Here is a 115,343-nt window from a genome sequence, read left to right as displayed (position 1 = left end):
AGGCCCCGGCGCCCAGCGCCAGCAGCGCGCCGGTGAGGTCCACCTGCGCCACGTCCTGCCCCAACGGCAGGAGATACCACAGCCCGAGAACCGCCAGAACCACCCATACGAAGTCGAGCGGACGCCGCGAGCCGAACAGGGCAACCGCCAGCGGGCCGGTAAACTCGAGAGCCACCGCAATGCCCAGCGGTATGCGCTGAATCGATAGATAAAACAGATAGTTCATCGCCCCCAGCGCGAGGCCGTAAAAGAGCAGCGGCAGGCGCTGTTCGGGGGCGAAGCGCAGCCGCCAGGGCTTGAAAACGACCACCAGTATCAGGGTGCCCAGCGCCAGGCGCAGGGCGGTTACGCCGGGCGCGCCGACCAGCGGGAAGAGTGATTTCGCCAGCGATGCGCCGCTCTGGATAGAGATCATGGCGATTAAAATAACAGCCGTCGGCAACCACGCCGGAACCTTACGGGACGAGCCGGGCATCCTTTCTCCTGTCAAAATTTGTCAAAAGCGGTAAAGGTTCCAGTGTAAATGAATTAGCCAACGGCGGTTGAGCTATTGTTGAAGAAATCCCCGCAGAGGCGAGTATAATAGGGGGAGAGACGCTGAAATACTCTGCTGTCGATTAGGAATTATCTGGATGCTTGTTCGGCAGTCTGCGTTCATAAATATGATTGTATCCGCTAAAAACGGTTGTTTTCCAGTTTGTTATAGTTTTGTAGAAACTTTTGGTTACATGAAAAGGTATGTTAGACACTGTAAAGTGAAAAGAGTTTCCTGAAAGTTTTTGATATATTTAAGACTTAGGACTTATTAGAAACACATTTGAGGTGGTTATGAATAAAATTGCACGTTTTTCAGCACTAGCTGTTGTACTGGCTGCATCTGTAGGTACCGCGTTCGCTGCAACTTCTACCGTTACCGGCGGTTACGCGCAGAGCGACATGCAGGGCGAAGCGAATAAAGCAGGCGGTTTCAACCTGAAGTACCGTTACGAGCAAGACAATAGCCCGCTGGGTGTTATCGGTTCCTTCACCTACACTGAAAAAGATCGCACCGAATCTGGCGTATACGAAAAAGGCCAGTACTACGGCATCACCGCGGGCCCGGCTTACCGTCTTAACGACTGGGCAAGCGTCTACGGCGTAGTGGGCGTTGGCTACGGTAAATTCCAGGACAACAGCTACCCGAACAAATCTGACATGAGTGACTACGGTTTCTCCTACGGCGCCGGTCTGCAGTTCAACCCGATTGAAAACGTTGCGCTGGACTTCTCCTACGAGCAGTCTCGCATTCGTAACGTTGACGTTGGTACCTGGATCGCGGGCGTTGGTTACCGCTTCTAATCACTTCGGTGATATAAAAAATCCGCCTCACAGGGGCGGATTTTTTTTGCCTGTCATTCGGCGTAACCTCTCTCCATCAGCGATCCCGACGGCGAATGAGGCGGCCTACTGGGTGGTGAACAGGTCGCTGCCCAGATGGTTATAGTCCACTTTCTGCAGCTGGAAGTTGGTGATGAAAACCGGCCCGGCCTTTTGCTCAGAGATAAAGCGATAGCGCGGCTTTATCTCCTCTGCATCGATCCCGGTCCATTGTGAGAAGAAGCTGAGGAAATCGTTGGCCGAGCGGCGCGCCTTGATGACCTTGTGCGCTTTATCATCGCTGGACAGCACCATAAACGGTACCTGGAAGTTTTGCTGGAACTTATCGTCGTGCGCCAGGTACTGCACCTCTTTTCCGCGCTCCTTGAAGGCGAGGCCGTGATCGGAGAAATAGGTCATCGAGAAGCTGTCGCCGGAGTTCTGCAGCTGGCTATAGAGTTTGCTCAGCAGCGTATCGGTTTGCGTGATGCTGTAGAGGTAGCAGGAGGTCTCTTTTGATTGCACAAAGACGGTATATTTTCCTTTGGTGCGGTCACAGGCCTGCGGGTGCGAGCCCATCAGGTGCAGAACGATCAGCTGCGGCTGAGTGCGCTGGGTCGACAGGACCTGCTCGGTTAGCTTCAGCAGCTGCTCATCCTGGGTGTTTTTATTGGCCTCAAAATCGCCATTTTTGAGGAACTGCACCTCGTCGGCGCGTTTGGCAATACTGGCAATCGCCGTATCGTACTCGCCGATTTGCCCCTGATTCGAGAACCACCAGGTCTGGAAGCCCGCGCGGTTGGCCAGCGTGACGAAGTTATCCTGATACTGCGGCTTGCCATCCACCACCCGGTTAAGCGTCAGGCCCAGCGACTTTTGCGTTGACCCGCTGGCCGCGATGTAGTCATTGAACAGATAGCCGTTCACCGAGCTGGCGAAAGGGGTGTTATCCCAGTGGCCGCCGAAGGCGCCGAGCGCGTCGCGCCGCGCGCTTTCGCCAATCACCACCACGTAGAGATGATATTTCGGCTTCACCGCCACAACGTGCCAGCTATCTTTCATATTCGCCAGCTGCGCCATGCGCGCTTGCTCGTCCAGCACCTCGTTATTATTCACCACCACGTCTTTGACGAAGCGCAGCGCCGGGTAGCCGGTATCAATCACCTTGAAGACGCCGCCCCACGCCAGATTCTGCACCGGCTGGAGGAAGAAAATGCCGACGCTGAACAGCAGGCCGAGGCTCTCCATTTTGCCCCAGCGCTGCCGTTCTTGCGGCCTGCGGCGCACGGCGATCGCGCCCAGCGCAAAAATAAATAGCGCCAGCAGATAGCTGTACCACGGAAAGATGGTCAAAATTTCGGTGGATTCTTCAACGTTGGTGGCGTGTAGCGCCAGCAGGGTATTGAAATTGGGCGCCCCGTAGGCCTGGCCAAACGGATAATAGAGCGCGGCAAGCAGCGAGTAGCCGCCGACCACCACCTTCTGCACGCGCGGAAAGCTGCGCCACAGCAGATGTAGCACGCATGTAAAGGCAACGGCGTAGAGCAGGCTAAAATCGTAGCCAAGGGCCAGGTTAATCAGCAGGGACTGCAAAAAGTAGAATCCGGTCCACGGGTTCAGGACCAGCCCACGAGCGACCAGCGTTTCTTTCAGGGTGAGATTCATAGTTAACAATCAAAAAGACGCCATGTGCATCCCCTGGCATCAAGGGGTAAAACCTGCTGGACAGTGCCGGAAGAGGGTCTCTGCGAGCCGCAGTAGTGGCAGGGCTGACAAAAGATAGGGCTTGCAAATGCTAAGGTCAACTAGCCATAACGGATTGTTTTGGGAGAAAGCTTACAAAACTTGAAAAAAGTCCGGGAAAGGGAGGCAAACAGGCCAGTATGACGGGGGATTATGACCAAAAAATGACGCGGCGTACGGCAACGCCGCGTTAGTTGCCCGGTTTGTTCTGCTCTTTTTTGCCGTTGAGCAGATCGCACAGCATACCGATTAGCATTAAGCGTACTTTAAATGGGGAGTGGGTAAACACCTGTAAGCACCACTTGAGTTCGTTCATCATAACCTCCTGGTGATTTCGCCTTCGCTCCTTGAAGGATGTTTGCATTACATACAGATATAGCACAGGCTATATTTTATAGCTATGGCTAAAAAGTTAATTTTTTGTGCTACGGGCTCGATCATTTACAATGGCTCTCTTTGAGATGACGTTTGATGCGTCACACGTATTTGAGGAAGCACAATGAATCGTCGCGCAGGCAAACAAATAACAAAAAAAGTGACGCAGCTAGTGAATGTTGAAGAACACGTTGAGGGGTTTCGTCAGGTGCGTGAGGCGCACCGTCGCGAGCTGATTGACGACTACGTTGAGCTGATTTCCGATCTGATCCGCGAAGTGGGCGAAGCGCGCCAGGTCGATATGGCGGCGCGGCTGGGCGTTTCGCAGCCGACGGTCGCTAAAATGCTCAAGCGCCTGGCCAGCGTCGGACTGATCGAGCAGATCCCGTGGCGCGGCGTCTTTTTAACCCCGGAAGGCGAGAAGCTGGCGCACGAGAGCCGCGAACGTCATCAGATTGTGGAAAACTTCCTGCTGGTGATCGGCGTCAGCCCGGAGATCGCCCGGCGCGATGCCGAAGGGATGGAGCATCACGTGAGCCAGGAGACGCTGGAGGCCTTTAGCCAGTTTACGCTCAAGCACGGACAGAAGGGGGAATGAACCAGCCCTTTGTTCGGTCGCTGGCGGGCGACCGCTTCCTGCATTTACTGCTGATTATTGCCGGCGTATTAAGCTTTTTTGTGCCTTTTTCCCCCGCCAGCTGGCCTCAGGCTATCGACTGGCAGACGATTATTACCCTAAGCGGGCTGATGCTGCTGACCAAAGGGGTTGAACTGAGCGGCTATTTTGACGTGCTGGGCCGCAAAATGGCGCGGCGGTTTGTGACCGAACGGCAGCTGGCCATCTTTATGGTGCTGGCGGCGGCGCTGCTTTCCACCTTCCTGACCAACGACGTGGCGCTTTTTATCGTCGTTCCGCTCACGCTGACGTTAAAAAAATGGTGCGCCATTCCGGTTAACCGGTTGATTATTTTCGAAGCGCTGGCGGTGAACGCCGGCTCGCTGCTGACGCCGATCGGCAACCCGCAAAACATTCTGCTATGGGGGCGCTCCGGCCTCAGCTTCCCGGCGTTTATCGGCCAGATGCTGCCGCTGGCGGCGGCGATGATGATAACGCTGCTGGCGCTGTGCTGGTGCTGTTTTTCCGCCGTCCGTCTCACCTATCACAGCGGCGAGCGGGTGCCCGCCTGGCGGCCGAAGCTGGTCTGGAGCTGCCTGGTGTTTTATCTGATTTTCCTCACTGCGTTAGAGATGAAGCAGGAGCTTTGGGGCCTGGCGCTGATCGTCATCGGCTTTTTGCTGCTGGCGCGCGCGGTGATTATCAACGTCGACTGGTCCCTGCTGCTGGTCTTTATGGTGATGTTTATTGACGTGCACCTGCTGATCCAGCTGCCGGCGCTGCATCAGCTGCTGAGCGGCGTCGGCCAGCTCTCCTCCGGCGGTCTGTGGCTGACGGCGATCGGCCTGTCGCAGTTCATCAGCAACGTCCCGGCCACCATTCTGCTGCTCAACTACGTCCCCCCGTCGACGCTGCTGGCCTGGGCGGTTAACGTCGGCGGCTTCGGCCTGCTTCCCGGTTCGCTGGCCAACCTGATTGCCCTGCGCATGGCGGGGGATCGGCGCATCTGGTGGCGCTTTCATCTTTACTCCCTGCCGACGCTGCTGTGGGCGGCGCTGCTCGGCTACGCCATGCTGCACTTCGGTTTCTGATATTCAGAGGATTGGGCAAGAAACGAACAGGATCCCCCCATTCGCGCTCGCGCGGCCGGGAGTATAACTATAGCGCTGACGTTAATTATCCTGATGAGGAGAGTCCGATGCGTTATAAAAAACTCGGAAATACCGGTCTGTTTGTCTCTGAGCTGTGCCTTGGCACCATGACCTTTGGCGGCGAAGAGGGGATGTGGGGCAAAGTTGGCCGGCTGCGCCAGGCGGAAGCCGAGCAGCTGGTGGGCAGCGCGCTGGATGCCGGCATTAACTTTATCGACACCGCCAACATCTATTCGGAAGGGCGTTCGGAAGAGATAACCGGCCAGGCGCTAAAAAATCTCAAGATCCCGCGCGAAAACGTGGTGGTGGCCACCAAAGTGTTCGGTGAAACCGGCACCGCCGGCGTTAACTCGCGCGGCAGCTCCCGCTACCACATTCTCGGCAGCGTCAAAGAGAGCCTGCGACGCCTGCAGCTCGATCATATCGACCTCTATCAGCTGCACGGTTTCGATCCGGCCACGCCCGTGGAAGAGACTCTTTACGCCCTCGACACCCTGGTCCGCCAGGGACACGTCCGCTATATCGGCATATCCAACTGGGCGGCCTGGCAAATCGTCAAGGCGCTGGGGATAGCTGAGCGCCTGGGGCTGGCCCGTTTTGCCTCTTTGCAGGCTTACTACACCATCGCCGGGCGCGACCTTGAGCGCGAGCTGGTGCCGATGATGCAGAGCGAAGGGCTGGGGCTGATGGTCTGGAGCCCGCTGGCGGGCGGATTGCTGAGCGGCAAATATACCCGCGACGGCCAGGGGGAAGCGGGCAGCCGGCGGCTGGAATTTGACTTCCCGCCGGTGAATAAGGATCGCGCCTTTGATTGCGTGGACGCGATGCGCGAAGTGGCCGACGCCAGGGGCGCCACGGTCGCGCAGGTGGCGCTCGCCTGGCTGCTCCATCAGCAGGCGGTGACCAGCGTGATTATCGGCGCCAAACGTCCGGAGCAGCTGGCGGATAATATTGCCGCCACCGGGATCCAGCTTAGCGAAGAGGATCTGCGTCGGCTGGATGCGGTGAGCGCGCTGCCGCGTGAATATCCCGGCTGGATGCTCGATCGCCAGGGCGAATATCGCCGCAATCAGCTCAACGGTTAATCTTGTCACTTCCCCCACGGCGGGACGCTGTCCCGCCGCTTTCTGCTCTCTCTTTTCGAAATCGCTCACAAAAACGACACAACGCCTTTGCGTGATTTATCATTTCATTCTATATGACTAGTCATAAATTTTTAATGACTAGTCATAGTAACGGAGCGAACGATGAAAACACTGGCAAAGGATTTTTTATGGGGCAACTCGGTTTCCAGCATGCAGACGGAAGGGGCGTGGAATGAGGGCGGCAAGGGGATGTCGGTCTACGACATTCGCGAGCCCGCAGAGTTTGCCTCCGACTGGAAGGTGGCGACCGACTCCTACCATCGCTATGAGGAAGACTTTGATTTAATGCAGGATTTGGGGATGAACTGCTATCGCTTCCAGATTTCGTGGAGCCGCGTTTGCCCGACCGGCGACGGCGAGTTCAACGAAGAAGGGATCGCCTTCTACCACCGCTTTATCGACGCTCTGATTGCCCGTGGCATTGAACCGATGATTTGTCTGTACCATTTTGACATGCCGCTGGCGCTGGCGAATGAGTACAACGGCTTTATCGATCGCCGCGTGATGGAGGCGTTTGTGCGCTACGGCAGGAAAATGATCGACTGCTACGGCGACAAGGTGAAGTACTGGCTGACCTTCAATGAGCAGAATATTTTCCATATGCCGATTGCCTTCCGCATTGCGGGCTATATGCAGGGCGACGAAACGCTCCGCGAGCTGTACGCGATCCAGCATTACACCATGATGGCGCACGTCCATCTCACCGCGTACCTGCACGAAACCCAGCCCGGCAGGCTGATGGGCGGAATGCTGGCGCATCAGCTTATCTACCCGGCGACCTGCCGGCCGCGCGATATTTTCTGCGCTCAGCAGCATGATGAGTTTCTCAACCAGAACCTGCTGCGGGTCTATGCCGGCCAGGGCTACAGCCCCGAGGTCATGGCCGTGGTCGCCCGTGAAGGCTTCGGGGATATCTATCGCGCAGAGGATTTGGCCCTGATTGCGCAGAATAAAAATGACTATATGGCCTTTAGCTACTACGCCAGCCGCACGCTCAGCAGCGATCCGATCCCGGAAGGCACCGAGGTGAACTACTACATGCAGTTCGGCGATAAGGACAACCCGTACCTGAAGTCGACGGAGTGGAACTGGCAAATCGATCCGCTCGGCTTTCGTACCATCATCACCCGCTACTACAACGACTGGCGCCTGCCGGTGTTCCCGATTGAAAACGGCATCGGGGTGATTGAGTCCTGGGATGGCGAAAACATGATTGCCGACGACTATCGTATCGCCTACCACCGCGACCATATCAACGCCATGAAAGAGGCGATTTTCGAGGACGGCGCAGAGGTGATTGGCTATCTCGGCTGGGGGCTGATCGACATTCTCAGCTCGCAGGGCGATATGCGTAAACGCTACGGGGTGGTCTACGTCAACCGTGAAAACCACGATCTCAAAGACCTGAAACGGGTACCGAAGAAAAGCTATTCGTGGTTGAAACAGGTCATTCACAGCAACGGCGAGGAAATGTAAGCCGTTCGGGTCGCACCGGGTTAGTGATAAAGAGGATTCTGCAAAATGTCTGATAACACAACGTCCAGTATGCAGTCTTTGACCGATCGCTTTGTTGAGTTTTCCGCGCGTATCGCCAACCAGGTACACCTGCGTTCGCTGCGCGATGCGTTTGCCGGAGTCATGCCTATTTTCATTCTGGCAGGGCTGGCGGTGCTGGTGAATAACGTGGTGTTTCCCTGGGTACTGCAGGGCGACACGCTGGCGCACTTTAAGGTGTGGGGCGATGCGATTATCAACGGGACGTTGAATATCGCCGCGCTGCTGATCGCGCCGATGATTGCGTGGTCGCTGGCGCGTAACAAAAACTTCGCTAACCCGGTTTCGACTGTCGTTATCGCGCTTTGCAGCTTTATTATTATGATGCCGATGCAGGTGGATCTGGTTCCCGTTGGCGGGAAGGCGACGGTCAGCCTGACGTCGGTACTGACCTTCGCCAACATCGGCTCTACCGGCATTTTCGCCGGCGTGCTCATTGGCCTGGTGGCGACGGAGATCTTTATGCGCATCGCCGGAATTAAGCGCCTGACCATCAACCTTGGGGAGAACGTGCCGCCGGCGGTGGGCCAGTCGTTTTCATCGCTCATCCCGGCTATTCTTACGCTGTCGCTGTTTGCGGCGCTGGCCGCGCTGCTGAATAACCTGCTGCACACCGATCTGATCCATCTGATCACCACGCTTATCCAGCAGCCGCTGCGCCTGATTAATACCAGCCTGCCGGGGACCATTTTTATCTACAGCTTCGGCAACTTTCTGTTTACGCTGGGTATTCATCAGTCGGTCGTCAACAGCGTGGTGCTGGAGCCGTTCCTGCTGATTAATACCAACGAGAATATGCTGGCCTACGCCAGCGGCCAGCCGATTCCGCATATTATTAACAATATCTTCGTGCCGACTTTCGGCATGGTGGGCGGCACCGGCAGCACCATCTCTTTGCTGATCGCCATCTTTCTCTTCTCGCGGCAGCAGGCCTCAAAGCAGGTGGCGCGGCTGGCGATTACGCCGGGGCTGTTCAATATCAACGAACCGGTGATTTTCGGCCTGCCGATCGTTTTCAACGTGCCGCTGATGATCCCGTTCGTGCTGCTGCCCGCCATCGGCATCTTTTTCGCCTGGCTGTGCACCACGCTCGGGCTAATGTCGCGCTGCGTGGTGATGATCCCGTGGACCACGCCGCCGCTGCTCAGCGCCTGGCTGGCGACGGCGGGGGACTGGCGGGCGGTGGTGGTGCAGTTGATAATCATCATCTTTGGTGTATTCTTCTACCTGCCATTCCTCAAGATTTCTGAGAGAGTGGCGTTAAAAAACAATGGGATAAATGAATAATAAGGAAAGGCGATGGCGGCGAAGTATCTCTTGATCGCGCGGGAAATTAAAAAGCGGATTATCAGCCGGCAGTATCCCGCCAGCATGCCATTGCCCGATCAGTTTGCGCTGGCGGCGGAGTTTAGCACCAGCCGGATGACCATCCAGCAGGCGATGCGCCAGCTGATCGTTGAAGGATTGATTTATACCCGCAAGGGGCAGGGCACCTTCGTACGTAAAAACTTTCTCCAGCTTTCGCAGTGGGATCTTCCGGGAAGCGACTATTTTGGCGCTACCAAAACCTGGGCCCATCTGGGGGCGGTCAGCAGCAAGGTGGTGCGCTTCGAGCTGCGCTTTCCCAGCGAGAAGGAGCAGACTTCGCTGCTGATTAGTGCCGATGCGCCGGTTTATGACTTCGTGCGCCTGCGGCTGCTCAACGACGAGCCGATGTCGCTGGACGCCACGGTGATGCCGGTGAATCTGGTTCCCGGCCTGAATAAAAGCCACCTCGAAAGCTCCGTATTCCAGTACGTCGAAACCCTCGGGCTGAAGATTATGGGGTCGTACCGGGTGGTGCGCGCCATTAAGCCCGGCGAGCTTGAGCAGCAGCACCTGGTGTGCGAAGCTGGCGATCCGGTGCTGGAAGTTGAGCAGGTTATCTACCTGGAGGACGGTACGCCGCTGGAGTATGCCCACTGCCACTACCGCTACGATCACGGCGGCATCGTTATCGTTAACAACGGCTGACGTCAGGCGAAAAGAAAAGGGCGAGGTCTTCACCTCGCCCATTTTTGTGCATGGCGCTCAGGATCAGTTCAGACGAACCGGCATACCGGAACGGTTCTGCACCGCCTGCTCAACTACGCTCTGATCGACGTCGGACTGGCCGGTAACGGCCTGTACGGATTTGTTCAGCGTAATCGGAACGATCTCGCCGCCCTGGAACTGGGCTTCGGTGGTCGACAGCGGGTTATGGACTTCAACGTAACGGCTGCCGTCCGGCTCGCTGGTGGCTTTCACCGGCTCATCGATAAATTCGACGCGGGTGCCGACCGGCACGTTCTCAAACAGGAATTTGATATCATCGTTGCGCAGACGCACACAGCCGTGGCTGACGCGCAGGCCGATACCGAAGTTGGCGTTAGTGCCGTGGATCGCGTAGAGACGACCGATATAGAGCGCGTACAGGCCCATCGGGTTGTCAGGACCGGCCGGTACCACGGCCGGCAGCGGGTTACCGGCTGCGATGTATTCGGCGTGCATTTTCGCCGTCGGCGTCCAGGTCGGGCCGGCTTTCTTGCGCTCAACCTTGGTCACCCAGTTGATCGGCGTATCTTTGCCGAGCTGGCCGATACCAATCGGCAGCACGATCACGGTGTTGGTGCCTTTCGGGTAGTAGTAAAGACGCATTTCCGCGCTGTTGATGACGATACCTTCATGCACGGTGTCCGGCAGAATCAGCTGCTGCGGGATATTCAGCACGGTGCCGCCTTTCGGCAGATAGGTATCCACGCCGGGGTTCGCTTCCAGCATGTTGGACAGACCCATCTGATATTTGGCGGCGAAATATTCCAGCGGCTGCTTGTTGTCGTCCGGAACCGTAACAACCTGGTTCTGGCCAATCAGTCGGCTACCGTCAGTCGGCAGGGGATAGGTTACCGCGGATGCGGTATTGCAAAAGCCCACGATGGCGAAGGCTGCCGCAAGAAGTGTCGATAATTTCATATTCATCATGTCGTGTGCGATGTTAAAGCCACACAGGCCTTTGTTAGATTTTTCAGGGAGTAGATGGGAGCGCATTATATGTGCATTCCCGCCAACAGGGAAATGAGATGTGTACGAAATCACACTTTTTTGCCGGTTGTTTCAAGTGTAGTCCGCTGGCTGGCAAAATTACTCTCCCATACGGACAATCGCACGGGATGCCTGGGGCCGCCGGGGCGCGGCACGGGCGGGCCGGACGCCGTCGCCGGCGGTTAAAAGGCGCCATTCGCGGCGCCGGCGGCAAGGGAATTCACCGCAGGCCGTGAAAAGAGATAGTTTTGCTGGCATAATGTCCGATGTATCACACTTCTCATTCTCTTTTTTCAGGATAACCCCGTGCTAGTATCCAGCAACGTCACCATGCAGTTTGGCAGTAAGCCGCTGTTCGAAAACATCTCCGTCAAATTTGGCGGCGGCAACCGTTACGGCCTGATTGGCGCCAACGGTAGCGGTAAATCTACCTTTATGAAGATCCTCGGCAACGATCTGGAGCCTACGCTGGGCAACGTGTCCATCGATCCGAACGAGCGTATCGGTAAGCTGCGTCAGGATCAGTTCGCGTTCGAAGAGTTCACCGTGCTGGATACGGTCATCATGGGCCACGGCGAGCTGTGGGAAGTGAAGCAGGAGCGCGATCGCATCTATTCGCTGGCGGAAATGAGCGAAGAGGACGGCTATAAGGTGGCGGATCTGGAAGTCACCTACGGCGAGATGGACGGCTACTCCGCCGAAGCCCGCGCCGGCGAGCTGCTGCTCGGCGTCGGCATTCCGGTTGAACAGCACTATGGCCCGATGAGCGAAGTCGCTCCCGGCTGGAAGCTGCGCGTACTGTTAGCCCAGGCGCTGTTCTCTAACCCGGATATCCTGCTGCTCGATGAACCGACGAACAACCTCGACATCGATACCATTCGCTGGCTGGAGCAGACGCTCAACGAACGCGACAGCACCATGATCATCATTTCGCACGACCGTCATTTCCTCAACATGGTCTGTACCCATATGGCGGATCTCGACTACGGCGAGCTGCGCGTCTACGCCGGCAACTACGATGAATATATGACCGCGGCGACCCAGGCCCGCGAGCGTCTGCTGGCGGATAACGCCAAGAAAAAGGCGCAGATTGCCGATCTGCAGTCCTTCGTTAGCCGCTTTAGCGCCAACGCCTCTAAATCCCGCCAGGCGACCTCACGCGCGCGTCAGATCGACAAAATCAAGCTCGATGAAGTGAAGGCCTCCAGCCGCCAGAACCCGTTCATCCGCTTTGAGCAGGATAAGAAACTGTTCCGTAACGCGCTGGCCGTCGAAGAGCTGGCGAAAGGTTTTGATAACGGCCCGCTGTTTAAAAAATTCAATCTGCTGCTGGAAGTGGGCGAGAAGATTGCCATTCTGGGCGCCAACGGCGTGGGTAAAACCACCATGCTGAAAACCCTGGTTGGTGAACTGACGCCGGATAACGGTACCGTTAAATGGTCTGAGAATGCGCAGATTGGTTATTACGCGCAGGATCACGCCGAAGACTTCGATAACGATCTGAGCGTTTTCGACTGGATGAGCCAGTGGAAGCAGGAAGGCGACGATGAGCAGGTTGTGCGCAGCTTCCTCGGCCGCCTGCTGTTCAGCCAGGACGATATCAAAAAGCCGGCAAAAGTGCTGTCCGGTGGCGAGAAAGGCCGCATGCTGTTCGGCAAGCTGATGATGCAAAAACCCAATATTCTGGTGATGGACGAACCGACCAACCACCTGGATATGGAATCTATCGAATCGCTGAACATGGCGCTGGAGATGTATCAGGGCACCCTGATTTTCGTCTCCCATGACCGTGAGTTCGTCAGCTCGCTGGCCACCCGGGTGATTGAAATTACGCCGGAGCGCGTCATCGACTTTAGCGGCAATTACGAAGACTATCTGCGCAGCAGAGGCATCGACGGCTAACCGTCCCCCGCCCCGGCCTGCCGGGGAGTCAAGCTGAAGCCCCGGCCAGCCTCGCGCGACCGGGGTTTTTTATTGCCTTTAGTCCGGCAGCCACTCGCCGACGTCCTGACCGTTGACCAACAGCCGACGCTTCTCTCCGGCGGGGAGCGTTACCTTCAGCGCCTTCCACGCCGGGCGGTAGCGGCCGCGGGCGTTCACCTGCAGGCTGATGCAGCTGGCGCTGCAGGTCATTTCCCACCCCAGCCACAGCGCGTCGCCGTCGCGATAGCCCCAGCTCTCGCCGTCGTCTTCAAACAGCAGGCCGCTCGTCGAGCCTGCGCCCTTCAGCGGAAACAGCTTCAGCTCGCGGCTGGCGTCTTTTTTGGCGTCGACATGAACGATCCTCTCGCTGAGCGGCAGGCCCGCCCCGGCGCGCACCATCAGCGGCAGCTTTTCCAGCGGCGCGTCGAGCGTGACCCACTGGCCGCCGGCGAACCACTCTCCGCTGTAAAAGTCGTACCAGCCGGACTCGTTTTCCGGCAGCCATACCCGGCGTTGGCGCTGGCCGGGCTCCACGACGCTGGCGACGAGGAGATCGCGGCCGAGCAGGAAGTCGTCGCACTCCTCGAAGGTCTGCGGGTCGTGCTGGTGATCGAGGAAGGTGGGGCGCAGCATCGGCTCATCGTCGGCGTGCGCCTGCCACAGCAGGGTGTAGAGGTAGGGCAGCAGGCGGTAGCGCAGCTCAATCGCGCCGCGAATCGCCGGCAGGACCGCCGGATACATCCACGCCTCGTTGACCGTGCGATCGTCGTTCCAGGAGTGAATGGTGAAGCGCGGATGCATCACCCCGTTCTGCACCCAGCGCACGAACAGCTCGGCGTCCGGCTTATCGCCGGAGAAGCCGCCGACGTCATGACCGACGTTATAGAGGCCGGAGAGGCTCATCCCCAGCCCCATGCGGGTGTTGTAGCGCAGGGTATCCCAGCTGGTGCGGTTATCGCCGCTCCAGGTTTGCACGTAGCGCTGCATCCCGGCGCAGCCGGAGCGCGAGATCAGGTACGGGCGTTTCTCCGGGGCGAAGCGCTGCTGGGCCTCCAGCGACGCGCGCATCATCAGTAGCGGCATCACCGGACGGATATGCTTGATGGCAATTTCCCGGCCGAAGCCGTTGCAGCGCGCCTCGCCGTCCCAGACCTCAAATTCGTTATTATCGTTCCACGTTGAATCGATCCCCATCTCCAGCAGCTGAGCGGTGACGCCTTTCTGCCACCAGTCGACGGTCTGCGGATTGGTGAAGTCGAGGTGGGAGCCTTCGTCATCCCAGAAGCTGGAACGCTCCGGGGCTTCGCTTTCGGAATCCTGAATAAACAGGCCGCGTTCCGCCACCTCGCTATAGCGCGGGTGATCCTGCAGCAGGCAGGGCTTAATATTGGCCGCCAGCCTGATGCCCGCGTCGTGGAAGCGCTGGCTCATCACCTTCGGCTGCGGGACCTTGTCGTAATTCCAGTTGAAGACGTAGCGCTTACCGTTGATTGAGGTATAGCCGGAGGAGAGCTGGAACGAGTCGCACGGAATGGCGTGCTCTTCGCACAGGCGGATAAAGTTCATCAGCTGGTTTTGCGCGTCCGGCGCATCGGTGTAGTGCATCGTCGAGCCGCTGTAGCCCAGGCTCCACTTCGGCCCGAACAGCGTTTTTCCGGTCAGGCGGACGAAGGCTTTGGTGACGTCCAGCACGCGTTTGCCGGTAAACATGTAGTAATCAATATCGCCCGCCTCGGCCTGCCAGCGGCGATAGGCGGTGTGGTAGTTGTCGATTTCGTTGCCCAGATCCAGCCAGCAGCTGCTGAGGTTATCGTAGAACAGGCCGTAGCTAATATCGCTGCGCTGGGCGATGGTGAAGGGGATGTGTTTATACAGCGGGTCGGTGCTGACGGCGTTATAGCCCATCGCGTCCAGGTTGCGCATCTCGTAGCGCTTGCCGTTGCGCTGCAGGTTGCCCGCCTTCTCGCCAAGGCCGTAGAAGCGTTCATCTTTACGCCGGCTCTGGTAGTGCGCGACGCCGTCGCCGTGCGCGTTCACCAGATAGGCGCTGGTCGGGCGGTCGTTGACCAGCGGCTGCCACTCTCTGCCATCGTCGCGGTAGCTCCACTCCAGCCACAGCGGCCGGTGGACGGTGACGCGCAGCCGTGCGGTGGCGACGGTCAGGGTCTCCTGCTGCTGCTCCAGGCTCCAGGCGGGGAGGGTAAAGCCGCTGAGGTCGTCGCGGCTGCGCCCCTCCCAGGGAACATCCTGCTGGGGCGCGATGCTCCAGGTGCGGTCCAGCGCCAGCTCGCCCCTGCGCTTAAGCAGGACGCGGAACAGGTTTTCTTCCAGTACGTACAGGCACAGGGTGTGCTGCCCGTCCACCTCCAGTTCGAGGTGGTGGGCCAGCTGTTGTTGCAATTTCCAGTGTTTCAACGTTTTCATTTTTACATCCACTCTCAGGCGCGCCTGGCGCGACGTTCAGCAATAAAAGCGACGAGGAAAACCGCGCCAATCAGGTCAAAGAAGCCCATGGCGACAAATAGCGGGTTGAAGCCAATTTTGTCGGCGGTCACCCCGATTAATAAGGAGAACAGGAAGCTGGCGATCCAGGCGGCGGAGCCGCGCATGCCGTTGACGGTCGCCATCTGGCCCTTATCGAACGACTCCACCACCAGCGCGCTGAGCATGCAGGAGATAATCTGGTGGCCGAAGCCGCCGATGGAGATCAGGACGATGGTGACGTAGGGGTCGCGGGTAATGGCGACGAGGGCCAGCGAAACCATCAGGAAAGCGCCGGTCAGCGAGCTGGCGACAACCGAGTTCACCCGCGAACAGCCGAACCAGCGGGTATACAGCTTCGTCAGATAGCCGCTGACCACGCTGCCGAGATCGGCGGCGAGGAACGGCAGCCAGGCGAACATGGCAATTTGCTTGAGATCCATGCCGTGCTCTTTGGCGAGGTACAGCGGCACCCAAAAGCTCAGCACCGCCCAGGCGGGCTCCGCCATAAAGGCCGGGATCGCAATACCGTAGAAGCGCTTATTTTTCGACACGGTTTTCAGCGCGGTAAAGAACGGCAGCTTCACCGCCGGCGGCTCGTTGTCCTGACGAATGAACTCCAGCTCGGTCTTGCTCAGATTCGGATGCTTCTGCGGACTGTTGTAAAACGCCCACCACAGGATCACCCACAGCAGCGCCAGCACCCCGGTGAACATAAACGCGCCCTGCCAGCCGAAAGAGGCGTGGGCAAAATAGATGATCGGCGGCGCCAGCATCGCGCCGACGGAGAAACCGACGCCGGCCCAGCCGGCGGCTATCGGGCGCTCAGATTTGGGAAACCATTCGCCGATGGTTTTGGCGTTAGCTGGGGGGGCGGCGGCTTCTGCTCCGCCCATGAAAAAACGCAGGATCGCCAGATGCAGCCAGCTGCCGGCGCCGGCGTGGGCGATACAGGCCACGGCCCACAGGGTGGCGCAGATCATAAAGCCGAGCTTCAGGCCAATCACGTCAATCAGCCAGCCGCAGAGAGGCTGGAAGAGGGTGTAGGCCAGCTGAAAAGCGCCGACGATCCATGAGTACTGCTCGGTGGTGATGCCCAGCGTCGCCTTCAGCTCGGGGGCGATAATGCCCAGCGAGTTGCGGGTAATGTAGTTGACGGTGACGCCGAGCAGGAACAGGGTCAGCATCCACCAGCGCAGGTTTTTGACTACGCGGCGCGATTTGCTGACCGCCATATCGTTGTTGAGGCCTTGGCTCATAGAACTCTCCACAAGAATTTTGTAGGGGGAAATGACCGATGTTCAGTCCCTGAGTTGTCATACCTGTTTTATTAACGCTATGAATATTATTGTTTTATTTATTTGCCTTTCCGTATAACTAGTATGGAAGTTATCGGACCAATTCAGGTTAAGATAGAAAATGAGCGGCCAGTAGTCTTATTTATGCAAGTTTTTTCACAAGATGCGGAAAAGCTCACGACAGATGGCGAACCTGCCTTGATAAGCTGCTTTTTAGCGCTATGAAAATTCTTTCATTTGCAAGATGGAGCTGGATCACAAAATGGATAAAAAGCTGAGAATCGCCGAAATCGCGGCCGGTACGGGGATGTCGGCGAGCACCGTTTCCCGGGTGCTGGCGGGCAAAGCGAACACCAGCGAAAGGGCGCGCCAGCGGGTCCTGCAGTGCGCCCGCGAAATGGGGGTGATGGAGGGGCTCGCCGCCGGGCGTATGCTGTTGAACAGTCTGGTGGTTTTTGCCCCTCCCCGGGCGTTTGATGAGCGCTCAGATATCTATTACTACCGGGTTATTCAGAGCATTAATAATGCGCTGGCTCCGCATGAAGTTCGCCTGCGCACCTGCGCGCTGGAAGAGAACGACAGCGATGCCAACCTGTTTTTGGCGCGCATGAACGAAGCGGAAACCGAGGCGGCCATTCTGCTGGGCATTGACGATCCGCATATTCACGATCTGGCCGCCGATTTCGCCAAACCCTGCGTGCTGATCAACTGCCGGGATGAGGGCATGCGCCTGACGTCGATCGCCCCGGATCATCGGCTGATCGGCCAGTTTGCCGCGCGCTATCTCTTCGAAATGGGGCATCGGACGGTCATGAACGTGATGTGCCTGCGCCGCTACACCATGGAGCTGCGGCTGGTGGGCATTAAGGAGGCCTGGGGCGCCCGCAACCTCCGCTTCGCCGACGGGCGGGATCTGATTAGCGTGGCGAACTTCAGCGCCAGGGAGACGGAGGAGAAGGTTGGCGAGTGGCTCGATGCCCAGGCCGGGAAGCCGCTGCCGACCGCCTTTTTGGTCGGCGGAGACTATATGGCGGTGGGGACCGTGAACGCCCTGCAAAAGCGCGGCCTGCGGGTTCCTCAGGATATCTCGGTGATGAGCATCGACGGGTTTAACCTTGCCGCCATTCAGGATGTGCCGCTGACCGCCGTCCACGTCCCGCGCGACGAGCTCGGCACGGAGGCGGTGCAGCTCCTGCAGCAGCGGCTGATTCGTCCTCAGGCCCCGCGCGGCTCGCTGCTGCTAAACGGCACGCTGGCGGTGCGGGATTCGGTGCGGCGGATACGGCCCGGCAGCCGCCGCACCGCCGTTGAGCAGCAGGGGCTGTACGACGATTAAACCTCGATACCCAGCGCGCGTTTGCCGTGAACGTTGAGATCGTCGAGGGTAAAGCGCGCCAGCCAGTCGGCTTCATAGTTTTCACGCGGGAAATCGCCCGGCGACGCGCCTTTCTCCAGCGCGATTTTAACCTTGTGCGCATAGGCGAGATTCTTCTCGCACAGCGGCGCGGCGGGGATATACATCACGTTGCCCCAGCCCTGCTGGTTTTCGACCGGCGCCACCGAGTGGATCACGTCGCAGTGCCACCACACCGAATCGCCGGCGCTGATGGCCGGGATCGCGCTCAGCGCTTTGATCAGCAGCGGGTGCCATTTCTCGGAAATCGGCAGCACTTTACCCGGCGCCACGCCGCACAGCTCATCGTCGGGAACGTCGTCGAGCAGCGGACGCAGCAGAACGTAGGCCATCGCCTCCGGAATCGGCACCACGTGCAGCAGGCCCTGGTCCGGGATCATATCGGAGAGCGCCGTCCAGCCCTGGAAGGTGCGGAATACCGAGCATTTGGTGGTGTTGTCGACGGTGTACTCTTCCACCTCGGTGCGGTGCGCCGCATCCCACGGGTCGTAGGCGTCAATATTGCCGTTAAAGACGTTGGCGAACACCCGCTGATAGGCGGGCAGCAGCCAGCGCTCGAGGGCGCCGGAATCGGTGTGCGCCCCCAGCCCTTTCGAGGTGGTGCCCGGCGGGCGGCGGCGGATACGGTCAGGGTAGATAACGCTGACGTCGGGGTCGAACCACTGCTTGCCGTCGCGGCTGAAGGTCCACAGGCGGTTAAGGAACGACTGCACCGCGGCCATCTCGTCGCTCTGCCGCGCCTGCATCTGCGCCTGCGACCAGTAGATCGGGTAAATCTCCGGACGCGAGGCGTCGAGCGAGCCGAAGAAGGTGTCGCCCGGGCCTTTGTAAACGTCGTCGAAGTGGTTGAGGTCGAGGTATTCCAGCATCGAGTTATCCCACGCCAGCGCCCGCTCGCGGGAGAAGTGACCTTTGATCACCGCGCAGCCGCGGCGGCGGATGGCCTCGCGCTGGGCATCGCTCACTTTGCCCTCGGCAATATTGCTGAACGGGATAATCGGCCAGACCTCCTCTCTGCGGGCCTTGATGGCGTTAATCTCGTCCAGACGCGCGCTAATCCGCGCCGTCAGCCGATCGAACACTGCCTGCACGTCGCCAATTTGCGCGCGCAGATCCTGTTTTATTTGTCGAATCGCCGCTTTGTGGTCGGCGGGGAGCGTTTCGCTGGTATGGATAACCGTCATGATGGCCTCACTTTTCTTTCATTCGAAAGCATTAAATCTTACAAACGTTAATTTAGGTTAAATTTAAGTTAATGCAAGTTTAAAAATTGGATGAGGTGCACAAAATGGAAAAAACCGGGGCAGGAGAGGCCCCGGCGGCAGGCTATTCGTTGAAGGGGGCAGCGTGGTCCACAACGGCCTGAATCACGTTCAGCGCGCCGTGGTGGTTATTGTCATCGGTGGCAAAGCGGGAGATGGCCTTGATGTTCTCGGCGGCGTTGGCCATGGCGAAAGAGTACTTTACCAGCTTGAGCATTTCGGCGTCGTTGCCGCTGTCGCCAATCGCCACGCACTCCTGGGGCGAGATCTGCCAGCGTTTCAGCAGTCGGCTGATACCGTTGGCTTTATGCAGGCCGGGGATAATTAAATCGACAAAGCCAAAGCCGCTGGTGACCGGCTTCATGATGCCGTCCAGCGAGACGTGCAGCTTATCAACGAGCTGCGGAATATCGCTGTCCGGCAGGTTAAGCGAGAACTTAAATAGCGTGTCGTCGATATCGTGGTAACTGGCGATGCGCTGCAGGCGATGATAGTGCTTTGACATCAGCGCGACGAAGCTGTCGGGCGCGCGGTCGCTGACGTAGGCGCTTTCAAGGCCGCAGGCGACGAAGTTGAGCTGCGGGTCCTTGAGCAGCTCGCCGATCACAATCTGCGACTCATGGCGGGTCAGCTCGCCGTGAAACAGCTGCTGGCCGCGCTCGTACACCAGCGCGCCGTTCTCGGCGACGAAAGAGATCTGCTCGCGAATTTCCGGGAAAAAGGAGATCAGCTGGTAGTACTGGTTGCCGCTGGCGACAACGAATTCAATACCCTGCTGCCTGAGCTGCGCGAACTGCGCGAGAAAACGCGGGCGATCATACTGCTTGGCGTCATTGAGAAAAGTTCCGTCCATATCGGTGACGATAACTTTAACGGTCATACCTGTGCTCCTGGCTTAACTGCGACCAGTAACATTCTAATTACAATGTGACCTAAAGCACAAATTTATTTCGAATGAAAGTTTACCCGCCGGCTTTGGCGGCTTCCTGTCGTGCAAAATCCGTAAGATAAACACCCCGGCCAGGCGTGGTGCCAGCCGGGGTGCGGTGTGAAGCGGGGCGAGGCCTACAGCGTATGCTCGGTGCGGGCGATAATATCGTCCTGGGCATCCGGCGACAGGGCGGTAAAGAACGCCGAGTAGCCGGCGACGCGAACCACTAAATCGCGGTACTGGTCAGGATGCTTTTTCGCCGCCAGCAGCGTCTCGCGCGAGACGATGTTGTACTGGATATGCCAGCCTTTGTGCACTTCGAAGAAGGTGCGCAGCAGCGCCATCAGCTTCTGCTTATCGGACTCGTTCTCCAGCGTCGCGGGGTTGAGCTTCTGATTCAGCAGCACGCCGCCGAGGATCGCCCCGGTGGGCAGCTTGCCGACCGAGCTAATCACCGCCGTTGGCCCGAGGTGGTCGGTGCCGGAAGCCGGGCTCGCGCCTTCGGCCAGCGGCGAGTGGGCTTTGCGTCCGTCCGGGGTGGCCATCGTCTGGGCGCCAAACGGCACGTTGGCGGAAATCGACGAGGTCCCGGCGTAGTAGTTGCCGCCGATTGGGCCGCGGCCGTAGCGCGGGTTATGGTATTGCTTCAGCTCGTCGATGTAGGTTTGATAGGCGCGGGCCAGCAGGGTATCGACGCTGTCCTCGTCGTTGCCGTACTTCGGCGCGCCGTTAATTAAGCGCTGGCGCAGCTGCTCGTGGGTCAGCCCTGCGAAGTCCTCCGCCAGCGCCTTCGCCAGCTGCTGCTGACCGACGGCGCCCTGCTCAAAGACCAGCTTTTTCACCGCCACCAGGCTGTTGCCGAGGTTGGCGATCCCGACCTGCAGGCCGGAAACCCAGTCATACTTCGCGCCGCCCTGTTTGATGCTTTTCGCCCGCTCGATGCAGTCATCCACCAGCGCGGAGCAGAGGATATCGTGCACGTTCTCTTCCAGCATGGTATCGACGACGTACTCAATTTCTATCGACTTCCGCGTGTAGTAGCGAATCTGCCTGTCCCAGTCGGCCAGCACCTGGTCGAAGCTGCTGAAGTTGCCCTGCGACAGCGCGTGCTCCTGCGGCAGAAATACCTGGCCGCTGGTGGCGTCGCGGCCGCCTTCCAGCGCGGCCAGCATCACGCGGGCGAAGTTGATAAAGCTCATCCCGGTGCAGCGATAGCCCCATTTGCCGCCCACGGCGGTTTCGATGCAGCCAATCGCCGCGTAGTCGTAGGCGTCCTGCGGCTCAATCCCGAGTTTGATAAACTCCGGGATCACGATCTCGTCGTTATTGAACGCCGGCATGCCGAAGCCGCAGCGGATGACCTGCACGCAGGCGTCGAGGAAGTCGTTGCTCATCCCGGCGTGGTAGCGCACGCTGAGGTTCGGCTGGGTCGAGCGCAGGCGCCCGCAGGATTCGAGGATCGCGTACGAGAGCGGGTTCACCGCATCCTGCGGCTGGCCGTCGTGCAGGTTCTGGCCGCCGATGGTGACGTTCTGATACAGCGGGCTGCCCGCGGAGGCTTTGGAGTGCGAGCCGGAGCGGATCTTGTTCACCTCCAGCAGCTTCAGCCAGCAGCTGTGCAGCAGCTCAATAGCCTGCTCGCGATCCAGCGACTGCCGGAGCTCGACGTCGCGACGGTAGTACGGATACAGGTACTGGTCCATGCGGCCGAAGGAGACCGAATGGCCGTTGGATTCAATTTGCAGGATCAGCTGAATGAAGTAGCACAGCTGCAGCGCCTGCCAGAAGGTTTTCGGCGGCTGGTGGGCGACTATCTCGCAGCCTTCGGCGATGGTCAGCAGCTCGTCGCGGCGGGAGGCGCGGGTTTCCTGCGCCGCCATGCTGCGCGCCAGCTCGGCAAAGCGCATGCTGTGGTCGCTGACCGCCTCCAGCACGATATCAATGGCCTTGAGGAACTGCTCGCCGTGCAGATCCTCCAGCACGGTCAGGTTAATACGCGAGCGGCGTTCGGCCACCTTAGCGCGCATGCCGTCGAGGCCTTTTTCCAGCAGCAGCGGGTAGTTCACCGCGAGGTGAGCGTCGCCGGAAGTCATGTTGCCCTCCGCCTTAATAATCCCGGCGGCGAGCAGCGCCTTTTGCTCATCGGTGAACATCCCGTAGCAGCGATCCTGCACGGTCTGACCGCGCCACCACGGGCAGACTTCGTGCAGGATGCGCTTGTTCTCTTCGCTGACCGCAAAACCGGCGCCGGGACGATCGGCGAGATCGTCGATCTCCTTCTCAATCCAGCTGACGGTATATTCCGGGAAGATGGGCGCCGCGCGCACTTCGCTGGCCTGGTTGCCGACGATCAGCTCGTCGTGTTTGATCCAGATGGTGCGCTCGGCCAGATGGTGGGCCAGCGCCAGCGCGCGGCGCACCGGGATTGGCTTATCCAGGTGCTGCTGATAAGCGGCGGTGTAGTGGCGGGCGCGCTCGGTGCACACCGGCGGCTTAACGATATGCACCAGCGCCGTTTTATGCGCCTGAATGCGGGCGCTCAGCGTGTCCAGTTTCAGAGTGGTCATCATTTTATCCTCGTAGAGTAGCCGTTAAACCTTTGCTCTGAGCGTAGGTCTGCGCGAAGGCGAGCAGCTCGGGGGCAGCAAGCGGTTTGTCCGGAGCGGTATAGGGCTGACTGAGTAGCTGATATTTGTTCATTCCCAGCGTGTGATACGGCAGGAAGTGGATCTCGCCAACCTGCAGGCGGTCGGCGGCAAAGTCGGTAATCGCGGCGATCGTTGCCTTATCGGCGTTAAAGCCCTGAATCAGCGGGACGCGGATGATGATTTTCTTCCCCGCCTGCGCCACGCGCTGCAGGTTATCGAGCACCCGGCCGGCGCTGCCGTCGGTCCACGCTTTGAAAACAGCTTCGCTGACGTGCTTGAGGTCGGCGAGGAACAGGTCAATCCACGGCAGGGAGGGTTCAACGTATTTCCACGGCACGTGCAGGCAGGTTTCCACCGCGGTGTGAATTCCCGCCGCGCGGCTGGCCTGCAGCAGCTGCCGCGCCAGTTCGGGATTCATAAACGGCTCGCCGCCGGAAAGAGTGACCCCGCCGCCGCTGCGATCGTAAAAAGGCTTATCGCGCAGCACCGTGGCCATAATCTGCGCCACCTCTTTTTCTTCGCCGCAAACGCTGAGGGCGGTGGTCGGGCAGCAGTCGCGCAGCCGATCGTAGTGGTCTTCGGTGAGCTTCTGGCGCTGGATAATCAGGCCGTCGAGCGTGCGGCTAATCGCATCCGGCGCGGCCTGCTGGCACAGATCGCAGCCGGCAAGGCACAGGCGGGGGTCGTACAGCAGATCCGCAGTGCGGGAGCGGCTTTCCGGGTTCTGACACCAGCGGCAGCCCAGCGAGCAGCCTTTGAGGAATACGACGGTGCGGATCCCAGGGCCGTCATGGGTTGAGTAGCGCTGAATGTTGAAAATCATGAGACCCCCTTTATTTTGCATATGAAGATTAAATAACTTTCGAATGAAAGTTATATTGATGCAAATCAACAAGCGGGGCGGGTCGCCGCGCCGAAGGGAGGAAAGCCGCGGTTGGTCACAAATTTTCCGGCGACAGCCGCCGCCGGAGAAGGGCTAGCGGCTGGCGCAAACCTCGCACTGCGGGTCGCGCATCAGCTTCATTTCGCGGAACTGACAGGTCATGGCGTCATACATCACCAGCCTGCCTGCGGCAGGCGTGCCGTACTGAGTTAAGACTTTAATAGCCTCCATCGCCTGCAGGGAGCCAATAACGCCGACCAGCGGCGCCATCACCCCCGCCTCAACGCAGGTGAGGGCGTTGTCGCCGAACAGCCGGCTCAGGCAGCGATAGCAGGGCGCGTTATCCTGATACGTAAAGACGCTGACTTGCCCCTCCATGCGGATCGCGGCGCCGGAGACCAGCGGCGTTTGATGCTGAAAGCAGCCGGCGTTGAGCTGGTTGCGTATCGCCACGTTATCTGTACAGTCGAGCACCAGGTCGTGGGCGGCGATCTGCGCCGCCAGCGCCTGCTGGTCGAGCAGCGCATTCAGCGGGGTGAGCCGCACGTGGGGGTTGATCCGCGCCAGCGCGTCGCGGGCGGAGTCCACCTTCGGCAGACCGATGGTGGCATCGCTGTGCAGCGTCTGGCGCTGCAGATTGGAGAGCGAGACGCTATCGAAATCGAGCAGAGTCAGCGCGCCGACGCCGGCCGCCGCCAGATACTGGGCGGCGGCGCAGCCCAGGCCGCCGAGACCGACCACCAGCACCCGGGCGGCCTTCAGCCGCTCCTGGCCGTCAAAATCGAAATCGCGCAGGATTATCTGCCGGTTGTAGCGCAGCATCTCCTCATCGCTCAGCTCAACGTCCATTACAGTCCTCCGAAGAGGTGGTTAAAGGGTTCGACCTCGACCCACTCGCCCGCTTCCACGTTGCCGCGCTCGCGCTCCAGTACGATAAAGCAGTTGCCCTGGCTAAATGAGCTAAAGATGTGCGAGCCCTGATGGCCGGTGGAGGCTACCGCCAGCTCGCCGTCCGGATTGCGCTGCAGCACGCCGCGCTGGAAGTCGAGGCGCCCCGGAGATTTTTTCAGACGCGTCGCCGCCCGCACGCGCAGGCGCATCGGCCGCGCGTCGGCCGCGCTGCCGCTCAGTTTCGCCAGCAGCGGCAGCACCAGCTGGTAGAAGGTGAGGGTGGCGGAAACCGGATTGCCCGGCAGGCCGCAGAACCAGCTGTCGCCGAGCTTGCCGAACGCAAAAGGTTTACCCGGCTTGATCGCCAGCTTCCAGAAGCCGATTTCGCCTAACTCTTCGAGGATCTCTTTGGTGTAATCCGCTTCGCCGACCGAGACGCCGCCCGAGCTAATAACCACGTCGGCCTGCTGGTCGGCGGCGATGAACGCCGCGCGCAGCTTCGCCGGGTCGTCGGCAATAATGCCGAGATTGATCACCTCGCAGCCCAGCTGCTGGAGCATCAGGTGCACCGCCAGGCGGTTGGTATCGTAGATTTGCCCGTCGCCAAGCGGCTGGCCCGGCAGCTGCAGCTCGTCACCGGTGGAGAATACCGCCACGCGAACTTTGCGCACCACTTCGACCTCGGCGATGCCCAGCGACGCCAGCACCGGCAGCTCCGCGACGGTCAGCGGCGTCCCGGCCGAGAATACCACCGCGCCCTTAGCGATATCTTCGCCGCGACGACGAATATTCTGACCGGCTTTTACCGCGGCGATAAAGCGAATGCCGTCGGCGGTCTGCTCGGTCTCTTCCTGCATCACCACCGCATCGCAGCCCGGCGGAACCGGCGCGCCGGTCATAATGCGAACGCAGGTTCCCGCCGGCCAGGCGTCGTGGAACGGCTGGCCGGCGAAGGCCTTGCCGGCGACCGGCAGCGCCGCGCCGTCGGTAAGATCGGCGAGGCGTACGGCGTAGCCGTCCATAGCCGAGTTATCAAACCCGGGGACGTCCAGCGGCGAAATGAGATCATGGGCGGTCACGCGCGAAAAGGCCTGCAACAGCGGCACGGTTTCCACCGCGTTCAGCGGCGTAATACGGTTGAGCATCTGGATCAGGGCTGTGTCGAGAGGCATCAGTCCGGCGGTAAAATCCATGGGTTTCTCCTGCGGGCAAACATCGAAAGCGCCTATTATGGCAGAAAAGTGCCGGCGGCTATATGCCACCTGGGTACAGGCTTTACATCACCGTCCGCTCTTTCTATATTCAAAAATTGTATAGGACAGTCAACACGATAATGATATCTATACACTTTATTATTTACGCTCGCTTTGCGAGGGCAGAGACCTGATGCGGCATGAAGGAATGGCGGAATGAGCAAGGCGGTGATAGCGATTCACGGCGGGGCGGGGGCAATTAGCCGATCGCAGCTGACGCCGGAGAGCGAGCGGCAGTTCGTGGCGGCGCTGTCGGCGATTGTCGACAGCGGGCAGAAAATGCTGGCGGCGGGCGCCAGCGCGCTGGACACGGTCACCGAGGCGGTGCGCCTGCTGGAGGAGTGCCCGTTGTTTAACGCCGGCATCGGCTCGGTGTTTACCCGGGACGCCACTCATGAGCTCGACGCCTGCGTAATGGACGGCAACAGCCTGCATGCCGGCGCGGTTGCCGGCGTAAAGCATCTGCGTAACCCGGTACTGGCCGCGCGGCTGGTGCTGGAGCAGAGCCCGCACGTGCTGCTGATTGGCGAAGGGGCGGAGGCGTTCGCCGCCTTTCACGGTATGGAACGGGTGGAAAACGGCCTGTTTTCCACCACCGGGCGCCGTCTGCAGCTGCAGCAGGCGCAGGCCGAAGACCAGATCGTTCTCGATCACGGCGCCGCGCCGCTGGACGAACGGCATAAAATGGGCACCGTCGGCGCGGTGGCGCTGGATAGCGCCGGCAACCTCGCCGCCGCGACCTCCACCGGCGGGATGACCAATAAGCTCCCCGGCCGCGTTGGCGATAGCCCGCTGCCCGGTGCCGGCTGCTACGCCAATAATGCCAGCGTGGCGGTCTCCTGTACCGGCACCGGGGAGGTGTTTATCCGCACCCTCGCGGCCTACGATATCGCCGCGCTGATGGAGTACGCGAACCTGAGCCTGCATGCGGCCTGCGAGCGGGTGGTGATGGAGAAGCTGCCGGCGCTCGGCGGCAGCGGCGGCCTGATCGCCATCGACAGAGAAGGCAACGTGGCGCTGCCGTTTAACAGCGAAGGCATGTATCGGGCCTGGTGCTACGCGGGCGATACGCCCACTATTGGTATTTATCGGGAATAAGGGGGTAGGGACGTTGCCGCATAGTCAACAAATCGACGCCAGCGATGTTCTGGTGGTGCGCGATCTGAACGTCACGTTCAGCCAGGAGCAGCAGGCCTTTTCTGCGGTGCGGCATCTTTCGTTCAACCTGCGGCGCGGCGAAACGTTAGCCATCGTAGGCGAGTCCGGCTCGGGGAAGTCGGTGACCGCGCTGGCGCTGATGCGCCTGCTCGATGACGCCGCCAGCCAGGTCAGCAGCGACGCGCTGTGGCTGCGTCGGCGCAATCGCCAGATCATTGCGCTTGGCGAGCAGCCCGCTTCGGCCATGCGCCACGTGCGCGGGGCGGATATCGCGATGATTTTTCAGGAGCCGATGACCTCGCTGAATCCGGTATTTACCATCGGCGAACAGATTGCCGAGTCCATTCGTCTGCACCAGAATCTGGGGCATGACGAGGCGCTGCGCGAAGCGAAAAAAATGCTCGACCAGGTGCGGATCCCGGAAGCGGAAGCGATGCTGTCGCGCTATCCGCATCAGCTCTCCGGCGGGATGCGCCAGCGGGTGATGATCGCCATGGCGCTCTCCTGCCGCCCGGCGGTGCTGATTGCCGACGAACCCACCACCGCGCTGGATGTCACCATTCAGGCGCAGATCCTCCAGCTGATTGCCGTGCTGCAAAAAGAGATGGAGATGGGGGTTATTTTTATTACTCACGATATGGGTGTGGTGGCCGATATCGCCGACCGCGTGCTGGTGATGTACCGCGGCGAAGCGGTGGAGAGCGGGACGGTCGAAGATATTTTCCGCGCGCCCGAGCACCCCTACACCCGGGCGCTGCTGGCGGCGGTCCCGCGCCTGGGCTCGATGCGCGGCAGCGATTTGCCGCGCCGCTTCCCGCTGCTCAACCAAAGCGCGCCCGATGAGGGCGAGCAGGATACCGTTGTCGCCGGCGAGCCGATTCTGCAGGTGCGCGACCTGGTGGCGCGCTTCCCGCTGCGCAGCGGCATTTTGAACCGGATTACCCGTGAGGTGCACGCGGTTGAAAAGGTCAGCTTTGATCTCTGGCCGGGGGAAACCCTGTCGCTGGTCGGCGAGTCCGGCTGCGGCAAATCCACCACCGGCCGGGCGCTGCTGCGGCTGGTGGCGGCCGAAAGCGGCACCATCGTATTTAACGGCGAACGCATCGATACCCTGGCAGGCGCTAAGCTTCAGGCGCTGCGCCGCGATATTCAGTTTATTTTCCAGGACCCGTACGCCTCGCTCGACCCGCGGCAAACGGTGGGCTACTCGATTATGGAGCCGCTGCGCGTGCACGGCCTGCTGGAAGGCGAGGCGGCCCGTCAGCGTGTGGCCTGGCTGCTCGAGCGCGTCGGCCTGCAGCCGGAGCACGCCTGGCGCTATCCGCACGAGTTTTCCGGCGGCCAGCGCCAGCGCGTATGCATTGCGCGGGCGCTGGCGCTGAATCCAAAGGTGGTGATTGCCGACGAATCGGTTTCGGCGCTCGACGTCTCGATTCGCGCGCAGATTATCAACCTGATGCTCGATCTACAGCGTGAAATGGGCATCGCCTTTCTGTTTATTTCCCACGATATGGCGGTGGTTGAGCGTATCAGCCATCGCGTGGCGGTGATGTACCGCGGGCGAATCGTTGAGATTGGCCCGCGCCGCGCCGTATTTGAAAACCCGCAGCATCCCTATACCCGAAAGCTGATGGCCGCCGTACCGGTGGCCGACCCGGCGCATCGTCATCCGCAGCGCGTACTGCTCTCTGACGAGCTGCCGGGGAATATCTATAAGCGAGGGGAAGGGGTAGCCAGCGCGCCGTTACAGCAGGTAGGTCCGGGGCATTTCGTTGCCCGGGAACCGGCCGCCGACGTGCTGGGAAGATAACAACGACACCAATAACGCAGCATTTCAGGAGAACAACATGACACAACGCGTATCACGCAAATGGTTGCTGGCGCTGGGCGTCGCTTCGGCGCTGGCGACGGCGCCGGCGCTGGCCGCAAAAGATGTGGTGGTGGCGGTCGGTTCTAATTTTACGACCCTCGACCCTTATGATGCCAACGACACCTTATCCCAGGCGGTTGCCAAATCGTTCTATCAGGGGCTGTTCGGCCTTGATAAAGAGATGAAGGTGCAGAACGTCCTCGCGGAAAGCTATACCGTTTCGCCCGACGGCCTGGTCTACACCATTAAGCTGCACCAGGGAGTGAAGTTCCAGGACGGGACCGATTTTAACGCCGAGGCGGTGAAGGCTAACCTCGACCGCGCCAGCAATGCGGAAAACCATCTCAAGCGCTATAACCTGTACAAAAATATCGCCAGCACCGAGGCGGTCGACCCAACGACGGTGAAAATCACCCTTAAGCAGCCTTTCTCGGCGTTTATCAACGTCCTGGCCCATCCGGCTACGGCGATGATCTCCCCGGCGGCGCTGAAAAAATATGGCAAAGAGATTGGCTTCCATCCCGTCGGCACCGGTCCGTATCAGCTCGAGACCTGGAACCAGACCGATTTTGTGAAGGTGACGAAGTTTGCCGGCTACTGGCAGCCGGGCCTGCCGAAGCTGGACTCCATCACCTGGCGTCCGGTAGTGGATAACAACACCCGCGCGGCGATGCTGCAAACCGGCGAGGCGCAGTTTGCCTTCCCGATCCCCTACGAGCAGGCGCCGCTGCTGGCGAAAAACGACAAGCTGGAGCTGGTCGCCAGCCCGTCGATCATGCAGCGCTATATCAGCATGAACGTCACGCAGAAGCCGTTTGATAACCCGAAGGTGCGCGAGGCGATTAACTATGCCATCAACCGCCAGGCGCTGGTGAAGGTTGCCTTCGCCGGCTACGCCACGCCGGCGACCGGCGTCGTGCCGCCGTCCATCGCCTATGCCGAGACCTTTAAACCGTGGCCGTACGACCCTGCTAAGGCCCGCGAGCTGCTCAAAGAGGCCGGTTTCCCGAACGGCTTCAGCACCACGCTGTGGTCGTCGCATAACCACAGCACCGCCCAGAAGGTGCTGCAGTTTACCCAGCAGCAGCTGGCGCAGGTGGGCATTAAGGCGCAGCTGACGGCGATGGATGCCGGCCAGCGCGCGGCGGAAGTGGAAGGTAAAGGGCAGAAAGAGAGCGGGGTGCGCATGTTCTACACCGGCTGGTCGGCCTCAACCGGCGAAGCCGACTGGGCGCTGTCGCCGCTTTTCGCCTCGCAAAACTGGCCGCCGACCCTGTTTAATACCGCCTTCTACGGCAATCCGCAGGTGGATAAAGACCTCGCCGATGCCCTGAAAACGACCGACGCCGCGGAAAAAAGGCGGCTCTACAAGCAGGCCCAGGAGATTATCTGGAAAGAGTCGCCGTGGGTGCCGCTGGTGGTGGAAAAACTGGTATCCGCGCACAGCAAAAATCTGAGCGGTTTCTATATCCAGCCGGATACCGGATTCAGCTTTGAGCAGGCGGATTTAGCCCAGTGACGGTGGTTACCTTTATGCCGACCCTCTCCCCCGCGGGGAGAGGGCGCCGGGCCTCGCTCCCTCTGCCGTTCGCTCCGAGGGTTCGGGTGAGGAGAGGCGATGCTTAATTACGTGATTAAACGCCTGCTGGGGCTGATCCCCACCTTGCTGATCGTGGCGGTGCTGGTTTTTCTGTTTGTGCATCTACTGCCCGGCGACCCGGCGCGGCTGATTGCCGGACCGGAGGCCGACGCGCAGGTCGTCGCGATGGTCCGCGAACAGCTGGGGCTCGATCGGCCGCTGCACGTCCAGTTCTGGCACTATATCACCAGCGTGCTGCAGGGCGATTTTGGCATCTCGATGGCCTCGCGACGCCCGGTGAGCAGCGAAATCGCCAGCCGCTTTATGCCGACGCTGTGGCTGACGCTCGCCAGCATGAGCTGGGCGGTGGTGTTTGGTATGGCGGCGGGGATTGCCGCCGCGGTGTGGCGCAACCGCTGGCCGGACCGGCTGGGGATGGCGCTGGCGGTGACCGGTATCTCCTTTCCGGCGTTTGCCCTCGGGATGCTGCTGATGCAGGTCTTCTCCGTCGAATTTGGCTGGCTGCCGACGGTGGGCGCCGATAGCTGGCGGCACTATATTCTGCCCTCCGTGACCCTCGGGGCGGCGGTCGCTGCGGTGATGGCGCGCTTTACCCGCGCCTCGTTCGTCGACGTGCTGCATGAGGACTATATGCGCACCGCGCGGGCGAAAGGGGTCAGCGAGACGCTGGTGGTGCTTAAGCACGGCCTGCGCAACGCGATGATTCCGGTGGTGACGATGATGGGGCTGCAGTTTGGTTTCCTGCTCGGCGGCTCGATCGTGGTGGAGAAAGTCTTCAACTGGCCGGGGCTTGGCAGGCTGCTGGTGGATTCGGTCGAGATGCGCGACTATCCGGTGATTCAGGCAGAAGTCCTGCTGTTTTCGCTGGAATTTATTCTTATCAATTTAGTGGTGGACGTGCTGTACGCCGCCATTAACCCGGCTATCAGGTACAAGTAAGGTGCGATTGCTCAACTGGAGAAGGCAGGCGGTTATTAACGCCATGCCGGGGATCAAACCCGGTCAGATACGAACGCCGTGGCATGAGTTCTGGCGGCGCTTTCGTCGTCAGCCGGTGGCGATGGGCGCCGGCGTGTTTGTGCTGCTGCTGATCGCGGTAGCCGTCGTGGCGCCGTGGATCGCGCCGTTCGATGCGGAAAACTACTTTGACTACGATCGCCTCAACGACGGTCCGTCGGCGCTGCACTGGTTCGGCGTCGATTCGCTGGGTCGGGATATTTTCAGCCGGGTGCTGGTTGGGGCGCAGATTTCGCTGGCGGCCGGGGTGCTGGCGGTGCTGATCGGCGCGGCAATCGGTACCGTGCTCGGTCTGCTGGCCGGTTACTATGAAGGCTGGTGGGACCGGATAATTATGCGCATCTGCGACGTGCTGTTCGCGTTCCCGGGGATCCTGCTGGCGATCGCCGTGGTGGCGGTTATGGGGAGCGGGATGTCGAACGTGATCATCGCGGTGGCGATCTTCTCCATTCCGGCTTTTGCGCGCCTGGTACGCGGCAATACGCTGGTCCTCAAGCAGCAGACCTTTATCGAGTCGGCGCGCAGCATCGGCGCCAGCGATGCGACGATCCTCTTCAGCCATATTCTGCCCGGCACGGTGTCGTCGATTGTGGTCTATTTCACCATGCGCATCGGGGTGTCGATAATCTCCGCCGCCAGCCTCTCATTCCTCGGCCTCGGCGCGCAGCCGCCGACTCCGGAGTGGGGCGCAATGCTCAACGAAGCGCGAGCTGACATGATGATGGCGCCGCACGTGGCGCTGTTCCCGGCGATCGCCATTTTTCTGACGGTGCTGGCGTTTAACCTGCTGGGCGACGGCCTGCGCGATGCGCTGGATCCGAAGATAAAGGGGTAAGAAAAAGCCCCGGTCGCGCTGGGCTTACCGGGGCCTGTTCTGCCGGATGCGCCTGAGTACGGCGTCATCCAGCCGCGGGGCGGTGGCGGAATTAAACCCGGCTACCCCACAGATCGTACTCGTCGGCGTGCTCAACTTTGACCCGCAGCACGTCGCCCGGTTTGACCTTCGTTTCGCCGTTCAGATACACCGCGCCGTCGATTTCCGGGGCGTCGGCCATGCTGCGGCCAATGGCGCCTTCTTCGTCAACTTCGTCGATAAGCACCATGATTTCGCGGCCGACCTTCTCCTGCAGACGTTCGGCGGAAATCTGCTGCTGCAGCTGCATAAAGCGGTTCCAGCGCTCCTCTTTCACCTCTTCTGCCACCTGATCCGCCAGCTCGTTGGCGGTCGCGCCTTCGACCGGGCTGTATTTAAAGCAGCCGACGCGGTCAAGGCGGGCTTCTTTCAGGAAGTCGAGCAGCATCTGGAAATCTTCTTCCGTTTCGCCCGGGAAGCCGACGATAAAGGTCGAACGCAGGGTCAGGTCAGGGCAGATTTCACGCCACTGCTTGATGCGCGCCAGCTGGCGATCCGCCGAGCCCGGGCGTTTCATCATCTTGAGGATCCGCGGGCTGGCGTGCTGCAGCGGGATATCGAGATACGGTAGGATTTTACCTTCCGCCATCAGCGGGATCACGTCGTCGACGTGCGGGTAGGGATAAACGTAGTGCAGGCGCACCCAGATACCCAGTTTTGCCAGCTCTTCGCACAGGCTGACCATGCTGGTTTTCACCGGCATGCCGTTGTGGAAACCTGTGCGATGCTTCACGTCGACGCCGTAGGCGGAGGTATCCTGAGAGATCACCAGCAGCTCTTTCACACCGGCGTCGGCCAGGCGCTTAGCTTCCGACAGCACCTCGCCGATCGGACGGCTCACCAGATCGCCACGCATGGACGGAATGATGCAGAACGTGCAGCGGTGGTTGCAGCCTTCGGAAATTTTCAGGTAGGCGTAGTGGCGCGGCGTCAGCTTCACGCCCTGTTCCGGCACCAGGCTCAGGAACGGGTTGTGTTTCGGCTTCGGCGTGTAGTGGTGGACGTGCTCGAGAACCTGCTCGTAGCTGTGCGGGCCGGTTATCTCCAGCACTTTCGGGTGAACTTCGCGGATCTGGTCGACTTTTGCGCCCAGGCAGCCGGTAACGATCACTTTGCCGTTTTCTTTTAAGGCTTCGCCAATCGCTTCCAGCGACTCCTGAACGGCGCTATCGATAAAGCCGCAGGTGTTGACGATAACCATATCGGCGTTCTCGTAGGTAGGAACCACGTCATACCCTTCGGTGCGCAGTTCGGTCAGGATGCGTTCTGAGTCTACAAGGTTTTTCGGACAGCCAAGGGAGACGAAGCCGATCTTCGGCTGGTGCGTTACATTGCTCATAGCTTAAAAAGTGTTCAATTATTGGAATGGTCAGGGCAGGGATTCTACAGAGATTGGCGGGAAAATTGTACTGGTATCTCCGTTTTCGCCATCGGGCGGGCGATCTTTATCGCCACCTGTTTCCCGGGAAGCGAAGGGCGGCCGAAGACGCGGGATAAAAAGTGATTGAGTAGCGGTTTAGACACGCTGTGCTAGCGTGATGCTTTTCTTTTCAGGTTATCCGTTTGCCGCTTTCTTGAGTTTGTTCATGTTTAAAAAACGCAGTTGTATATTCGGTCTTTCAATGCTGGCCGCCGGGTCAGGGTATGCCGGGGAGCTTAATTTATATTCGATAAATACCGGCTCATATGTTTACCACCTGACGGGAAATCACGGGCAGTATAACGAGCATTTTAATAATCAGTTTCTGTCAGTAGAGCGAAAGTTTGCGCCAGACTCCAGATATAGCGCGCTGGTCGGGACGATGAAAAATAGTTTTGCCGATCGCTGCCTGTCGCTGGGGATGAGAAGAGACTGGGCTTCAGGCCAAAGCGGCTGGACGTTTAAAGGCGTATACGCCTACACCGGGGAATTCTTTTTTAAAGCGTTCAGCCACTGCGGCGACTCGGGGGCCTATCGGACGGCAAAGAAGTTAACCGGTGTCGGCTTCTCGCCCTATGTTTATCATGGCCTGCAGTATAACTTTACGGATTCTTTTGGCGTTGAGGGCGGGATTATTATTCCGGCTATTTTCGTGATGAGCGTTCAGTGGAGCTTCCGCTAAGGGGCATTATCTCCAGTCGCATGTGATAACACTATTTCGGCTTGCGCACTGCGGCCTGTTCAGCCGTATGTCGGGTAGGTCGTCCTCTTTTTTATCTAAAGGGTAGCAGCTGCAAAGTAGCAAAATAGAGCAGAGCATCAGCACAGGGCGGAGCATATATTGATCCTGAAAGTGAGCGCCGGGCGTTGATATCTGGCGTTATCCCTGGCCAGCGTAGAATATCGCCTGATAAGACGGGCATGCCCGGTAATACCGATACAACGGTTCCGCAACTACCGGCCCTGGGCGCTGCCCGAATCGCCTTTATACGTCGGGATTAAAGATTGCCGTACAGGCTAATCAGCACATTAATATGCACGGTGAGCGCCAGCATAATCAGCATGGCGATAAGGAATACAGTCCCTAACCGCAGCACCCTGATCTTTTGCTCATTGCTGCTTAAATCAGGGCAGTGGCGGATTTTTTTACGCTGATACAAATACATAAGGCAGAGGGTGATGTAGATAACCGGTGACAGAATATGGAGATAACTGTATGACCAAAGTAGTAATTCACTGGTGCCCATCGCAATGAGCCAGACGAGGATAAATATCATGCTGCTTTCCGTAATAGGTAGAAGACTGGCGTATTATTTTCTTTTGAAGAAAAAGTAAACTGAAAAAATGACATCGAAGAAAATCCACAGGCCGCTAAGAAAGAGGATGTGCTTGAAGGCGCTAATCCAGAAGGTCGCGTCGCGGATAATTCGGCTATCCGCAAAGGGTGCTGCGGAGCTAAAATAGAGTACGTAGATGCTGACGGCCAGCATCAGAACGTTCATGACGATAAACAATGTAAATACAATGCTGCCGGTATGTGTTTTTTTACTATTTTTAAGTTTCATATTCTCTGTCATGGTCAGTGGATAAACAGGTTAACGGTCACCGGCTGATTTTGCATCGCGGGTGATATTGACTTATTTCATGGGCTATTTAACGGGCGTTATGCTCTCTACTCTGTCGGCAGTGGTTCCGCCATTTGCGGACTGTTTTTACAGGCTCCGTGGCAAAGCGCGAGGATTGATCTCTGGCTCCTGATGTCGGTCGTTAATGCTAACGTGGAATGTATCAAAATAATAATCATGCGGCGTAGCAGGCTCTGAATTCAGAGGGTTTATAAAAATAAAAATGAGTGCTGACAGCACAATTATTATCATCATTATTTTCATAAGAACGCCTGATATGGTTTATAGATGGCTATATTCTGCTGCGTTGTGCCGGGTATGTATACTGTAAAAATAGTTTTCTCTCTTCCGTTTGCTATCCATTTAGCATGTTGTGCGAATAATGGGCGGATGTTAAATGAAAATAAAGCACTATTGATATAATTGTTAGCATCGTTGCCGATGAAATATTTAAAGGCCGGCTGAATATATCCGCTGATATCGGCAGGCGCTAGCGGACGTTCGTTTATTATGTCCCGGCCCGCCGGGCGACCTCGTCAATTGATGGTGCAGGGCGCCCCGGAAGAGGCTGCGTTTCGATAAATTTAAACATTACCGCAACATTGTAAATGATGTTAATTAACCTGGAAATATTGACCTCGCGCATGATTTTGCGCAAAAAATGACCATATTATAATTATGGTAATGGACAACAGAGGAGGAACGATGATGACCGTTGACAGACTGTATCGTAACCTTTTGAATAAGCTGATTAATGCTAATATTGATCTCGAGGCTTATCTGCAGCTACGCAAAGCTAAAGGCTATATGTCAGTCAGCGAGAATGAGCATCTGCGTGATAACCTGTTTGAGCTTTGTCGTGAAATGCGTGAAGGCGCGCCGCGATTGCAGCACGCCGTTACGCCGGAGGAGAAGGACGCTCTTCGTCTTGCGGGTGAAGCCGTTGCTTCCGCGGCGGTTAGCCTGATGAGCGGGCACCACGATTGTCCGTCTTATATTGCGGTTAACGTAGAGACGCTAGAACGCTGCCTGGCAGGATTGGCGCTGAACGTTCATAAACTGAATGCATCCGTGCCAATTACCCGCGTTTGAATTCAGGGGGGCGTGCCCCCCTGCTTAATGTTATGTAAAGCTCCCCCTGCCGATCCCCTTCGCTGGCTACCCTTATCCCTATGCTGATAAAAGGAGTACGCCATGCGCCAGACCGCCGCCTTAATAGCTCTTACCGCTCTGCTGTTACCTGCCGCCGCCGTCGCCGCCGAGAAGGTGCGCGTCGAGGTCCTGCAAAACAAGCTCGACCATCCGTGGGCGCTGGCATTTCTGCCTGACCGGCAGGGAATATTGATCACCCTGCGCGGCGGCGAGCTGAAGCTCTGGCGCCAGGGGGAGGGGCTGTCGCCGGCGATTGCCGGCGTGCCGCAGGTGTGGGCCAGCGGCCAGGGCGGACTGCTCGACGTGGCGCTGGCGCCGGACTTTAGCCGCTCGCGCAAGGTGTGGCTGAGCTACGCGGAGGTCGGGAAGGACGGCAAGGCGGGAACCGCGGTAGGATACGGCCGCCTGAGCGAGGATCGCCGGCGGCTGGAGAATTTTCAGGTGGTCTTTCGCCAGCAGCCGAAGCTCTCCATCGGCAACCACTTTGGCGGACGTCTGGTATTTGACGGTAAGGGGCACCTGTTTATTGGCTTAGGGGAGAATAACCAGCGGGCGACGGCCCAGGATCTCGATAAGCTGCAGGGCAAGGTGGTGCGTTTGACCGAGGCGGGAGGGGTTCCGGCGGATAATCCGTTTGTCGGCCGCGCCGACGCCAGGCCGGAGATTTGGGCCTACGGGATCCGTAACCCGCAGGGGATGGCGCTCAATCCGTGGAGCGATACCCTGTGGCTCAACGAGCACGGCCCGCGCGGCGGGGATGAGATTAACATCCCGCAGAAAGGCAAGAACTACGGCTGGCCGCTGGCGACGCACGGCATAAATTACAGCGGTCTGCCTATTCCGGAAGCGCAGGGAACGGCGGTGGACGGAACCGAAGCGCCGCTGTTTGTCTGGAAAACCTCGCCCGCGGTGAGCGGCATGGCCTTCTACGATTCCGCAACCTTCCCTCAGTGGCGGCACAAGCTGTTTATCGGCGCGCTGAAGGACCAGTCGCTGATTGTCCTTAACGTAGAGGGCAATCGCGTCAGCGAAGAGGCGCGAATTTTGCGCGATCGCGGCCAGCGTATCCGCGACGTTCGCGTCGGACCCGATGGCTATCTGTACGTCCTGACCGACGAATCCAACGGCGAACTGCTGAAGGTCAGCCCGCAGAGCTAGCCTCAGGTAACCGGGATAGCCACGACGCTGTGCCAGGCCTGGCGTTCGTTAATCTGCTGATACCAGCGCTGCAGGTTCGGGCGCGGTTGCCAGGTCGTGACGATGCTCATCAGGTTGTAGACGAACGGCGCAACGGCGATGTCGCCGAGGCCAAAAGACTCGCCGGAGAGCCACGGGAATACCGCCAGCTCGGCGTCGAGGATGGCGAAGAGCGCTTCACAGCCGGCGATACCGGCGGCAATCGCCGCAGGATCGCGTTTCTCCTCCGGCGTTCTCACCAGCCCCATCAATACCGGGCGGTGGGCGGGAGAGAGCGAGTCGTTGGCCCAGTCCATCCACTTGTCGCCCTGCGCCCGCTGGACCGGATCGTCAACCCACAGGCGGTTTTGCCCGTACTGCGCCGCCAGATAGCGGATAATGGCGTTCGACTCCCACAGCACAAGGCCATCGTCCTTCAGCAGCGGCACCAGCCCGTTCGGGTTCATCGCCAGGTATTCCGCGTCGTGATTCAGGCCAAACTCCAGTCCCGCCATAATCTGCTGATAGGGAAGGTCCAGCTCCTCCAGCACCCAGCGTACTTTCTTCACGTTAGTTGAATTGTTTCTGCCCCATAGCGTAATCATATCGGTTCCTGTCAGTTATTGAGCCGTCGTTGCAACAAGATGAGCCATTATGTTGGAATAAAGTTAATATATAGGCAATCACGATCAAAAAAATTGCTCTGTTTTCAGCAGGACGCGAGGTTATTGCGTAAACTTTAAAAACTTTACCAACTCGCTGTTTCTTTAAGATCATTTGTACGCTTTACTCACCGGCTGCTGCTGCGCCGCCAGAGTGCTGCGGCATATTTTGTTTGGAAAGGATACTTGGGTGGCTCTTATGACGCATGATGCTTTTTCCCTTCGCGGCCTCGCGGCAGGCTGCGCTCTTCTCGTTCTCGTTGCGCCCGCGGTGCAGGCTGCCGAGCAACTCCCCGACGCCCCGTCGATTGATGCACGAGCCTGGGTCCTGATGGACTACGCCAGCGGCAAGGTGCTCAGCGAAGGCAATGCCGATGAAAAACTCGATCCGGCAAGCCTGACTAAGATTATGACCAGCTACGTCGTCGGGCAGGCGCTGAAGGCGGGCAAGATTAAGTCCACCGATATGGTGACCGTCGGTCGCGATGCCTGGGCCACCGGCAATCCGGCGCTGCGCGGCTCATCAGTGATGTTCCTCAAGCCGGGCATGCAGGTCTCGGTTGAGGACCTCAATAAGGGCGTTATCATTCAGTCCGGCAACGATGCCAGCATTGCGATTGCCGACTACGTCGCGGGCAGTCAGGATGCGTTTGTTAGCCTGATGAACGGCTACGCGCAAAAAATGGGCCTGGCGAATACCACCTTTATGACCGTCCATGGCCTTGATGCGCCGGGCCAGTTCAGTACCGCCCGCGATATGGCGCTGCTGACCAAAGCGATGATCCACGACGTCCCTGAAGAGTACGCTATCCATAAAGAGAAAGAGTTTACCTTCAATAAGATTCGCCAGCCGAACCGCAACCGCCTGCTGTGGAACGCCAGCCTCAACGCCGATGGCGTGAAAACCGGCACCACCGCCGGAGCGGGCTATAATCTGGTCTCCTCGGCAAAACAGGGCGATATGCGTCTGATTGCCGTCGTACTCGGGACGAAGACCGATCGTATTCGTTTTAATGAATCCGAAAAGCTGCTGACCTGGGGCTTCCGCTTCTATGAAACCGTGACGCCGATTAAGCCGGACGCCACCTTTATTACCCAGCGCGTGTGGTTTGGTGATAGCAGCGAAGCGAAGCTGGGCGCAGGCGAAGCCGGCTCGATTACCATTCCGCGCGGCCAGCTGAAGAACCTGAAGGCCAGCTATGCCCTGAAGGATACGCAGCTGACGGCACCGCTGACCAAAGGGCAGGTGGTAGGAACTATCGACTTTAAACTCAATGATAAAACCATTGAACAGCGTCCGCTTATCGTGATGGAAGCGGTAAATGAAGGCGGTTTCTTTAGCCGAATGATCGACTTCGTGCTGATGAAACTGCACGGCTGGTTCGGCGGCTGGTTCTCGTAATCTGCCGGTCGCGCCCTGCGGGGCGCGATCAGTAGAGCAGCGAAATCTGTTTTTCCTTCGCCAGCGCCAGCAGATCGTCGTCCGGGCAGACGTCGCTGGCAATCACGTCAAAACGCGATAAATCGCCCATCCTCGCCGGCCTGACCTTGCCGAATTTGCTGTGATCCGCCACCAGCACGTGGTAGCGCGCGCTGCTCATCGCCCAGTGCTTAACCGGCAGCTCCTCGAGGTTGTAGCAGGTCGCTCCCTGCTCGCAGTCAATTCCCGCCGCCGAATAGAAGGCGATGTCCGGGCACAGATGGCTCAGGGTATCCTGCAGGCTCAGCGGTTTAAAAATCGCGTTGCTGGCGTGAAACTCGCCGCCGCAGAGGATCGCCCGGCAGTGGGGCTTTTCCTGCAGCGCCAGAAAGGTATTCAGCGAATAGCAGACGCCGGTAAACGGCAGGGCGTTATCAATCGCGTCGATGATCCACGGCGTGGTGGTCCCGCAGTCAAAAAAGGCCATCTGATGGGCTGCAAGCAGGCCGGCGGCGTGGCGGGCGGCGCGGCGTTTTTCATCCACCAGGCGAGTTTTCTGGTCGCTAAGCAGATAGTGCGTGGCGCTGCGCGGCTCGAGGACGATGTAGCCGCCGAGCAGGACAACGGGTCCGTTATGGCCGTTCAGGTCGCGACGGATGGTCATTTCAGACACGCCCAGCAGCGCGGCGGCTTCTTTTAAATGAAGCTTATCGCTGCGCTTGAGGGCCTGAATAAGCTGGCTGATGCGTTCATCACGACGTGTTTCCATAATCCCTCTAAGCTGAAATCGCCCCGCATTGGCAGGGCGTCACCAGGCAATGTTACCTGCCGGAAGAGGGTTAGTCACGCTTCTGCGATGCGCGCCGGATGAGGGACCGCGCGGCGCGGGCTATTCGCGTACCCAGCCTTTGCGGATCGGCAGGGAGAAACAGAGGCGGTAGAGGCGCTGCAGGTACTGATAGAGCGGATGGCCGCCGCTGTGCCACAACAGCTGCGCGCTCAGGCAGCCGCACATGGCGGTCAGCAGGCCGCCGAGCATGTCCAGCGGCCAGTGAACGCCGAGATAGACCCTGGACCAGGCGATAGCCGCCGCCGCGGCCAGCAGCGCGACCCCGGAGCGCAGGCGATGCCAGAATAAGAAGGCCAGCGCGAAGGTAAAGCTGATGGTGCCATGGTTGCTTGGGAACGAGTTGTTCGGCGAGTGGTGCAGGAACTGATAGCCGACGTCGGCGGCAAAGGGCCGCTCGTGGGGGAAGAGAAGACCGAAGATCCACGACAGCGTCAGGCTGATTGCCAGAGCCAGCAGCAGCTTAAATACCAGCTGGCGCTGATTCGGCTGCCACAGCCACAACGCGGCAGCCAGTAAAGGAACAAGCAAAATCAAATCCCTGGCGATCAGGGTAGCCAGCGCGATAGCCCACGACGGCGAGGCGGGCGTGGCGTTGATCGCGGCGAACAGCGCGTAGTTGATATTTTCCAGCATACTTTCAGGCTCTTGGGGTCCGTTAACACTAAGCCGCCCACCTTAAGGGACGGTGGCGATGAGATAAAGCAGTATTGTCTTAATTATCAGTTTGTTATGTTTTTTTTGGGGCTGGCATCTTCGCTAACGCGCCGGCTGGAGTGAGTATACTGCCTGTAACCTAATTGAAATATAAACGAAATATAGACAGGGATAATAAAAATTGCGCCGGGCGGGGCGGGCGGAAGAGTGGTTGTGCTATTTTTTAAATTGTCACTCACAATTCACTATCTCCCCGACAAGACTTTCATTAAACTTTGCGCGATTTTTTCTAAATAAGAGACTTCATGCAGAATTATTCGCTTTCAGGCAAACGCCTCGGACGGCAGGCGCTGCTTTTCCCGCTGTGCCTGGTTTTATACGAATTCTCCACCTATATCGCCAACGATATGATCCAGCCGGGCATGCTCTCGGTGGTCGCCGAGTTTCAGGTCGGCAATGAGTGGGTACCAACCTCCATGACCGCCTACCTCGCGGGCGGGATGTTTTTACAGTGGCTGCTCGGCCCGCTATCGGACCGTATTGGTCGCCGCCCGGTGATGCTGACCGGCGTCGTGTGGTTTATTGTCACCTGCCTGGCGACGCTGCTGGCGCAATCCATCGAACAGTTCACGCTGCTGCGCTTTTTGCAAGGCATCAGCCTGTGCTTTATCGGAGCGGTTGGCTACGCGGCGATTCAGGAGTCATTCGACGAGGCGATGTGTATCAAAATCACCGCCCTGATGGCTAACGTCGCGCTGATTGCGCCGTTGCTCGGGCCGCTGGTCGGCGCCGCCTGGGTGCATATCCTGCCGTGGGAGATGATGTTCGTACTGTTCGCCGTACTGGCGGCGGTCGCCTTCTTCGGCCTGCAGCGGGCGATGCCGGAAACCGCCACCCGCATGGGCGAGAAGCTGTCGATGAAAGAGCTGGGCCGTGATTATGGCCTGGTGCTGAAAAATCTGCGTTTTGTCGCCGGCGCGCTGGCCACCGGTTTTGTCAGCCTGCCGCTGCTGGCATGGATTGCCCAGTCGCCGGTGATTATCATCAGCGGCGAACAGGCGACCAGCTATGAGTACGGCCTGCTGCAGGTGCCGGTCTTTGGTGCGCTGATTGCCGGTAATCTGGTGCTGGCGCGGCTGACCTCCCGACGCACGGTGCGCTCGCTGATTATTCTCGGCGGCTGGCCGATTATGTTTGGCCTGCTGCTCTCCGCGGTGGCGACGATGGTGTCGGCCCACGCCTATCTGTGGATGACCGCCGGGCTGAGCGTCTACGCCTTCGGCATTGGTCTGGCTAACGCCGGCCTGGTTCGCCTGACGCTGTTTGCCAGCGACATGAGCAAAGGGACGGTGTCGGCGGCGATGGGGATGCTGCAAATGCTGATCTTCACCGTCGGGATTGAGGTCAGCAAACACGCCTATGAGCTGGGGGGCAGCGGGATATTCAGCCTGTTTAATCTGCTAAGCGGCGCGCTGTGGCTGGCGATGATTATCTATTTTCTGCACGATAAAAGCGTCGGCAGCGGCCACGATGCGCAGTAAATGATGTTGATAATCCCGGGCGCGGCGCGGCGCCTCACCCGGGAGCCCGTCAGGCGAACGGCGCTTCGCGATTCAGCACCTTATCGATAATATGCAGCACCCCTTCCTCATTGTTAGGCGGCGCGCTGTAGCCGGCGACGGCTTTTACCGGCGCGGCGGCGTTGGCCATGGCATAGCCGAAGCCGGCGTGCTGCAGCATTTCAATATCATTCCCGCTGTCGCCAAAAGCGACGACCTGATGATTTTCAATCCCCCAGCGCTCCTGCAGGATGCGCAGGCCGTTGGCCTTGTGTACGCCGGGCATAATCAGATCGATACTGCCGTAGCCGGTGGCGACGGCGTTGACCATCCCGCCCAGCGCCGCATGCAGCTTTGGCTGCATCTCGGGGATCAGATTGTCGGGCACGTTAAGGCCAAATTTCAGGATCGCGTCGTCGAGGTTATTGAAGTTATCCACTAGCTCAAGGCGATGATAATACTTCGCCGCGACCGCTTTTAGCTCATCGTTGTATCGGTTGAGCGTATAGGCGCTGCGCTTACCGCAGGCGATAATTTCAATTTCCGGTAGCGTCTGCAGAAAGTCGATGACCGCATGAAAGTGCTCTTTCGGCATCCGGCAGTTAAATACGTCATCGCCGGCGTTGACCACCCAGCCGCCGTTTTCGGCGACGAAGGCAATCTCATTGGCCACTTCAGGGAAAAACGAAATCAGCTGGTAGTACTGGTTGCCGCTGGCGACGACAAAGCGGATATCCTGCTCGCGCATCCGCCGATACTGGCTAAGGAAACGCTGGCGATTATAGGTTTTGGCATCGCTTAAAAAGGTACCGTCCATATCTACCGCAATCAGTTTGATGCTCATTAGCTGTTCTCCATTGCAGGTTCAGGCTGCGGCTTTGCCACCGCGCGGGCGACCAGCGCCGCCACCATGACCAGCCCCAGCACCGCCATCATGGCGCTGCGCAGGCCGAAATGTTCGCCGAGGAAGCCCAGCAGCGGCGGCCCGACGAGAAAGGCGAGGTAGCCGGTTATCGCCACCACGCTGACGCGCTTCGGCGCGTCCGGCCCGGTGTCGCTGGCGGCAGAAATGGTCAGCGGGAAACCGAGCGACGCGCCGAGTCCCCAGAGCAGCACCGAGATCCCGGCGACCCACGGATTATCCACAAAAATAATCAGACCAATACCCAGCGCGCCCATTACCGCGCTGGCGCGTACCACCGTCACCCGGCTGTAGCGGTCAATGAACCAGCCGCCGGTAAAGCGGCCAACGGTCATGCCGAGGGTGAATCCGGCGTAAATTAGGGAGCCGGAGGTTGGGCTAAAGCCGTGGCCGTCCACCATCAGCAGCGGCAGCCAGTCGTTGGCGGAGCCTTCGGCAAACGCCATCGCCAGCACCACGACGCCAATCAGCAGCAGCTGAACGTCGCGCCATACCGGCAGGCCTTTCTCCCCCTGCTGAGCGGCCTCGGCGGCATTTTTCCCGGTGCCGTCGGGGATCGCGCGAATGGCGATCGCAATGGGCGCGATGGCCACCAGCGCCGCCAGCAGAATGTGCGGCGCCGCGGGCAGGCCAAAGCCGGTAACCGCCATGCCGATACCTGCGCCAATCAGAGTGCCGAAGCTGTAGAAGCCGTGCATCATCGGCAGCACGGTTTTATTCATTTCGCGTTCGACGGCGGCGCCTTCAACGTTAATCGCCACCTCTGCCGAACCGAAGCTGGCGCCGAAAATCGCCAGCCCGATGGCAAACAGGGGTGCCGAAGTGAGCCACAGCGCAACGCTCAGCACCGCCATGCCCACCACCGCGCAGGACATAGTGGTGCGAATAACCTTGCGGGTGCCGAAGCGTTTAACCAGCCACGCCGAGCAGAGAATGCCGCTCATGGAGCCAATCGACAGGCCAAACAGGACGATGCCCATCTCCGCCGTCGATAGCGTCAGCAGATCGCGGATTGCCGGCGTGCGCGTGGCCCATGAGGCCATCAGTAATCCGGGGATAAAGAAGAACATAAATAGCGCCCATAGCCGAAGCTGGAGGGCTCTGCGGGAGTTTTGCGCTGTCATCCGTAAACGCCAGTGAAAGAGAAGATGCAGACAACACTAGCAAGTTTGTGTACATTTGTACATATACCGGATGGCCTTCAGGTTAGTGAATAGTTGGCTATCGTTATTCCCATCATGGCCTGTGAATGGGGCGCAATGGAAAGAGATGAATATGGCCCGTCGACCGAACGACCCCCAGCGTCGGGAGCGCATTTTGAACGCGACCCTGGATACGATTGCCGCCCACGGTATTCATGCGGTTACGCATCGTAAGATTGCCTGTTGCGCCGAAGTCCCGCTGGGTTCGCTGACCTACTATTTCAGCGGTATAGATGCGCTGATTGAGGAGGCGTTTTGCATTTTTACCGCCGAGATGTCCGCTCAGTATCAGCAGTTTTTTGCCGGAGTGAGCAATCGCGATGAGGCCTGCGACGCCATCGCCAATCTGATTTTTAGTGCCCAGGTGACCACCGCGCGCAACATGGAGCTGATGTATCAGCTGTATGCCTTCTGCAGCAGTCGGCCGGCGCTCAAGGCGGTGATGCAGAGCTGGATGCGGCGCAGCCAGCAGACGCTGGAGCAGTGGTTTGAGCCGCAAACCGCCCGCGGGCTGGACGCGTTTATTGAAGGCATGACCCTGCATTTCGTGACCGACAGCGCGCCGCTGTCAAAAGAGGCGATACGCCTGATGGTCGGCCGCCTGGCCGGGGAGGGGTAGCGCGGTGGGGATGACTCTCATCATGGGCAATCAACGACATGATGCCAGGCGCCGCCTGCGGCGTAAAACGGGCGGCTGAGAGCGGAATGATTCAGGATGGGGAAATTCAGGCAACAAAAAACCCATCAACCTTGAACCTAAGTGGCGGGGTTGATGGGCTCCACAAAATGGGGACATCAAAGAAAAGCAGTGGCACTACTTATGACTGATGCCCGTGAGAAAAGTTCTGCCGATGCGCATTTTTTTCGCAAAAATTTACTGAAGCCCCGGCCAGATGATGACAATCAGCGTCCCGGCGAGGGTCAGCAGCACGTTGGCTATCGCGTAGGTCCCCGCATAGCCCAGCGCCGGAATGTTGCTGCGCGCGGTGTCGCTGATAATCTCCATCGCCGGCGCGCAGGTGCGTGCCCCCATCATCGCGCCAAACAGCATCGCGCGGTTCATGCGCAGGACGTAGGCGCCGAACAGGAAGCAGATAACCACCGGCACCAGGCTAACCACCAGCCCCGCCGCCAGCATTTGTCCGCCGACGGCGCCGAGGCCGTGGCCAATCCCGGCGCCGGCGCTCAGGCCGACCCCGGCCATAAAGACCATCAGGCCGAACTCTTTCACCATATTCAGCGCCCCCTGCGGGATATAGCCAAAAGTCGGGTGGTTGGCCCGCAGGAAGCCGAGCATAATCCCGGCGAACAGCAGCCCCGCGGCGTTGCCGATGCCGAAGCTGAACGAGCTGAACTGGAAGGTGATCATCCCGATCATCAGGCCGACGATGAAAAAGGCGCAGAAGGCGAGCAGGTCGGTGACCTGGCTGTGGATGGAGATAAAGCCGATGCGGTCCGCCACGGTTTTTACCCGGCGCGCGTCGCCGCTGACCTGCAGCACGTCTCCTTTGTTGAGCACCACGTTATCGTCGATGGGCATCTCAATCTGGCTGCGGATCACGCGGTTTAAGAAACAGCCGTGATCGGTCAGCTTCAGCTGGGCGAGACGGCGGCCCACCGCATTGTGGTTTTTCACCACGATCTCTTCGGTGACGATGCGCATATCCAGCAGGTCGCGGTCGAAGACCTCCTTGCCGTTGCGAAAGCTGGGGTCAAGGCGGGCGTGGGCATCCGGATAGCCCACCAGCGCGATATCATCCCCTTTTTGCAGCACCGCATCGCCGTCCGGGTTAGCCAGAATACCGTTGCGGCGAATACGTTCGATATAGCAGCCGGTCTGGCGGTAGATCCCCAGCTCGCGCAGATTTTTACCGTCCGCCCAGGCTACCAGCTCCGGACCCACGCGGTAGGCGCGGATCACCGGCAGATAGACCTTACGCTTAGAGTCGGTATCCAGCCCGCGCTCGCGGGCAATCTGCTGGGCGCTGGTTTGCAGATCCTGATGCTGCAGCTTGGGCATATAGCGCGCGCCGACGATCAGGCTGACCAGGCCAACCAGGTAGGTCAGGGCATAGCCGAGGCTCAGATGATCGAGCGAAAGCGCCAGCTGGTCGGCAGGCAGGCCAAAGTGGCGCAGCGTATCGCCCGCGCCGACCAGCACCGGCGTTGAGGTCATGGCGCCGGCGAGCATCCCGGCGGTCAGGCCGATATCCCAGCCGAAGAGTTTACCCAGCCCTAAGGCCAGCAGCATCGCGCTGCCGACCATCACCAGGGCGAGCATCAAATAGTTTTTCCCGTCGCGGAAAAAAATAGAAAAAAAGTTGGGCCCGGCTTCGACGCCGACGCAAAAAATAAACAACATAAAGCCCAGATTCAGCGCATCAGTGTTAATACTGAAATGCTGCTGGCCTAATAATAAGGAAACAACTAAAACGCCAATGGAATTACCAAGTTGTATTGACCCGAGGCGCAGTTTCCCGAGACAAAGACCGAGTGCAAGGACAACGAATAATAACAGGATGTAATTCCCGTTTAACAAATCTGCGACGTTTATATTCACGAAAACCAACTTCTCATTTACTAGTAAGTTGTTGAAGGAAATGGTTATTTGGTCTAAGGTTGCTTCAGTGTTCGCGTTGTCCCGAACCCTATTCTGGCATCCCGTTATAACCGGCAAAAATATAGCCGACAGTTTAATCCTTCCTGGATGCTGCGGCTAGTCGCAATCGTATTTACGCCATCGGGAGCCTTTATTGGCATGGATTGCCGGAATGCTTTATCTGACTGGGCTAATTGGAAGTGGGTTAGAGGCAAAATCAGGAGGATGTGGTGAAAGCTGAGCGTGCCTGGACGGGTGCCGTCTGCGGTTTTTTTCTGTTTATTGTGGTCTGTTTATCGCTGTTGCTGCATATGAGAGGCGCCCTGCGGGCTGGCGGTAACCCCGAGCTCGGGCTGCTGCTTTTTTTGCTGCCCGGCGCGCTGGCGAGCTGTCTCTCTCCGGGGCAGAGGGTAATACAGCCGCTGGTTGGCGCGATTCTGGCGGCGCCGGTTTGCCTGGCGATGATGCGGATTTTTTTTGTTACTCAGCGGACGTTCTGGCAGGAGCTGGCGTGGTTGTTTAGCGCGGTATTCTGGTGCGCGCTTGGCGCGCTGTGCTTGCTGTTTATCTGCGCCTGGCTCGATACCAGACGCAGCAACTCATCGCAGCAATGAACCGCCTCAGGCAAACAGGCCGAGGTTCTCTTTGGCCCAGGCTTCAAAGTCGGTGCAGCCGCCGATATGCTTCTGATCGACGAAAATCTGCGGCACGGTTTCAACCGGTTTACCTACGGTCTTTTCCAGATCGCTTTTGCTGATGCCCTCAGCGTGAATATCAACGTAGCGGTAGTTAAAATCGTCGCGCTCGTTGGTCAGCTTTTCTGCCAGCTCTTTGGCACGTACGCAATAGGGGCAACCTGGACGACCAAAAATTACGGTAAACATTAACTTCTCTCCTTAAACCTCAGCCGGATGGCGAATGAGCGCTATGATGCCGGGTTCTGCCGGCGAGTAAAAGAAGGTTCTGCCTTTTGCTTTGATGGTTTAAGGCTATGTTTGATAAATGGGTTTGCTTTTGAACCGTTATACTGACCTCGTTGCGCGACGATTTTTTGCTGCGCCGCGCTAAGCCCACGGACCGGAGGAGAACAATGCGATCGCCCGCGGCGTTACCCAAAAGCGTTCTGCTGATAGAGATCGTCGGCGTCGTGCTGCTGACGCTGGCCTGGCTCTCGCTCAATCAGTACCTGCAGCTGCCGGCGCCTTTTGCCAGCCCAACCGCGGCGCTGATAATGATTTTTGTCGGCGTGCTGCTGATGATCCCGGCCGCGATAGCGCTGGTGTGGCGGATGGCGAAGATCGTTGCGCCCCAGCTAACCGAAAGCAAAAAAACATCTTCTTCATTGTCTGACAGAGAAAAACGAGATGACGCCGACCATTGAGCTGCTGCGTAGCCACCGCTCCATTCGTCACTTTACCGACGAACCTATTAGCGACGAACAGCGCGCGGCGATTATTGCCAGCGCGCAGGGAGCCTCCAGCTCCAGCTTTTTACAGTGTACTTCGATTATTCGTATTACCGACCCGCGCCTGCGCGAGCAGCTGGCGGCGATGAGCGGCGGCCAGCAGCACGTCGTGCAGGCGGCGGAGTTTTGGCTATTCTGCGCCGACTTTAACCGTCTGCTGCAAATTTGCCCGGATGCGCAGCTGGGCCTCGCGGAGCAGCTCCTGCTCGGCGCCGTCGATACCGCGATGCTGGCGCAGAACGCGCTGGTGGCCGCGGAGTCGCTGGGTCTTGGCGGCGTCTATATCGGCGGCATTCGCAATAGCATTGAAGCGGTGACCGAACTGCTGAGCCTGCCGCAGCACGTCCTGCCGCTGTTTGGGATGTGCCTCGGCTGGCCGGCCGATGATCCGGGCGTCAAGCCGCGCATGCCGGCGGCGATGCTGGTCCATGAAAACGGCTATCAGCCGCTCGATGATGACGCGCTGGCCCAGTATGATGAGCAGCTGGCGCAGTACTACCTGTCGCGCAGCAGCAACGCGCGCCGGGATACCTGGAGCGATCATATCCGCCGCACCATCATTAAAGAAAGCCGCCCGTTTATTCTCGACTATCTGCACAAGCAGGGATGGGCAACGCGCTGATTGCGTGTAAACTGCACCCGGACTGGCATCCGGGCGTTGCGCCAGGCCAGCGCGAATGTTGAGACTTGTCAGCTATCAACGGCCCGTCTGAACGGGCCTTTTTGCCGAGGTACAGGGTGAAAATTGCCATATTATCCCGGGATGGGACGCTCTACTCATGTCGTCGCCTGACGGAAGCCGCGCACAAATGCGGCCATCAGGTGGAGATCCTCGATCCGCTCTCCTGCTATATGAACGTCAGCCCGGTGGCCTCATCGATTCACTATAAAGGCCGCCAGCTGCCGCATTTCGATGCCGTAATCCCGCGCATCGGCTCGGCCATTACCTATTACGGCACCGCCGCGCTGCGCCAGTTCGAGCTGCTGGGCAGCTATCCACTGAATGAATCCGTCGCCATTACCCGCGCGCGCGACAAGCTGCGTTCGCTGCAGCTGCTGGCGCGTCAGGGGATCGACCTGCCGCTGACCGGTATTGCCCACTCCCCGGACGACACCAGCGACCTGATCGCCATGGTCGGCGGCGCGCCGCTGGTGGTCAAGCTGGTCGAAGGCACTCAGGGAATCGGCGTGGTGCTGGCAGAGACCCGCCAGGCGGCGGAGAGCGTGATTGACGCCTTCCGCGTGCTCAACGCCCACATTCTGGTGCAGGAGTATATCGCCGAGGCGAAAGGGCGGGATATTCGCTGCCTGGTGGTGGGGGATGAGGTCGTGGCGGCGATTGAGCGACGGGCGAAAGAGGGGGATTTCCGCTCCAACCTGCACCGCGGCGGCGTGGCAACGGCGGCGACGATTAGCGAGCAGGAGAGGGCGATCGCCATTAAGGCGGCGAAAACGCTCGGTCTGGACGTTGCCGGGGTCGATATCCTGCGCGCCAACCGCGGGCCGCTGGTGATGGAGGTTAACGCCTCGCCGGGCCTTGAGGGGATTGAAACCACCAGCGGCGTGGATATCGCCGGGCATATGATTGCGTGGATTGAGCGCCAGGCGACGCCGGAATTTTGTCTGAAAATGGGCGGATAGCGCGCATTGATGACACTTTCATGGTATGCGCCGCGTTTTTTGCGTAAGCTATGACGTCGTTTTTCCACAGCAAGAGGTTACAGGTCATATGGATTCACTGGTCGTTCCGGGTCTTGATACGTTACGTCACTGGCTCGACGAATTAGGCATCAACTTTTTTGAGTGTGATTCCTGCCAGGCATTGCACCTGCCGCATATGCAGAACTACGACGGCATTTTTGACGCCAAGCTCGATCTGGTGGATAACGTGGTGCTCTTTTCCGCGCTGGCGGAAGTGAAGCCGTCCGCGCTGCTGGCGCTGGCCGCGGATCTCTCGGCGATTAACGCCAGTTCGCTGACCGCCAAAGCCTTCCTCGATGTCCAGGACGATAATCTGCCCAAGCTGGTGGTTTGTCAGGCGCTGCCGGTTGGCGTCGGCGTTACCGTCGATCAGTTCGGCTGGTTCTTCCGCCTGGGCGAAGAGCAGATCTCGATGATTATCCTCGAAGCCGCGGCCAATCAGCTGCTGTATAAAGCCGATGAGGAAGAGGATCTCGCGGTGCAGGAGGTTCAGCACCACTTTCTTCACTAGCCCCGCCGATGAATAGCGCAGCCACTGCCAGAGCGGCTGCGTATTACACGCTTTTATTCTACTTTTATCCCGCTGTTAAAGAATTTTTCACCGCCATTCTGCCGCTTTCGGCTTATCACGTAGACCCATATTGCATAAAAAATTGATAAAAGGCGTTATTTTACCTGGGCTATAGCCTCTTATTCTGGCTACAGTTATTCTGACGCTGCTTCCAGTTGCGGGCAACCATTCCGGGAGAGGTCCTCTCTCCTTTTCTTAGACAATGAAAAAATATGCATGATTTTTGCATGCGGATAATTGCGTATATTAAGTCCGTGGTTAACGGGCATGGAGAAGGAATAAGAGATATGACCGCCTTTGGTAAAAAATGGTTAACAGGTGTGATTACCGGTGCGCTGATGGCCGTCTCTGCCGGTTCGCTCGCCGCTGAACAGAAAACCCTGCACGTGTATAACTGGTCTGACTATATTGCCCCGGACACGGTGGCCGATTTTGAAAAAGAGACCGGCATTAAAGTGGTGTACGACGTTTTTGACTCCAACGAAGTGCTGGAAGGCAAACTGATGGCGGGCAGCACCGGTTTTGACCTGGTGGTACCGTCAGCCAGCTTCCTTGAGCGCCAGCTGGCGGCGGGCGTGTTCCAGCCGCTGGACAAAAGCAAGCTGCCTAACTGGAAGAATCTCGACCCGGACGTCTTAAAGCTGGTGGCGAAGCACGACCCGGAGAACAAATACGCGATGCCGTATCTGTGGGCAACCACCGGGATCGGCTATAACGTCGATAAAGTGAAAGCCATCCTGGGTAAAGACGCGCCGCTGGATAGCTGGGATCTGGTGCTGAAGCCGGAAAACCTCGAAAAACTGAAAAGCTGCGGCGTCTCCTTCCTTGACGCACCGGAAGAGATTTTTGCCACCGTCCTCAACTACCTCGGCAAAGACCCGAACAGCACCAAGGCCGACGACTACACCGGCCCGGCGACGGACCTGCTGCTCAAGCTGCGGCCGAACATCCGCTACTTCCACTCCTCGCAGTACATCAACGACCTGGCCAACGGCGATATCTGCGTCGCGATTGGCTGGGCGGGCGACGTATGGCAGGCGGCAAACCGCGCCAAAGAGGCGAAGAATGGCGTCAACGTCTCCTACTTTATTCCGAAAGAGGGGGCGATGGCGTTCTTTGACGTCTTCGCGATGCCGGCGGACGCGAAGAATAAAGATGAGGCCTATCAGTTCCTCAACTATCTGATGCGCCCTGAGGTTATCGCTAAGATCAGCGATCAGGTCTACTACGCCAACGGCAACAAGGCCTCAACGCCGCTGGTCAGCGAGGCTATCCGCAGCAACCCGGCGATTTATCCGCCGGCCGACGTGTTCGCCAAACTGTTCACCCTGAAGGTGCAGGATCCGAAGATCGACCGCGTGCGCACCCGCGCGTGGACGAAGGTAAAAAGCGGGAAATAAAACCTGATGGCCCGGTTCGCCGGGCCTGAACAGGTGCTGAATAGCCGGAATATTGCAGTATGTCCGGTTAAAAAAACGCACCAGGATGGTGCGGCTGCACGATAAAGAATGATGTATGGCAACCGGGCCATACGGTGGTGAGTTTTTGCCGGAGAGCGCTTAAGTGAATGACCCAATTTCCCGCCCACAAATGAAAGCCCCCAAAGCGCTGACCCCGCTGCTGGAAATCCGTAATCTGACCAAATCGTTCGACGGGCAGCACGCCGTTGATGACGTCAATCTCACTATTTATAAAGGCGAAATCTTCGCCCTGCTGGGCGCGTCCGGCTGCGGGAAGTCAACGCTGCTGCGCATGCTGGCAGGCTTTGAACAGCCGACCGCCGGGCAGATTATGCTGGATGGCGTCGACCTGTCGCGGGTCCCGCCGTACCAGCGGCCGATCAACATGATGTTTCAGTCCTACGCCCTGTTCCCCCACATGACGGTGGAGCAGAACATCGCCTTTGGCCTGAAGCAGGACAAGCTGCCGAAGGCCGAAATCACCGGCCGGGTGCAGGAGATGCTGGCGCTGGTGCATATGCAGGAGTTTGCCAAACGCAAGCCGCACCAGCTATCCGGCGGCCAGCGCCAGCGCGTGGCCCTGGCCCGCAGCCTGGCAAAAAGGCCGAAGCTGCTGCTGCTTGACGAGCCGATGGGCGCGCTGGATAAAAAGCTGCGCGACCGAATGCAGCTGGAGGTGGTGGACATCCTCGAGCGCGTGGGGGCGACCTGCGTGATGGTGACCCACGATCAGGAAGAGGCGATGACTATGGCCGGGCGTATCGCGATCATGAATCGCGGTAAGTTCGTGCAAATCGGCGAACCGGAGGAGATCTACGAGCACCCGACGACCCGCTACAGCGCGGAGTTTATCGGCTCGGTCAACGTCTTCGAAGGGCTGGTGCAGGAGCGGCTGGAGGACGGCCTGGTGCTGAAGTCGCCGGGGCTGGTGCATCCGCTCAAGGTTGACCCTGATGCTTCCGTCGTCGATAACGTGCCGGTGTGGGTGGCCCTGCGTCCGGAGAAGATCATGCTCTGCGACGAGCCGCCGGCGGATGGCTACAACTTTGCCGTCGGAGAAGTAATCCACATTGCCTACCTCGGCGATCTGTCTATCTATCACGTGCGGCTGCAAAGCGGGCAGATGCTCAGCGCCCAGCTGCAGAACGAACATCGTCATCGCAAAGGCGCGCCAACCTGGGGTGATGAAGTCCGTTTATGCTGGGACGCGGACAGCTGCGTCGTTCTGACGGTGTAAGGAGAGGGCGATGAGTATATTAGAACCACCGACAGGGGCGAAAAAGCCGGACGCCGCGACGCCGTGGCTGACGCGCCTGCAAATGGCCCACGGCCGCAAGCTGGTGATTGCGCTGCCGTATCTGTGGATGACGCTGCTGTTTCTGTTGCCGTTCCTGATCGTCTTTAAAATCAGCCTCGCGGAGATGGCGCGGGCTATACCGCCCTATACCGATCTGCTGGAGTGGGCCGACGGTCAGTTGACGGTCACCCTCAATCTGGCGAACTTCCTGCAGCTAACCGACGATCCGCTCTACTTTGAGGCCTATCTGCAGTCGCTGCAGGTGGCGGGGATCTCAACCTTCTGCTGCCTGCTGCTGGGCTACCCGCTGGCGTGGGCGGTGGCGCACAGCAAGCCGTCAACGCGCAATATCCTGCTGCTGCTGGTGATTCTGCCGTCGTGGACCTCGTTCTTAATCCGCGTATACGCGTGGATGGGGCTGCTGAAAAGCAACGGCGTGCTGAATAACTTTCTGCTGTGGCTGGGGGTCATTGACCAGCCGCTGGAGATTCTGCACACCAACCTGGCGGTCTATATCGGCATCGTTTACGCCTACCTGCCGTTTATGGTACTGCCCATTTATACCGCGTTGACGCGCATCGACTACTCGCTGGTGGAGGCCTCGCTGGATCTGGGCGCTCGTCCGCTGAAAACCTTCTTCCAGGTGATCGTGCCGTTGACCAAAGGCGGGATTATCGCCGGTTCGATGCTGGTATTTATTCCGGCGGTGGGCGAGTTCGTGATCCCGGAGCTGCTCGGCGGTCCGGATAGCATCATGATCGGCCGGGTGCTGTGGCAGGAGTTCTTTAACAACCGCGACTGGCCGGTGGCGTCGGCGGTGGCCATTGTGATGCTGCTGCTGCTGATCGTACCGATTATGTGGTTCCACAAGCATCAGCAAAAACAGATAGGGGAACACGGATGAATGATTTGCCGGTAGTGCGCTCGCCGTGGCGAATTTTAATCCTCGTGATTGGATTTACCTTCCTGTACGCGCCGATGCTGATGCTGGTGATCTACTCGTTCAACGGCTCGAAGCTGGTGACGGTGTGGGCCGGCTGGTCGACGCGCTGGTACAGCGAGCTGTTCCACGACGATGCGATGATGAGCGCCGTGGGCCTGAGCCTGACTATCGCCACCTGTGCGGCAACGGCGGCGGCGATCCTCGGCACGATTGCCGCGGTGGTGCTGGTGCGCTTTGGCCGCTTTCGCGGGTCGAGCGGCTTTGCGTTTATGATCACCGCGCCGCTGGTGATGCCGGACGTGATCACCGGGCTGTCGCTGCTGCTGCTCTTTGTGGCGCTGGGACACGCGATTGGCTGGCCGTCGGATCGCGGGATGCTGACCATCTGGCTGGCGCACGTGACCTTCTGTACCGCCTACGTCGCGGTGGTGATTTCGTCGCGGCTGCGCGAGCTGGATCACTCCATCGAGGAGGCGGCGATGGATCTCGGCGCCGCGCCGCTGAAGGTGTTTTTCATCATCACGCTGCCGATGATCATGCCGGCGGTGATTTCCGGCTGGCTGCTGGCCTTCACCCTGTCGCTGGACGATCTGGTGATTGCCAGCTTCGTTTCCGGCCCTGGCGCCACCACGCTGCCGATGCTGGTTTTCTCCAGCGTGCGCATGGGCGTCAATCCGGAAATCAACGCCCTGGCGACGCTTATCCTCGGGGTGGTCGGGATTGTTGGTTTTATCGCCTGGTATTTGATGGCCCGCGCAGAAAAGCAGCGAGTACGCGATATCCAGCGTGCAAGACGCGGCTGAAGCCCCTAAAATCGATAGCAAGACCTGGTGCCGGCGTCGCGAATGCGCGACGCCGTTTTCATGGAAGACTTAACCGTTGGGATTGTTTACAAAAACTCGCTCCTCTCATGCTCGCCTGAACGTCCCTGCGCTGGTGCAGGTGGCGGCGTTCGCCATTATTTTAATCCGCGCCCTCGACCTGCTGATGATCCTCAATCAGCTTGGCGTGCGGGGGATCGGTGAGTTTATCCATCGTAGCGTGCAGACGTGGCCCCTGACGCTAGTCTTCTGCGCCAGCCTGCTGCTGGTGTTTATTGAAATCTGGTGCGCGTTCTCCCTGGTCAAAGGGCAAAACCGGGCGCGCTGGATCTATCTGCTGGCGCAAATTATCGTCAGCGGCTATCTGTGGGCCGCTTCGCTGGGCTACGGCTACCCGGAACTGTTTAGCATTGCCGGCGAATCGAAGCGGGAAATTTTCCGTTCGCTGGTGCTGCAGAAGCTGCCCGACCTGCTGGTGCTGCTGCTGCTGTTTGTCCCGGCATCGAGCCGACGCTTTTTCCGACTGCAATAACGGTGATACAATCCCCGCCCCTGATTTTTGGAAGGTCTTTTTATGCACTGCGCACTCTATGACGCGGGCCGCTGTCGCTCCTGTCAGTGGCTGGAACTGCCGTTGGAACAACAGCTCGCCGATAAAATGGCCGATCTGCGGTCGCTGCTGGCAGAACGTCCGGTGACGACGTGGTGCGAACCGGTCTCCGGTCCGGGAACCGGCTTTCGCAATAAGGCCAAAATGGTGGTCAGCGGCAGCGTCGAGCGCCCGCTGCTCGGCATGCTGCACCGCGATGGCAACCCTGAAGACCTCACCGATTGTCCGCTCTACCCGGCAAGCTTTGCGCCGGTCTTCGCGCTGCTGAAGCCGTTTATCGCCCGCGCCGGCCTCACCCCTTATCAGGTGGCCCGCCGGCGCGGGGAGCTGAAGTATCTGCTGCTCACCGAAAGCCGGCTCGACGGCGGCATGATGCTGCGCTTCGTGCTGCGCTCCGGGACAAAGCTCGCCCAGCTGCGCGCCGCGCTGCCGTGGCTGCAGGCGCAGCTGCCGCAGCTGAAGGTGATTACCGCCAATATTCAGCCGGTGCATATGGCGATTATGGAAGGAGAGCAGGAGATTTTCCTCACCCCGCAGCAGGCGCTGGCGGAGCGCTTTAACGACGTACCGCTGTGGATCCGCCCGCAAAGCTTCTTTCAAACCAACCCCGCGGTCGCCAGCCGGCTGTACGCCACCGCCCGGGAGTGGGTGCGCCAGCTCCAGGTGGATCACATGTGGGATCTGTTCTGCGGCGTCGGCGGTTTCGGCCTGCACTGCGCCACCCCGCAGATGCGGCTCACCGGCATCGAGATTGCGCCAGAAGCTATTGTCTGCGCGCGGCAATCCGCCGCCGAGCTGGGCCTCAGCAACCTCCGCTTCCAGGCGCTGGACTCCACCCGTTTTGCCACCGGCGAGGGCGAAATTCCGCAGCTGGTGCTGGTGAACCCGCCGCGCCGCGGAATTGGCAGCGAGCTGTGCGACTACTTAAGCCGCATGGCTCCGCCCTATATTATCTACTCCAGCTGCAACGCCCGCACGATGGCCAAAGATATCGCTCAACTGGCGGGCTATCGCGCCGAGCGGGTGCAGCTGTTCGATATGTTCCCTCACACCGCGCACTATGAAGTGCTGACGCTGCTGGTCCGCGAAGTTTAAACAAAATGTGAACTCTTCTGCCGGCCAAAATCGGGTAAGCTTTGCAATAAGAGCATGATATTAGCGGAGCGGCACCGGTGGCGAAGAAAATCCTGTTAGTTGAAGATGACGATGATATTGCTGCCTTGCTGCGCCTGAATTTGCAGGACGAGGGGTATCAGATTGTCCACGTAGCGGACGGCGCGCAGGCCCTGGCGCTGCTGGAAAAAAGCCCCTGGGATGCGGTGATCCTCGACCTGATGCTGCCGAACGTTGACGGGCTGGAGATCTGCCGGCACATCCGCCAGATGACCCGCTATCTGCCGGTGATCATCATCAGCGCCCGATCCAGCGAAATCCAGCGCGTGCAGGGGCTGGAGATGGGGGCGGATGATTATCTGGCCAAACCCTTCTCCGTTCTGGAGCTTATTGCCCGCGTCAAAGCGGTGTTCCGCCGCCAGGAGGCGATGGGGCTCAATCTGCTGAACGATGCCGGGCGCATCGCCTGCCACGGCCTCAATATCGACCCGCTGTCGCGCGAGGTCAGGCTGCGCGGCGAACCGGTCGATTTGACCCCGCGCGAGTTCGATCTGCTGTACTACTTCGCCCGCCATCCGGGAGAGGTCTTTTCCCGTCTGGCCCTGCTCGACAGCGTCTGGGGCTATCAGCACGAAGGCTATGAGCATACGGTCAATACCCATATCAACCGCCTGCGCAGCAAAATCGAGCGCGAGCCGACGGAGCCTGAAATTATCCTCACCGTGTGGGGGAAGGGCTATAAGTTTGCCGTGGAGCGCAAAGAGGTGGGGCAATGATGCGTCGTCTCAGCCTGAGCCAGCGCCTGGCGTTGGTCTTCACCTCGCTGCTGCTGCTGTGCGCGGCGGCGGTGTGCCTCGTTCAGCTCTATACCAGCGCGCAGTACGGTAACGCGATGGTGCAACGCCTTTCCGCCGGGCTGGCGCAGCAGATTGTCGCCCGCGAGCCGCTGCTGGATGCGCAGGGGCGGGTCGATCGCCAGGCGCTGAAGCCGCTGTTCGATCGGCTGATGGTATTCAACCCCAGCGTTGAGCTCTATCTGGTCTCCCCCGATGGCGAGCTGTTAGCCGATGCCGCGCCGCCGGGCCATATCAAACGCCAGCGCATCGATCTGACGCCGGTACAGGCGTTCCTCTCCGGCGCCGCGTGGCCGATCTACGGCGACGATCCCCGCAGCCTCGGACAGCAGAAAGTCTTTAGCGCCGCGCCGTTGCGCCTCGAGGGCCAGCTGCGCGGCTATCTCTACATTGTCCTGCAGGGAGAAACCTTTAACGAACTGGCGGCAACCGCCTGGCAGAAGACGCTGTGGAGCCTGCTGCTGGTGGCCCTGTTTGGCCTGCTGGCGGGAGGGCTGGCGTGGTTCTGGGTCACGCGGCCGGTGCGGCAGCTGACCGCCCAGGTGGCGATCTCCGGCCCGGACAGCATGGTGGCGATCAAAGCCATGGCGGCGCAGGCGCCCGACCCGCATCCCGGGAATGAGGTGGCGATTCTGCATAATCGCTTTATTGAGCTATCCCGGCAGATTGCCGACCAGTGGGATCGGCTGGCCGATAGCGACCGCCAGCGGCGCGAGTTTATCGCTAATATCTCCCACGATCTGCGCACGCCGCTGACCTCGCTGCTGGGCTATCTGGAGACGCTGACGCTGAAGGCCGACCGGCTCAACGCCGAGGATCGCCAGCAGTATCTGAATATCGCCCTGCGCCAGGGCAATAAGGTTCGCCATTTGTCGCAGCAGCTGTTTGAGCTGGCCCGGCTGGAACACGGCGGCATCAAGCCGCAGCCGGAGAAGTTTATCTTCGCCGAGCTGGTTCAGGACGTCGCGCAGAAGTTCGATTTGACCATTGCCACCCGCGGCATCGGTTTACAGCTGTCGCTGGCCGAGGGATTGCCGCCGGTGGTGGCCGATCTCTCGATGATGGAGCGGGTGCTGACGAATTTACTCGATAACGCTATTCGCCATACGCCGGAAGGAGGGCTGATTCGCCTGACCGCGAGCCAGCAGGCGTCGCAGATTGTGGTTGAGGTGGCGGACAGCGGCCCCGGCGTCGCCAGCGAGCTGCGGGCAACCCTGTTTGAACGTCCTTCGGTGCTTGAGCCGGGCCAGCGCCGGGAGTCTACGGGGGGATTAGGGCTGATGATCGTGCGCCGCATGCTGCAGCTGCACGGCGGCGATATTCGTCTGCAGGAGGCCGCGACAGGGGCCAGCTTCCGCTTTACCCTGCCGCTGTAAGGTTCTCCCGGCCGCCCGCCTCGGCTCACGCCCGGGGCCGGGAAGGTCCTGCGCTTACTCAGGGAACCACTGGCTGCTGATTTTCTGATAGGTGCCGTCGGCTTTAATCGCCTTCAGGGCGCCGTTCAGCTTCTCCAGCAGCGCTTTGTTATCCGGACGCACCGCGATCCCAAGGCCGGTACCGAAGTACTGCGCATCGGTCACTTTCGGCGTGGCGGCGCCCAGCTGTGGGTTGGTTTTCAGCCACTCGTTGACCACCGCGGTGTCGCCAAATACGCCATCAATACGGCCGTTTTTCAGGTCGATAAACGCATTCTGGTAGCTGTCATAGGCGACGGTTTTCACTTCCGGATGCTTATCCTGCAGGTATTTCTGATGAGTCGTGCCGTTTTCCATGCCGATACGTTTGCCTTTCAGATCGGCAAATGAGTGGAAGGCATCTTTTTTGGCGATAACCAGCGCCGAGTTGGCGTAGTACGGTTCGGTGAACGACACCTGCTTGCTGCGCTCCGGGGTAATGTCCATGCCGGAAATCACCGCATCATATTTTTTAAATTTTAGCGCTGGGATCAGGCTGTCGAAGGCATGGTTGGTAAAGGTGCACTCCGCCTGCATCTGCTGGCACAGCGCTTTCGCCAGGTCGAGATCGAAGCCAACGATCTGATTATTGGCATCCATGGACTCAAACGGTGGATAGGTCGCGGAAACGCCAAAGCTGATTTTTTCTGCGCCAACGGCGCCAAATGCGAAAGTGGAAAGCAGTGCAGCCAGAACTAACTTTTTCATCGTCGAACTCCCGTCGGTCAATCTTATGATGTTGTGCCGTGCTTGCGGCCGGATTTCACAATGCCATTAAATGAATTTATATTCAATAAATATGTATAAGTATTTTTATTGATGTAAAAAAGACGGGTAAGTCATCATCCTTACCCGTCCTGCTATTTACTAATTATGCATTTATCAACGTCAGCTGCGACGCTCAAACGCCAGCGCTCGGTGCTCCACCAGACGCATTAGCAGCGTCAGCAGGCCGTTGACGATCAGGTAGACGATACCGGCCGCGCCGAAGACCATAACGTCGTAGGTCCGTCCGTACAGCAGCTGGCTGTGGCCCATCACCTCCATCAGCGTGATGGTATAAGCCAGCGAAGTACTTTTGAAGACCAGCACCACTTCGTTGGAGTAGGAGGAGAGGGCGCGCTTAAAGGCATACGGCAGCAGAATCGCCAGCGTGTCCTTCTTGCTCATCCCCAGCGCGCCGCAGGATTGCCACTGGCCTTCCGGAATGGCGCGGATCGCGCCGTAAAACAGCTGGGTGGTATAGGCAGCGCTGTTGAGCGACAGGGCGATCAGGGCGCACAGCCACGGCTCAGAAATCAGATGCCACAGGAACGGGTACTCCTGCAGCGACGGAAACTGCCCCGGGCCGTAGTAAATCAGGAAGATCTGCACCAGCAGCGGCGTACCGGTAAAGAGCGTAATGTACCCGCGCACAATCCATACCAGCCCCGGCGTTTTCAGCGTCAGGATGATGGTAAAGATCAGCGACAGAATCAGCGCGACGACGATCGAGGCCGCCGTCAGCGTCAGGCTGGTATGCAGCCCTTTGAGCAGTTCTGGTAAGTAGTCGAGCATCAGCCGGGCCTCCGTTCGAAGCGCGTCGCACGCTGGTCAATACGTTTGAGAATGTACTGACTGAGCAGAGTGATAACCAGGTAGATTGCCGCCGCGATGATGTACCAGTTAAACGGCTCCTGGGTGCGGGTGGCAATGCTCTTGGTTTGCAGCATCAGATCGTTAACGCTGATTAAGCTGACCAGGGCGGTATCTTTTAGCAGCACCAGCCACTGGTTGCCGAGCCCCGGAAGGGCGTGGCGCCACATTTGCGGCATCACCAGGCGGAAGAAAATCGCGCTTTTCGACAGCCCCAGCGCCTGGCCTGACTCCCACTGTCCCTGCGGCACCGCTTTCAGCGCGCCGCGCAGGGTCTGCGAGGCGTAGACGGCGTACAGCAGAGAGAGCGCCACCGCGCCGCACAGGAACGGGCTGACGTCGAAGTTGTCAATCTGCATCTGCACCGGGATCTGCGCAAAGCCGAGGTTGATGGTGAAGCCGTCAGAGAGCGTGAGCAGCAGCTGCGAAGAGCCGAAATAGATAAACAGGACCACCAGAATTTCCGGCAGCCCGCGCAGAATCGTCACCACGCCGGTGGTCAGCCACGCCAGCGGGCGCCATTTGACCGACTCCAGCACGGCAAACAGCATCGCCAGGGCGAGGCCGATAATCAGCGCGCAAACGGCAAGGCCGACGGTCATCCCGGCGGCGCTTGCTAATGGAAAAAGTTCGTTCATTGAGGGTTACTTCTGAAACCATTTGCTATAGATGGTCTGGTAAGTCCCATCTTTCTTCACTTTTTCCAGCGCAGCGTTAAATTTCTGCTGCAGCTCGGTATTGCCCTGACGAAGCGCAATGCCAAGGCCGGTACCGAAGTAGTCTTTATCCGTCACCTTATCGCCCACCGCCGCCAGCTTCGGATTGCTCTTCAGCCATTCGGTGACCACGGCGTTGTCGCCAAAGACGGCATCGATGCGCCCGTTTTGCAGATCCAGCTTGGCGTTCTGGTAGCTGTCGTACGGAACGGTGGTGATTTCCGGATGCTTGTCGTTAATAAACTTCTGATGGGTGGTCCCGTTCTGGACGCCGACCTTTTTGCCCTTCAGCTGTTCGATGCTGGTGAACTTGCCCTGCTGGCCGACGAACAGCGCGGAGTTTTCATAGTAAGGCGTGGTGAACAGCACCTGCTTTTCGCGCTCGGGGGTAATGTCCATCCCGGCCATTACCGCGTCGAAGCGGCGGAATTTCAGGCCCGGGATCAGGCTATCGAAAGCCTGGTTGGTAAAGGTGCAGGTGGCGTCGATCTCTTTACACAGAGCGTTCGCCAGATCGACGTCAAAACCGACGATTTTGTTGTTGGCGTCGGTCGTTTCAAACGGAGGATAGGACGCCTCGGTGGCAAAACGGATGGTCTGGGCTGCGGTAGCAGAAAGGCTCATGCTGGCCAGAATCGCGGCAATCAGTACTTTTTTCATCATCATTTCCCCGAAAAACATCAATGTGAAAGATAGTTTTTAAACGCGTCGGTCTGCGGATGCGCGAAGCAATCCGCATTCCCTTGTTCAACGATATGGCCATTTTCCATATACACCACGCGGCTGGCCGTTTTACGCGCCACTTCCACTTCGTGGGTAACGATGACCTGCGTAATGCCGGTGCCCGCCAGCTCGCGGATAATGCTGACGATCTGGGCGGTAATTTCCGGATCGAGCGCCGCCGTTGGCTCATCAAACAGCAGCACCTGCGGCTCCATCATCAGCGCGCGCGCAATGGCGACGCGCTGCTGCTGGCCGCCGGAGAGGTGCAGAGGATAGCGGTCGCTGTAGGGTTTCAGGCGTAAACGTTCCAGCAGCTTCCCGGCGCGGTCCAGAGCACTCTCTTTGCTGAGACCCAGCACGCGGCAGGGGGCTTCAATCAGGTTTTGCTGCACGGTCAGGTGCGGCCACAGATTGTACTGCTGGAAAACCATACCGACGTTCTGGCGCAGCTCACGGATGGCTTTGTCAGACGGCGCTTTGGTAAAGTCGAAGTGGTTACCGGCGATATGTAACGTACCGGAACGCGGCATCTCCAGCAGGTTGAGTACGCGAAGCAGCGAGCTTTTCCCGGCGCCGCTCGGGCCGAGCAGTACCAGCGTCTCCCCCTGCGGGCAATCCAGCGTGATGTCGAACAGCGCCTGGTGCGCGCCGTAGAAGCAGTTAATGCCGTTTAGTTTAATACTCATCTGGGCAGTCTGATACGAATAGCTATTGAGGCCGCAAATACTACCTTTGACAGAATAGTTATGCAATATTTATGCGTTAAAAGTTAAATGTAACCCGCATTTACCTCTAAACTTAGCACAAAATATGGGTTGGTGGGGGAGGCGGGAGTAAATGTCGGCATTACCGCATGAAATACCGACATTTTACCGGGGTTATCGGTTTTGTAGAGCAGGTTCAGCGCCCTTATCCGCGTTTTTCGAGACTCTGTTGCAGTGAACCCGCCGGCGCGTGGGCGTTAATGCCGAGGTAGCGAACGTCATCTACCGCCCAGCACTGGCCTTCCTGAATCATCAGCACCTCATCTTTCCAGGTTTTGCTGCCCTGTTTTAACTCAACGCGTAGCGGAATATTGCGCGCATCGCGGTTCGGGATGGTGGAGGCGCTGGCGACTTCCGCGCTATCGGCCGGGGTAGCCGAACTGGAGAACGGGTTGGACTGCAGCACGGCGCTGCGTGACGGATCCTGGCGCGCGTCGTCGAGCAGCTTCGCCAGATCGTCGCTCAGGTAGGGGCGCAGCGCGGTCAGGTCGTGATTACGCTGCTGGATTTGAACATCGTAAAACTTCTGCGCCACTTCATCCGGGCCGCCTTCGATGCAGGCGCCGCTGCGGGGACCGTTATCTTTATAGGCCGGCGTGACGGTGGTACAGGCGCTCAGTGCCAGCGCGCAGGGGAGAAGTAAAGCAACGAGTTTGTAGCGCATGATGATTTCCTTATAAGCTCACTACGTTAAAATAACCATTCAAGCATAGCGTATTGATACGGGAATGTGCTTGACTCTCAGAGCTAACACCTTGAACGCTAAAGAAGGAGCTTTATGATGCAATTTTCAACTACCCCCACCCTCGAAGGGCAGCCTATCGTGAAATACTGCGGCGTCGTGACCGGAGAGGCAATCCTCGGCGCGAACGTGTTTCGCGACTTCTTCGCCAGCATCCGCGATATCGTCGGCGGCCGCGCGGGATCCTATGAAAAAGAGCTGCGCAAGGCGCGGGAGATCGCGTTCGGTGAAATGGGCGAGCAGGCAAAAGCGCTGGGCGCCAACGCGGTAGTCGGTATTGATATCGATTATGAGACGGTGGGCAAGGATGGCAGTATGCTGATGGTCACCGTCAGCGGCACGGCGGTGCAGACCCGGTGAGGATGCGCCCTGGCCCGAGCGTGGCGATGCTGGCGCTGCTGCTGGTGGGCTGCTCGGCGGAAAAGGGAATTATCGATCGTGACGGCTACCAGCTGGATACCCGCCATCCGGCGCAGGCCGCCTATCCGCGGGTGAAGGTATTGGTCATTCACTATACCGCCGACGATTTTGACGTCTCGCTGGCGACCCTGACCGATAACCAGGTGAGCTCCCACTACCTGATCCCTGAACGGCCGCCGCTGCACCACGGTAAGCCGCGTATCTGGCAGCTGGTGCCGGAAGAGGAGCTGGCCTGGCACGCGGGTATCAGCTTCTGGCGCGGCAGCACGCGGATTAACGACACCTCGATCGGCATTGAGCTGGAGAACCGCGGCTGGCAGAAAGCGGCGGGGGTGAAAAGCTTTACGCCATTTAATCCGTCGCAGATTGATGCGCTGATTCCCCTGGCAAAAGATATTATTGCCCGCTACCGCATTGCGCCGCAAAACGTGGTGGCCCATGCCGATATTGCGCCGCAGCGTAAGGACGACCCCGGGCCGCTGTTTCCCTGGCGGCGGCTGGCAGAGCAGGGGATTGGCGCCTGGCCGGATGCCGGCCGGGTGGCATTTTATCTCAACGGTCGCCCGACCTGGCAGCCGGTCGATAGCGCAGAGCTGCTGGATCTACTCGCCCGCTACGGCTATCAGGTGACGCCGGAGATGACGCCAGCGCAGCAGAAACGGGTGATTATGGCCTTTCAGATGCATTTCCGGCCGGCGCGCTGGGATGGCGTCGCCGATGCGGAAACTCAGGCCATCGCCGAAGCGCTGCTGGAGAAATACGGTCAGGGGTAGTGCGGCGCTAGCGGTGCAGCTTGCCGTGGTCTTTCAGCCAGGCCGCGGTGCGGATAATCCCCTCGTCCAGGGTCACCACCGGCCGGTAGCCCAGCTCTTCCTCCGCGCGGGAAATATCGAGGGTAAAATCAAAGTTCAGCTTGGAGACGCCGTAGTGGGTAAAGGCCGGCTCCCGGGCTGACTTATTGCCAAAATGCTCCATGCTGCGGGCGATGATATCCAGCATCGGATAGGGGACCGAGCGGATACGGCACTTTATTCCCAGCTCATCAATCAGCTTTTGCACGATGCTGCGCAGCGTACGCGGTTCGCCGTTGGTGATATTCCACGCCCGTGCGGAGGGCAGGTGGTCGCACTGCGGCTGGCTGGCCAGCCACATCGCGTGCACCGCATTCTCATAGTAGGTCATATCGACCAGCGCGCTGCCGCCGCGGGGCAGCAGCACGCTGCCGTAGTGCTGCATCATCTGCGCAAGGCGGGGGATGAACACTTTGTCATGAGCGCCGAACAGGCTCTGCGGGCGCAGGATGGCAAAGCGGGTATTGGGGTTCGCCTGTGCCAGCAGATTAATCACCTCTTCGCTCGCCGCCTTGCTGCGGGCAAACTCGTTGGCAAAGCGCTGCGGGCGGAAATCCTCCCGCACCTCGTGGTGGTGGTGATAATCAAAATAGAGCGAAGGGGAGGAGATATGAACGAAGTTGCGTACGCCCCAGGCCACGGCCCATTCACCGAGGCGACGGGTGGCGCGGACGTTGGCTAAATCGAAGGCCTGCTGGGTGCCCCACGGCGAGGTGAAGCTTGAGCAGTGCCATAGGGTATCGATACCGGCGAGCATCACCTTGGCCTGGGATGAAACCAGTTCGGTTAAATCTGCGGGGACAAACTCGGCGCCCATTTTGCTCAGAAGCTTGCCCATCGCTTCGTTGCGCCCGGTCGCTCTGACGCTGATGCCTTTAGTACGCAGATATTCCACCGCGTTGCGGCCTAACCCGCTGGTTGCACCGGTAACCAGTACCTTCATATCAACCTACTGTCCCAGAAAAGAATTTCGTGCGCATTTTTCCGTGATTCTCCTCACGATGCAATGAGAATGATAGCAGAATGACGTACATACTTCCTATTTGACTGTGATTTGCTCTGCCAGCCGGGCAATACGCCGCGCCATGCCGCGAAAGATAAACAGATGGGCGGGGATCATCAGCAGCCAGTAGAACAGCCCCGGCATACCGTGAGGATGCCACCAGGCCCGGACGTCCAGCTCGCGGCGGTCGCCTTTATCGTTGAGGGTAAAGCTCAGGCGCCCCAGACCGGGCGCCTTCATGCCGAAAAGTAAGGTGAGCTGCTTTTCCGGTTCGACGATAATCACCTTCCAGCTGTCTACCGCGTCGCCGGTTTGCAGGAGGTCGCGCGACGGCCGGCCTTTCGCCAGACGATGGCCCACCAGCAGGTCCATGGCGCCGCGAATTTTCCACAGCGCGTTGCCGAAGAAGTAGCCCTCTTTGCCGCCGATTTGGTTGACGACCTGCCAGATCGCCGCCGCGCTGGCGGAGGTGCTGACCGTACAGCCGGCCTGCTTAGGGTAGTAGCCGTATTCCGGGCGCCAGCGGGCGAAGGCCTGCGCATCGTAGCCCCAGTCGCTGGAGTTAACCAGCTGCTCCTCTTCTTTCAGCGTGCGGCGCACGGCTTCATCGAAGGAGATTAGCTGCTGGGGGATCAGCGCCCGCAGCGTGCGATCGTCGGCGAGCAGATCGTGCTTCAGCCCCTGAATCAGCGCCCTGGCAATGGTGGGCGGCACCGAGGTAATCACGTTGAGGAACCACACCGAAATCCAGCGGGTGGGAAAAGGGATCGGGAGCAGCAGGCGATGCCGGCCGCTGACCGCCATAAAGCGGGTGAACTGCTGCTGATAGCTTAACACTTCCGGTCCGGCGGCTTCGAAGACGCGATGTTCGCTGGCCGGGTGGCTGAGCAGCTGCACCAGGTAATAGAGCAGATTTTTCCAGATCGATCGGCGTGGTGCGCGAGCGCACCCAGCGCGGCGGGGTTAAAACCGGCAGGTTGTAGACCATATCGCGCATCACCTCGAAGGCGGCGGAGCCGGCGCCGACGATGATGCCCGCCCGCAGCTCGGTGACCGGCACGCCGGATTCGCGCAGAACGTCGGCGGTGACCTGCCTGGCGCGCAGATGGTCGGACTGCTCCGCCGCCGGCGCCTGCAGCGAGCTGAGAAATATCAGCTGCTTTACCGGCGTCGCGCGCAGGGCATCGCGCACGTTTTGCGCCACCTCGCGTTCGTGGCGAATAAAGTCGCCGCCTTCGCCCATGCCGTGCACCAGATAGTAAACGGTGTCCGCCTGCGCCAGCAGGGCCTGCAGCCCCTGGGGGCGAGTCAGGTCAATGGCATGACAGCTCACCCCCGGGAGATTGCGTTTCTTTAGCCGCTCAACGTGGCGCGCCGCCGCCAGCACCGAATAACCCTGTTCGCTTAATGCCTGCACCAAATGCTGGCCGATATAGCCGCTGGCGCCGAGCACCAGAATAGGTTGCGACACGCCTGACTCCTTAGCGGTTCAAAAATTCCTGCCAGTGGCCAACAACCTCCGCCAGCTGCTGACGATTGACGTCGATGTGGGTAACCAGTCGCACAATCGGCGAGGCGTTGATCAGCACGCCGCGCTGCTGCATAAACGCGCCCAGCGCCTGGGCCTGCTCGTCGCCAACGCGGATGAACAGCATATTAGTGTCGTGGCGGGTCACCTCAGCGCCGATGGCGCGCAGCTCCCCGGCCAGCCACGCGGCGTTGTCGTGATCCTCCTGCAGGCGGGCGACGTTATTTTGCAAAGCGTACAGGCCCGCAGCCGCCAGAATGCCGGCCTGACGCATGCCGCCGCCGACCATTTTACGCCAGCGGGTGGCGCGGCGAATGTAGTCGTGGCTGCCGAGCAGCAGCGAGCCCACCGGGGTTCCCAGCCCTTTAGAGAGGCAGATGGTGAAGGAGTCGCAGTATTGGGCGACATCGCGCAGCTCGCAGCCGTAATTCACCACCGCGTTAAAGATACGCGCGCCGTCAACGTGCAGCGCCAGGCCGCGCTCGCGGGTAAACTCCCACGCCTCCCTGAGGTATTCGCGCGGCAGCACCTTGCCGTTGTGGGTATTTTCAAGGCTCAGCAGGCGAGTAGGGGCAAAATGGACATCGTCAGGCTTAATCTTTGCCGCTACTTTATCCAGCGGCAGGGTGCCGTCCGCCGCCGCGTCGATGGGCTGCGGCTGAATGCTGCCGAGCACCGCCGCGCCGCCGGCTTCGTACAGATAGTTATGCGCGCCCTGGCCGACGATATACTCTTCGCCGCGCTGGCAGTGGCTGAGCAGACCCACCAGATTCGCCTGGGTGCCGGACGGCAGGAACAGCGCCGCCTCTTTCCCGGCCAGCTCTGCGGCGTAGCGCTGGAGCTCGTTAACGGTCGGGTCGTCGCCATAAACGTCGTCGCCGACCGGGGCTGACAGCATGGCATCCAGCATGGCGCGCCCCGGACGGGTTACGGTATCACTGCGGAGATCTATCACGGCATTTCCTTGTTAATGTTTCATCCTTCACGCTGTATCCGCGTTAGCCGCGTAAATCACCCCGGCGGGGCCTTCGATGCATCATGAATGATGTTGTGTGGACTCAAAAGGATGTTTTACCTGAGCCAGTTAGTTTTCGCCAGTTCGATAACTTCGTCCCCGCGTCCGCTGATGATCGCGCGCAGCATATACAGGCTGAAGCCCTTAGCCTGATCCAGCTTAATTTGCGGAGGGATCGCCAGCTCTTCCCTGGCGACCACCACATCGACCAGTACCGGACCGTCGGTGCTAAATGCGGTTTGCAGGGCTTCGTCGACCTCGGAGGCCTTTTCGACGCGAATGCCTTTAATGCCGCAGGCTTCGGCAATTCGGGCGAAGTTCGTGTCGTGCAGCTCGGTGCCGTCGGTCAGATAGCCCCCGGCCTTCATCTCCATCGCCACAAAGCCCAGCACGCTGTTGTTGAAGATCACGATTTTTACCGGCAGCTTCATCTGCGCCAGCGAGAGGAAGTCGCCCATTAGCATGCTGAAGCCGCCGTCGCCGCACATCGCGACGACCTGCCGCTCCGGCGCCGTTGCCTTGGCGCCAATCGCCTGCGGCATGGCGTTGGCCATTGAACCGTGGTTAAACGAGCCGATCAGCCGGCGCCTGCCGTTCATTTTCAGATAGCGCGCGGCCCAGACGGTTGGCGTGCCGACGTCACAGGTGAAAATGGCGTCGTCAGCGGCGAAGCGACTAATCTGCTGCGCCAGGTACTGGGGATGAATGACCTTATCGCTTGGCTTCGCCAGATCGTCGAGCCCCTTACGCGCCTCGCGGTAGTGCTCTAGCGCTTTGTCGAGGAAGCGGCGATCCGTCTTCTCTTCCAGATGCGGCAGCAGCGCTTTTAAGGTCGATTTAATATCGCCGATCAGCGCCATATCGACTTTACTGTGCGCGCCGATGCTGCCGGGATTGATATCAATCTGAATGATTTTTGCGCTGCTGGGGTAGAAAGGCCGGTAGGGGAACTGGGTGCCGAGGAGCACCAGGGTGTCGGCGTTCATCATGGTGTGGAAGCCGGACGAGAAGCCGATCAGCCCGGTCATTCCGACGTCATAAGGGTTGTCGTACTCAACGTGCTCCTTGCCGCGCAGGGCGTGGACGATAGGGGCCTTGAGCTTAGCGGCGAACTCCACCAGCTCCGCATGGGCTCCGGTGCAGCCGCTGCCGCACATCAGGGCAATGTTGCTGGAGTAGCGCAGCAGCTGCGCCAGGCGGGCGATCTCTTCCGCCGGCGGCGTCACCTCCGGCAGCGGGGCGGAGTACCAGTGGCTGCTGGCCTCTTCCGGGGCGGGCTTCAGCGCCACGTCTCCCGGCAGCACCACCACCGAAACGCCGCGGTTAAGGACCGCTTTGCGCATGGCGATGGCCAGCACCTGCGGGATCTGCTCCGGCGTGGAGACCAGCTCGCAGTAGTGGCTGCATTCGCGGAACAGCTCCTGCGGATGGGTCTCCTGGAAATAGCCGCTGCCGATTTCGCTGGAGGGGATGTGGGCGGCGATGGCCAGCACGGGAACGTGGTTGCGGTGGCAGTCAAAAAGGCCGTTGATCAGATGAAGGTTGCCCGGGCCGCAGGAGCCGGCGCATACCGCCAGTTCGCCGGTAAGCTGGGCTTCGGCGCCCGCGGCAAAGGCGGCAACTTCTTCATGGCGCGTCGGCATCCAGGCGATCGTACCCATGCGGTTCAGGCTGTCGCTCAGTCCGTTGAGTGAATCGCCGGTGACGCCCCAGATGCGCTTTACGCCGGCCTGTTCAAGAGTTTTCGCTACATATGCGGCCACAGTTTGTTTCATGGTTCTCCATCTCCTTTATGTGATAACGCTTACAAGCTTAGATGAAACTCATCGTTACGCCCGTATCTTACTCCCATTTTCCGCTGGTATTATTGCGCGAAAATTCCGCATAATCTGTTACCACTAAAAGGGTAAACAGGAATCATTTCAAATGGTTAAATCTCTGTTAAATGCTGTTAATAAAATGCTAAATCACGACGATTTCGGCAAACTCTTGTTACGACTGGCCGTGGGGGGGCTGATGTTGTTCCACGGGCTGCATAAGCTGTTTGACGGCGTGGCGGGCATCAGCGGGATGCTGGTGGCGAAGGGGCTACCGGGGTTTATTGCCTACGGCGTACTGGTGGGGGAAGTGCTGGCGCCGTGCCTGCTGATTCTGGGGATCCTCACCCGTCCGGCGGCGCTGGTGCTGGCGTTTACCATGGTGGTGGCGTGGCTGATGGTCGGCACGGGGGAAACCTGGCAGCTGGATAAAACTGGGGCGTGGGCGATTGAGAGCCTGGTCTATTTCTTTATTGGCGCGCTGGCGATCGCCTTTATGGGCGCCGGCCGCTATTCGCTGGCAAAAGACCCGGCGTGGAAATAAAAAAGCCCCGCTGAGGCGGGGCTTGTCGTTGAGGATGATTCTCCGCTAAGCCAGAACCAAATCGCCCTGCGGGTGGCAGGAGCAGGCCAGCACGTAGCCATCGGCGATCTCCTGCCCGGTCAGCGTCATGGTGCTGCTGACCACATAGTTGCCGGCAACCACTTTGGTTTTGCAGCAGCCGCAGACGCCGGCGCGGCAGGCGACGGTAACCGGCACCTTGTTGCTTTCCAGCGCCTCCAGCAGGGTGGTGCCCACCGGCGCATAGAACTCTTTTGCCGGCTGCAGCTTGGTAAATTTAAGTCCGCTGGTCGCCGCCTGGGCGACCGGCGTAAAGAACTTCTCTTTAAAGAAGCGCGTTACGCCCAGCGCGCTGACTTCCCGCTCAACCATCTCCATATAAGGCGCCGGCCCGCAGGTCATCACGGTACGCGAGGGCAGATCCGGCACGCGTTTCAGCAGATCGGCGGTCAGGCGACCGGCGACAAAACCGTGGGTGGCGTGGTTTTCCGCCACCAGGGTGACCGCATACTGACGCCACTCTGCGGCGAAAATCACGTCCTGCGGCGAACGAACGTTGAAAATAACCTGCACATCCGCCTCGGGACGATACTTCGCCAACCAGCGACGCATCGACATAATCGGCGTCACGCCGCAGCCGGCCGCCAGCATCAGGAAGCGGTCCGCCGGTTTGTCTGCACAGGTAAAATCACCCATGGCGTCGGACAGCCAGATGTAGTCGCCGCGCTTGACGTCGCGGGTTATCCACTGCGAGCCGGCACCGTCGTCAATACGGCGCACGGTCAGCGTAATGTATTCGCTGACGCCCGGCGTAGAGGAGAGCGTGTAAGCGCGCAGCGTATCCGCCGAGTTGCGTACGCTGACCAGTGCATACTGCCCGGCCTGATAAGGATAGTAATCGTGGCACAGCAGCGATACCGTCCAGACGTCCGGGGTTTCCTGATGGATGTGGTGTACCTGCATCCGCCACGGGCACTGATGGGTTGGCATAGTCATTCGTTCGCTCCTTACGCGCTCAACAGTTGCTGCATGTCTTGTTCAACGGTCGTCACGGAGCGCAGGCCAAATTTCTCATTAAGAATCGCCAGCAGGTCCGGGGTGAAGAAGCCCGGTGCGGTTGGGCCGGTGACGATGTTTTTCACGCCGAGGGAGAGCAGGGTCAGCAGGATCACGATCGCTTTCTGTTCGAACCAGGAGAGCACCAGCGACAGCGGCAGGTCGTTCACGCCGCAGCCCAGTTTTTCCGCCAGGGTGACGGCCAGAATAATCGCCGAGTAGGCATCGTTGCATTGACCGGCATCCACCAGGCGCGGCAGGCCTTCGATATCACCGAAGTCCAGCTTGTTGAAGCGATATTTCCCGCAGGCCAGGGTCAGGATCAGGCAGTCGTCCGGAACGCTGGTGGCAAAGTCGGTGAAGTAGTTACGCTCGCCGCGCGCGCCGTCACAGCCGCCGACGAGGAAGATATGACGCAGCTTTTCGCGGCTGACCAGATCGATCAGCGTATCCGCGGCTCCCAGCAGGGTCTGGCGGCCGAAACCGACGGTAATCAGATGCGGAATTTCGCTATACGGGAAGCCGGCCATCTGCTGCGCCTGGGCGATCGCCGGCGCGAAGTTTTCCCCTTCCAGGTGGCTCACGCCCGGCCAGCCGACGATGCTGCGGGTCCAGATGCGATCGTCATAGGCGCCAACGGTCGGATCGATGATGCAGTTAGAGGTCATCACGATAGGGCCAGGGAAACGGGCAAATTCAACCTGCTGATTCTGCCAGCCGCTGCCGTAGTTGCCGACCAGGTGTTTGAATTTACGCAGTTCAGGATAGCCGTGCGCCGGCAGCATTTCGCCGTGGGTATAGACGTTAACGCCGGTGCCTTCGGTTTGTTCCAGCAGGTTATACAGATCTTTCAGGTCGTGGCCGGAGATCAGGATGCACTTACCTTCAACCGATTTCACGTTGACCTGAGTCGGGGTCGGGTGGCCGTATTTAGTGGTTTCGCCGGCGTCCAGAATGCTCATGACCTTAAAGTTCATCTGGCCGATTTCCATTGAACACTCCAGCAGAGCGTTCAGGTCGGCAGGCCAGGTGCCCAGCCACGCCATAATTTTGTGGTACTGAGCGTAGATAGCGTTGTCGTACTGACCCAGAACATGAGCGTGCTCCATATAGGCCGCGGCGCCTTTCAGGCCGTACAGGCACAGCAGGCGCAGGCCGAGGATGTTCTCGCCGATGTCCGGTTTGTCTTTGTTGGGGGTAAATTCTGCTGCCTGGCGCTGCAGGTCGCCCAAATCGTCGCTAACCAGCTGCAGGCTGGCCATCGGGTTATCTACCGCCGCGCCGGCGTCAACGTTAAGACACTGGGCTTTCAGCGCCTCGCGCATCGCAATGGCTTCGCGCGCGTAGCCTACGATACGCGGAGAGTCGAAGTTAACGTTGGTCAGCGTGGAGAAGAAGGCCCGCGGCGCAAAGTTATCAATTTCATGGTCAATAATGCCATATTCACGAGCCTTAGAGGCCCAGGCGGAGAGACCCTGCAGGGAGGCAATCAGCAGATCCTGCAGATCGGAGGTTTCGGCCGTTTTACCGCACATACCCTGCGCGTAAGAGCAGCCGTTCCCTGCCGGGGTACGGATGGTTTGTTCACATTGCACACAAAACATGGTCACACCTTTTTTAAAGTTATATTTAATATACATGTTTAAGGTTATGCCCGGGCGCGCAGGGATAAAAGGTATTTCTAATACAATTTACAGGGAGATTGATTTAGCGCAATTTTGGCGGTAGATGACTACCGCCATGAGGGGATTAAGCGGCGAAAAAGGCCATCAGCACGGGTACCAGCAGGCTCAGAATAAAGCCATGAACAATCGCCGCGGGCACGATTTCGACGCCGCCGGAGCGCTGTAATACCGGAAGCGTAAAGTCCATCGAGGTCGCGCCACAGAGGCCTAATGCCGTTGAGCGGCTGCGGCGAATCAGGCCGGGAATAAGCATAATGGCCAGCAGCTCGCGGGAGAGATCGTTAAAGAACGCGGCGCTGCCAATTACCGGCCCGTAAGATTCGGTCATCAGGATCCCTGAGAGCGAATACCAGCCAAATCCGGAAGCCATTGCCAGTCCGGCTTTTAGCGGCAGGTCGAGAATAAAGGCGTTGATCATTCCGCCAAGTAATGAGCTGGCCATGACGACCACTGCCACAATCATTCCGCGGCGATTAAGCACTATTTGCCGCAGGGTCATACCGTTATTGCGTAGCTGAATACCAATCAGGAACAGCAGGAAGATCAGCGTATATTCGCTGGCCTCGGTGGCGTGCTGCAGAAATGACAGACCGCTCAAACCAATCAGGAAACCAATAAGTACTACGCCGCACAGCTGCAGCGATTCCATTGCCATCGCCACGCGCGAAGGTAATTTCTCCTGCCGATGCTGGCTGCGCCACGGCATCTTCTGCTCAAGCCACATCAATGCCGCAATATTACACAGCAGAATAATGACCACGCTCACCGCAGCGTAATGAAGAATGGAAAGCAGGTTGCTGGCTAAATTGTCGAGGAAGGCGAGGCTAATCCCCATGAAAAAGAGGATAACGTAGACAATCCAGCTCAAAAGTCGCGTGATGATTTTTAGGGCTGATGGCTGACGAAGTGGAATGATATAGCCGATAACCAGCGGCAGCAGAATGATCAATAATCCCGAAAACATGAACGACGTGGTCCTTGCAGAGTGAAAATAGCGCCACTGACACTACTCAAATCATTGAATCGAGTAAAGCCGTCGCCAAAAAGAAAGGCCCGGCATAGCCGGGCCTGAGCGCGATAGCAAGGGGAGATTAGCTGCGCTTTTCCAGCAGGGTGCGGTAGAGCACGCCGCCGAGGATCCCGCCGATAATTGGCATAACCCAGAACAGCCACAGCTGCTGCAGCGCCCAGCCGCCCTGGAAGATAGCGACCGCGGTGCTACGCGCCGGGTTGACGGAAGTATTGGTTACCGGAATGCTGATGAGGTGAATTAAGGTCAGCGCCAGGCCAATGGCGATCGGCGCAAAGCCCGCCGGAGCGTTTTTATCCGTTGCGCCGTGAATAACCAGCAGGAAGCCGCAGGTCAGAACAATTTCGATAACAATTGCCGAAAGCATCGAGTAGCCGCCCGGCGAGTGTTCGCCAAAGCCGTTAGAGGCGAAGCCGCTGGCCGCTGCGTCAAAGCCCGCCTTACCGCTGGCAATCACGTACAGAACGCCGGCCGCAATAATACCGCCAACTACCTGGGCGATAATATAACCGATCACGTCTTTAGCCGGGAAACGGCCGCCGGCCCACAGGCCTAAGGTCACCGCCGGGTTAAAGTGCCCGCCGGAAATATGACCCACGGCAAATGCCATCGTTAATACGGTTAAACCAAATGCCAACGCCACCCCGGCAAACCCTATTCCCAGCTCCGGGAATGCTGCTGCCAGAACCGCGCTGCCGCAGCCACCGAACACAAGCCAGAATGTACCAAAACATTCCGCTGCTAATTTTCTAAACATAACCACCTCAAATAATAATGTTAATGAGCACGCTCTAACGTGCCGTTCTTTATTTATCAACTAAAGGATGAAGATAAAAATAAAGCGCCGCTATTTTATGGACTATCGTCATCCTGTAACCAGTTAAATAAATAGCTGTAGTTTGATTCAGGGCAAGGTGATGTTAATCCTTATACCATTCATTGTGCAAGAAAAGAGTAGTACAAAAATAATAGATCTAACCACTGCGGCGAATGAATTATTTCTTAAACAAATACTCTGGCAATAACCATATAGAAAACGTTTTTTTCGCCCCTGCTGATATTGGCGTTTGCGGCAGTGTCATGTTCCAGCATGTGTCGCTATACTGCTGATAACTGAAGGAGAAAGTGGTTACTGAGCGGAGGGGATATGCTTCTTGAACGCGTGGAGATCGTCGGTTTTCGCGGTATCAATCGTTTATCATTGATGCTGGAGCAAAATAACGTGCTGATCGGCGAGAATGCGTGGGGAAAATCCAGCCTGCTGGATGCCCTGTCGCTGCTCTTGTCGCCAGAGTTCGAGCTTTACCATTTTGTCCGGGATGATTTCTGGTTCCCGCCCGGCGACGTGCAGGGACGCGAGCACCATTTGCACATTATTCTGACTTTCCGCGAGAGCGAGCCTGGCCACCACCGGGTGCGACGCTTTCGCCCGCTCAGCGCCAGCTGGGTACCCTGTGATGACGGCTATCAGCGAATTTTCTATCGTCTGGAGGGCGAGCTGGCCGATGACGGTAGCGTGATGACGTTGCGCACCTTTATTGACGGCAAAGGGGAAGCGCTGGAGCTGGAAGATATTGACGAGATCGTGCGCCATCTGGTGCGCCTGATGCCGGTCCTGCGCCTGCGCGACGCCCGCTTTATGCGGCGCATCCATAACGACAGCGTGCCGCACTCGCCGCAAATTGAGATCACCGCCCGCCAGCTGGACTATCTCTCCCGCGAGCTGGTGAACCATCCGCAAAACTTAACCGATGGCCAGATCCGTCAGGGGCTGTCGGCCATGGTGCAGCTCCTTGAGCACTATTTTGCCGAGCAGAGCAGCGCCCAGTCCCGCAATCGCCTGATGCGCCGGCATTCGCACGATGAGCAACGCAGCTGGCGCTATCTGGATATCATCAACCGGATGATTGATAAGCCCGGCGGGCGCAGCCATCGGGTGATCCTGCTGGGGCTGTTCTCCACGCTGCTGCAGGCCAAGGGTACGGTCCAGCTCGATCGCGACGCGCGGCCGCTGCTGCTGATTGAAGACCCGGAAACCCGGCTGCACCCGATTATGCTCTCCGTGGCCTGGCATCTGCTCAACCTGCTGCCGCTGCAGCGCGTGACCACCACCAACTCCGGCGAGCTGCTGTCGCTGACCCCCGTTGAGCACGTCTGCCGGCTGGTGCGCGAATCGTCGCGCGTCTCGGCCTGGCGGCTTGGGCCGGGGGGAATGAATGCCGAAGACAGCCGGCGTATTGCCTTTCACATTCGCTTCAATCGCGCGTCGTCGCTGTTTGCCCGCTGCTGGCTGCTGGTGGAAGGGGAGACCGAGACCTGGGTTATCAACGAACTGGCCAGGCAGTGTGGGCATCACTTTGACGCAGAAGGGGTGAAGGTCATCGAGTTTGCCCAGTCGGGATTAAAACCGCTGATTAAATTCGCCCGCCGGATGGGCATTCAGTGGCACGTTCTGGTTGATGGCGACGAGGCGGGGAAGAAATACGCCGCGACGGTGCGCAGCCTGCTTAACGACGATCGCGATCTGGAACGCGATCATCTGACGACGCTCCCGGCGCTGGACATGGAACACTTTATGTATCGCCAGGGCTTTAACGATGTTTACCATCGGGTGGCGCAGCTGCCGCCAAACGTGCCGATGAATATACGGCGGGTGATCACCAAAGCTATTCATCGTTCATCAAAACCGGATCTGGCGATTGAAGTGGCGATGGAGGCCGGGAGGCGCGGGATTGAAGCGGTGCCGGCGCTGCTGAAGAAAATGTTCTCTCGCGTGCTGTGGCTGGCGCGCGGCCGGGCGGATTAAGTGCGTTAACGGCAAGAATGCATCAAATTCAGGGTTATGTTTTCGCGATCTCCAGATAGAATCATCGTCTTGCGCTGCGGTTTAAAACATCAGGAATTTTTATGAAGCTCAATGGAAAACGCAGGAAAGTCTGGTGGCTACTGGCTATTGGCGTGCTGGCTCTGGTCATCTGGGGATGGCGGGTGCTGAACGCGCCGCTGCCGAACTATCAGACTCTGGTGGTGCGTAAAGGCGATCTCCAGCAGAGCGTGCTGGCAACCGGTAAGCTGGACGCGGTACGTAAAGTCGACGTTGGCGCGCAGGTGAGCGGGCAGCTGAAAACGCTGCGCGTGAGTATCGGCGACAAGGTACAGAAGGATCAGCTGCTGGGGGTTATCGATCCCGAGCAGGCGGAGAACCAAATTAAAGAAGTCGAAGCGACGCTGATGGAGCTGCGCGCGCAGCTGAATCAGGCCCGCGCCGAACGTCAGCTTGCCGCCGTGACCCTGGCGCGTCAGCAGCAGCTGGCGCAGCGCCAGCTGGTTTCCCGCCAGGAGCTGGATACCGCGGCCACCGATTTAGCGGTCAAAGAGGCGCAAATTGGCACCATCGAGGCGCAGGTCAAGCGCAACCAGGCCACGCTGGATACGGCGAAAACTAACCTCGATTACACCAAAATTGTGGCCCCGATGTCCGGGGAAGTGACGCAAATCACCACTCTGCAGGGGCAGACGGTGATTGCCGCCCAGCAGGCGCCGAATATTCTGACCCTCGCCGATCTCAGCACCATGCTGGTGAAGGCGCAGGTCTCTGAAGCGGACGTTATTCACCTGCGCGCCGGGCAAAAAGCGTGGTTCACCGTGCTTGGCGACCCGCTTACCCGCTACGAAGGGACCCTGAAGGACGTTTTACCCACTCCGGAAAAGGTGAACGACGCCATTTTCTACTATGCCCGCTTTGAGGTCCCCAACCCGCAGGGGATCCTGCGTCTTGATATGACGGCCCAGGTCCATATCCAGATGGCGGAAGTGAAAAATACGATCGCTATTCCGCTGAGCGCGCTGGGGGACGCCGTCGGTGAAAACCGCTATCGCGTGCGGCTGCTGCGCGCCGGCGATGTCAAAGAGCGGGAGGTCACTATCGGCGCGCGCAACGATATCGATGTGGCGATAGTGAAGGGCCTGGACGAAGGCGATGAGGTTATCATCGGGGAAAGCGCGCCCGGGACGACTAAATGACGGCGCTGCTCGAACTGCGTGATATCCGCCGCAGCTATCTCTCCGGCGACGGGAGCGTCGATGTCCTCAAGGGGGTCACGCTGAGCATCGCCGCCGGAGAAATGGTGGCCATTGTCGGGGCTTCCGGCTCCGGTAAATCGACCCTGATGAATATCCTCGGCTGCCTCGATAAGCCGAGCAGCGGCACCTATCGGGTGGCGGGAACGGACGTATCGCGGCTCAGCGGCGACGAGCTGGCCCGGCTGCGGCGAGAGCATTTTGGCTTTATCTTCCAGCGCTACCATCTGCTGTCGCACCTGACGGCGGTACAGAACGTTGAGGTGCCGGCGGTCTACGCTGGCACTGAACGGCAGGCTCGCCTGGAGCGCGCCCGCGAACTGCTGGTGCGGCTGGGGCTTGGCGATCGGGCGGAATATCAGCCCTCGCAGCTCTCCGGCGGCCAGCAGCAGCGGGTGAGCATCGCCCGCGCGCTAATGAACGGCGGAGAAGTTATTCTGGCGGATGAGCCGACCGGCGCGCTGGACAGTCATTCCGGCGAAGAGGTGATGGCGATTCTGCACCAGCTGAAATCGCAGGGGCATACGGTGATTATCGTTACCCACGATCCGCTGGTCGCAGCGCAGGCCGAGCGGATCATTGAGATCCACGATGGCGAGATCGTGAGTAATCCGCCGCCTCAGGGGACAGGCAGCGCCGGCGTTATTCGCCAGAACTCTGCGGCCGAACCCTCCGCCTGGAGTCAGTTCAGCAGCGGCTTTCGCGAGGCGCTGGTGATGGCCTGGCGGGCCATGACCGCCAATAAAATGCGCACCCTGCTTACCATGCTCGGCATTATTATCGGCATCGCTTCGGTTGTGTCGATTGTGGTGGTGGGAGATGCGGCGAAGCAAATGGTGCTGGCGGACATTCGCGCCATCGGCACCAACACGATCGATGTCTATCCCGGGAAGGATTTCGGCGATGACGATCCCCGCTTTCAGCAGGCGCTGAAGTATGACGATCTGCTGGCTATTCAAAAGCAGCCCTGGGTCAGCTCGGCGACGCCCGCGGTATCGAAGAACCTGCGCCTGCGCGCCGATAATATCGACGTCGCCGCCAGCGCCGAGGGCGTCGGCGCGCAGTACTTTAACGTCTACGGCATGACCTTTAGCGAAGGCAATACCTTCAATGAGCTGCAGCTAAGCAGCCGGGCGCAGGTGGTGGTGCTGGATAGCAATACGCGGCGCCAGCTGTTTCCGCACAAGGCGCGGGTGGTAGGCGAGGTTATTCTGGTTGGCAATATGCCCGCGACGGTGATCGGCGTGGCGGATGAGAAGCAGTCGATGTTCGGTAGCAGCAAAATCCTCCGCGTCTGGTTGCCCTATACCACTATGGCTGGAAGAGTGATGGGACAGTCGTGGCTGAACTCAATCACCGTGCGGGTGCGCGAAGGATACGATAGCGCCACCGCCGAACAGCAGCTGCTGCGTCTGTTCGAACTGCGGCACGGTAAAAAAGATGTTTTCACCTGGAATATGGACAGCATCTTGAAAACGGCGGAACGGACCACACATACTCTACAGCTGTTTCTGACGCTGGTCGCGGTTATCGCGCTGGTGGTTGGCGGCATCGGGGTGATGAATATCATGCTGGTATCGGTAACCGAACGAACCCGTGAGATCGGTATCCGCATGGCGGTCGGCGCGCGGGCCAGCGACGTGCTGCAGCAGTTTCTGATTGAGGCTGTTTTAGTGTGTCTGGTGGGCGGCGCGCTGGGGGTGACGCTCTCGCTGATGATTGCCTTCGTGCTGCAGCTGTTTTTGCCTGGCTGGGAGATTGGCTTCTCCCCGCTGGCGCTGCTGACGGCGTTTTTGTGTTCGACGCTAACCGGCGTGCTGTTTGGCTGGCTTCCTGCGCGAAACGCCGCCCGTCTCGATCCGGTGGATGCGCTGGCGCGCGAGTAGCGGCAAAAAAATGCCAGTCAGAAGGACTGGCATTTTACTGGCAGGATGTACACAATGAAGCGAAAGAGTTATGCAGTCGCTTCCGCTTCTACAGGAACAATCACGCTGGCGTGATTACCTTTCGGTCCCTGGTGAACATCAAACCGAACGGATTGTCCGGCTTTTAGCGTTCTGTAACCATCCATCTGAATGGTGGAGTAATGGGCGAAAATGTCTTCGCCTCCGCCCTCAGGGCAAATAAAACCAAACCCTTTGGCATTGTTGAACCACTTAACAGTACCCATTTCCATACTTCGACATCCTTCGTAATTCTTTCTAAGTAAGATGGAATGAACCGGTAGTGGAGTGACGAGTTGTTCAAATGCTCGCCAACTCTCGCCAGTACAATTTAGAGAAATACGAAAAGGCGTCAAGCGATTGACGGTAGGGGAAGGCGAAAAATGCGTCAAAATTTGAAGCAGTTAACGCTATTGCCGGGGAATGTGACAGACATCGCGGATGGAAGTAATAGATGATAGTTATCTATGTTCTATTGTAGATTTGTGATGGACATAACTTTTGATCATCGACAGGCCGCCGCCTGTTGGCAACAGCAACCGATGATGAATACTGACGATGAGTAAGAAAGATTGGCTGGACTTCGATCAGCTGCTTGAAGACGAAGTGCGCGATGAGCTTAAACCACCATCGATGTATAAAGTGATATTGCTCAATGATGACTACACTCCAATGGAGTTTGTTATTGACGTGTTACAAAAATTCTTTTCTTATGATGTAGAACGTGCAACGCAACTGATGCTGACGGTTCACTATCAAGGTAAAGCGATTTGTGGTGTATTTACCGCAGAGGTTGCGGAAACCAAAGTCGCGATGGTGAGCCAGTATGCGAAGGAGAACGAGCATCCATTGCTGTGTACGCTAGAGAAAGCCTGAAGACAGGCATGAAAATTGGGGGAGGTGCCTATGCTCAATCAAGAACTGGAACTCAGTTTAAATATGGCTTTCGCCAGAGCGCGCGAGCACCGTCATGAGTTCATGACCGTCGAGCACTTGCTGCTGGCGCTGCTCAGCAACCCTTCGGCCCGGGAAGCGCTGGAAGCGTGTTCCGTGGACCTGGTGGCGCTGCGTCAGGAACTCGAAGCCTTCATCGAACAGACCACGCCTGTTCTACCCGCCACGGAAGAAGAGCGCGACACTCAGCCGACGCTGAGCTTCCAGCGCGTACTGCAGCGTGCAGTCTTCCACGTACAATCCTCTGGCCGCAGCGAAGTGACCGGCGCCAACGTTTTGGTCGCTATTTTTAGCGAGCAGGAGTCGCAGGCGGCCTACCTGCTGCGTAAACATGAAGTCAGCCGCCTTGACGTGGTGAACTTCATCTCTCACGGTACGCGTAAAGACGAGCCGAGCCAGCCTTCCGAAAACAGCGGAAGCCAGCCCAGCAATGAAGAGCAAGCAGGCGGGGAGGATCGTATGGAAAACTTCACCACCAACCTCAATCAGCTTGCTCGCGTAGGCGGAATCGATCCGCTGATTGGCCGCGAAAAAGAGCTGGAGCGCGCCATTCAGGTCCTGTGCCGCCGTCGTAAGAACAACCCGCTGCTGGTGGGTGAGTCCGGCGTCGGTAAAACCGCGATTGCCGAAGGGCTGGCCTGGCGAATTGTGCAGGGCGACGTGCCGGAAATCATGGCCGACTGCACGATCTATTCGCTGGATATCGGCTCCCTGCTGGCAGGAACGAAATACCGCGGTGATTTTGAAAAACGCTTCAAAGCGCTGCTGAAGCAGCTGGAGCAGGATACCAACAGTATTCTGTTCATCGATGAGATCCACACCATCATCGGGGCGGGCGCCGCTTCCGGTGGCCAGGTCGATGCCGCCAACCTGATTAAACCGCTGCTCTCCAGCGGCAAGATTCGGGTGATGGGCTCGACGACCTATCAGGAGTTCAGCAATATCTTCGAAAAAGACCGCGCGTTGGCCCGGCGTTTCCAGAAGATAGACATTACTGAACCTTCGGTAGAAGAAACGGTGCAGATTATTAACGGCCTGAAGCCGAAGTACGAGGCGCATCATGATGTGCGCTACACGGCGAAAGCGGTGCGTGCGGCGGTTGAGCTGGCGGTGAAATATATTAACGATCGTCATCTGCCGGACAAAGCGATAGATGTTATCGACGAAGCGGGCGCGCGGGCGCGGCTGATGCCGGCCAGCAAGCGTAAGAAAACGGTTAACGTGGCGGATATCGAATCGGTGGTGGCGCGCATTGCCCGCATCCCTGAGAAGAGCGTCTCCCAGAGCGACCGCGATACGCTGAAAAATCTTGGCGATCGCCTGAAAATGCTGGTCTTTGGTCAGGGTAAGGCGATCGAGGCCTTAACCGAAGCCATCAAGATGGCGCGCGCCGGACTGGGCCACGAGCATAAGCCGGTGGGCTCCTTCCTGTTCGCCGGGCCTACCGGCGTCGGGAAAACCGAAGTCACCGTACAGCTGGCCAAGGCGCTCGGTATCGAGCTGCTGCGCTTTGATATGTCCGAGTATATGGAGCGTCACACCGTCAGCCGTTTGATCGGCGCGCCTCCGGGCTACGTTGGTTTCGATCAGGGCGGGCTGCTGACCGATGCGGTGATTAAACATCCGCACGCGGTGCTGCTGCTTGATGAGATTGAAAAAGCGCATCCGGACGTCTTTAACCTGCTGCTGCAGGTGATGGACAACGGTACGCTGACCGACAACAACGGCCGTAAGGCGGACTTCCGCAACGTGGTGCTGGTGATGACCACCAACGCCGGCGTGCGCGAAACCGAGCGTAAGTCGATTGGCCTTATCCATCAGGATAACAGCCCGGATGCGATGGATGAGATCAAGAAGATCTTTACGCCGGAGTTCCGTAACCGCCTCGACAACATTATCTGGTTCGATCACCTGTCAACGACGGTGATCCATCAGGTGGTGGATAAGTTTATCGTCGAGCTGCAGGTTCAGCTGGATCAGAAAGGCGTGTCGCTGGAAGTGAGTCAGGAAGCGCGAGACTGGCTGGCGGAAAAAGGCTATGACCGGGCAATGGGCGCGCGTCCAATGGCGCGGGTGATTCAGGATAACCTGAAGAAACCGCTGGCCAACGAGCTGCTGTTTGGTTCGTTAGTCGACGGCGGACAGGTTACCGTCGCGCTGGATAAAGAGAAGAGTTCGCTGACCTATGACTTCCAAAGTGCGCAGAAGCACAAACCGGAAACGGCGCATTAATTCTTACTCTAAAACGTCAAAAACCGGCCTGTGGGCCGGTTTTTTTATGTCCGCAGTCGCTTAGCGGAGAGAGGATGTAAAAAGACCGGGAATTATCCCGGCCTTTCGCATCTAACGCCACGAGGGCGGAAAACTATCAGCGACTACGGAAGACAATGCGGCCTTTGCTCAGGTCGTACGGGGTCAGCTCAACAGTCACTTTGTCGCCCGTCAGAATGCGGATGTAGTTCTTACGCATTTTACCGGAAATATGCGCAGTTACCACGTGACCGTTTTCCAGTTCTACGCGGAACATTGTGTTAGGCAACGTGTCAAGTACGGTGCCCTGCATTTCAATATTGTCTTCTTTGGCCATCTAGTCCTCTGGGGTATCACTACCGTAGTTTTGAACCGGCAAGATAATGCCGAAGTTCAGCGAGTAAGTAAAGTTTTACGTTTATACCGCTACACTTCGCGTTGCATCCACGCTGGCTGCGTTCATCGGCCCCGGCTACCTGTTTCGGTAAGCGCTGGGGAGCCGTTCACTTGCCGCCCGCCTGCAACCCGATCTATTGCGTGTCTATAGACTTTATCTTGCTGGCTGCCTTAGTTCTCACGGTCACATAGTTATTGATGCAGCCTGGCGTTTGGTTTGTCGTCCCGGCGCATCATGAATAAGTTTGGGTTTAAATCACTGAAGTAGTTTTGGCGCATTGCCCGGAATGCACGCGGATAAACCGCACGACAGGCGCAAACGTAAAGGGGGGAGTGACAGAACGATGGGCGTTATCTGACTCTTATTATTCCCAAACGGCGGCGGGGCAACGGGCAGAAGCTACTCTACCGCGAAATTATACCATCCCGGCGAAGAATGTGCTGAAAACATTTACGCATTGCCGGTAAATAGCACCCTCGGTACCCAAAATCGTTCCGGTAAACGCTGGCTGCGCAACTGCGCCAGGCGATCGAGATAGTCGCGGCGGGGAATTTCGACGGCGCCCAGCGACGCGGTGTGATTATTGAGCACCTGGCAGTCAATGAGCTGGCCGCCATCGCGCATAAACGCCTGGCAGAAGACCAGCAGAGCCGTTTTCGACGCGTTTTCCGCATGGCTGAACATCGACTCGCCGCAAAACAGCGTCCCCTGAGCCACGCCGTACATCCCGCCAACCAGAGTCTCGTCGCGCCACACCTCAATTGAGTGCGCGTGCCCCAGCTCGTGCAGCTGGTGGTAGGCCTTGACGATGCCGGGAGTAATCCAGGTGCCCTCATCGCGATTGGTGGCGCAGCCCTCAATCACTTCGCCAAAAGCATGGTTTAGCGTTACGCGATAGGGGGAGCGCTGGTGGAAGCGCTTCATGCTGCGGCTGAGATGAAACTCTCCGGGCCACAGCACCGCGCGGGGATCGGGAGACCACCATAAAATAGGGTCCCCCGGTGAGAACCACGGAAAGATGCCGTGCTGATAGGCCATCAGCAGGCGCGCCGGGCTAAGATCGCCCCCCAGCGCCAGCAGGCCATTCGGTTCACGCAGGGCGCCTTCCGGAGCGGGGAAGGCAATGGACTGACGGGAGAGCTGAACCAGACGCATTTTAACCTCAATACGCACCAGTAATTGTCCAGTATATTCGCTGTCTTTCAGGCGTCAGCATGCAATCTGCGCCGTGGCCGGCGGCCAGGGGCTCGCATAGCGCGCTTGCCTGAAACTCATAGAGTATATACACAAAATCATTCGGGGTGCCCTGCGGCGATGGCCCGATAACGATTGACCTACAGGCGCTGCTTAAACTGGTAGTAACGCCCCTGTTGAGCCAGCAGTTCTGCGTGACTACCTTGCTCAATAATCTTGCCGTTGTCCATGATAATTATCTGATTAAAACGCGCCAGCCCGCGCAGGCGGTGGGTGACCATCAGCACGGTTTTTTCTTTCATTACTTCGGCAAGTAAATCAAGGATTTGACTTTCCGTTGTGGCGTCCAGGCCTTCGGTCGGCTCATCAAGCAGCATCAGCGGCGCGTCGTGAAGCAGGGCGCGGGCAATCGCCAGCCGGCGCAGCTCGCCGCCGGAAAGCTGGCGGCCGCCTTCTCCGAGCCAGCCGTTGAGGCCGCCGCCGTCGAGTAGTTTGCCCAGGCCAACCCGCTCGAGGACGTTTGCCAGATGCGCGTCGCTCGCCTGCGGCGCCGCCAGCAGCAGGTTGTCGCGCAGGGTAGCGCTAAACAGGTGCACGCGCTGAGGAACCACGCTCATTGCGCGGCGCAGGGTCGTCTCGTTGAGCTGCGTAAGCGGCCAGTCGTTGAGCAAAATCTCTCCCCGGGCCGGATCCCAGGCGCGGGTAAGCAGCTGCAGCAGGGTCGATTTTCCGCAGCCGGTACGTCCGAGAATGGCGATATGCTCGCCGGCGGCAACCTGTAACGAGAGATTCTCCAGCGCCGCGGTGGGCTGCTGCGGATAGCTAAAGGTGACCTGATTCAGCGTCAGCGCCACGCGTGAGAAGGTCTGCTCCGCGTTTTGCGCAAAAGTGACTTCCGGTGGCTGCTCGGTGATTTGCGTAATCCGCCGCGCGGAGGCAATGACCTGTCCGAGGTGCTGGAACGCGCCGGTGACCGGCGCCAGCGCCTCAAACGCCGCCAGGGCGCAGAAAACGAAGAGCGCGATCAGCGCGCCAGGCTGGCTGTTACCGCCCACGTCGGCGGAGGTCAGCCACAGCATTGCAATCACCGCGACACCGCCAATCAGCAGCATCAGCGCCTGGGAAAGCGCCGTAAGTTCGGCCTGACGGCGCTGGGCCTCCTGCCAGCGCTGTTCCGTTTTCTCCAGCTGCTCGCGGTAGCGATCGCTGGCGTTAAACAGCATCAGCTCCGCCTGTCCCTGCAGCCAGGCGGTGAGCTGCTGGCGGTACTGGCCGCGCATTTGGGTTATGGCCTCGCCGGCAGGTTTACCGGCCCGGTAAAACAGCGGCGGCAGTATCAGCACGGTCAGCAGCATAATACCGCCCAGCGTCAGGGCCAGCGTGACGTCCAGAATGCTTAAGCCGACGGTGACCACCAGAATAACCACCAGCGCTCCTACCAGCGGCGAAATAACCCGCAGATAGAGGTGATCCAGGGTATCGACGTCGGCAACGATGCGGTTAAGCAGCTCGCCCTGACGAAAGCGCGCCAGCCCGGCAGGGGAGAGCGGCAGCAGCTTGCTGAACGTGAAAACGCGCAGATGCTGCAGGACGCGAAAAGTCGCATCGTGGCTCACCAGCCGTTCAAAGTAGCGCCCGGCGGTACGAATAATCGCCGCGCCGCGCACGCCGGCGGCGGGCAGCATGTAGTTAAAGCTGTAGATACCGGCAACGCCGACAACGGCCGAGGCCGACAGGAACCAGCCTGACAGCGTTAGCAGCCCGATGCTGGCCAGCAGGGTGATGATCGCCAACACCACGCCGAGCATCAGCAGCCACAGGTGCCGCTTGTACAGCGCCAGATAAGGTAATAATGCGCGCATTTAAATCTCCTCCTGACGATGGGCCAGCAGGGTCGCGAAGGGCCCTTCAGCGGCGGCAAGCTGCGAGTATTGGCCCTGCTCGACGATCTGTCCGTTTTGCATCACCCAGATAGCGTCCCAGCCGGCTATACCTTCGAGCTGGTGAGTGACCATCAGCGTGGTTTGCTGCGAAGAGGCGTTTGACAGGGCCTGCATCACCCGCTGTTCGCTGTGGGCGTCAAGGCTGGCGGCGGGCTCATCGAGCAGCAGCAGGCGGCAGGGAACCAGCAGCGCGCGGGCGACGGCGATACGCTGCGCCTGGCCAACCGAGATGCGGGCCGCCTGATCGCCAACGGGCGTATTAATGCCCTGCGGCAGCTGCGAGATAAATTCGCTTACCCAGGCCTTGTCCAGCGCCAGCTGAAGCTGCGCCTCGGTCGCTTCAGGCCACGCCAGAAGCACGTTTTCCCGCAGCGTGGCCGCAGGCAGCTGCGGGTTTTGCCCGACCCAGCTCAGCATCCGAAGCCAGCGCTGGCTATCAAGATCGCGCAGCTCAACGCCGTTGACCATCAGCGAACCTTCATAGGGCAGAAAGCCCGCCAGCGTATTCAGCAGCGAGCTTTTGCCGGAGCCGCTTTGTCCGACCAGCACCACCCGTTTACCGGCCGGCAGGGAGAAGTTCAGCGGTCCCGCCAGCACTTTACCTTCCGGCGATTTGATGCGCAGATCGCGCGCTTCGAGGCTCACCAGTTCGCTGTCGCTAAGCACCTTCTCGCCGCGCTCGGCCTGCGCCAGCGGCGTTTCCATAAAGGCCTTCAGGCTATCCGCCGCGCCGATGGCCTGCGCCTTAGCATGGTAAAAGGTGCCGAGATCGCGCAGGGGCTGGAAAAACTCCGGCGCGAGGATCAGGGCCAAAAAGCCGGCCATCAGGGTGACGCCCGCGCCGTAATGGCCAAAGTTAAGTTCGCCCAGGTAGGAGAAACCGAAATAGACCGCCACCAGCGCGATGGAGAGGGAAGTGAAAAATTCCAGTACCCCGGAGGAGAGAAAGGCGAGACGCAGAACGTCCATCGTGCGCTGGCGGAAATCCTGCGAAGCCTCGCGGATATTGTCGGTTTCCGCGGCGCCGCGATCGAAGATTCGCAGCGTTTCCATACCGCGCAGGCGGTCAAGGAAGTGGCCGCTCAGCCGCGCCAGCGCCTGGAAGTTGCGGCGGTTTGCATCCGCGGCACCCATGCCGACCAGCGCCATAAACAGAGGGATCAGCGGCGCGGTGCCGAGAAGAATCAGCGCTGCCGCCCAGTTAATCGGGAAAATAGTGATAACGATGAGCAGCGGTACGCACGTGGCCAGGGTCATCTGCGGTAGGTAGCGCGCATAGTAATCGTGCATATCGTCGATTTGCTCGAGGATAAGCGTCGCCCAGCTGCCCGCAGGCTTGCCCTGGATCCACGCCGGGCCGGCCTCCTGCAGACGGTCGAGCACCTGGCGGCGGATCTCATAGCGGATATGCTGCCCGGCATAAAATCCCACCCGCTCGCGCAGCCATACCACCCACGCGCGAAGGACGAAAACCAGCACCAGCACGGTAAACGGCAGCACCAGCGCCGTAGCCGGAATATTTTCCATTATCATGCGGTGCAGGATCCGCGCCAGCAGCCAGGCCTGAGCGACGATCAGCAGGCCGCTGACGACGCCCAGCGCGCGGGAAATCATCAACCAGCGACGGGAGAGAATGCTCTGTTCTTTTAACCAGCGGGTTAACTCTTGTTGACGGGTTTTATTCATTGCGCACTTAGCAGGTGGAGTTATAAGTTTTTGGGCACGGCAATGTTACAACGCGGAAAAAATAAAGGCGACTTTTCGTCGCCTTCTTTACCTTTGTTACTGACTTGTAAAGATTATTTGCAAGCGTCAGCCAGACCGTCGAGATAGCGTTCGGCGTCCAGCGCGGCCATACAGCCGGTGCCGGCAGAGGTAATGGCCTGACGGTAGATATGGTCCATCACGTCGCCGGCGGCGAAGACGCCAGCAACGCTGGTCTGGGTCGCGTTGCCGTGAATGCCGGACTGAACTTTGATATAGCCGTTTTCCAGCTCCAGCTGACCTGCAAAAATCGCCGTGTTCGGGATGTGGCCGATAGCGACAAACAGGCCTGCGACTTCCAGCGACTCGACATTGTCGGCATTCTGCGTATCACGCAGGCGCAGGCCGCTGACGCCCATCTGGTCGCCGGTCACTTCTTCCAGAGTACGGTGGGTATGCAGCACGATGTTGCCGCTTTCCACTTTGTCCATCAGGCGTTTGATGAGAATTTTTTCCGCGCGGAAGGAGTCACGACGGTGGATCAGGTGGACTTCAGCCGCGATGTTAGAAAGATACAGCGCTTCTTCAACCGCGGTATTGCCGCCGCCGATAACCGCGACTTTCTGGTTACGGTAGAAGAATCCGTCGCAGGTCGCGCAGGCGGAAACGCCGCGGCCCTTAAAGGCTTCCTCAGACGGCAGGCCGAGATAGCGAGCGGAAGCGCCGGTAGCGATAATCAGCGCGTCACAGGTGTATTCGCCGCTATCACCGATCAGGCGGAACGGGCGGTTCTGCAGGTCGACGCTGTTGATATGATCGAAAAGAATTTCGGTTTCGAACTTGGCCGCATGCTCGTGCATACGTTCCATCAGCAGCGGTCCGGTCAGATCGTTCGGATCCCCTGGCCAGTTTTCCACTTCCGTGGTGGTGGTCAACTGACCCCCTTTTTCCATCCCGGTAATCAGCACCGGATGCAGGTTTGCACGTGCGGCATAGACCGCAGCGGTGTATCCCGCAGGTCCAGAACCAAGAATTAGCAGCTTACTGTGTTTGGCCGTGCCCATGAGAACCCCATAATTTATTGGCATACATTGGGCTGGATTGTAGGGAATTTGTTGGCGTAAAAAAAGAGCATAGCGATTTTGTTAACGATATGTGCAATAGCAGCCGCCGATGAGCTGGCGATTTAACGAACGAAGAATATAACTAATTCTACTGTCAGCAGCACAATTATAAGAGGAAAACATGAGAATCAACGGGGGTGGATAATGAATATCTGGCATCTTGTACTAAAAATCGATGTTTTGCTTTGACAATCCCCTGTGCTTTTGCGAAAACATTCATGGAAGAAAAAAAGCAGCGTTTTGCGTGTGGCGAATTTTCATGCATGCAAATGCCATTTTTATCCGGGTTAGCGAAATCTACGCATGGTGTGGACAGACGCCATGCGTGATATCGGTGGCTGCCGTCAGGCAACGGGCTTCTCACGTACCCCTGGGTTACTCAAGTCGTACGGGTAAGAACAGGATGGGCTCTGGCAGTGAAGGCTCAGAGTCAGAACAGGAGTAGGGAAGGAATACAGAGAGACAATAATAATGGTAGATAGCAAGAAGCGCCCTGGCAAAGATCTCGACCGCATCGATCGTAACATTCTGAACGAGTTACAAAAAGATGGACGTATTTCTAACGTCGAACTTTCTAAACGGGTGGGACTTTCTCCGACGCCTTGCCTTGAGCGCGTGCGTCGACTGGAAAGACAGGGTTTTATTCAGGGCTATACGGCGCTGCTTAACCCGCATTATCTGGATGCATCACTTCTGGTATTTGTTGAGATTACTCTGAATCGTGGCGCGCCTGATGTGTTTGAGCAATTTAACGCCGCTGTGCAAAAACTTGAAGAAATTCAAGAGTGTCATCTGGTATCCGGCGATTTCGACTACCTGTTGAAAACCCGCGTACCGGACATGTCAGCGTATCGTAAACTACTGGGCGAAACCCTGCTGCGCCTGCCGGGCGTAAACGACACCCGTACCTACGTGGTCATGGAAGAGGTCAAGCAGAGTAATCGTCTGGTAATTAAGACGCGCTAACACGGAACAGGTGCAAAATCGACGTAGTTTGATTACACTCCTGTTAATCCATACAGCAACAGTGCCGGGGAGACCCGGCACTGTTGTCCGTTTTAGCAGCAGGCAGGAAACAGCCTGATACCTGGAGAGCCTTTTTTGAGCCAGGAATACACCGAAGACAAAGAAGTCAAACTGACGAAGCTAAGCAGCGGGCGCCGACTCCTTGAGGCGTTACTTATCCTTTGCACCCTTTTTGCCATCTGGCTGATGGCGGCCTTACTCAGCTTTAATCCCTCGGATCCAAGCTGGTCGCAAACGGCCTGGCACGAGCCTATCCACAACATCGGCGGCACGCCGGGAGCCTGGCTTGCCGATACGCTATTTTTCATTTTTGGCGTAATGGCTTATACCATTCCCGTGATTATCATCGGCGGCTGCTGGTTTGCCTGGCGCAACCAAACTAACGACGAGTACATCGACTATTTCGCCGTTTCGCTGCGCTTAATTGGCGCGCTGGCGCTGATCTTGACCTCCTGCGGCCTTGCCGCTATCAACGCCGATGATATCTGGTATTTCGCCTCCGGCGGGGTCATTGGCAGCCTGCTGAGCACCACTCTGCAGCCGCTGCTGCACAGCAGCGGTGGAACTATCGCGCTGCTCTGCATCTGGGCGGCGGGTTTAACCCTGTTTACCGGCTGGTCGTGGGTCAGCATTGCCGAAAAGCTCGGCGGCGCGATCCTTTCGGTCCTCACCTTCGCCAGTAACCGCACCCGTCGGGACGATACCTGGGTTGATGAGGACGACTATGAAGATGACGAAGACGACGAGGCGATGAAGCCGCAGGGCTCGCGTCGCGCGCGAATTCTACGCAGCGCCTTAGCGCGTCGCCAGCGTCTGGCTGAGAAGTTTTCCAACCCGATGGGGCGCAAGACCGACGCCGCGCTGTTCTCCGGTAAGCGCATGGATGATGCCGAGGAGGACGTTCAGTTCAGCGCCAACGGCGCGCCGGTTGCGGCAGACGATGTGCTGTTTTCTGGCGCCAGCGCCGCGCGTCCGGCCGATGCGGACGACGTCCTGTTCTCCGGCGCCAGCGCCACGCGCCCGGGGGACTTTGACCCCTACGATCCGCTGCTGAACGGCCATAGTATTGCCGATCCGGTCAGCGCGGCTGCGGCAGCCACCGCGGCGCCGCAGGCGTGGGCTGAGCCGGTAGTCGGCCAGGCTCCGCAGGCCGGCTGGCAGCCGGAGGCGCAGGCGTACCAGACTGAGCAGACGCCGGTGCAGCAGCCTCACTATCGCCCTGAGCCAACATATCCACCGCATCAGGCGTATCAGCCTGAGCCACAGTATCAGCCGCAGCAGGCATATCAGCCTGAGCAGGTGCAGGTGCAGCAGCCTCACTATCAGCCTGAGCCGCAGTATCAGCCGCAGCAGGCATATCAGCCTGAGCAGGCGCCGGTGCAGCAGTCTCACTATCAGCCTGAGCCACAGTATCAGCCGCAGCAGTCATATCAGCCTGAGCAGGCGCCGGTGCAGCAGCCTTACTATCAGCCTGAGCCACAGTATCAGCCGCAGCAGGCATATCAGCCTGAGCAGGCGCCGGTGCAGCAGCCTTACTATCAGCCTGAGCCACAGTATCAGCCGCAGCAGGCGTATCAGCCTGAACAGGCGCCGGTACAGCAGCCTGCTTATCAGCCTGAGCCGTACGCAACTGCGCCCGCCGTCGAGCCCGAAGCTCCGCAGGAAGAGCTCAAGCCGCAGCGTCCGCCGATGTACTACTTCGAAGAAGTCGAAGAGAAGCGCGCGCGTGAACGCGAACAGCTTGCCGCCTGGTATCAGCCGATTCCGGAGCCTGCCAGCCCGATTGCGACTAAACCGATCTCTTCGCCGCCGCCATCGTCGCCCGTTGATGCCGCCGCGGTAACCACCCTGGTCGCCGGCGTACACCAGGCCACGGGCGCTGGTGCAGCCGCCGCTGCGGTGGCCTCCGCAGCGTCATCCGCCGAGCCGCTGTTCAGTCCGGCAGCGGGCGGGCCGCGCGTGCAGGTCAAAGAGGGCATTGGTCCGAAGCTGCCGCGTCCTAATCGCGTCCGCGTCCCGACGCGCCGCGAGCTGGCATCGTACGGTATCAAGCTGCCCTCTCAGCGCATCGCGGAAGAGCGAGCTCGTCAGGCGGAGCTTGATCAAAATTATGACGATGAACCGCTCACCGATGAAGAAGTTAGCGAACTGGAGCAGGGGGAGCTGGCGCGTCAGTTTGCCGCAACCCAGCAGCAGCGCTACGGTGAGGTCTACCAGGCTGACGAAGCCGATGATGACGATTCGGCCGCCGAAGCCGAGCTGGCTCGCCAGTTTGCCGCCTCCCAGCAGCAGCGCTACAGCAGCGAGCAGCCGCGTGGCGCGAATCCGTTCTCGCCGGCTGATTATGACTTCTCGCCGATGAAAGCGCTGGTAGACGACGGCCCGAGCGAGCCGCTGTTTACGCCGATGCCTGAAGCTCAGCCGTCGGTACCGCATCAGCAGCCCGCACAGCAGCAGCCGACGCCGCACTATCAGCCGCCACAGCCTGCGTACCAGCAGCAGCCGGTTCAGTCTGCGCCAGCGCAGGGCTATCAGCCGCCGCAGGCCCCTCAAGTGCATATGCAACCGTCGGCCCAGCAGCCGGCGCCGCAGCCGCAGGAGAGCCTGATTCACCCGCTCCTGATGCGCAACGGCAACAGCCAGCCGGTGCCGCGGCCGACGACGCCGCTGCCGTCTCTGGATCTGCTGACCCCGCCGCCGAGCGAGGTCGAGCCGGTTGATACCTTCGCGCTGGAGCAAATGGCGCGCCTGGTGGAAGCCCGCCTCGCCGATTTCCGCATTAAAGCGGATGTGGTGAACTACTCGCCTGGCCCGGTTATCACCCGCTTTGAGCTGAATCTGGCGCCGGGCGTAAAGGCCGCGCGTATTTCTAACCTGGCGCGCGACCTGGCCCGTTCGCTATCCACGGTTGCCGTGCGCGTCGTGGAGGTCATTCCGGGCAAACCGTACGTCGGCCTGGAGCTGCCGAATAAGAAGCGCCAGACCGTCTACCTGCGTGAAGTGCTGGATAACACCAAGTTCCGCGATAACCCGTCGCCGCTGACCGTGGTGCTGGGCAAGGATATCGCCGGCGATCCGGTGGTTGCCGATCTGGCTAAAATGCCGCACCTGCTGGTTGCCGGTACCACCGGCTCCGGTAAATCGGTCGGCGTCAACGCCATGATCCTCAGCATGCTCTACAAGGCGCAGCCGGAAGATGTGCGCTTCATTATGATCGACCCGAAAATGCTCGAACTGTCGGTCTATGAAGGGATCCCGCATCTGCTGACCGAAGTGGTCACCGATATGAAAGACGCGGCTAACGCTCTGCGCTGGAGCGTGAACGAGATGGAGCGCCGCTATAAGCTGATGTCCGCTTTGGGCGTGCGTAACCTGGCGGGCTACAACGAGAAGATTGCCGAGGCGGCGCGCATGGGGCGGCCAATTCCGGATCCGTACTGGAAGCCGGGCGACAGCATGGATGCGGTTCATCCGGTGCTGGAAAAACTGCCTTACATCGTGGTGCTGGTGGATGAGTTCGCCGACCTGATGATGACCGTGGGTAAGAAAGTCGAAGAGCTGATTGCTCGCCTGGCGCAGAAGGCGCGTGCGGCGGGTATTCACCTCGTGCTGGCGACCCAGCGTCCGTCGGTTGACGTGATCACCGGCCTGATTAAGGCCAACATCCCGACGCGTATCGCGTTCACCGTGTCGAGCAAAATTGACTCGCGCACCATTCTCGACCAGAGCGGCGCCGAATCGCTGCTGGGAATGGGGGATATGCTCTACTCCGGGCCGAACTCGACTATTCCTGTGCGCGTGCACGGAGCATTTGTCCGCGACCAGGAGGTCCATGCGGTCGTTCAGGACTGGAAGGCGCGCGGGCGTCCGCAGTATATCGACGGCATCACTTCGGATAGCGAAAGCGAAGGCGGCGGCGGTGGATTTGACGGCGGGGAAGAGCTGGATCCGCTGTTCGACCAGGCGGTCAGTTTCGTTACCGAGAAGCGCAAAGCCTCTATCTCCGGCGTTCAGCGTCAGTTCCGTATCGGCTATAACCGCGCCGCGCGCATCATCGAACAGATGGAAGCGCAGGGCATCGTCAGCGAGCAGGGCCACAACGGCAACCGCGAAGTGCTGGCGCCGCCGCCCTTCGAGTGAGTGCAAAGTTGGGTAAATAAGAGCAAAATCAGCCTATTCTTCTGTCCCGCCGCGCCAGGCGGTCCTACATTAGGGGCAGAAGAGGCTCCCGGGCCGGGAGCGACGCACATTGACGGACATTAAGGAATAACAATGAAAAAACTCGCAATCACCTGTGCATTACTGTCTGGATTTGTTGTCAGTCAGGTGTGGGCAGATGCCGCCGGCGATTTGAAAAGCCGTCTGGATAAGGTGAGCAGCTTCCACGCCAGCTTTACGCAGAAAGTGACCGATGGCAGCGGCAATGCGGTACAGGACGGACAGGGCGACCTGTGGGTGAAGCGGCCGAATCTGTTCAACTGGCACATGACCCAGCCGGATGAAAGTATTCTGGTCTCTGACGGTAAAACGCTGTGGTTCTATAACCCGTTCGTTGAGCAGGCGACCGTCACCTGGCTGAAAGACGCCACCAGCAACACGCCGTTTATGCTGATTGCGCGTAACCAGTCTAACGACTGGCAGCAGTATAATATTAAGCAAAACGGCGATGATTTTGTCCTGACGCCGAAAAGCGGCGGCGGTAACCTGAAGCAGTTCACCATTAATGTTGGGCGTGACGGCACCATTCATCAGTTCAGCGCGGTAGAGCAGGACGACCAGCGCAGCAGCTACCAGCTGAAGTCTCAGCAAAACGGTGCGGTCGATGCATCTAAGTTTACCTTTACGCCGCCGCAAGGGGTTACGGTGGACGATCAACGTAAATAGAGGCGAATGTGGGCAATCTGTCGCTCGATTTTTCCGACAATGCGTTTCAACCTCTGGCCGCCCGTATGCGGCCAGAAAATTTAGCGCAGTACATCGGCCAGCAGCACCTGCTGGCACCGGGTAAACCTTTGCCGCGGGCAATTGAGGCCGGGCATCTTCATTCGATGATTCTGTGGGGCCCGCCGGGCACCGGAAAAACCACCTTAGCGGAAGTGATTGCCCGCTATGCCAGCGCCGATGTCGAGCGGATTTCGGCCGTGACCTCCGGCGTGAAGGAGATCCGCGAGGCCATCGAACGCGCCCGGCAGAATCGTAATGCCGGTCGGCGCACAATCCTGTTTGTCGACGAAGTCCACCGCTTCAATAAAAGCCAGCAGGACGCTTTCCTGCCGCATATCGAAGATGGCACCATCACCTTTATCGGCGCGACCACGGAAAACCCCTCTTTTGAACTCAACTCTGCGCTGTTATCCAGAGCCCGCGTCTATCTGCTGAAATCGCTGACCACGGAAGATATAGAGCAGGTATTAACGCAGGCGATGAACGATACCGGCCGCGGCTACGGCGGGCAGGATATTGTGCTGCCTGACGAGACGCGTCGGGCGATAGCCGAGCTGGTAAACGGCGACGCGCGCCGCGCGCTGAATACGCTGGAGATGATGGCCGATATGGCCGAAACCGACGCCGCCGGTCAGCGGGTGCTGCAGGCCAGTCTGTTGACCGAAATCGCCGGGGAGCGCAGCGCGCGTTTTGATAACAAGGGCGACCGTTTTTACGATTTAATTTCGGCGCTGCACAAGTCCGTGCGCGGCAGCGCGCCGGACGCCGCGCTGTACTGGTATGCGCGGATCATCAGCGCCGGCGGCGATCCGCTGTACGTTGCCCGCCGCTGTCTGGCGATCGCCTCGGAAGACGTCGGTAACGCCGACCCTCGGGCCATGCAGGTCGCTATCTCCGCCTGGGACTGCTTTACCCGCGTCGGCCCGGCGGAGGGCGAACGGGCGATTGCTCAGGCCATTGTTTATCTGGCCTGCGCGCCGAAGAGCAACGCCGTTTACACCGCCTTCAAAGCGGCGATGGCCGACGCCCGCGAACGCCCGGACTACGACGTGCCGGTCCATCTGCGCAATGCGCCGACGAAGCTGATGAAAGAGATGGGCTATGGCCAGCAGTATCGCTACGCCCACGATGAGCCCAACGCCTATGCCGCCGGCGAGGAGTACTTCCCGCAGGAAATGGCGCAAACGCGCTATTATCGGCCAACAAACCGAGGGCTTGAGGGGAAAATTGGCGAAAAGCTCGCCTGGCTTAGCGAACAGGATCAAAATAGCCCCACAAAACGCTACCGCTAACAGAGGCGTTGCGGTAAGGTTATCACGATATTCCGGTGGTCGTAGTCTGCGGCCACTTTTCATTTTATTAATTCGATAAGCACAGGATAAGCATGCTCGATCCCAATCTGCTGCGTACCGAGCCAGACGCAGTCGCTGAAAAACTGGCACGTCGGGGCTTTAAGCTGGATGTAGATAAACTGCGCGCTCTGGAAGAGCGTCGTAAAGTTCTGCAGGTTGAAACTGAAAATCTGCAGGCGGAGCGCAACTCCCGATCGAAATCCATTGGCCGGGCGAAAGCGCGTGGGGAAGATATCGAGCCGTTACGCCTGGAAGTGAACAAGCTTGGCGAACAGCTGGATGCGGCGAAATCCGATCTGGACGCGCTGCTGGCCGAGATCCGCGACATCGCGCTGACCATTCCGAACGTCCCGCATGATGACGTTCCGCTGGGTAAAAGCGAAAACGACAACATCGAAGTGAGCCGCTGGGGAACCCCGCGCGAGTTCGATTTTGCCGTGCGCGATCACGTGACTCTGGGCGAAATGCACGGCGGGCTGGACTTCGCCGCGGCGGTCAAGCTGACCGGCTCGCGCTTCGTGGTGATGAAGGGCCAGCTGGCTCGCCTGCACCGCGCGCTGTCGCAGTTTATGCTGGACCTGCATACCGAACAGCACGGCTATAGTGAAAACTATGTTCCGTATCTGGTAAACCAGGATACGCTGTACGGCACCGGCCAGCTGCCGAAGTTCGCCGGCGACCTGTTCCATACGCGTCCGCTGGAAGAAGAGGCGGACAGCAGCAACTACGCGCTGATCCCGACCGCCGAAGTTCCGCTGACCAACCTGGTGCGCGATGAGATCATCGATGAAGACGATCTGCCGATCAAAATGACCGCGCACACGCCGTGCTTCCGCTCTGAAGCGGGATCCTACGGTCGCGATACCCGCGGCCTGATCCGTATGCACCAGTTCGACAAAGTTGAAATGGTGCAGATCGTCCGTCCGGAAGACTCTATGGCGGCGCTGGAAGAGATGACCGGCCACGCGGAAAAAGTTCTGCAGCTGCTGGGCCTGCCGTATCGTAAGGTGGCGCTCTGCACCGGCGATATGGGCTTCAGCGCATGCAAAACCTACGATCTGGAAGTGTGGGTGCCGGCGCAGAATACCTACCGCGAAATTTCCTCCTGCTCGAACGTCTGGGACTTCCAGGCGCGCCGCATGCAGGCGCGCTGCCGCAGCAAGTCCGATAAGAAAACGCGCCTGGTCCATACGCTGAACGGCTCCGGCCTGGCGGTGGGTCGTACCCTGGTTGCGCTGATGGAAAACTATCAGCAGGCTGACGGCCGTATCGAAATCCCGGAAATTCTGCGCCCCTACATGCGCGGCCTTGAGTTCATCGGCTGATTTTTCGATCTCCATCTCAAAAGCGCCTTCGGGCGCTTTTTTTTCATCTTCTTCTTGATGCCGGGCAATAACCCGTCTGTTTAACCCTTCCATACTCCCTTTGAGTTAAAGCAGCATAAAAAACTAATAAAAGATAATTACGTTATATATATAACTATATAACGCTTATTGGTAAATTGTGAGCAACCAAAGCGAGTGTCCATGAAAATTAAAGCCCCCGATGCTTTACTGGCTGCCGAGGTAAGCCGGCGTGGTTTAATGAAAACCACGGCGATTGGCGGTCTGGCAGTGGCCAGTAACGCATTTACTTTACCCTTCACGCGCATTGTCCATGCCGCCGACGCCCTGTCGCCGGTAAGCGAAACGGTAACCTGGAGCGCCTGTACCGTTAACTGCGGTAGCCGCTGCCCGCTGCGCATGCACGTTGTTGATGGCGAAATTAAATACGTTGAAACAGATAATACCGGTGACGATAGCTACGAAGGTCTGCACCAGGTGCGCGCCTGCCTGCGCGGGCGTTCGATGCGTCGTCGCGTCTACAATCCCGATCGCCTGAAGTACCCGATGAAGCGCGTGGGTAAACGCGGTGAAGGAAAATTTGAACGCATCAGCTGGGAAGAGGCGTTCGATACCATTGCCGGCAATATGCAGCGCCTGATCAAAGACTATGGCAACGAATCTATCTACCTGAACTACGGGACCGGAACCCTGGGCGGGACCATGACCCGCTCCTGGCCGCCGGGAAAAACGCTCATTGCCCGCCTGATGAACTGCTGCGGCGGCTACCTTAATCACTATGGCGACTACTCCTCCGCGCAGATCGCCGCAGGGCTGAATTACACCTACGGCGGTTGGGCCGACGGCAACAGCCCGTCGGATATTGAAAACAGCCAGCTGGTAGTGCTGTTTGGTAATAACCCGGGCGAAACGCGAATGAGCGGTGGCGGGGTGACCTACTATCTGGAGCAGGCGCGACAAAAATCCAATGCGCGGATGATTATCATCGATCCGCGCTATACCGATACCGGCGCCGGTCACGAAGACGAGTGGATCCCGATCCGCCCGGGTACCGACGCGGCGCTGGTCTCGGCGCTGGCGTGGGTGATGATTACGGAAAACCTGGTCGATACCCCGTTCCTCGATAAATATTGCGTTGGCTACGATGAAAAAACGCTCCCTGCCGACGCGCCGGCAAACGGCCACTATAAGGCCTGGATCCTGGGCCAGGGCAGCGACGGTATCGCCAAAACGCCGACATGGGCGTCAACCATTACCGGCATTCCGGTCGATCGCATTGTGAAGCTGGCCCGCGAAATTGCCGGCGCGAAGCCCGCTTATATCAGCCAGGGCTGGGGGCCGCAGCGTCACGCTAACGGTGAAATTGCCACCCGGGCGATCTCAATGCTGTCTATTCTGACCGGCAACGTCGGCATTAACGGCGGCAACAGCGGCGCGCGCGAGGGATCATACGATCTGCCGTTTGAGCGTATGCCGACGCTGGATAACCCGGTTGAGACCAGCATCTCCATGTTTATGTGGACCGACGCGATCGAACGCGGTCCGGAGATGACGGCTCTGCGCGACGGAGTTCGCGGCAAAGATAAGCTCGATGTGCCGATCAAGATGATCTGGAACTATGCGGGCAACTGCCTGATCAACCAGCACTCGGATATCAACCGCACCCACGAAATTCTGCAGGACGAGAAGAAGTGCGAGATGATTGTGGTGATCGATTGCCATATGACCTCGTCGGCAAAATATGCCGATATCCTGCTGCCGGACTGCACCGCCTCCGAGCAGATGGACTTCGCGCTGGATGCCTCCTGCGGCAACATGTCGTACGTTATCTTCACCGATCGGGCGATTAAGCCGCGCTTTGAATGTAAAACGATTTATGACATGACCACGGCGCTGGCAAAACGCATGGGCGTGGAGCAGCAGTTTACCGAAGGCCGCAGTCAGGAAGGCTGGATGCGCTATCTGCACGAGCTTTCCCGTAAAGCGATCCCCGACCTTCCGGACTTTGACACCTTCCGCAAGCAGGGGATTTATAAACAGCGCGACCCGGAAGGGCACCACGTTGCCTATAAGGCGTTCCGCGACGATCCACAGGCCAATCCGCTGACCACGCCATCGGGAAAAATCGAGATCTATTCGCAGGCGCTGGCAACAATTGCGGCCACCTGGGAATTGCCCGAAGGGGATGTGATCGATCCGCTGCCGATTTATACCCCGGGCTTTGAGAACTATAACGATCCGCTGATCGAGAAGTTCCCGCTGCAGCTGACCGGCTTCCACTATAAATCCCGCGTTCACTCAACCTACGGCAACGTCGACGTGCTGAAGGCCGCCTGTCGCCAGGAGATGTGGATTAACCCGCTGGATGCGAAGACGCGCGGTATCGGCAACGGCGATCGGATTCGTATTTTCAACGCCCGCGGCGAAGTGCATATCGAAGCCAAAGTGACGCCGCGTATGATGCCCGGCGTCGTCGCCCTGGGTGAGGGAGCCTGGTATAACCCGGACGCCGGCCGCGTGGATCAGGCGGGGAGTATTAACGTGCTCACCACCCAACGTCCGTCGCCTCTGGCGAAAGGAAATCCGTCGCACACCAACCTCGTCCAGGTTGAGAAGCTGTAAGGAATAACCGATGACAACTCAATATGGATTTTTTATCGATTCCGCCCGTTGCACCGGTTGTAAAACCTGCGAACTGGCTTGTAAAGACTATAAAAACTTAACACCGGACGTCAGCTTCCGCCGCATTTATGAATACGCGGGCGGCGACTGGCAGGAGGATAACGGCGTCTGGCGGCAGAACGTGTTTGCCTACTACCTCTCTATCGCCTGTAACCACTGCGAGGACCCGGCCTGTACCAAGGTGTGTCCGAGCGGCGCGATGCATAAGCGTGATGATGGCTTTGTGGTGGTTGATGAAGACGTCTGTATCGGCTGCCGCTATTGCCATATGGCCTGTCCGTACGGCGCGCCGCAGTACAACGCGGCGAAAGGGCATATGACCAAGTGCGACGGCTGCCACGAACGCGTCGCCGTAGGTAAAAAACCGATCTGCGTCGAGTCCTGCCCGCTGCGGGCGCTGGACTTTGGCCCAATCGAAGAGCTGCGGCAGAAGCACGGCAAGCTGGCCGCCGTTGCGCCGCTGCCGTCGGCGCATTTTACGCAACCCAGTATTGTCATTAAACCGAACGCCAACAGCCGCCCATGCGGCGATACAACCGGCTATCTGGCCAACCCGAAGGAGGTGTGAGATGGGAAGTGGATGGCATGAATGGCCGCTGATGATCTTCACGGTCTTTGGCCAGTGCGTGGTGGGCGGCTTCATCGTCCTCGCGCTGGCGCTAATGAAGGGCAGCCTGTCGCGTGAGCAGCAGCAGCGCGTGGTGCTAAGCATGTTCGGCCTCTGGGTGCTGATGGGGATTGGCTTTATCGCCTCGACGCTGCACCTGGGCTCGCCGATGCGGGCTTTCAATTCGCTCAACCGCGTCGGCGCCTCATCGCTGAGTAACGAAATCGCCAGCGGAGCTCTCTTCTTCGCCGTCGGCGGTATTGGCTGGCTGCTGGCGGCGGTTAAGAAACTGCCGGCCGGGCTGCGTAGCCTGTGGCTGATCGTCACGATGGTATTGGGCGTCATCTTCGTCTGGATGATGGTGCGGGTATACAACACCATTGATACGGTGCCGACCTGGTATAGCGTCTGGACGCCGCTGAGCTTCTTCCTGACGCTGTTTATCGGCGGACCGCTGCTCGGCTATCTGCTGCTGCGCGTGGCCGGCGTGGACGGTTGGGCGATGCGCCTGCTGCCCGCCATCACGCTGGTGGCGCTGGTGGCCAGCATCGTGGTGGCGCTGATGCAGGGCAGCGAGCTGTCGACTATCCATAACTCCATCCAGCAGGCGTCCGCGCTGGTTCCGGACTACGGCTCGCTTATGGCCTGGCGCGTCGCGGCCCTGGCGCTGGCTTTGGCCTGCTGGGTTGCGCCGATGCTTAAAGGTTATCAGCCGGCGGTACCGCTGCTGGGCCTGGCGTTCGTGCTGGTGCTGGCGGGTGAGATGGTGGGCCGCGGGGTGTTCTACGGTCTGCATATGACGGTTGGCATGGCTATCGCCAGCTAAGCCGCTATTCGCGCCGGAACCTGGCGGTTCTGGCGCGATAAAAAATGCGCTCTCTTCATGAAATATTTCAACTGATATTCCCGCCTGTTAATTGCAATAAATTAATAAAAACAATGGAATAATATAAAGAATAATTCTGTCGTCTGGTCGATGGATAAAAAACTTCAATCGTTGCCCGGGAAACCGCGTCCTGCCTGATTTCAGGTGGATTGACAATGTTTACAGCAGTGGCATGATGCGCACGAAATCTGAACTTCCTCACGGTTTATATCCATGTCCATCTACACCCGGCCGGTGCAAATGTTGCTCTGCGGCCTGCTTTTGTTGACGCTGGCGATAGCGGTTTTAAACACCCTCGTCCCGCTTTGGCTCGCCCATGAAAACATGCCTACCTGGCAGGTCGGGATGGTCGGCTCATCCTATTTCACCGGTAACCTGGTCGGAACCCTGCTGGCCGGATGGGTCATTAAACATCTGGGATTTAACCGTAGCTACTATCTTGCCTCGCTGATTTTTGCCGTTGGCTGCGTTGGGCTTGGCGTCACCATTGGCTTCTGGACCTGGTTTAGCTGGCGTTTTATCGCCGGCGTAGGCTGCGCAATGATTTGGGTGGTGGTGGAAAGCGCGCTGGTGTGTAGCGGAACTACCCGCAGCCGCGGCCGCCTGCTGGCGGCGTATATGATGGTTTACTATGTCGGTACCGTGCTGGGCCAGCTGATGGTGAGCAAGCTGCCGACGGATCTGATGAGCGTTCTGCCCTGGGTGACCGGGCTGGCGCTGGCCGCGATCCTTCCGCTGCTGTTTACGCGCGTGGTCAATCAGACGGATGAACCGCATGAGACCGCAGCCCGTATCTGGCCGATGCTCAGGCTGCGTCAGGCTCGCCACGGCGTTAACGGCTGCATTATTTCCGGGATCGTCCTCGGCTCGCTGTACGGACTTATGCCGCTGTGGCTGAACCATCAAGGGGCGAGCGACGCCGGGATTGGCTTCTGGATGGCGGTAATGGTGAGCGCCGGGATCCTCGGGCAGTGGCCGGTGGGCCGCCTGGCGGATCGTTATGGGCGTCTGCTGGTGCTGCGCGTTCAGGTGTTTATCGTTATTCTCGGCTGTCTGGCAATGCTCAGCCAGGCCGCGATGGCGCCGGCGCTGTTTATTCTTGGCGCCTCGGGCTTTACGCTGTATCCGGTGGCGATGGCGTGGGCGTGCGAAAAAGTTGAGCGCCATCAGCTGGTGGCGATGAACCAGGCGCTATTGATGAGCTACACCATCGGCAGCCTGCTTGGGCCAACGCTTACCGCGATGCTGATGCAGAATTTCTCCGATAACCTGCTGTTTATTATGATCGCCAGCGTGTCGTTCATCTACCTGCTGACGCTGCTGCGCAAAGCAGGGCACCACCCTACGCCGGTGGCGCACGCGTAGTTGTTCTTCGAGCCTTCACCGCAATAATAAAGGGGACTTTGTCCCCTTTATTATTTGCCGCCAGCGACGAGCGCATCAAGCTGGCTCTGATGCTCTACCCCGGTGAGCCGATGCAGCCGATCCTCCTCATCCAGCCAGCAGACCAGGCGCTGAATAGTCTGTATATGCTGTTCGCTATCGGCCGCGGCCAGAACGATAATCAGCCGCACATCGGGGTGATCGGGAAACGCCACGGCTTCGGCGCAGCAAACCAGCGAGAGAACGCTATGCGGGCTCAGAACCCCTTCATCCGGGCGGGCGTGCGGGAGGGCAAATTCCGGAGTGAGTATGTACCAGGGGCCATTTTTCTCGGTGGCGCTGATGATGGCATCCGCGTAGCCGGCGCTGATTTTCCCCTGCTGCGCCAGCGGACGGCAGGCCAGCCTAATCGCGCTGCGCCACTCCAGACCGCGCTCTCTGTACTGCCAGGCGGCAAATAATTTCTCATCCATGTCGGATCCTCAAATAGCGAGCCGGTCAGTGGGCGACCGGCTCGTGCGGCGGTCAGCGAAGCGCGTTATATAGCGCCTCGCCGGAGATGCCGTATTTTGCCTTGAGCTGCCGGCTGTTGCCCGACTCGGTGAAGGTATCCTGCGTTCCCAGGCGCGTCAGGCGCGCCGGATGGGCCGCCTGGGCCATCGCTTCGGCGACCTGACCGCCAAGGCCGCCGTTTACCGTGTGATTCTCCAGCGTGGCGATTAGCGGGCACTCTTCTACCAGCGCATAAAACGCCTGCTGATTAAACGGTTTGAGCGTCGCTACGTGGATGAGCTTGCCTTTTTTGCCGCTGGCAACCAGCTTTTCATAGCCTTCGCTGGCCTGCTCCAGCACCGTGCCCTCAAAGAGAATGGCGAAATCGTTGCCGCTGCTGGCGATGGCCGCGATATCGGTAACCCGGGGTATCACGCTCTTATCGCGCACCGGCATCGGTTCACGCGCCACGCGGATATAAACCGGGCCTTTAATTTTTGCCGCCTGCTCAAAGGCGTCGGCTATTTCTTCGGCATCGGCCGGCGTCAGGATCGTCAGGCCCGGCAGCACGCGGGTCAGGGCAAGATCCTCCAGCGCATGGTGCGAGGCGCCGTCCGGCCCGTCATCCATTCCCGGATGGCTACCCACCAGCTTGACGTTGGCTTTGGCGTAGCAGGCCTGCCGCAGCTGGGTCCATGCGGTCCCCGTTACAAACATCGCAAAATTGACATAGAAGGGGATATAGCCCTCAAGCGCCTGACCCACGGCAAAACTCATCGCTGAACCTTCCGCAATCCCCATTTCGAAGAAGGCCTCCGGGTAGCGCGCCTGAAACTGGTCGGTGCGGGTTGAACTGGCTAAGTCACTATCGATAGCGACGATGGGGTAACCTTTTTCTTTCAGGGCAATCAGTGCATTACCGATCTCATCACGCGGTGCTTTCATCACTGTAACTCCTCCATTGCCTGCTGGTATTGTTCTGTGGTCGGGGTTTTCGAGTGCCAGTCGCCGTTATTTTCCATATAGCTGACGCCGGAGCCCTTGGTGGTATGGGCGACGATGGCTACCGGCTTGCCTTTCAGATGGCGGGAGAGCATCAGGGTGTCGGCCACCTGGTGCATATCATTACCGTTGTGCAGCTCCAGCACGTGCCAGCCAAAGCTGCGGATCTTATCCGCCAGCGGCTCGAGATTAACCACTTCATTAACCGGATCGTGGGAAGAGAAGCCGTTGTAATCGATAATCGCGACCAGATTATCCATTTTCATATGCCCGGCCTGCTGTAGGGTTTCCCAGATTTGCCCTTCGTGCATTTCGCCATCGCCGATGATGGCAAATACCCGATGAGGCTCGCCGCGGCGCTTTTTAGCGGCCGCCATACCGAAGGCGACCGATAGTCCCTGGCCGAGCAAACCGGTCGTCGCGTCGACATCCGGCAGCGATTTTATGCTGGGGTGTCCCTGCAGGCGCGAATTGATCTGGCGGAAGGTATTGAACTCGCTGCGATCGATTTTACCTTTTTGGTAAAGCATGGCGTACTGCGCGGCAACGGCGTGCCCCTTGCTCATGACGACGCGTGCGCGGGGCGAGGCCGCCAGGTCAACCTCCTGATAATAGATCCAGGTGAGAATATCGATTATCGATAAGGCGCCGCCCGGGTGGCCAATACCGGACTCATAAATCATCGTGACGATATCGCGGCGAGCGGCGAGCGCATGGGACTTCAGTTCATCAATGTTCATGTTGTTTCCTTCTTATGGCAGCATTTTGCCGATGTAGTACACAACCAGGCCCAGGGCGACAAAGTCGGTTTCCGGGAAGCTGGTTCCCGACAGGCCGACGGACTCCATGATGGGGTAGATCAGCGCGGGGCCGATGCCGATAAGGATCCCGGTGACGAAGCTCCCGGCGATGGCCCCTTTCCAGCCGCCCGAGGCATTGCCAAATACCGCCGCGGTGGCGCCGATAAAGAAGTAGGGGATGGCCACCGGAATGATGACGGTTTGCCCGAGGAGCGCGAGAAAGCCCATCACCGCCAGCCCGCCAACAAATGAAGAGATAAATCCCAGTACCGTGGCGGTTGGCGCATACGGGAAAACGACCGGGCAGTCGAGGGCGGGTTTAGCGTTGGGAATGAATTTCTCCGAAATGCCGAGGAAGGCCGGGACAATTTCTGACAGCAGCAGGCGAACCCCGGTAATGATGATGTACAAAGACGCGGTGAAGGTGAGCGACTGGAACAGAGGGTAAACCAGCCAGTGCATGCCGCCAGCCGCCGCCGTGACCGCCGCTTTCCCGGCGGCGAACGCCGCAATGTAATAGAAAATACTGACCGAGATCGACACGGAGACGATGTAATCTTTAAAGATCCCCAGCCAGCCTGGCAGGTTTAGTTTTTCGGTCGACTGCTTAGGATCGCCCACCTTTGAACCGATCCATCCGGACGCCGCGTAGGCCAGCGTCACGTAGTGCCCCATCGCAATTTCATCATTACCGGTGATTTTTCTCATCCACGGCTGGGCAATCGCCGGGTACAGACAGGCGGCCAGCCCCAGCAGGATTGAGCCGACAATAATGGTGGTCATGTCGCTATAGCCGAGCGCCTTCAGGGTGACGGTCAGCAGGGCCGAGAGATAGAGATTATGCTGTCCGGTGAGAAAGATGTATTTGAAGGGAGTGACGCGGGCAAAGAACAGGTTCCAGCCAAAACCAATCACCATAATCAGCGAGACGCACATCGCGAATTTAGTTTGCGCCAGGCCGGTCAGCGCTTCCGCCAGCGGCATAACGCCTTTCAGACCAAAGCCATCGCTGAATAATGTCTGAAAATTGCCGAGAGAGGTCACGGCCAGTCCGGCCCCGCCGGCAAAAACCAGAAAGCCGACGATGGTTTTGAACGTTCCGGAGAGCACTTTTTCAATCGGCTTTCGTTGGATCAATAAGCCAATTAATGCGATAAAACCAACTAAAAGTGGGGTGACGCCCAGAATGTCGAATACAATAAATCTGAGGAAATCCATATTGCCTCCGGGAGAGGTTAGTTGTGCTGGATTACGCGGATAAGCGCTGATTCCATCTCTTCACTGTTCATCAGGTCGGTGATACCGATAGCGTTAAATCCGGCAGCTTCGACTTCCTCGGTGAGATCGCGCATCGTGATCACGAAATCAATATCTCGCCAGGTTCGTAAACCGGAGAGAACGTCGTGCTCCAGTTCGATATCCCAGCCGTGTTTATCGATGATTTTTTGTGCTTTGATTTTGAGCATTAAGGAACTGCCCATACCGGTGCGACAGACGATGAGACCTTTCATGAGATGTTCTCCTGTTTGTAAAAATAATTATTTTTATTTGTTTGTGTGAGATAATAATTATTATCTTTAGCGTAGGGCGAAAGATGTGACTGTGTTTGCATTTTGAGCAAGAAAGGCAAAAAATGAGCCAGATAGACAACAACCTGTTGATAAACATACGAAACGGATCTTCAGAACTCAGCCCGATACTGGAGAAGGTGGGCCGCTTTATTGCGGAAAATCCTGATTTTGTGATGCGTCACACAATTTCCGAGCTGGCCGACTCTGTTGATACCAGCGAGGGTAGCATCACCCGTTTTTGCCGGGCGTTTGGGTTTAAAGGTTTTTCCGATTTCAGAACGGCGCTGGCGGTGGAGCAGGGGGCCGCGCGCTCGGAAACTGGCGATGACGACGATATTGCGCCGGTGCTGGCGAGCATTCGCGATAGCAATACCATTATCGATGCTCAGGAGCTGCAAAGCGCAGCGGTGTGGCTGAATACGCTGAATAACATTGCCATTTATGCGGTGGGTACGGCGGTGCCCGTTGCCCTGTTTCTGCAAATGAATTTAATCAACATGGGCAAGGTTGCCAGCTTCGTCGATCGCTCCTATCCGGCGGCGATCCCGATATCAACCGAGCGGCAAAAGACGGGAATTATCGTCGTGCATACCGAACAGGCCTCGGCGGATATGATGCAGGCCTTGACGCTGGCGAAGCAGCAGGGGGTGAAAATATTGTCGCTGACCCGCGGCACGTTTACGCCGCTGGCTCGTTTATCGGACTGGAACCTGCAGGCCGCGGTGGCTTTACAGGGGGAAGGTGAATCAGGATTTGCTGAAATTGCCGGAGCGATGATGGTTGCCGATCGGATGCTGCGCGCGCTGGAGGATCAGGATGAGCGCTATGCGGAGTATCGTAAAGCGCATCAGAAACGCATTTTCTCGATTGAAAGCGTGGCGAATAAGCTGTCGCAATACTTTATGTCCTGATGCTTGCTGAAGCGCTTTCCGCCCGGATAATGCGTGCTGCGGCGCTATCCGGGGAAAATGCTGCTCAACCGGGCGGCTGCCGCCCGTCGGTTTAGTACATCACTTTGTGGCCATACTGCTCGAGAATACCCTTGACGCGCTCCATGGTCTCTTTCTTCGGCGGATGCACGCCGTCCAGCTTGTACTCTTCGCTCATCGCCACCCATTTATGTTTGCCCAGCTCGTGATACGGCAGCAGTTCGATTTTTTCGACGTTGCCCATATCGCGGGTAAACTCGCCGAGGCGATGCGCGGAATCATCATCATCTGACCAGCCGGGAACCACCACGTAGCGGATCCAGACGTTAATATTTTTGTTCGCCAGATAGCGGCAAAACTCCAGCGTGCGGTGGTTAGAGACGCCGACCAGATTTTGGTGGATTTCGTCGTTCATCTGCTTAAGGTCGAGCATCACCAGGTCGGTGACCTCAAGCAGCTCGTCAATCACCGGATCGTAGCGGCGAACAAAGCCGTTGGTGTCGAGGCAGGTATGGATGCCCTCCTTGTGGCAGGCGCGGAACCAGTCGCGTACGAATTCAGCCTGCAGGATAGCCTCACCGCCGGATGCGGTCACCCCGCCGCCGGAGGCGTTCATAAAGTGACGGTAAGTGACGACCTCTTTCATCAGGCTTTCGACGGTCACTTCCGTGCCGCCGTGGGTATCCCAGGTATCGCGGTTATGGCAGTACAGGCAGCGCATCAGGCAGCCCTGGAAGAAGGTGATGAAGCGGATCCCAGGGCCATCGACGGTGCCACAGGATTCAAAGGAGTGAATGCGACCAATAGTTGACATTGCGGTGATATCTCCAGATTCGGTCCGTCCGGGACCTGTGATGCACAGCTCAAACCGGCTGTGTTTAAGAGCCAGTCCCATTAGGCTATTTTACTTGCCATTTTGAACCTGGGCAGTGCTCACAATCCTCACGTACTCCGTATACGCTCCGGTTGCTGCGCGCTGCCCGTGTGCAAACTGGCTGCGACAATTACGCCTAATGGGATAGGCTCTAAGTCTGTTTTGGCGGTTATCCATTCAGTATAGATAGCGGACAAAAGAGACTGGAGGGCAGGGAAGTATTGTTAAAAAGGCCCCACTTGCGTGGAGCCTTTATTGTACGCTTTTTATATCGCGATTTCAGTCAAACCCATTACATGGTCTGAGTGAAGGTACGAGTGATAACGTCCTGCTGCTGCTCTTTAGTCAGGGAGTTAAAACGTACTGCGTAGCCGGATACGCGGATGGTCAGCTGCGGATATTTTTCCGGGTTTTCCATCGCGTCGAGCAGCATTTCACGGTTCATAACGTTGACGTTCAGGTGCTGACCGCCTTCGATAGAAGCTTCGTGGTGGAAGTAACCGTCCATCAGGCCGGCCAGGTTAGTCTTACGAACTTCGTCGTCTTTACCCAGAGCGTTAGGAACGATAGAGAAGGTGTAAGAGATACCATCTTTAGCGTAAGCAAACGGCAGTTTTGCAACGGAGGTCAGAGAGGCGACGGCGCCTTTCTGGTCACGACCGTGCATCGGGTTAGCGCCTGGTCCGAACGGCGCGCCAGCGCGACGACCGTCCGGGGTGTTACCGGTTTTCTTACCATACACAACGTTAGAAGTGATGGTCAGAACGGACTGCGTCGGGATAGCGTTGCGGTAGGTGTGCAGTTTCTGAATTTTCTTCATGAAACGTTCAACCAGGTCAACGGCCATGTCATCTACGCGAGAGTCGTTGTTACCAAACTGCGGGTATTTGCCTTCGATTGCGAAGTCAACGGCCAGGCCGTTTTCGTCACGAATCGGTTTAACTTTCGCATATTTGATCGCGGACAGGGAGTCAGCGGCAACGGACAGGCCGGCGATACCGCATGCCATGGTGCGAACCACGTCACGGTCGTGCAGCGCCATCAGAGAGGCTTCGTAGCTGTACTTATCGTGCATGTAGTGGATGATGTTCAGCGCGGTGACGTACTGTTTAGCCAGCCAGTCCATGAAGTGATCCATGCGATCCATAACTTCATCAAAGTTCAGAACGTCGCCTTTGATCGGTTCAGCTTTAGGACCAACCTGCATTTTCAGTTTTTCATCAACGCCGCCGTTGATCGCGTACAGCATGGTTTTCGCGAGGTTAGCGCGAGCGCCGAAGAACTGCATTTGCTTACCAACAACCATCGGGCTTACGCAGCAGGCGATAGCGTAGTCATCGTTGTTGAAGTCCGGACGCATCAGATCGTCATTCTCGTACTGCAGAGAAGAGGTATCGATGGAGACTTTAGCCGCGTATTTTTTGAAGCTCAGCGGCAGTTTTTCAGACCACAGAATGGTGATGTTCGGCTCCGGAGACGGCCCCATGGTGTACAGGGTGTTCAGGAAGCGGAAGCTGTTTTTAGTGACCAGGGTACGGCCGTCAACGCCCATACCGCCGATGGATTCAGTTGCCCAAATCGGGTCACCGGAGAACAGTTCATCATACTCAGGAGTACGCAGGAAGCGAACCATACGTAGCTTCATGACCAGGTGGTCAATCATTTCCTGTGCGTCCTGCTCGGTGATTTTACCGGCTTTCAGGTCACGTTCGATGAAGATATCCAGGAAGCTGGAGGTACGACCGAAGGACATTGCCGCGCCGTTCTGAGATTTAACGGCGGCCAGGTAACCGAAGTAGGTCCACTGGATAGCTTCCTGCGCGGTTTGTGCCGGAGCAGAGATATCGCAGCCGTATTTATCCGCCATCTCTTTGATCTGACCCAGCGCGCGGTGCTGCTCGGAGATCTCTTCGCGCAGACGGATGGTCGCTTCCAGATCTTCGCCGTTTTCCAGACGTTCCTGCAGAGACAGGAACTGAGCGTATTTGTCTTTCATCAGGAAGTCGATGCCGTACAGCGCAACGCGGCGGTAGTCACCGATGATACGACCGCGGCCGTAGGCGTCCGGCAGACCGGTCAGCACGCCGGATTTACGGCAGTTCAGGATGTCTTTGGTGTAAACGTCAAACACGCCCTGGTTGTGAGTTTTACGGTACTCGGTGAAGATTTTTTTCAGCATCGGGTCCAGCTCGCGATCGTACGCTTTGCAAGAACCTTCAACCATTTTAATGCCGCCGAACGGGATGATCGCACGTTTCAGCGGAGCTTCAGTCTGCAGACCAACGATTTTCTCGAGCGCTTTCTCGATGTAGCCTGCGTCGTGAGAAGTAATGGTGGATGCAAGGGAAGTATCGAAATCAACAGGCGCGTGAGTGCGGTTTTCCTGTTTAACGCCTTCCATTACGTTGTCCCACAGCTTGGTGGTCGCGTCAGTTGCGCCAGCCAGGAAGGACTCGTCACCTTCGTACGGGGTGTAGTTTTTCTGGATAAAGTCACGGACGTTGACTTCGTTCTGCCAGTCACCTTTCGCAAAACCTTCCCAGGCTGTGGCTAACTTTTCATTAAGCTCGGACATGTAACACCTACCTTCTTAAGTGGATTTTTTATTTACTGCCTGAAACAACCCTTAGTGATGGTCGTCGCCACGCAGGTAAATGACCCAGTATGTCAACCCAACCAGCAGACCACCGCCGATAATGTTCCCGATAGTTACCGGAATCAGGTTATCAGTGATGAAGTTCATGATGGTCAGGTGAGAGAAACTTTCCGGAGTTGAACCAACGGCGGTCCAGAATTCCGGGCTTGCAAAGTCGCGGATTACGATACCCATCGGGATCATAAACATGTTAGCGATACTGTGCTCGAAGCCGCTGGCAACAAACATGGCTACGGGGAGAACCATAATCATTGCTTTGTCCATCAGGCTGCGGCCGGAGTAGCTCATCCACACCGCGAGGCAGACCATCAGGTTCGCCAGGATACCCAGGCTGACGGCTTCAATAAAAGTATGATGCATTTTATGGTCAGCGGTTTGCAGGACGTTGAGCCCCCAGCCGCCGTTGGCGGTCATATATTCACCCGACAGCCACATCAGTAAGACGAACAGCAGTGCGCCTATCAGGTTACCAACATAGACGTTGAGCCAGTTTCGCGCCAGTTGACCCCAGGTAATTCGTCCGCTGGCTTTCGCCACGACGATAAGCACGGTGGAGGTAAACAGGTCAGCACCGCAGATGACGCACAGAATCAAGCCCAATGAAAAGCAGATCCCGCCGATAAACTTGGCAATACCGAAAGGCATCGCGGCAGTACCGGTCGTCGCGGTGATGTAGAAGACAAAAGCAATGGAGATAAAGACGCCAGCGGTAATCGCCAGATAAAAGGTCTTCATCGGGTGCTTTGTCGCTTTATAGACACCCGCTTCTTCGGCGACTTTCGCCATCGCTGCGGGGAGTAAAAGATCAAAAGGGTTGTCAGCTTTCACACTAACTCTCTCTTTATATAAGTCGGCGGTGAGATACTAACAAAGCATTATAGAAGGGAAATTGATGTAGATCATATCCCACCGGAACTATAAGCCCGTTTAGCGTATGGTTTTTGGGGTAATTAATGATAACTATATGTTTTTCAATGAAAAAATAAATTTTAATATTTACAAATTATGTTGATTTTTTTCATTTTGAGGCCAGGGTAACGGTTAATTAAAATGGGGTATTTTTATTAAAATTAACATCTCCAAAGTGCTGTGCGATCAATTTTCACCGTAAATTAACTTTGCAACTACAAGTTATTGTCCCCGTGAATTAAATATAAAAAAACGGAGCCGTAAACGACTCCGTGATGGGGCACTTCCGACGGCGCTGAGGGCTATTTCGCCCAGTAGGCCGCCTTAGCGCGCTGCAGCTTCTCGTAGGCTGCCAGTAAGGACTGATGGGCCGGGAACGCGCGCAGATCGCTATCTACCGCCTGCAGGCCGTAGAACGGCGCTTCGCCGCTTAGCGCAGCGCTGGCGGCTTCCACCGCGTCTACGCCGTACATGCGGACAAAGGCGTTCAGATACTGCAGCGGCTGACGTTCTTCTTCCTGGCTCAGCAGCAGCAGCGTTTGCAGGCAGCGGTAGTAGTTCGCGCGCTCGGCGCTGAAGATTGACGCATTGAACTCAATGGTCCACTCCGTCCAGATCAGCGCCTGCTCCAGATCGCCGCCGGCCAGCGCCAACATCGCTTTCAGTTCGCCAATACGCA

The 115,343-nt window shown here is 58.4% G+C and carries 100 protein-coding genes and 2 pseudogenes (2 of these 102 only partly in view); 51 read left to right on the top strand and 51 right to left on the bottom strand.

The features are described from left to right. Window positions 1-475: the 5' portion of a threonine/homoserine exporter RhtA gene (gene rhtA / locus AC1M2H_RS19075; protein WP_480148610.1), read on the bottom strand. The gene continues 413 nt to the left of window position 1, outside the view; only the first 475 of its 888 coding nucleotides appear in the window; the start codon lies at window positions 473-475; the stop codon falls past the left edge of the window. A 353-nt stretch (window positions 476-828) separates the two neighbouring features. On the opposite strand from rhtA, the gene ompX reads away from it, so the two are divergent. Further along, complete coding sequence (gene ompX / locus AC1M2H_RS19070; protein ID WP_426815355.1) at window positions 829-1,338, top strand: outer membrane protein OmpX; 510 nt, start codon at window positions 829-831, stop codon at window positions 1,336-1,338. A 105-nt stretch (window positions 1,339-1,443) separates the two neighbouring features. Here the strand turns inward: ompX and AC1M2H_RS19065 are convergent, their stop codons facing one another. Together AC1M2H_RS19065 and mntS are read right to left on the bottom strand one after the other, a co-directional pair. After that, window positions 1,444-3,021 carry a phosphoethanolamine transferase gene (locus AC1M2H_RS19065; RefSeq protein WP_480148609.1) on the bottom strand — a complete coding sequence of 526 codons (1,578 nt, stop codon included), beginning with the start codon at window positions 3,019-3,021 and terminating at the stop codon, window positions 1,444-1,446. Window positions 3,022-3,289: 268 nt separating this feature from the next. Further along, entirely contained in the window at window positions 3,290-3,415 is a 126-nt protein-coding gene (gene mntS, locus AC1M2H_RS19060; RefSeq protein WP_480151987.1) for a manganase accumulation protein MntS, read from the bottom strand. A 183-nt stretch (window positions 3,416-3,598) separates the two neighbouring features. Here mntS and mntR point away from each other — a divergent pair, with 183 nt between their 5' ends. The 6 genes from mntR to AC1M2H_RS19030 all read left to right on the top strand — a co-directional run bounded on the left by mntR (window position 3,599) and on the right by AC1M2H_RS19030 (window position 9,953). Next, entirely contained in the window at window positions 3,599-4,072 is a 474-nt protein-coding gene (gene mntR, locus AC1M2H_RS19055; RefSeq protein WP_045854573.1) for a manganese-binding transcriptional regulator MntR, read from the top strand. Continuing rightward, window positions 4,069-5,181, top strand: coding sequence for an anion transporter (locus tag AC1M2H_RS19050; protein ID WP_480148608.1), 1,113 nt, complete (start codon window positions 4,069-4,071; stop codon window positions 5,179-5,181). The genes mntR and AC1M2H_RS19050 overlap by 4 nt, the downstream gene beginning before the upstream one ends. 107 nt (window positions 5,182-5,288) lie before the next feature. Beyond that, a complete protein-coding gene (locus AC1M2H_RS19045) occupies window positions 5,289-6,326 on the top strand; it encodes an aldo/keto reductase (RefSeq protein ID WP_480148607.1) in 1,038 nt (345 codons plus the stop codon). Between the two features lie 162 nt (window positions 6,327-6,488). Further along, window positions 6,489-7,862 carry a glycoside hydrolase family 1 protein gene (locus AC1M2H_RS19040; RefSeq protein WP_480148606.1) on the top strand — a complete coding sequence of 458 codons (1,374 nt, stop codon included), beginning with the start codon at window positions 6,489-6,491 and terminating at the stop codon, window positions 7,860-7,862. Between the two features lie 45 nt (window positions 7,863-7,907). Continuing rightward, on the top strand, window positions 7,908-9,227 hold the full coding sequence (locus tag AC1M2H_RS19035) for a PTS sugar transporter subunit IIC (protein WP_480148605.1): 1,320 nt from the start codon (window positions 7,908-7,910) through the stop codon (window positions 9,225-9,227). 12 nt (window positions 9,228-9,239) lie between these two features. Further along, window positions 9,240-9,953 carry a GntR family transcriptional regulator gene (locus AC1M2H_RS19030; RefSeq protein WP_480148604.1) on the top strand — a complete coding sequence of 238 codons (714 nt, stop codon included), beginning with the start codon at window positions 9,240-9,242 and terminating at the stop codon, window positions 9,951-9,953. Window positions 9,954-10,016: 63 nt separating this feature from the next. Here the strand turns inward: AC1M2H_RS19030 and ldtB are convergent, their stop codons facing one another. Next, window positions 10,017-10,937, bottom strand: a complete 921-nt coding sequence (gene ldtB, locus AC1M2H_RS19025; protein ID WP_045855429.1) for a L,D-transpeptidase — start codon at window positions 10,935-10,937, stop codon at window positions 10,017-10,019. 369 nt (window positions 10,938-11,306) lie between these two features. On the opposite strand from ldtB, the gene AC1M2H_RS19020 reads away from it, so the two are divergent. Beyond that, complete coding sequence (locus tag AC1M2H_RS19020; RefSeq protein ID WP_480148603.1) at window positions 11,307-12,902, top strand: ABC-F family ATPase; 1,596 nt, start codon at window positions 11,307-11,309, stop codon at window positions 12,900-12,902. A gap of 78 nt (window positions 12,903-12,980) precedes the next feature. Here the strand turns inward: AC1M2H_RS19020 and AC1M2H_RS19015 are convergent, their stop codons facing one another. Then, a complete protein-coding gene (locus tag AC1M2H_RS19015) occupies window positions 12,981-15,347 on the bottom strand; it encodes a glycoside hydrolase family 31 protein (RefSeq protein ID WP_480148602.1) in 2,367 nt (788 codons plus the stop codon). Between the two features lie 14 nt (window positions 15,348-15,361). Continuing rightward, a complete protein-coding gene (locus AC1M2H_RS19010; protein ID WP_480148601.1) occupies window positions 15,362-16,663 on the bottom strand; it encodes an MFS transporter in 1,302 nt (433 codons plus the stop codon). A 301-nt stretch (window positions 16,664-16,964) separates the two neighbouring features. Here AC1M2H_RS19010 and AC1M2H_RS19005 point away from each other — a divergent pair, with 301 nt between their 5' ends. After that, entirely contained in the window at window positions 16,965-18,038 is a 1,074-nt protein-coding gene (locus AC1M2H_RS19005; RefSeq protein ID WP_480148600.1) for a LacI family DNA-binding transcriptional regulator, read from the top strand. Here the strand turns inward: AC1M2H_RS19005 and AC1M2H_RS19000 are convergent. The 6 genes from AC1M2H_RS19000 to moeA all read right to left on the bottom strand — a co-directional run bounded on the left by AC1M2H_RS19000 (window position 18,035) and on the right by moeA (window position 25,924). Continuing rightward, window positions 18,035-19,300 (bottom strand): DUF1479 domain-containing protein, encoded by a 1,266-nt coding sequence (locus AC1M2H_RS19000; protein WP_480148599.1) that lies wholly within the window; start codon window positions 19,298-19,300, stop codon window positions 18,035-18,037. The two genes, AC1M2H_RS19005 and AC1M2H_RS19000, sit on opposite strands and share 4 nt — an antisense overlap. Before the next feature lie 142 nt (window positions 19,301-19,442). Continuing rightward, complete coding sequence (locus AC1M2H_RS18995) at window positions 19,443-20,258, bottom strand: Cof-type HAD-IIB family hydrolase (RefSeq protein ID WP_480148598.1); 816 nt, start codon at window positions 20,256-20,258, stop codon at window positions 19,443-19,445. Between the two features lie 185 nt (window positions 20,259-20,443). After that, window positions 20,444-22,876 carry a formate C-acetyltransferase/glycerol dehydratase family glycyl radical enzyme gene (locus AC1M2H_RS18990; protein ID WP_480151986.1) on the bottom strand — a complete coding sequence of 811 codons (2,433 nt, stop codon included), beginning with the start codon at window positions 22,874-22,876 and terminating at the stop codon, window positions 20,444-20,446. A 4-nt stretch (window positions 22,877-22,880) separates the two neighbouring features. After that, complete coding sequence (locus AC1M2H_RS18985; RefSeq protein WP_480148597.1) at window positions 22,881-23,780, bottom strand: glycyl-radical enzyme activating protein; 900 nt, start codon at window positions 23,778-23,780, stop codon at window positions 22,881-22,883. A 153-nt stretch (window positions 23,781-23,933) separates the two neighbouring features. Next, complete coding sequence (gene moeB, locus AC1M2H_RS18980) at window positions 23,934-24,689, bottom strand: molybdopterin-synthase adenylyltransferase MoeB (protein ID WP_480148596.1); 756 nt, start codon at window positions 24,687-24,689, stop codon at window positions 23,934-23,936. Next, on the bottom strand, window positions 24,689-25,924 hold the full coding sequence (gene moeA / locus AC1M2H_RS18975; RefSeq protein WP_480148595.1) for a molybdopterin molybdotransferase MoeA: 1,236 nt from the start codon (window positions 25,922-25,924) through the stop codon (window positions 24,689-24,691). Before moeA ends, moeB begins: the two co-directional genes overlap by 1 nt. A gap of 216 nt (window positions 25,925-26,140) precedes the next feature. On the opposite strand from moeA, the gene iaaA reads away from it, so the two are divergent. The 5 genes from iaaA to gsiD all read left to right on the top strand — a co-directional run bounded on the left by iaaA (window position 26,141) and on the right by gsiD (window position 32,464). Continuing rightward, complete coding sequence (iaaA, locus tag AC1M2H_RS18970) at window positions 26,141-27,082, top strand: beta-aspartyl-peptidase (protein WP_480148594.1); 942 nt, start codon at window positions 26,141-26,143, stop codon at window positions 27,080-27,082. A 13-nt stretch (window positions 27,083-27,095) separates the two neighbouring features. Beyond that, entirely contained in the window at window positions 27,096-28,952 is a 1,857-nt protein-coding gene (gsiA, locus tag AC1M2H_RS18965) for a glutathione ABC transporter ATP-binding protein GsiA (RefSeq protein ID WP_480148593.1), read from the top strand. Between the two features lie 37 nt (window positions 28,953-28,989). Beyond that, the gene (gene gsiB / locus AC1M2H_RS18960) at window positions 28,990-30,531 is read left to right on the top strand and encodes a glutathione ABC transporter substrate-binding protein GsiB (RefSeq protein WP_480148592.1); all 1,542 of its coding nucleotides are present in this window, start codon (window positions 28,990-28,992) and stop codon (window positions 30,529-30,531) included. Between the two features lie 99 nt (window positions 30,532-30,630). After that, a complete protein-coding gene (gsiC, locus tag AC1M2H_RS18955; RefSeq protein WP_480148591.1) occupies window positions 30,631-31,551 on the top strand; it encodes a glutathione ABC transporter permease GsiC in 921 nt (306 codons plus the stop codon). A 1-nt stretch (window position 31,552) separates the two neighbouring features. Continuing rightward, window positions 31,553-32,464: a glutathione ABC transporter permease GsiD gene (gene gsiD, locus AC1M2H_RS18950; RefSeq protein WP_480148590.1), complete on the top strand. Its 912-nt coding sequence runs from the start codon at window positions 31,553-31,555 to the stop codon at window positions 32,462-32,464. 91 nt (window positions 32,465-32,555) lie between these two features. On the opposite strand, the gene rimO is transcribed toward gsiD, so the two are convergent. After that, window positions 32,556-33,881 carry a 30S ribosomal protein S12 methylthiotransferase RimO gene (rimO, locus tag AC1M2H_RS18945; protein ID WP_480148589.1) on the bottom strand — a complete coding sequence of 442 codons (1,326 nt, stop codon included), beginning with the start codon at window positions 33,879-33,881 and terminating at the stop codon, window positions 32,556-32,558. Between the two features lie 283 nt (window positions 33,882-34,164). Here rimO and AC1M2H_RS18940 point away from each other — a divergent pair, with 283 nt between their 5' ends. Then, entirely contained in the window at window positions 34,165-34,644 is a 480-nt protein-coding gene (locus tag AC1M2H_RS18940) for a hypothetical protein (protein ID WP_480151985.1), read from the top strand. Between the two features lie 316 nt (window positions 34,645-34,960). Here AC1M2H_RS18940 and AC1M2H_RS18935 read toward each other — a convergent pair whose 3' ends face one another. After that, window positions 34,961-35,239 carry a hypothetical protein gene (locus AC1M2H_RS18935; protein WP_480148588.1) on the bottom strand — a complete coding sequence of 93 codons (279 nt, stop codon included), beginning with the start codon at window positions 35,237-35,239 and terminating at the stop codon, window positions 34,961-34,963. A 33-nt stretch (window positions 35,240-35,272) separates the two neighbouring features. Further along, window positions 35,273-35,527, bottom strand: a complete 255-nt coding sequence (locus AC1M2H_RS18930; protein WP_480148587.1) for a hypothetical protein — start codon at window positions 35,525-35,527, stop codon at window positions 35,273-35,275. 768 nt (window positions 35,528-36,295) lie between these two features. Here AC1M2H_RS18930 and bssR point away from each other — a divergent pair. Both bssR and AC1M2H_RS18920 read left to right on the top strand, forming a co-directional pair. Next, window positions 36,296-36,679 (top strand): biofilm formation regulator BssR, encoded by a 384-nt coding sequence (gene bssR, locus AC1M2H_RS18925; RefSeq protein WP_480151984.1) that lies wholly within the window; start codon window positions 36,296-36,298, stop codon window positions 36,677-36,679. A gap of 102 nt (window positions 36,680-36,781) precedes the next feature. Continuing rightward, window positions 36,782-37,897, top strand: a complete 1,116-nt coding sequence (locus AC1M2H_RS18920) for a PQQ-dependent sugar dehydrogenase (protein WP_480148586.1) — start codon at window positions 36,782-36,784, stop codon at window positions 37,895-37,897. A 2-nt stretch (window positions 37,898-37,899) separates the two neighbouring features. Here the strand turns inward: AC1M2H_RS18920 and AC1M2H_RS18915 are convergent, their stop codons facing one another. After that, window positions 37,900-38,520 carry a glutathione S-transferase family protein gene (locus AC1M2H_RS18915; protein WP_480148585.1) on the bottom strand — a complete coding sequence of 207 codons (621 nt, stop codon included), beginning with the start codon at window positions 38,518-38,520 and terminating at the stop codon, window positions 37,900-37,902. A gap of 256 nt (window positions 38,521-38,776) precedes the next feature. Here AC1M2H_RS18915 and dacC point away from each other — a divergent pair, with 256 nt between their 5' ends. Beyond that, window positions 38,777-39,979: a serine-type D-Ala-D-Ala carboxypeptidase gene (gene dacC / locus AC1M2H_RS18910; protein WP_480151983.1), complete on the top strand. Its 1,203-nt coding sequence runs from the start codon at window positions 38,777-38,779 to the stop codon at window positions 39,977-39,979. A 28-nt stretch (window positions 39,980-40,007) separates the two neighbouring features. On the opposite strand, the gene deoR is transcribed toward dacC, so the two are convergent. Further along, complete coding sequence (gene deoR / locus AC1M2H_RS18905; RefSeq protein WP_480148584.1) at window positions 40,008-40,766, bottom strand: DNA-binding transcriptional repressor DeoR; 759 nt, start codon at window positions 40,764-40,766, stop codon at window positions 40,008-40,010. A 120-nt stretch (window positions 40,767-40,886) separates the two neighbouring features. Further along, a complete protein-coding gene (ybjG, locus tag AC1M2H_RS18900) occupies window positions 40,887-41,480 on the bottom strand; it encodes an undecaprenyl-diphosphate phosphatase (protein ID WP_480148583.1) in 594 nt (197 codons plus the stop codon). A 326-nt stretch (window positions 41,481-41,806) separates the two neighbouring features. Here ybjG and AC1M2H_RS18895 point away from each other — a divergent pair, with 326 nt between their 5' ends. Continuing rightward, a complete protein-coding gene (locus AC1M2H_RS18895; RefSeq protein ID WP_480148582.1) occupies window positions 41,807-43,042 on the top strand; it encodes an MdfA family multidrug efflux MFS transporter in 1,236 nt (411 codons plus the stop codon). Window positions 43,043-43,091: 49 nt separating this feature from the next. Here AC1M2H_RS18895 and AC1M2H_RS18890 read toward each other — a convergent pair whose 3' ends face one another. Both AC1M2H_RS18890 and AC1M2H_RS18885 read right to left on the bottom strand, forming a co-directional pair. After that, window positions 43,092-43,904 carry a Cof-type HAD-IIB family hydrolase gene (locus AC1M2H_RS18890; RefSeq protein WP_480148581.1) on the bottom strand — a complete coding sequence of 271 codons (813 nt, stop codon included), beginning with the start codon at window positions 43,902-43,904 and terminating at the stop codon, window positions 43,092-43,094. Next, window positions 43,904-45,106 carry an MFS transporter gene (locus AC1M2H_RS18885; protein ID WP_480148580.1) on the bottom strand — a complete coding sequence of 401 codons (1,203 nt, stop codon included), beginning with the start codon at window positions 45,104-45,106 and terminating at the stop codon, window positions 43,904-43,906. The genes AC1M2H_RS18890 and AC1M2H_RS18885 overlap by 1 nt, the downstream gene beginning before the upstream one ends. Window positions 45,107-45,257: 151 nt before the next feature. Here AC1M2H_RS18885 and AC1M2H_RS18880 point away from each other — a divergent pair, with 151 nt between their 5' ends. Continuing rightward, entirely contained in the window at window positions 45,258-45,803 is a 546-nt protein-coding gene (locus AC1M2H_RS18880) for a TetR/AcrR family transcriptional regulator (protein WP_480148579.1), read from the top strand. Between the two features lie 255 nt (window positions 45,804-46,058). Here AC1M2H_RS18880 and AC1M2H_RS18875 read toward each other — a convergent pair whose 3' ends face one another. Further along, the gene (locus tag AC1M2H_RS18875; RefSeq protein WP_480148578.1) at window positions 46,059-47,744 is read right to left on the bottom strand and encodes an aspartate:alanine antiporter; all 1,686 of its coding nucleotides are present in this window, start codon (window positions 47,742-47,744) and stop codon (window positions 46,059-46,061) included. Between the two features lie 269 nt (window positions 47,745-48,013). On the opposite strand from AC1M2H_RS18875, the gene ybjM reads away from it, so the two are divergent. Then, the gene (gene ybjM, locus AC1M2H_RS18870) at window positions 48,014-48,397 is read left to right on the top strand and encodes an inner membrane protein YbjM (RefSeq protein ID WP_480148577.1); all 384 of its coding nucleotides are present in this window, start codon (window positions 48,014-48,016) and stop codon (window positions 48,395-48,397) included. 6 nt (window positions 48,398-48,403) lie between these two features. On the opposite strand, the gene AC1M2H_RS18865 is transcribed toward ybjM, so the two are convergent. Next, a complete protein-coding gene (locus AC1M2H_RS18865) occupies window positions 48,404-48,667 on the bottom strand; it encodes a GrxA family glutaredoxin (RefSeq protein WP_004859945.1) in 264 nt (87 codons plus the stop codon). Between the two features lie 206 nt (window positions 48,668-48,873). Here AC1M2H_RS18865 and AC1M2H_RS18860 point away from each other — a divergent pair, with 206 nt between their 5' ends. The 12 genes and pseudogenes from AC1M2H_RS18860 (at window position 48,874) to AC1M2H_RS18805 (ending at window position 59,994) form a co-directional block, all read left to right on the top strand. Then, on the top strand, window positions 48,874-49,164 hold the full coding sequence (locus AC1M2H_RS18860; protein ID WP_480148576.1) for a YbjC family protein: 291 nt from the start codon (window positions 48,874-48,876) through the stop codon (window positions 49,162-49,164). Then, window positions 49,148-49,870: a nitroreductase NfsA gene (nfsA, locus tag AC1M2H_RS18855; protein WP_480148575.1), complete on the top strand. Its 723-nt coding sequence runs from the start codon at window positions 49,148-49,150 to the stop codon at window positions 49,868-49,870. Before AC1M2H_RS18860 ends, nfsA begins: the two co-directional genes overlap by 17 nt. 116 nt (window positions 49,871-49,986) lie before the next feature. Next, complete coding sequence (gene rimK / locus AC1M2H_RS18850) at window positions 49,987-50,889, top strand: 30S ribosomal protein S6--L-glutamate ligase (protein WP_480148574.1); 903 nt, start codon at window positions 49,987-49,989, stop codon at window positions 50,887-50,889. Window positions 50,890-50,977: 88 nt separating this feature from the next. After that, entirely contained in the window at window positions 50,978-51,460 is a 483-nt protein-coding gene (locus AC1M2H_RS18845; protein WP_480148573.1) for a type III secretion system chaperone family protein, read from the top strand. 347 nt (window positions 51,461-51,807) lie between these two features. Beyond that, the gene (potF, locus tag AC1M2H_RS18840; protein WP_480148572.1) at window positions 51,808-52,920 is read left to right on the top strand and encodes a spermidine/putrescine ABC transporter substrate-binding protein PotF; all 1,113 of its coding nucleotides are present in this window, start codon (window positions 51,808-51,810) and stop codon (window positions 52,918-52,920) included. A gap of 163 nt (window positions 52,921-53,083) precedes the next feature. Next, window positions 53,084-54,217, top strand: coding sequence for a putrescine ABC transporter ATP-binding subunit PotG (gene potG, locus AC1M2H_RS18835; RefSeq protein WP_480148571.1), 1,134 nt, complete (start codon window positions 53,084-53,086; stop codon window positions 54,215-54,217). A gap of 10 nt (window positions 54,218-54,227) precedes the next feature. After that, entirely contained in the window at window positions 54,228-55,181 is a 954-nt protein-coding gene (gene potH, locus AC1M2H_RS18830; RefSeq protein WP_480148570.1) for a putrescine ABC transporter permease PotH, read from the top strand. Next, window positions 55,178-56,023, top strand: a complete 846-nt coding sequence (gene potI / locus AC1M2H_RS18825) for a putrescine ABC transporter permease PotI (protein ID WP_480148569.1) — start codon at window positions 55,178-55,180, stop codon at window positions 56,021-56,023. Before potH ends, potI begins: the two co-directional genes overlap by 4 nt. A 60-nt stretch (window positions 56,024-56,083) precedes the next feature. Then, a pseudogene (locus AC1M2H_RS18820) lies at window positions 56,084-56,573 on the top strand (YbjO family protein). Window positions 56,574-56,615: 42 nt separating this feature from the next. Further along, window positions 56,616-57,746, top strand: coding sequence for a 23S rRNA (uracil(747)-C(5))-methyltransferase RlmC (gene rlmC, locus AC1M2H_RS18815; RefSeq protein WP_480148568.1), 1,131 nt, complete (start codon window positions 56,616-56,618; stop codon window positions 57,744-57,746). Between the two features lie 77 nt (window positions 57,747-57,823). Further along, window positions 57,824-58,540: a response regulator transcription factor gene (locus AC1M2H_RS18810; RefSeq protein WP_480148567.1), complete on the top strand. Its 717-nt coding sequence runs from the start codon at window positions 57,824-57,826 to the stop codon at window positions 58,538-58,540. Next, window positions 58,537-59,994 carry a sensor histidine kinase gene (locus tag AC1M2H_RS18805; protein WP_480148566.1) on the top strand — a complete coding sequence of 486 codons (1,458 nt, stop codon included), beginning with the start codon at window positions 58,537-58,539 and terminating at the stop codon, window positions 59,992-59,994. Before AC1M2H_RS18810 ends, AC1M2H_RS18805 begins: the two co-directional genes overlap by 4 nt. Before the next feature lie 54 nt (window positions 59,995-60,048). Here AC1M2H_RS18805 and artJ read toward each other — a convergent pair whose 3' ends face one another. The 6 genes from artJ to AC1M2H_RS18775 all read right to left on the bottom strand — a co-directional run bounded on the left by artJ (window position 60,049) and on the right by AC1M2H_RS18775 (window position 64,574). Further along, a complete protein-coding gene (gene artJ / locus AC1M2H_RS18800; RefSeq protein WP_480148565.1) occupies window positions 60,049-60,780 on the bottom strand; it encodes an arginine ABC transporter substrate-binding protein ArtJ in 732 nt (243 codons plus the stop codon). 180 nt (window positions 60,781-60,960) lie between these two features. After that, window positions 60,961-61,629, bottom strand: coding sequence for an arginine ABC transporter permease ArtM (gene artM / locus AC1M2H_RS18795; RefSeq protein WP_480148564.1), 669 nt, complete (start codon window positions 61,627-61,629; stop codon window positions 60,961-60,963). Beyond that, window positions 61,629-62,345, bottom strand: a complete 717-nt coding sequence (gene artQ / locus AC1M2H_RS18790) for an arginine ABC transporter permease ArtQ (protein ID WP_480148563.1) — start codon at window positions 62,343-62,345, stop codon at window positions 61,629-61,631. Before artQ ends, artM begins: the two co-directional genes overlap by 1 nt. Before the next feature lie 6 nt (window positions 62,346-62,351). Beyond that, window positions 62,352-63,083: an arginine ABC transporter substrate-binding protein ArtI gene (gene artI, locus AC1M2H_RS18785; protein ID WP_480148562.1), complete on the bottom strand. Its 732-nt coding sequence runs from the start codon at window positions 63,081-63,083 to the stop codon at window positions 62,352-62,354. 20 nt (window positions 63,084-63,103) lie between these two features. Further along, the gene (gene artP / locus AC1M2H_RS18780) at window positions 63,104-63,832 is read right to left on the bottom strand and encodes an arginine ABC transporter ATP-binding protein ArtP (protein WP_426815317.1); all 729 of its coding nucleotides are present in this window, start codon (window positions 63,830-63,832) and stop codon (window positions 63,104-63,106) included. 223 nt (window positions 63,833-64,055) lie between these two features. Next, window positions 64,056-64,574 (bottom strand): lipoprotein, encoded by a 519-nt coding sequence (locus tag AC1M2H_RS18775; protein ID WP_480148561.1) that lies wholly within the window; start codon window positions 64,572-64,574, stop codon window positions 64,056-64,058. Between the two features lie 117 nt (window positions 64,575-64,691). Here AC1M2H_RS18775 and AC1M2H_RS18770 point away from each other — a divergent pair, with 117 nt between their 5' ends. Further along, window positions 64,692-65,012 (top strand): heavy metal-binding domain-containing protein, encoded by a 321-nt coding sequence (locus AC1M2H_RS18770; RefSeq protein WP_095098017.1) that lies wholly within the window; start codon window positions 64,692-64,694, stop codon window positions 65,010-65,012. A 2-nt stretch (window positions 65,013-65,014) separates the two neighbouring features. Beyond that, window positions 65,015-65,845 carry an N-acetylmuramoyl-L-alanine amidase gene (locus AC1M2H_RS18765; RefSeq protein ID WP_480148560.1) on the top strand — a complete coding sequence of 277 codons (831 nt, stop codon included), beginning with the start codon at window positions 65,015-65,017 and terminating at the stop codon, window positions 65,843-65,845. Window positions 65,846-65,852: 7 nt separating this feature from the next. On the opposite strand, the gene AC1M2H_RS18760 is transcribed toward AC1M2H_RS18765, so the two are convergent. The 4 genes and pseudogenes from AC1M2H_RS18760 to poxB form a co-directional block, all read right to left on the bottom strand. Further along, a complete protein-coding gene (locus AC1M2H_RS18760; RefSeq protein WP_480148559.1) occupies window positions 65,853-66,866 on the bottom strand; it encodes an NAD-dependent epimerase/dehydratase family protein in 1,014 nt (337 codons plus the stop codon). 96 nt (window positions 66,867-66,962) lie between these two features. After that, a pseudogene (locus tag AC1M2H_RS18755) lies at window positions 66,963-68,397 on the bottom strand (SDR family oxidoreductase). Between the two features lie 10 nt (window positions 68,398-68,407). Next, window positions 68,408-69,409: a low-specificity L-threonine aldolase gene (gene ltaE / locus AC1M2H_RS18750; RefSeq protein WP_480148558.1), complete on the bottom strand. Its 1,002-nt coding sequence runs from the start codon at window positions 69,407-69,409 to the stop codon at window positions 68,408-68,410. A gap of 116 nt (window positions 69,410-69,525) precedes the next feature. After that, window positions 69,526-71,244: a ubiquinone-dependent pyruvate dehydrogenase gene (gene poxB / locus AC1M2H_RS18745; RefSeq protein ID WP_480148557.1), complete on the bottom strand. Its 1,719-nt coding sequence runs from the start codon at window positions 71,242-71,244 to the stop codon at window positions 69,526-69,528. 151 nt (window positions 71,245-71,395) lie between these two features. On the opposite strand from poxB, the gene AC1M2H_RS18740 reads away from it, so the two are divergent. After that, window positions 71,396-71,830, top strand: a complete 435-nt coding sequence (locus AC1M2H_RS18740; RefSeq protein ID WP_480148556.1) for a DoxX family protein — start codon at window positions 71,396-71,398, stop codon at window positions 71,828-71,830. Window positions 71,831-71,875: 45 nt separating this feature from the next. Here the strand turns inward: AC1M2H_RS18740 and hcr are convergent, their stop codons facing one another. The 4 genes from hcr to aqpZ form a co-directional block, all read right to left on the bottom strand. Next, window positions 71,876-72,844, bottom strand: coding sequence for an NADH oxidoreductase (hcr, locus tag AC1M2H_RS18735; RefSeq protein ID WP_480148555.1), 969 nt, complete (start codon window positions 72,842-72,844; stop codon window positions 71,876-71,878). An 11-nt stretch (window positions 72,845-72,855) separates the two neighbouring features. Then, entirely contained in the window at window positions 72,856-74,508 is a 1,653-nt protein-coding gene (gene hcp, locus AC1M2H_RS18730) for a hydroxylamine reductase (protein ID WP_480148554.1), read from the bottom strand. A gap of 145 nt (window positions 74,509-74,653) precedes the next feature. Further along, complete coding sequence (locus tag AC1M2H_RS18725) at window positions 74,654-75,553, bottom strand: LysO family transporter (protein ID WP_480148553.1); 900 nt, start codon at window positions 75,551-75,553, stop codon at window positions 74,654-74,656. A gap of 127 nt (window positions 75,554-75,680) precedes the next feature. Continuing rightward, window positions 75,681-76,376 (bottom strand): aquaporin Z, encoded by a 696-nt coding sequence (aqpZ, locus tag AC1M2H_RS18720; protein ID WP_464414794.1) that lies wholly within the window; start codon window positions 76,374-76,376, stop codon window positions 75,681-75,683. Between the two features lie 390 nt (window positions 76,377-76,766). Here aqpZ and AC1M2H_RS18715 point away from each other — a divergent pair, with 390 nt between their 5' ends. The 3 genes from AC1M2H_RS18715 (at window position 76,767) to macB (ending at window position 81,585) form a co-directional block, all read left to right on the top strand. Beyond that, entirely contained in the window at window positions 76,767-78,425 is a 1,659-nt protein-coding gene (locus AC1M2H_RS18715) for an ATP-dependent endonuclease (protein ID WP_480148552.1), read from the top strand. Window positions 78,426-78,526: 101 nt separating this feature from the next. Then, on the top strand, window positions 78,527-79,642 hold the full coding sequence (gene macA, locus AC1M2H_RS18710; RefSeq protein WP_480148551.1) for a macrolide transporter subunit MacA: 1,116 nt from the start codon (window positions 78,527-78,529) through the stop codon (window positions 79,640-79,642). Then, window positions 79,639-81,585, top strand: a complete 1,947-nt coding sequence (gene macB / locus AC1M2H_RS18705) for a macrolide ABC transporter ATP-binding protein/permease MacB (RefSeq protein ID WP_480148550.1) — start codon at window positions 79,639-79,641, stop codon at window positions 81,583-81,585. Before macA ends, macB begins: the two co-directional genes overlap by 4 nt. 68 nt (window positions 81,586-81,653) lie before the next feature. Here the strand turns inward: macB and cspD are convergent, their stop codons facing one another. Next, window positions 81,654-81,875 carry a cold shock-like protein CspD gene (gene cspD, locus AC1M2H_RS18700; protein ID WP_426815306.1) on the bottom strand — a complete coding sequence of 74 codons (222 nt, stop codon included), beginning with the start codon at window positions 81,873-81,875 and terminating at the stop codon, window positions 81,654-81,656. A gap of 325 nt (window positions 81,876-82,200) precedes the next feature. Between cspD and clpS the strand changes: the two genes are divergently transcribed. Both clpS and clpA read left to right on the top strand, forming a co-directional pair. Beyond that, complete coding sequence (gene clpS / locus AC1M2H_RS18695; protein WP_095095606.1) at window positions 82,201-82,518, top strand: ATP-dependent Clp protease adapter ClpS; 318 nt, start codon at window positions 82,201-82,203, stop codon at window positions 82,516-82,518. Window positions 82,519-82,548: 30 nt separating this feature from the next. After that, complete coding sequence (clpA, locus tag AC1M2H_RS18690; RefSeq protein ID WP_464414792.1) at window positions 82,549-84,828, top strand: ATP-dependent Clp protease ATP-binding subunit ClpA; 2,280 nt, start codon at window positions 82,549-82,551, stop codon at window positions 84,826-84,828. A gap of 136 nt (window positions 84,829-84,964) precedes the next feature. Here the strand turns inward: clpA and infA are convergent, their stop codons facing one another. The 5 genes from infA to trxB all read right to left on the bottom strand — a co-directional run bounded on the left by infA (window position 84,965) and on the right by trxB (window position 91,148). Continuing rightward, on the bottom strand, window positions 84,965-85,183 hold the full coding sequence (infA, locus tag AC1M2H_RS18685; RefSeq protein WP_002211347.1) for a translation initiation factor IF-1: 219 nt from the start codon (window positions 85,181-85,183) through the stop codon (window positions 84,965-84,967). 510 nt (window positions 85,184-85,693) lie between these two features. Then, on the bottom strand, window positions 85,694-86,398 hold the full coding sequence (aat, locus tag AC1M2H_RS18680) for a leucyl/phenylalanyl-tRNA--protein transferase (protein ID WP_480151982.1): 705 nt from the start codon (window positions 86,396-86,398) through the stop codon (window positions 85,694-85,696). Window positions 86,399-86,577: 179 nt separating this feature from the next. Beyond that, window positions 86,578-88,299 carry a heme ABC transporter ATP-binding protein/permease CydC gene (gene cydC / locus AC1M2H_RS18675; RefSeq protein WP_480148549.1) on the bottom strand — a complete coding sequence of 574 codons (1,722 nt, stop codon included), beginning with the start codon at window positions 88,297-88,299 and terminating at the stop codon, window positions 86,578-86,580. After that, entirely contained in the window at window positions 88,300-90,066 is a 1,767-nt protein-coding gene (gene cydD / locus AC1M2H_RS18670) for a heme ABC transporter permease/ATP-binding protein CydD (RefSeq protein ID WP_480148548.1), read from the bottom strand. It lies immediately after the preceding gene. A 113-nt stretch (window positions 90,067-90,179) separates the two neighbouring features. Further along, the gene (trxB, locus tag AC1M2H_RS18665) at window positions 90,180-91,148 is read right to left on the bottom strand and encodes a thioredoxin-disulfide reductase (RefSeq protein WP_480148547.1); all 969 of its coding nucleotides are present in this window, start codon (window positions 91,146-91,148) and stop codon (window positions 90,180-90,182) included. A gap of 531 nt (window positions 91,149-91,679) precedes the next feature. Here trxB and lrp point away from each other — a divergent pair. From lrp to AC1M2H_RS18620, 9 genes are all read left to right on the top strand, one after another. After that, window positions 91,680-92,174, top strand: coding sequence for a leucine-responsive transcriptional regulator Lrp (gene lrp, locus AC1M2H_RS18660; protein WP_000228469.1), 495 nt, complete (start codon window positions 91,680-91,682; stop codon window positions 92,172-92,174). A 135-nt stretch (window positions 92,175-92,309) separates the two neighbouring features. Further along, window positions 92,310-96,374: a DNA translocase FtsK gene (gene ftsK / locus AC1M2H_RS18655; protein WP_480148546.1), complete on the top strand. Its 4,065-nt coding sequence runs from the start codon at window positions 92,310-92,312 to the stop codon at window positions 96,372-96,374. A gap of 132 nt (window positions 96,375-96,506) precedes the next feature. Continuing rightward, window positions 96,507-97,118, top strand: coding sequence for an outer membrane lipoprotein periplasmic chaperone LolA (gene lolA, locus AC1M2H_RS18650; protein ID WP_480148545.1), 612 nt, complete (start codon window positions 96,507-96,509; stop codon window positions 97,116-97,118). Between the two features lie 8 nt (window positions 97,119-97,126). Further along, complete coding sequence (gene rarA, locus AC1M2H_RS18645; RefSeq protein ID WP_480148544.1) at window positions 97,127-98,470, top strand: replication-associated recombination protein RarA; 1,344 nt, start codon at window positions 97,127-97,129, stop codon at window positions 98,468-98,470. Window positions 98,471-98,562: 92 nt separating this feature from the next. After that, complete coding sequence (serS, locus tag AC1M2H_RS18640) at window positions 98,563-99,855, top strand: serine--tRNA ligase (protein ID WP_480148543.1); 1,293 nt, start codon at window positions 98,563-98,565, stop codon at window positions 99,853-99,855. 201 nt (window positions 99,856-100,056) lie between these two features. Then, the gene (gene dmsA, locus AC1M2H_RS18635; RefSeq protein ID WP_480148542.1) at window positions 100,057-102,495 is read left to right on the top strand and encodes a dimethylsulfoxide reductase subunit A; all 2,439 of its coding nucleotides are present in this window, start codon (window positions 100,057-100,059) and stop codon (window positions 102,493-102,495) included. A gap of 10 nt (window positions 102,496-102,505) precedes the next feature. Next, window positions 102,506-103,123 (top strand): DMSO/selenate family reductase complex B subunit, encoded by a 618-nt coding sequence (locus AC1M2H_RS18630; protein WP_480148541.1) that lies wholly within the window; start codon window positions 102,506-102,508, stop codon window positions 103,121-103,123. A gap of 1 nt (window position 103,124) precedes the next feature. Next, on the top strand, window positions 103,125-103,988 hold the full coding sequence (locus AC1M2H_RS18625) for a dimethyl sulfoxide reductase anchor subunit family protein (protein WP_480148540.1): 864 nt from the start codon (window positions 103,125-103,127) through the stop codon (window positions 103,986-103,988). 273 nt (window positions 103,989-104,261) lie between these two features. After that, entirely contained in the window at window positions 104,262-105,413 is a 1,152-nt protein-coding gene (locus tag AC1M2H_RS18620; RefSeq protein WP_480148539.1) for an MFS transporter, read from the top strand. 50 nt (window positions 105,414-105,463) lie between these two features. Here AC1M2H_RS18620 and AC1M2H_RS18615 read toward each other — a convergent pair whose 3' ends face one another. From AC1M2H_RS18615 to AC1M2H_RS18595, 5 genes are read right to left on the bottom strand one after another with little or no spacing between them, the layout of a single operon-like run. Next, the gene (locus AC1M2H_RS18615; protein WP_480148538.1) at window positions 105,464-105,904 is read right to left on the bottom strand and encodes a PTS sugar transporter subunit IIA; all 441 of its coding nucleotides are present in this window, start codon (window positions 105,902-105,904) and stop codon (window positions 105,464-105,466) included. A gap of 52 nt (window positions 105,905-105,956) precedes the next feature. Then, complete coding sequence (locus tag AC1M2H_RS18610; protein WP_480148537.1) at window positions 105,957-106,868, bottom strand: transketolase family protein; 912 nt, start codon at window positions 106,866-106,868, stop codon at window positions 105,957-105,959. Then, complete coding sequence (locus AC1M2H_RS18605; RefSeq protein ID WP_480148536.1) at window positions 106,868-107,665, bottom strand: transketolase; 798 nt, start codon at window positions 107,663-107,665, stop codon at window positions 106,868-106,870. Before AC1M2H_RS18605 ends, AC1M2H_RS18610 begins: the two co-directional genes overlap by 1 nt. 12 nt (window positions 107,666-107,677) lie before the next feature. After that, window positions 107,678-108,943 (bottom strand): PTS ascorbate transporter subunit IIC, encoded by a 1,266-nt coding sequence (locus tag AC1M2H_RS18600; protein ID WP_480148535.1) that lies wholly within the window; start codon window positions 108,941-108,943, stop codon window positions 107,678-107,680. A 17-nt stretch (window positions 108,944-108,960) separates the two neighbouring features. Then, window positions 108,961-109,236 carry a PTS sugar transporter subunit IIB gene (locus tag AC1M2H_RS18595; protein ID WP_015584798.1) on the bottom strand — a complete coding sequence of 92 codons (276 nt, stop codon included), beginning with the start codon at window positions 109,234-109,236 and terminating at the stop codon, window positions 108,961-108,963. Window positions 109,237-109,358: 122 nt separating this feature from the next. On the opposite strand from AC1M2H_RS18595, the gene AC1M2H_RS18590 reads away from it, so the two are divergent. Next, window positions 109,359-110,207 carry a MurR/RpiR family transcriptional regulator gene (locus AC1M2H_RS18590; protein WP_480148534.1) on the top strand — a complete coding sequence of 283 codons (849 nt, stop codon included), beginning with the start codon at window positions 109,359-109,361 and terminating at the stop codon, window positions 110,205-110,207. A gap of 91 nt (window positions 110,208-110,298) precedes the next feature. On the opposite strand, the gene pflA is transcribed toward AC1M2H_RS18590, so the two are convergent. The 4 genes from pflA to ycaO form a co-directional block, all read right to left on the bottom strand. Continuing rightward, window positions 110,299-111,039, bottom strand: a complete 741-nt coding sequence (pflA, locus tag AC1M2H_RS18585; protein WP_480148533.1) for a pyruvate formate lyase 1-activating protein — start codon at window positions 111,037-111,039, stop codon at window positions 110,299-110,301. A gap of 352 nt (window positions 111,040-111,391) precedes the next feature. Beyond that, on the bottom strand, window positions 111,392-113,674 hold the full coding sequence (gene pflB, locus AC1M2H_RS18580; RefSeq protein WP_480148532.1) for a formate C-acetyltransferase: 2,283 nt from the start codon (window positions 113,672-113,674) through the stop codon (window positions 111,392-111,394). 51 nt (window positions 113,675-113,725) lie between these two features. Then, on the bottom strand, window positions 113,726-114,583 hold the full coding sequence (gene focA, locus AC1M2H_RS18575) for a formate transporter FocA (RefSeq protein WP_426815287.1): 858 nt from the start codon (window positions 114,581-114,583) through the stop codon (window positions 113,726-113,728). Window positions 114,584-114,966: 383 nt separating this feature from the next. Beyond that, window positions 114,967-115,343 carry the end of a 30S ribosomal protein S12 methylthiotransferase accessory factor YcaO gene (gene ycaO / locus AC1M2H_RS18570; RefSeq protein WP_480148531.1) on the bottom strand. 1,381 nt of this gene lie beyond the right edge of the window, so the window shows 377 of its 1,758 coding nt (coding positions 1,382-1,758); its start codon lies off the right edge, out of view; the stop codon is at window positions 114,967-114,969.

It is taken from the genome of Klebsiella sp. F11 (genome assembly GCF_056712265.1).
This window is presented reverse-complemented; position numbering and strand designations above follow the sequence as displayed.

Bases quoted from the DNA above. Each gene is read 5' to 3' on its own strand.
- AC1M2H_RS18985 (WP_480148597.1), bottom strand. From the start codon at position 23,780: ATGATTTTCAACATTCAGCGCTACTCAACCCATGACGGCCCTGGGATC.
- AC1M2H_RS18805 (WP_480148566.1), top strand. From the start codon at position 58,537: ATGATGCGTCGTCTCAGCCTGAGCCAGCGCCTGGCGTTGGTCTTCACC.
- gsiC (WP_480148591.1), top strand. From the start codon at position 30,631: ATGCTTAATTACGTGATTAAACGCCTGCTGGGGCTGATCCCCACCTTG.
- AC1M2H_RS18760 (WP_480148559.1), bottom strand. From the start codon at position 66,866: ATGAAGGTACTGGTTACCGGTGCAACCAGCGGGTTAGGCCGCAACGCG.
- bssR (WP_480151984.1), top strand. From the start codon at position 36,296: ATGACCGTTGACAGACTGTATCGTAACCTTTTGAATAAGCTGATTAAT.
- artP (WP_426815317.1), bottom strand. From the start codon at position 63,832: ATGAGTATTAAACTAAACGGCATTAACTGCTTCTACGGCGCGCACCAG.
- pflB (WP_480148532.1), bottom strand. From the start codon at position 113,674: ATGTCCGAGCTTAATGAAAAGTTAGCCACAGCCTGGGAAGGTTTTGCG.
- trxB (WP_480148547.1), bottom strand. From the start codon at position 91,148: ATGGGCACGGCCAAACACAGTAAGCTGCTAATTCTTGGTTCTGGACCT.
- rimO (WP_480148589.1), bottom strand. From the start codon at position 33,881: ATGAGCAATGTAACGCACCAGCCGAAGATCGGCTTCGTCTCCCTTGGC.
- AC1M2H_RS18770 (WP_095098017.1), top strand. From the start codon at position 64,692: ATGCAATTTTCAACTACCCCCACCCTCGAAGGGCAGCCTATCGTGAAA.
- AC1M2H_RS18775 (WP_480148561.1), bottom strand. From the start codon at position 64,574: ATGCGCTACAAACTCGTTGCTTTACTTCTCCCCTGCGCGCTGGCACTG.
- AC1M2H_RS18940 (WP_480151985.1), top strand. From the start codon at position 34,165: ATGCTGGCCGCCGGGTCAGGGTATGCCGGGGAGCTTAATTTATATTCG.
- AC1M2H_RS19045 (WP_480148607.1), top strand. From the start codon at position 5,289: ATGCGTTATAAAAAACTCGGAAATACCGGTCTGTTTGTCTCTGAGCTG.
- dacC (WP_480151983.1), top strand. From the start codon at position 38,777: ATGACGCATGATGCTTTTTCCCTTCGCGGCCTCGCGGCAGGCTGCGCT.
- AC1M2H_RS18935 (WP_480148588.1), bottom strand. From the start codon at position 35,239: ATGATATTTATCCTCGTCTGGCTCATTGCGATGGGCACCAGTGAATTA.
- AC1M2H_RS18625 (WP_480148540.1), top strand. From the start codon at position 103,125: ATGGGAAGTGGATGGCATGAATGGCCGCTGATGATCTTCACGGTCTTT.
- AC1M2H_RS18865 (WP_004859945.1), bottom strand. From the start codon at position 48,667: ATGTTTACCGTAATTTTTGGTCGTCCAGGTTGCCCCTATTGCGTACGT.
- lrp (WP_000228469.1), top strand. From the start codon at position 91,680: ATGGTAGATAGCAAGAAGCGCCCTGGCAAAGATCTCGACCGCATCGAT.
- cspD (WP_426815306.1), bottom strand. From the start codon at position 81,875: ATGGAAATGGGTACTGTTAAGTGGTTCAACAATGCCAAAGGGTTTGGT.
- AC1M2H_RS18765 (WP_480148560.1), top strand. From the start codon at position 65,015: ATGCGCCCTGGCCCGAGCGTGGCGATGCTGGCGCTGCTGCTGGTGGGC.
- AC1M2H_RS18740 (WP_480148556.1), top strand. From the start codon at position 71,396: ATGGTTAAATCTCTGTTAAATGCTGTTAATAAAATGCTAAATCACGAC.
- potI (WP_480148569.1), top strand. From the start codon at position 55,178: ATGAATGATTTGCCGGTAGTGCGCTCGCCGTGGCGAATTTTAATCCTC.
- deoR (WP_480148584.1), bottom strand. From the start codon at position 40,766: ATGGAAACACGTCGTGATGAACGCATCAGCCAGCTTATTCAGGCCCTC.
- hcp (WP_480148554.1), bottom strand. From the start codon at position 74,508: ATGTTTTGTGTGCAATGTGAACAAACCATCCGTACCCCGGCAGGGAAC.
- ompX (WP_426815355.1), top strand. From the start codon at position 829: ATGAATAAAATTGCACGTTTTTCAGCACTAGCTGTTGTACTGGCTGCA.
- AC1M2H_RS18620 (WP_480148539.1), top strand. From the start codon at position 104,262: ATGTCCATCTACACCCGGCCGGTGCAAATGTTGCTCTGCGGCCTGCTT.
- moeB (WP_480148596.1), bottom strand. From the start codon at position 24,689: ATGGACGTTGAGCTGAGCGATGAGGAGATGCTGCGCTACAACCGGCAG.
- AC1M2H_RS19065 (WP_480148609.1), bottom strand. From the start codon at position 3,021: ATGAATCTCACCCTGAAAGAAACGCTGGTCGCTCGTGGGCTGGTCCTG.
- clpS (WP_095095606.1), top strand. From the start codon at position 82,201: ATGAGTAAGAAAGATTGGCTGGACTTCGATCAGCTGCTTGAAGACGAA.
- AC1M2H_RS18860 (WP_480148576.1), top strand. From the start codon at position 48,874: ATGCGATCGCCCGCGGCGTTACCCAAAAGCGTTCTGCTGATAGAGATC.
- AC1M2H_RS19015 (WP_480148602.1), bottom strand. From the start codon at position 15,347: ATGAAAACGTTGAAACACTGGAAATTGCAACAACAGCTGGCCCACCAC.
- mntR (WP_045854573.1), top strand. From the start codon at position 3,599: ATGAATCGTCGCGCAGGCAAACAAATAACAAAAAAAGTGACGCAGCTA.
- cydC (WP_480148549.1), bottom strand. From the start codon at position 88,299: ATGCGCGCATTATTACCTTATCTGGCGCTGTACAAGCGGCACCTGTGG.
- AC1M2H_RS18895 (WP_480148582.1), top strand. From the start codon at position 41,807: ATGCAGAATTATTCGCTTTCAGGCAAACGCCTCGGACGGCAGGCGCTG.
- AC1M2H_RS18995 (WP_480148598.1), bottom strand. From the start codon at position 20,258: ATGACCGTTAAAGTTATCGTCACCGATATGGACGGAACTTTTCTCAAT.
- hcr (WP_480148555.1), bottom strand. From the start codon at position 72,844: ATGACTATGCCAACCCATCAGTGCCCGTGGCGGATGCAGGTACACCAC.
- AC1M2H_RS18725 (WP_480148553.1), bottom strand. From the start codon at position 75,553: ATGTTTTCGGGATTATTGATCATTCTGCTGCCGCTGGTTATCGGCTAT.
- macA (WP_480148551.1), top strand. From the start codon at position 78,527: ATGAAGCTCAATGGAAAACGCAGGAAAGTCTGGTGGCTACTGGCTATT.
- AC1M2H_RS18615 (WP_480148538.1), bottom strand. From the start codon at position 105,904: ATGGATGAGAAATTATTTGCCGCCTGGCAGTACAGAGAGCGCGGTCTG.
- AC1M2H_RS18885 (WP_480148580.1), bottom strand. From the start codon at position 45,106: ATGACAGCGCAAAACTCCCGCAGAGCCCTCCAGCTTCGGCTATGGGCG.
- moeA (WP_480148595.1), bottom strand. From the start codon at position 25,924: ATGGATTTTACCGCCGGACTGATGCCTCTCGACACAGCCCTGATCCAG.
- AC1M2H_RS18915 (WP_480148585.1), bottom strand. From the start codon at position 38,520: ATGATTACGCTATGGGGCAGAAACAATTCAACTAACGTGAAGAAAGTA.
- AC1M2H_RS18610 (WP_480148537.1), bottom strand. From the start codon at position 106,868: ATGAAAGCACCGCGTGATGAGATCGGTAATGCACTGATTGCCCTGAAA.
- mntS (WP_480151987.1), bottom strand. From the start codon at position 3,415: ATGAACGAACTCAAGTGGTGCTTACAGGTGTTTACCCACTCCCCATTT.
- artQ (WP_480148563.1), bottom strand. From the start codon at position 62,345: ATGAACGAACTTTTTCCATTAGCAAGCGCCGCCGGGATGACCGTCGGC.
- ybjG (WP_480148583.1), bottom strand. From the start codon at position 41,480: ATGCTGGAAAATATCAACTACGCGCTGTTCGCCGCGATCAACGCCACG.
- dmsA (WP_480148542.1), top strand. From the start codon at position 100,057: ATGAAAATTAAAGCCCCCGATGCTTTACTGGCTGCCGAGGTAAGCCGG.
- artM (WP_480148564.1), bottom strand. From the start codon at position 61,629: ATGCTCGACTACTTACCAGAACTGCTCAAAGGGCTGCATACCAGCCTG.
- AC1M2H_RS18715 (WP_480148552.1), top strand. From the start codon at position 76,767: ATGCTTCTTGAACGCGTGGAGATCGTCGGTTTTCGCGGTATCAATCGT.
- artI (WP_480148562.1), bottom strand. From the start codon at position 63,083: ATGAAAAAAGTACTGATTGCCGCGATTCTGGCCAGCATGAGCCTTTCT.
- clpA (WP_464414792.1), top strand. From the start codon at position 82,549: ATGCTCAATCAAGAACTGGAACTCAGTTTAAATATGGCTTTCGCCAGA.
- AC1M2H_RS18590 (WP_480148534.1), top strand. From the start codon at position 109,359: ATGAGCCAGATAGACAACAACCTGTTGATAAACATACGAAACGGATCT.
- poxB (WP_480148557.1), bottom strand. From the start codon at position 71,244: ATGAAACAAACTGTGGCCGCATATGTAGCGAAAACTCTTGAACAGGCC.
- AC1M2H_RS18605 (WP_480148536.1), bottom strand. From the start codon at position 107,665: ATGAACATTGATGAACTGAAGTCCCATGCGCTCGCCGCTCGCCGCGAT.
- potH (WP_480148570.1), top strand. From the start codon at position 54,228: ATGAGTATATTAGAACCACCGACAGGGGCGAAAAAGCCGGACGCCGCG.
- rlmC (WP_480148568.1), top strand. From the start codon at position 56,616: ATGCACTGCGCACTCTATGACGCGGGCCGCTGTCGCTCCTGTCAGTGG.
- AC1M2H_RS18930 (WP_480148587.1), bottom strand. From the start codon at position 35,527: ATGAAACTTAAAAATAGTAAAAAAACACATACCGGCAGCATTGTATTT.
- AC1M2H_RS19035 (WP_480148605.1), top strand. From the start codon at position 7,908: ATGTCTGATAACACAACGTCCAGTATGCAGTCTTTGACCGATCGCTTT.
- AC1M2H_RS18920 (WP_480148586.1), top strand. From the start codon at position 36,782: ATGCGCCAGACCGCCGCCTTAATAGCTCTTACCGCTCTGCTGTTACCT.
- nfsA (WP_480148575.1), top strand. From the start codon at position 49,148: ATGACGCCGACCATTGAGCTGCTGCGTAGCCACCGCTCCATTCGTCAC.
- ldtB (WP_045855429.1), bottom strand. From the start codon at position 10,937: ATGAATATGAAATTATCGACACTTCTTGCGGCAGCCTTCGCCATCGTG.
- AC1M2H_RS18600 (WP_480148535.1), bottom strand. From the start codon at position 108,943: ATGGATTTCCTCAGATTTATTGTATTCGACATTCTGGGCGTCACCCCA.
- lolA (WP_480148545.1), top strand. From the start codon at position 96,507: ATGAAAAAACTCGCAATCACCTGTGCATTACTGTCTGGATTTGTTGTC.
- serS (WP_480148543.1), top strand. From the start codon at position 98,563: ATGCTCGATCCCAATCTGCTGCGTACCGAGCCAGACGCAGTCGCTGAA.
- AC1M2H_RS18890 (WP_480148581.1), bottom strand. From the start codon at position 43,904: ATGAGCATCAAACTGATTGCGGTAGATATGGACGGTACCTTTTTAAGC.
- AC1M2H_RS19010 (WP_480148601.1), bottom strand. From the start codon at position 16,663: ATGAGCCAAGGCCTCAACAACGATATGGCGGTCAGCAAATCGCGCCGC.
- AC1M2H_RS18595 (WP_015584798.1), bottom strand. From the start codon at position 109,236: ATGAAAGGTCTCATCGTCTGTCGCACCGGTATGGGCAGTTCCTTAATG.
- AC1M2H_RS19040 (WP_480148606.1), top strand. From the start codon at position 6,489: ATGAAAACACTGGCAAAGGATTTTTTATGGGGCAACTCGGTTTCCAGC.
- AC1M2H_RS19000 (WP_480148599.1), bottom strand. From the start codon at position 19,300: ATGACGGTTATCCATACCAGCGAAACGCTCCCCGCCGACCACAAAGCG.
- AC1M2H_RS19005 (WP_480148600.1), top strand. From the start codon at position 16,965: ATGGATAAAAAGCTGAGAATCGCCGAAATCGCGGCCGGTACGGGGATG.
- AC1M2H_RS18845 (WP_480148573.1), top strand. From the start codon at position 50,978: ATGGATTCACTGGTCGTTCCGGGTCTTGATACGTTACGTCACTGGCTC.
- aat (WP_480151982.1), bottom strand. From the start codon at position 86,398: ATGCGTCTGGTTCAGCTCTCCCGTCAGTCCATTGCCTTCCCCGCTCCG.
- AC1M2H_RS18880 (WP_480148579.1), top strand. From the start codon at position 45,258: ATGGCCCGTCGACCGAACGACCCCCAGCGTCGGGAGCGCATTTTGAAC.
- aqpZ (WP_464414794.1), bottom strand. From the start codon at position 76,376: ATGTTTAGAAAATTAGCAGCGGAATGTTTTGGTACATTCTGGCTTGTG.
- potF (WP_480148572.1), top strand. From the start codon at position 51,808: ATGACCGCCTTTGGTAAAAAATGGTTAACAGGTGTGATTACCGGTGCG.
- AC1M2H_RS19030 (WP_480148604.1), top strand. From the start codon at position 9,240: ATGGCGGCGAAGTATCTCTTGATCGCGCGGGAAATTAAAAAGCGGATT.
- gsiB (WP_480148592.1), top strand. From the start codon at position 28,990: ATGACACAACGCGTATCACGCAAATGGTTGCTGGCGCTGGGCGTCGCT.
- infA (WP_002211347.1), bottom strand. From the start codon at position 85,183: ATGGCCAAAGAAGACAATATTGAAATGCAGGGCACCGTACTTGACACG.
- AC1M2H_RS18630 (WP_480148541.1), top strand. From the start codon at position 102,506: ATGACAACTCAATATGGATTTTTTATCGATTCCGCCCGTTGCACCGGT.
- artJ (WP_480148565.1), bottom strand. From the start codon at position 60,780: ATGAAAAAGTTAGTTCTGGCTGCACTGCTTTCCACTTTCGCATTTGGC.
- AC1M2H_RS18990 (WP_480151986.1), bottom strand. From the start codon at position 22,876: ATGACCACTCTGAAACTGGACACGCTGAGCGCCCGCATTCAGGCGCAT.
- iaaA (WP_480148594.1), top strand. From the start codon at position 26,141: ATGAGCAAGGCGGTGATAGCGATTCACGGCGGGGCGGGGGCAATTAGC.
- AC1M2H_RS19050 (WP_480148608.1), top strand. From the start codon at position 4,069: ATGAACCAGCCCTTTGTTCGGTCGCTGGCGGGCGACCGCTTCCTGCAT.
- pflA (WP_480148533.1), bottom strand. From the start codon at position 111,039: ATGTCAACTATTGGTCGCATTCACTCCTTTGAATCCTGTGGCACCGTC.
- macB (WP_480148550.1), top strand. From the start codon at position 79,639: ATGACGGCGCTGCTCGAACTGCGTGATATCCGCCGCAGCTATCTCTCC.
- cydD (WP_480148548.1), bottom strand. From the start codon at position 90,066: ATGAATAAAACCCGTCAACAAGAGTTAACCCGCTGGTTAAAAGAACAG.